This window comes from Paenibacillus sp. T2-29 (genome assembly GCF_052921365.1).
The window spans coordinates 1-115,343 of sequence record NZ_JBREVE010000009.1; the positions used below are offsets into that span (position 1 = coordinate 1).

Genomic DNA, 115,343 nt, shown 5'->3' on the forward strand with positions numbered 1-115,343 from the left:
TAGAAGCAAGCTTCTAAATAACCCCGCTCGACTTGCATGTATTAGGCACGCCGCCAGCGTTCGTCCTGAGCCAGGATCAAACTCTCCATTAAAGACCAACCGAAGTTGGTTTATAGAAAGAGCGATTAGCTCATTTTTAAAGCTAGCGATTCTTCTTTATAAAAGAAGTAATCTTTATTTCATCATCCATTTGTTCAGTTTTCAAAGAACTTGTCTGTCTTCGTTTGTGTAACGAGTCAGGAATTAGATCATACCATGTTAGTTGTTTACTTGTCAAATCTTTTTTTGATTATCTTTTCAACAACCTCGCTTCAAGAAATGCTATTCTCAAAGCAACGTCTAATAATATATCATGCCTAAAGTTATTTAGCAAGCACTTTTTTATACTCTTGTTCTTTACTATATAACAGATAATAAGGCAGCCACTCCGCTCTGGAACGGAATGACTGCCCTCATTACAAAAACTATTATTCTTGTTCTAACAGTCTGATGAATTCATCCTCATCTTCTATGGTGTCGATTCCGAGCTGTTGTGCCTTAGCCAGCTTGCTCCCAGCCTTTTCACCAGCTATGACTAGATCCGTCTTTTTCGATACAGATCCGGCAACTTTGGCTCCCAGCGCCTCCAGCCTTGACGCAGCTTCATCACGCGTAAGCTGATGCAAGGTACCTGTAAGCACAACCGTTTTCCCACTGAAAAAGCTGTCTATCTTTTTCACCTGTGGAGCTTCGGGAGCCTGAGCTTTTACCCCTAGAGACAGCATCTTTTCAATCCCTGCTTGAGTAAACGGATCGGCAAAGAATGCAACAATGCTTTCAGCTACAATCCCACCTACATCCGGTAGTTCTTTCAGTTCATCCACCGTAGCGGACATCGTCTTGTGCAAATCACGATAGTGTTCAGCCAACATGCGTGTCGTCGCTTTACCGGTATTCGGTATGCCCAGAGCATAAAGGAAAGAGGCCAAATCTCTCTCCTTACTCTTTTCAAGTGCCGCCAAGAGGTTATTGGCCTTTTTCTCACCAAACCGCTCCAGCTTCACAAGATCATCATATTGCAGAGTATACAGATCCGCAGGTTCACGAACTCCCAGTTCATCATGCAGTTGGATGGCTGTTTTGTCACTGAACGTCTCAATGTCCATGGCATCACGTGATGCAAAATGGGAAATGCGGGCCACAATTTGTGGTTTACAACCTAGCTTATTGTCACAAAATAAATGGGCGCCTCGCTGCTGCAACGGAAATCCACAAGCTGGACAATGCTCTGGAACAACAATTTCCTCCCCATCGTTCTCAGATGTTACTTTTCCCAAAATCTCAGGAATAACATCGTTTGAGCGACGAATAAACACACGCGCCCCCAAGGCAAACTTCAGATTCTTACGCTCGATATCACCAGCATTGTTCAGCGTACAATTTTGTACAGTGACTCCCGCCAGCTCTACCGGTTCTACCCTAGCCAGTGGAGTGATCTTCCCGGTTCTTCCTACATTCCACTCGACCGAGTTAAGCACCGTAGTCGTTTCCTCTGCTTCGAACTTATATGCCACCGCCCAGCGTGGGAATTTATCGGTATATCCGAGAACCTCACGTGTGCGCATATCTGTAATTTTCAATACTGCCCCATCAATAAGATAATCCAAACCGGCACGGGATTCTTCAATCTCAATTAACTGCTCCATTACATCATCAAAATTATCAAAGTAAGTTAGGTATGGGTTTACCTTGAAATGATTTTCACGCAGGAAGGTCATCATCTCCTGGTGGCTGTTAAACTGAATACGGTCCGCATAGCCTACATTATAGAAAAATGCATTCAAACGCCGCTCTGCTGTTACTTTGGGATTCAAGTTACGCAAAGCCCCTGCTGCGGCATTTCGTGCATTTTTAAGAGGCTCTACGGCCTTCTCATTATAATTGGACAGTACGGAGAGATTCATGATCCCTTCTCCCTGCACCTCAATAGTTCCATTTTGAAAAGGAATTTTAAGTGGCACGGATTTAATCGTCTTTACCTGTGCCAGTATCCCCTCACCTACCACACCATTACCACGGGTAGAAGCCTGCACCAGTTGTCCATCCGTGTACGTCAGGTTCAGCGTCAGTCCATCAAATTTTAGTTCTATCGCATAGCCTGGAGATGGCAAGGGTTGCTCCGGGTTCTTGGTATTGTAATCATTGACCAGCTTCACGACACGCGCGTTCCATGCACGCAGCTGCTCCATATTCTGAGCTTTATCAAGGCTCCATAATGGAGCGAGGTGGCGATGCGGTGTGAAGCCCTTGAGTATCTCCCCACCCACACGCTGTGTTGGCGAATCCGGCAGTACAAGACCGCTTGTTTGTTCAAGTGCTACCAGTTCGTCATAAAGCACATCATATTCTTTGTCGCTGATCTGGGGGTCATCCAATGTATAGTAGTGATAGTTATATGTGTTCAGTTCAGCAACAAGCTGCTCCATCCTGTGCATTGGGTTCATGCAGGCGTATCCCTCCGGGAACTTCATTAGGGCAGAGGCCTAAGCCAAGCTGCCCTATGAGGTTCGAGATTTAATGAAATTTGAGATTTAAGATTTATTCTACTTTTGTAATCGGCGCAAAGCCAGCCAACAGTCGCTTAACCCCTACTGGAGCCGGGAAAGCAATTTGAAGTTCCATATCATTGCCCGTCCCTTTTACAGCTACAATGGTTCCAATTCCCCATTTGCCATGCTGTACCTTGTCTCCGGCAGCAAAAATGGATGGACCTCCTGTCGAAGCAGTCGAAGTTGGTTTTGCGGGCGAGGAAGTGGTCACTGTTACGCGGGGCGACGCGGAAGCAGACGAGCCACTACGGCTCATCGTATCAAACGAGCGCTCTCCACCAAAGTTGCTGCCACTGCTTTTGCCCAGTCCGCGGCCACCATAAGATCCGCCTACATTGCCTGAACGACGGTAGCGGTCACGCTTGATGATCGTATCCTCTTTTAACTCATCCGGAATCTCTTCGAGAAAGCGGGAAGGCGGGTTAGCTGTGGTACGTCCAAACAGAGTGCGCATCTGTGCGCATGTGAGGAACAACTGCTCCTCAGCACGGGTAATCCCGACATACGCCAATCTGCGCTCTTCTTCCAGCTCTTCATTATCCAAAAAGGCCCTGCTGTGAGGGAATACCCCCTCCTCCATACCGACGATAAATACGATAGGAAACTCCAATCCTTTAGCGCTATGCATGGTCATTAATACAACCGCATCACTTTGCTCCTCTTCATCGTCATTCATGGAATCAATATCGGCAATCAGAGCAAGATCGGTCAGGAAGGAGACAAGTGACTTGTCTTCCGTCCCTTTTTCAAATTCCATGGTTACCGACAGAAACTCATCAATATTCTCCAAACGCGAGCGTGACTCAAGTGTATTCTCGTTTTGCAGTTCCATTCGATATTGAGTGGTTTCCAGCATTTTTTCGGTCAGCTCAGTAACTGACAGATAATCCACCATCCGACTTAAACCCTCGATCATATCGTAAAACTCTACAAGCGCATTGCGTGTGCGCCCAGCAAAGCCCAAGTCATCCACCACTTGAAGCACACGGAAAATTGAAACCCCACGTTCCGCCGCAGCTGCCTGCAATTTGCCGACCGTTGTGTCGCCGATGCTTCGTTTCGGCACATTAATGATTCGGATCAAGCTGATATCGTCGTCAGGATTGGACAGTAGGCGAAGATACGCCAGTAAATCCTTAATCTCTTTACGATCATAGAACTTGATTCCGCCCACGATTTGGTAAGGAATATCCGATTTAATCAAAATTTCCTCGACTACCCGAGACTGGGCATTCGTACGGTACAAAATAGCATGATGGCTATAGGTTTTGCCCGCCTTTATATTCTTATGAATTTCTGAGGCGATAAAGTAGCCTTCGTCATGTTCGGAGTCAGCACGATAAACCTTAATCTTGGCACCGCCTTCTTTGTCGGTCCATAGTTTTTTCGGCTTACGGCCTGTATTTTGGCCAATGACTTCGTTAGCCGCATTAAGAATATTCGAAGTTGAGCGATAGTTCTGCTCCAACAAAATAGTACGTGCTTCTGGGTAATCCTCTTCAAAGTTCAAAATGTTGCTAATATCCGCCCCCCGCCACCGATAGATGGATTGGTCGCTGTCACCTACAACGCATAGCCGGTGATGCTTGTCAGCCAGCATTTTGCACAGCATGTACTGCGCACGGTTCGTATCCTGATATTCATCAACATGAATGTATTGAAATTTCTTTTGGTAGAAATCAAGCACCTCAGGCACTTCTTTAAAGAGCTGAATCGTTGCCATGATCAGATCATCAAAATCAAGAGAGTTGTTATTTTTGAGCCGTTGTTGATACTTGGTATATACCTTCGCCACAATTCCTTCAAAATAATCGCCAATCTTGCGCTCATACATTTCGGGAGTGACCAATTCATTTTTAGCCGTACTCATCATAGACTGAACCGCTTTGGGTTCAAACTTCTTAGTATCTATATTCAAGTCCTTCATGCAGCTCCGAATGACAGACAATTGATCCGTAGAATCCAAGATGCTGAAATTGGAGGTAAATCCGATCCGCTCAATATCCCGGCGTAAAATACGCACACACATGGAGTGAAAGGTGGATACCCACACATCTCTCCCCTGCGGGCCAATTAGCTTGGATACGCGATCCTGCATTTCACGCGCGGCCTTATTCGTAAAGGTAATCGCCAAAATACCCCATGGAGCCGTCTTGCGGGTCGCAATGAGGTAAGCTATTCGGTGCGTGAGCACCCGTGTTTTACCACTGCCTGCGCCAGCCATAATCAGCAGCGGACCATCTACCGCCTCCACGGCCTGACGCTGAGGCTGATTAAGGCGAGCTACCGCCTCGTGTATATCTATTGATTGCATGCGTGCATGCTCCTTTCCCTGAGCTTCCATAAATTCACGTTCTATACTTCCAATTTCACAGCTACCGTTTCCAGTGCTTTCGCCAAGTCACGATAAATGATGTTCCCTACTACAATGGTGTCACAAACAGCAGCCGCTTGTAACGCGGTAGATTTATCCACGATACCTCCTCCGTATAGGACACGAGAGCGCTCCGTACTGCGATGTATTTTCTGCACCAGCTCCATATCCCCAAAAGCACCGCTATATTCCACATATACAATCGGCAGATGCATAAGCTTGTCAGCAATCTGTGCATATGAAGCGGCAGCAGAAGCACTCAGCGAAGTATCCGCACTGGTAAGCTTAGCGACGGTGGAATCACCGTTCAAAACAATATATCCTTCCGTCACAAGCAAATCCCAAGGGATCATATAACCAAATTGCTCAATCGCACGTTGGTGCTGGCCCATGATCCAATTACTGTCACTGGTATTCAGCACCATGGGAATCATATACAGATCAAACCCCGGCACTACAGCTTCCAGATCGGATACCTCAAGCACACACGGCACCTCGTAACGCCGAACCCGTGACAGCAAATCCACCGTATTTTCATACGTTACGCCCGATGAACCGCCTACCATAATGGCGTCCGTACCAGACATACACACGGCATCAAGCGCTTCATCATTCAGTTCCTTGTCAGGATCAAGCTTAAATACATGCCTCCATGATTGAATTGAATCTGCCAACACACATTCCTCCAGCATCCATTGCTTTTATCATCATCCAGACGAGCCGAATTTTAATATCCAAAAGCGTTCTATGCTAAGTCTATGACAGTGCTTAAAAGGTGTCAATGTTCGTATCAAATGGGAACACCGAGTTCAGACAGCTTATGGTCTCAGCGCATACAACCAACTGCCTCTACTAAGTTCTTTTTCCGTTAAAACGTCTGTATAGAAACCTCTTACACCCATCTGTTCGTACTCAGTAGCATCCTTCAACTCGTTAATCGTATTTACATAGCACACTGCCCCTGCCTGACGCAAACTTTCAACTAAGGCACCATTCACGCGATTTTCCGGTAAAGTTACTTCCGTTATATCATGTTGTTGAACAAATTGAATGATCTGGTCATCCGTATCTTCTGTAGCATAGAGCGTATAAATAATGGATGTATAAGGATAGATACTCCGTAACGTTTGCAGCATTTCCTCATTATAAATTTGAGGGACAATACGAGATAAAAGTTCGGGATTTTTCTCCTGAGCCTGACGGGTCAGTTGCGCAAACAACCGTTTGATTTGGGCAGAGTCCTGTTCTTTCGTATCGGTCACAATATAGGCATCCGGGTACTTTTCCAATAAATCCAATACATCCTTCCAATCTAGTGGAGTATAGGAACCGTGTATAGGGGTGTTTTTAAATTGATGATAGCTCCAAGGCTTTCCGCCCTGCTCTGTAGCAACTGCGTGTTCCTGTTGCATTTGTTTTGTAAAGGATTCTGTCCATTCATGGCGTGCCACCAAATGTCCATCCGAAGTAAACATCAGGTCGACCTCGAATACACGGCTGCCTTTTTTATAATTTTCTACAAACGCTTCACGCGCATTGGTATAAGCCAAACCATCAACGGCTCCCATGGCATGCGAAATTACGCGGTGTGTGGTAAAGCCAGTATGTTCTTCTGTAGATTGTCCTTTATAAGCCAGTAAAAATGTACCGATTAACATTAAAAGAATAACCGCAGCAATCACTCGTTTCATAGGGTGTCACATCCTTTTCGTACAGGTCAATACCCTACATACACCTACTCAAAACAGCTCTATATCAGCTGAACTAAAAAATGTACATATAAGTAGGCAAAATAGTGCTGAACTGGTGAAGCGCGTATTCATTGGCCTTATTATTGAAATCTCGGGACGTTGGCTATGGAAGTGTAATAGACACAAAAATACCCTCCGGCTAAGCCGAAGGGTGCTCTGAATTAATAAGCGTTTTTGAAGCCGTTACGGATTGTACGAAAAATAATTTTAATATCGAATAAGAGCGACCAGTTCTCAATATAGAAGATGTCGTGCTTAATCCGTTCCTCAATAGATGTATCTCCACGTAACCCGTTACTCTGTGCCCAACCTGTAATTCCAGGACGAACATGATGCTTCACCATGTATTTTGGAATTTCCTCACGGAATTGATCCACATAATAGGGCCGTTCCGGACGTGGACCAACGACACTCATATCACCTAACAGTACGTTGAAAAACTGTGGCAGCTCATCGAGACTCGTTTTACGAATAAAAGTACCAAAACGTGTGCGTCTTGGGTCATTAGCAGTCGTCCAGCCCGTATCTTCAGTTCCAGGTGGCAGTACCCTCATCGAACGAAATTTGTACATCCGGAAGGTGCGACGATTCAAGCCTACCCGCTCCTGCTTAAAAATAATGGGGCCTCTCGATGTGACCTTCACACCAATCGCCACGGCCAGCATAATGGGAGAGGTCAGAATAATGGCGAATAAAGAAAATAAAATATCAAACAGACGCTTAAACAATCGATTCCCTGCTACATCCAGTGGAATATCTCGTACATTGATCATCGGCATACCTGCAAAGTTGTCAAAGTAAGGTCGTGCCGGCAAATAATCAAAGAAATCGGGAATAATAAGCGTGCGCACTCCAGCCTTTTCACACATGTTGATAATCTTGGGATACTTATCATGAGCATCCAGCGGCAACGCCAGAATGACCTCATCAATCATCAGGCGCGACAGCGTTGCCTCCAACTGATCTAATCCTCCGAGAATCGGGCGAAAATGAGCCTCTTCCTCTTCGTTCCAATGCCGTTTATCATCCAGAAACCCTACTACTTCATAGCCTAAATCAGGATATTGTCCAAGATTATGATAAAATCGTTGGCCTAAAGAACCTGCTCCAAGAATGAGCATGAATTGCTTATTGTATCCTTTTTGACGGAGAATTTTAAGAATTTGCTTCAAAAAATAACGATAAAACAAAATAATCAGCACATTACCAACCATATAGATCGCCAGGTAGGACCGCGAGATGTCGATTTGCTTTACGAAAAACATTACACTCAACAGCACAAACAGACCAACAATGTGAATCTGGGTAACGCGAAATACATCATCTGCAAACCTCTTTTTGCGCTTTGGCGAATAGAGTGAGAATAACATCCCCAGCACTACAGCAATCAGACCGTATATTAAGCTCCACCCTCCATATACTTGAATAGGAAGCGGCTCTTTATAAGTGATCCATTCACTTTCAAATTTGAAAAACCAAGCGATCAGAAAAGATAACTGAATGACCGCGAAATCCGCCACAATATATAATTGGGTTAAAAAACGCTGATTTCTGCGTATCATGCTTTCACCTCAGTACGAGATTGTTCCCCGCCGTCCGGCTTAACCGGTGCAGACAACTTATTTTTAAGAAAAGCCATTCCAAACTTCACCGTAATTCCCGTATATACAGCCATGTTAGTGATCCAGCTGTATTGCTGTTTATAATGCTTACGATGAAATACCCACATCGCTCTATGAAACTCATAAATAATTTTCAAAGGACGACGGCGAGCACTGCCTCCTTTGATATGAATAATATATGTGCGTGGGTAGTAGTAAATGCCCCAACCGGCTTGTTTAATCCGATAACACCAGTCTATATCCTCACCATACATAAAAAAGGTTTCGTCCAATCCGCCGACCTGGTCAATCGTCTCCTTACGCACCAGCATAAAAGCACCAACCAGTACATCTACAGGATACTCATCATCGGGGCTTAGATGCCCAAGCTGATATTGGTTGTACTTCGGGTTATCCGGGTAACGCTTCGACCAGCCGAAAGCATAGTAAAAAGACGCCGACGGCGTTGGAAACCCTCGCTTACAAGCCTTGTCTAGCGAGCCATCCGGCAGAATGACCTTACAGCCCGATGCCCCCATCTCCGGGTGTGTATCCATAAACTGAACCATTGTATCCAGCGTATCCGGCTGCACCAACGTATCGGAGTTCAATAGCAATACATAACGCCCGCTAGCTACTTCCATCCCCTGATTGTTCGCCTTGGCAAACCCTGTATTATCCTTATTAGCTATCAATGTAATATCCGGGTACGCAGCACGAATAGCCTCAACAGACCCGTCACTGGAGTGATTATCGATAACAATGACTTCATATCGATACTGCGTCTTTGACGCATACACTGACTGCAAACAATCCAGCGTCAATCGACACGTATTATAGTTGACGACCAGTATGCTTACATCCATATTTAAAACGCTCCTGACAAATTCAGTAATCTATTCTACTATCGCCTATTATAGCATACCGTGCAGGCCACGGGGCGCAAAAAAGCACATAACTTGTAACCTTGCATAGTTAGTAGAATTTCACAAAATTCGATTCCAGTCGCTCCAAAGTACAAATATAGACAAACGAAACCATTTCGATCTATATATTGTTCATTGGAAGTCGTTTATTAGATTTTTGTAAAATCCTCGGTTGAGGTCTAAATTTCATCGTGGTAAGATATACATGGAAAAAGGGCTGGTGCCAGCCAGCCCCGCGCAACCAACGCTCCAAGAGCGGACGGTTTTAGAACAATCAGGCCGAAAATAGACCCTTCCTTGCGGGGGCGGTCTATTTTCGTTTGTTAAACTCTAACAGTGTGACGATTAACGCCCCGAACGTCAGCATTAAACTGAGCGCCTCAAACACTGTCACAGGCTTCACCCCCCTCCTCGGGAGAGTTAGCCGACCGCCCTTGCCAGCTCTATCGGTTGCACGTTTCAATTATACTATATATTTCCAAAAAGGAACACGCATTCGATGGTATTTTATCTAGCATTCATTTGCACCTTTGATTATTTGACGCTCTATATGGAAAAAAGTTTCAATATTTTCCTTTCCATCTTCTATAATTTCCCCAATATAAAAACTAACTTATAAATCCAGTTGTCCAACCGTGACTGCCTATAGAATGGAGATTGCCCAATATATCTCATACGAGAAAGCACACCCTTTTGGTAGCTATCCAGGAATTGATCCACATCTCTGTACAATTGAGAAGGCATGTCTTGTCCATATAGTTGAACAAATTGCCGGGCTTGCTTACTTAAAATATAGCGGTTTTTTCCTTTCACAAATCTACTTAGTCTCTTCCTCCACTTGCCGATCCAGCCATCCGTTGACCCTCCGAGCACATTGTTTTGATGCTGCCGATACCAAATGGACGGCTCAGGATCAAAAACGACCTCACCAAAAGCGGCGGTACATAAGTAAATCCACCAGTCATGCATGATAATGTTATCCAAAGTATCTGGCATTCTCGTTTTCACGAACTGAAGTGTTTGTTTATTGATTACCATGGTACAACCTACACATACATTCTCGATGAGAGCATTATATAAGGATAAAGGTCTGGGAATATCGGCTGGCCATACCTTGAGGGGTTCCAAGTTTTGAGAGACCATTTGGGTAGCAGAACAGTACATCAGCGGGCGGCTCTCATCCTTTTCCCTGAGCTGAGCTACAGCCCGAGCAAGCTTTTTCGGCATCCACACATCATCCTGATCACAAAAAGCATAATAGTCGAATGTCTCGGAAGATCTTTGAATCAGATCAAAAAAGCTCGTAATAACACCTACATTGCTCTTGAGGCATAACCTAATCTGTTGAGGATAGTGTTGCTCCAGTGTAATCAACTTGGCTACCGTATCATCTGTCGAGCCATCATCACGGATTAGAATCTGCACTTCTACGTCTTTTTGATTGATGAGACTTTCTACCTGCTCATCTAAGTAAGCTGCTCCATTATATGTAGACAATAAAACTTGTACGTTAGGTTTGTTCAGAGTAATGCCCTCCTTCTTTGAAAATATGGGCTACGGGGACATGTATGTCCCACCTGCCTATACATTATAATGCTCATCGTCCTTAATCAACATAGTCTTTAATATAATAAAATCTCCCAATCCTGAAATGATGGGAGATTTTCGATAGCTATAATAAAGTTTTAATTATTCAGATTCATCAAAATACTCCTGCAAAAAGTCACGCAATCCCTTGCGCCAATCCTGTAAATCGTGGAATCCGTTGGTCCGGATCGCAATATGCTCCATCACGGAATTACGTGGCCGCGCTGCGGGTCTGGGAAACTGCTCGGTGCTGCACGGTTCTAAATTTGCTGTGACCTTTACAGCATATAGCTCTGCGGCATCCTGAAAAATAGCTTGTGTGAACTCGTACCAGGTGCAAGAACCGCTATTGGATGCATGATATACGCCATACTTCTCTGTTTGAATCAATTCCGCCAAAAAACGTGCCAAATCCACCGTATAGGTAGGTGAACCCTTCTGATCATTTACCACCTGAAGTTGCGACTTCTCTTGTCCAAGCTTCAACATGGTTTTAACGAAATTGTTCCCGTACAACCCATAGACCCATGACGTCCGAACAATAAAGTACCTAGAGGAAAGCGTCTCGGTTAACACCTCTCCCGCCCGTTTGGACTTCCCATAGATACTCTGTGGATTCGTATTATCATATTCGTGATAAGGCTGCTCGGTGGTCCCATCAAATACATAATCTGTACTGATATAAACCAGTTTAGCTCCTACTTCTTCTGCCGCCAGTACCATATTACGTGTCCCTGCCGCATTTACTTGATAAGCTCTATCCATATCAGTCTCCGCCGCATCCACCGCTGTATACGCTGCACAGTGGATTACAGCTTCAGGCTGATATTGTCCTACTATTTTCATCGCTTGGTCCAAATCCGTAATATCCAGCTGTTCCCGATCATATCCAAGAATATCATGCCCTTGCTCTTGGAAGACCTTTACCACATCCTTGCCGAGCTGGCCGGATGCCCCAGTAACCAATATTCTCATTTTACACGTCACCTAAGCGTGAACCATACTGCTTAGCATAATATTGCTGATATTCACCAGATTGAATGCGAGTCCACCATTCCTCATTGTCCAAGTACCAGCGAATCGTTTCTTTAATGCCGGTCTCAAAAGAGTGCTTGGGCTTCCAACCCAGCTCGTTCATGGTTTTGCTCGGGTCAATACCGTAACGGCGGTCGTGACCCGGACGATCCTGCACATACGAAATTAGAGATTCTGGCTTGCCCAGCTCCTCCAATACCGTTTTAACGATATGCACATTCGTTCGCTCGTTATTTCCCCCGATATTGTACACTTCACCCAGCTTGCCCTGATGAATGACCAGATCAATTGCGCTGCAGTGATCCTCTACATACAACCAATCGCGAATGTTCAAGCCATCCCCATACACAGGTAGCTGTTGATCACTCAACGCACGTGAGATCATTAACGGAATCAGTTTTTCTGGGAATTGATATGGGCCGTAGTTATTAGAACAACGTGTGATATTCACTGGCAAACCGAAGGTTTCATGATATGCACGAACTAACAGATCACCGCCTGCCTTGGAAGCAGAATAGGGACTATTAGGCTGCAATGGAGTTTCCTCTGTGAACAATCCGGTTTCACCCAGTGAACCGTATACTTCATCTGTCGATACCTGTACAAATTTGGTCACATTATATTTTTTGGCGGCATCCAGTAACACCTGTGTCCCCAATACGTTTGTTTTCACAAACACTTCCGGCTCCAAAATACTCCGATCCACATGCGACTCTGCCGCAAAATTCACCACCACATCAATTCCCTGCTGCATCAGTTGGTCCATCACTTGTGCATCAGTAATATCTGCTTTCACAAAGGTATGTTTGGGATGATCTTCGATGGATTTCAAATTTTCCAAGTTACCTGCATAGGTGAGGGCATCCACATTCACGATTTCATAATCTGGATGCTGCTTTAACATATACAATACAAAGTTACTGCCAATAAATCCGGCACCGCCGGTGACAAGAAGTTTCATACAAGCCTCCTGTACTGAGCAATGTAATAATAGACTTCTGAACCATTTTATTAGCTCAAAAGCATACAAAACATTAATTTTCGTATTAATTTCTAATCAAAATTGATTTCCGCATCTTTCAGTAATGGCTGCTGTTTATCCTTCTCTGAAAGTATCGCCTTGGAGGTAGGCCAATCAATACTCAATGCGGGGTCATTCCACAGTATCCCTCTGTCGTGTAAAGGAGAGTAATATTCATCAACCTTATACAACACCTGCGTATTTGGAACAAGCGTACAAAAACCATGAGCAAACCCCTTTGGCACCAGCAACTGGCGATGATTATACTCACTTAGAATGACACTCATCCATTGTCCAAACGTAGGAGAGCTTTTTCGAATGTCCAGAATCACATCATAGATAGCACCTGTGATTACCCTGATAAGTTTAGTTTGTGCCTTCGGATTTAATTGGTAATGCAACCCACGTATAACTCCTGCATCAGCAGAAAGTGATTGGTTATCTTGTATAAACGTATGAGTAATCCCCTTACCTTGCATTACCTGTTGATTATAACTTTCCATAAAAAAACCACGTTGATCACCATGAACAATTGGTTCTATTACACTAGCGTCTGCCAATCTTAAAGGTATCACCTTCATAATATACCTTCTTTCCTCAATGCTTTAAAACTTCCCCTTACAACTTTAATTTACCAAATTCCTCACCAAATATAATGTTTTGCGTGAGTTCATTTGCTCTTGCAAGCGAAGTATGCGTTCCTGCGTCCGTCCACCAACCTTGAAGAATATCATAGGTCAATGTTCCGTTAGCAATATATGCATTATTTACGTCCGTTATTTCTAATTCTCCACGTGTCGAAGGTTTAAGTGTTTTAACAATATCAAACACTCCGTGGTCAAACATGTAAATACCCGTAACTGCATAATCGCTTTTAGGTACCTGGGGCTTTTCTTCTATAGATAAAATACGTTGATTTTGAATTTCTGCTACACCAAATCGCTGCGGGTCATGGACCTTTTGCAATAATAATTTAGCACCAACATTCTGTTTACGAAAATTTTGTACAAAAGGAGAGATATCATCCTCAAATACATTGTCCCCTAAAATGACAACCATCTGATCCGTACCAACAAATTGTTTTGCCAAGTATAACGCTTGGGCAATACCACCGGCTTCGTCTTGCACCTTATATGTAAAGGTTACGCCCATATCGCGACCGCTCCCAAGCAAACTTACAACATCCCCCATATGTTCTTTACCTGTTACAATAAGAATGTCTGTAATATCGGCTTTTTTCAGCTTATATATGGAGTGAAAGACCATAGGGTACTTACCGACAGGAAGCAGGTGCTTATTAGTCACTTTGGTTAAAGGAAAAAGACGAGAACCAGTCCCGCCCGCTAGAATTATGCCTTTCATATGTCGACTCCTTAATTATTAATTTAAAAATAAGAATAAATTTTTCACCTAGCGTTATAACGCACTCTTTTTAGTTTGTCTTTAGTAGGTAGCAAAAAATCACTCCAAATATTTAGAGTTAATAAGAGTGGAGACTTCAGAGTTCAAAAAATCACTTTACCTAAATAAAGTGATCCAATTTGCACTTTTATTTAGAGTGTTACACCAACAATTTCCTTCAGGCTATGAAAATAGCTCATAGTTTTTCAGGACACTTTTTTCTTTCATTAACATAAGCAAAAGTCCAATACTTGTTTAATATGAAATTAAAAATAGGGACGATAATCAATGCAAAAAATTGTCCTAAAAGATAAGAAAAGTGAAAAGCATAAACGATAACATACATAATTGATAGGTTAAGAACCAAACCAGTTAGAGATACTAAAGTGTATTTAACTAAAATTTTAACCCCCTTCCCTGAAGTACTAAATGTCCACTGACGATTTATAAAATATGAAATCACCAGTGAAAATATAAATCCGATAAATGAAGAAAATATTGGTTCGAAGTTCAGCTTTTCAACTAACAATATTATAGTTGAAGTATGAATAAGGGTCCCCAAAGCACCTACAAACCCATATTTCAAAAATTGTAATAGGTTATTTCTCATGGGAACTCCCTTTTAGGTTTAAGTGTTTTCCCTTAAGTAGATCCACTTCTTTTTTCAATAATCCTATCTCTTGCGAGAGAACTTTAATTTTATTTGAATCCCTTGACAAGGCAACTGTAAGACTATATAAAATAACAAAAATTGAAATTATAGCAACTAAAAACAAGGCATTAACTGGCATCTCAATATAAAAAATACGCGATATAAAAATCAAGACATTTGGAAATAATGTAAGAACAATACCTATTAAATTAATCAATATCCATAATAATGCATATTTCAAGTCTAATTTATAACTTTTGATTTTTCTTATCAATAACATCAATAGTATTGAACATACAAAAAACAAAATAACTTGAAGTTGAAAATGAATCATTGCAATACCTCATAGCTCTTTTTCTCTCTCAACAAATCAATTAAAATCGCTAAAGACACCTTAATCATGTAATATAGCGACTTAACAGATTTTATAGAGGATTCACCTGCCTGTCTTTCCATCATTGTTACTGGTATTTCCATAACTTTATGATTAGTTCTAATTAAATGTACGATTGACTCTGGCTCCGGGTAATCACTTGGATAATATACATTCGCAAATACAGAAATTGATTTACGACCACATGCTCTAAATCCTGAAGTTGGATCAGTTATCTTCACTCTAGTAAAAACATATATTAAATCACTAAAATATTTTATACCAATCCTTCTTATACGCGTTGATTGAAAACCCACTTTTTCGATATATCTCGAACCTATAACCATGTCCGCCTTATTATTTAAAATTGGAGTTATTATATTTTCGATTTGTCCAGGGTCATGCTGCCCATCTCCATCAACCTGAATGGCAATGTCATAATTCTTGTCATAGGCATATTTATACCCAGTTTGCACAGCTCCTCCAATACCTAAATTACAAGGAAGATCAATAACATTTATACCATTTTCCTTGCAAACTAAAGATGTATTGTCAGTAGAGCAGTCATTTATAACTATAATATCGTACTTATTTTTCTTGAATTTATTAATTAACTCTTTAATATTTTGCTCCTCATTATACGCTGGAATTATAACTAAAATTCTCACTTTCTTAAGCACCTTCTTTCCCATACTGTCTTTTCTCATTTATATTACTAAAACACAGAGGTATAATTATAAAAGTACATAAAATGGACGGATACAGATATCTAATTTGCTGTGCTGGAATTGCTGCGAATAATCCTATAACATTAAGCATAACAGGTGAAAAAATAATTAAGCTTCTCAAATTATTGCGAAAAACAAATATTAATCCAAATAACATTGAAATAAAAATATAAAGTGCTGGCCTCCAAAGCACCCAAACTAAATCACTTTCTTGGGTTCTATCAAGAAAAGCTTGAATTCGAACTAATGAATCAGGGATGAGAGACTCAGTTTTCAATTTGTACTTATCTAAATATTCACGACCTGTATGAACAATCCCCCTTTCAGTAAACAGAGTACTAGAATTACTCGGTTGAGATATCCTCCAAACTACAGAGGTTTGCTGTAACCAGCTTTTAATAGCAATTTTAGGTTCTTTTGCAATGAGTTCAAACCAAACTTTCATAAACTGAACTTTGTATTTCCGATCATTAAAAATCAACATATCAAAATTAGAATTAAAGATGATAGGATCTACAACGTAGGGATTATATTCAGATATCCATATTTTAGGATCCATAGCTTTTTTAATAACTTGATTTTGTTCCTCGTCTAATTTCACACCTGATGAAAGAATAGATGCCACCTGTTGAATTGGTATATTAAATGTTAGTATACTTGGACTCGGGACAATATCCAATACTTTTACTAACACACTCTTTATACCAAAAAAAAGCACGAGGACTGTTATACCTATTAGCGCTATCTTTTTCCACTTAGATTTATAAAATACAAGCAATAAGAACTGTGTTCCAATTACTGATATAATTCCATTATGTCTGAACATCAATACTAAAAAAAATGATAGAGCAAGAAGAAATAAATTTTTCTTAGATTTAAACCATTGCTCTTTCCCTGCATACAAATTAATTAAAACAATAGTAAGCAAAAATAAAGATATACTATAGGTCACATCTTTCCATATACTTATTATCATCATTGAATTTACTGGTATCAATGAAAATAAAATAGACATCCCCCAAAGAATTTTTCTATTCACTTCAAATTTTAATAGAGAACGAAACGCATATAGTAAAGCACTAAGAAGAAACATCATTTGAGCTAAAACTATAGCTGCTGGTGAATACCAAATCTTAGTAATAAGCAATTTAAACAATGTATCATAAATTGGATGCGCATCCCCAAATTCAAATGTTGATAATTGTCTCCACTGGTCTAAGGAATCACCACTCATTAATCCAGGATAATAGGATAGAAAATATATACTCCATGAAATTATTATCGGCACTAAGAATACTGCACTATCCCCTTTACCAATAGACAATGATTTAGGAGTTCTTTGAATAGTGATTCTAGTTAAAAAGATAAAAATAGTAAAGGATAATAAGATCAAATCGGCTAAAAACACTAGACATTTCTCAAAAATTGAGGCTCCCTTTAAATTGTCTAAATGAATTTCTTTTGTGCTATCCTCATTAGTACCATAAAGGTCATAGTCGTTTTCTTCACCATCAATAACTAAACGAACTTTACCAGAATAGGGATGGTTACTAAGTTTCAGGCTTATATTACTTTTCACCTTACCTTCCCAATTTATCAAGACATTATCACCGTGTGTATAAACAGGAACCCCATTAATCAGTTCCCAATCACCTATCAAATTCATTTCATTTAATGGTAAAATTCTATTATCAATTTTAATCTCTTTAACCCAAACCTCGATACCTAATGATTGATTATTTTTCTCTCCAAGCGGTTGAACTTTTAAAGTATGATAATTATCAACGTTAAATGGTATCATCAGAAGGATTGAAAATGAAAAAGTAATACTTACAATTAAATTTCGTCTTTTGCTCGCATGTAAATGTTTCGAATCAAAGAATTGTTTAAATAAATTCCTAAGTGCATATCCTATTGTAATTGTTGTAAGCAAAATAAAAAAAACAAAAATCACACGTCTGTTTGTTATACTTGGAATAAAATGATAGACAAAAGCCAGACTTATACAGAAAGAAAACACATAACTTAATGCTCTGGTTATAATAGAGTTATTCATTAGCAACCTCATTCTAATTCTTCTAAAAATAGTTTAAAACAAATAATCACGGAGACAATTCATTAACCAAAATTGATATCATTTAATTATTTTTCTAATTATCAATTTGTATTTTATTTTTCTAAAAAAGCCAAAGACTTCAGGAAAATGTCTGCGTAAAAAAGATTTTGTATTCTCATATATTTTTTGTGTAGCAGTTTGTTTAGTAATCGCATTTTTATTATCCTCCGCTATCACATACCATTGAAAATAAAATTTACTTTTCTTTTCTATGATATCTTTCGAGTTGTGAACAAAAAGACTATTATCCTCACAAATTGATTTTACAGCTTTATAGAATTGTTCAGATGATTCGTCCCAACCTGGCCAATTGTTAGCAGTATCTATAGCTTTATCCTTCAAATCTCTTAATAAAGTAGGAGAATGCTTTAAGCTATTTATAAAATTCAAAACAGCTTTGTCATCATCTTTTGCAGCGACCAAAGCATTCTGATCTGAAACAATATATTCATCATGGCCTGTAACATTATATGTTATCGAGGTACCACCACAATGGAACATCTCGAGAGGAGGACCAAACATTCCTTCCACATAACTAAGTTTGATAATAACATCACAAGATCTGTAAATTTGAGCTGTTTCAAAAATAGGAACTTGGGAGAATACTTTGTCTACTCCAGGGTAAGAACTTATCGGACTTGAAGTTAATAACCAAACTTCATCAGCGTCAGATTGTTTGCAGATTTCTATCGTTTTTGGAACATTCTTGAAAGACACGTCTATTGGCCCTTCTACTAAAACCCTAAGTTTCCCCTCTTCTCTTGCCTGATGTCTAACACCTTCAATCGAATAAATATCTTTTCTAATACCATTGGGCACTAATTTTGCGTCTTTATTAAAGTGTTCATTTAAATGCTTTTGTATCCATTTTGCTTCGGTAATTATGTGCAAGGGAAGCTGATAGGTAGAGTCTACCAAGTGCCGTAGTGATCTCTCATTCTCATCATAAAATCTTGATTCAATAGACTGAACAAAATAAGCATATGTTTCTGCGGTCACTCGATATAGTTCGTAAACAGTTCTCCACCAAGTTGCAATACATACATCAAATTTATCATTTTCGACTTCTTTGTATGTTTTCCAAATTAAAGACCTAGCTTCAGGATGCCAATGTAATCTCTCCATATTAACTTCTTCTTCAGTAATAATTGTTACAAGTACACCTTTTTTGGTTGCTCTTATTGCATGTTCAAAAATTACATACGAACCTCCACTAATATCAGGAGATCCTAATAAGAAAGCCCATTTCATTTTCTTCTTCCCCTAATCATGTTTTGATTTTGATAACTTTTCTATAACCTCATCTCTTTCATCAATCATTTGTGTCATACTTTTAATTGCAGCATCTCGATCATCTATCATTTGTGTCATTTTTTTCATTGCTTCATCTCGATCATCTATCATTTGCATCAGGTCTAAAATGGTCCTATCTTTTTCATCTAATGACCTTTTAAGCTCTTCCACAAGCTGCCTATCGTTTGCGGAAACGACCGTGCCAATTTGATGATTACTTCCACTTTTAAAACTTTTATTATATTTGTAACGTCCATAAATAGGCACTAAATAGCCAAGTCCATGACTACTAAGTGTTATTGGTCCCCAAAAGCCCTTTTCAAGAATAGCTCTCGGGTTTCGTGTCAATATAAAAGTATTTTTAATCGTTTTGATTAAGTCAAACTTATTTTTTGTACTAAAAGTAGAATACTTGAATACCCCAAAATTCTCATAATGATACAGACCATTAAAGAAATTTATCTCCGCTTTTGTTGGAAATAAGACCATTCTAGAATGAATTTTAGCAATTTGTTCAGTGTAATATTCAAGTTTTACACTTCTATTGCAGAAAAGATTACACAATCTCTCAAAAAAATCATATATTTGGCTCTGTAATGGGCTTATTACCTCATCGAATAATTTCTTTTCCATATCTGTTTGGACGGTTTCGACTTCAATCCTATGATTATAATCATCACGAATATATTTATTAGCACTTCCATGAGAAGCACCCAACACTATTTCGTATAATGCTCTGTTTTCATTGTATACATTAAAATAAGGAGTTCTATAAGGAACAGAAGAGAATAGGAGTCCCTGCTTTTTATTATTTTCACGAGTATCCCCTGAGGCAATTAACCCTAAATAGTATCCATGTACTGATACGTTTTCGTTGTATATTCTATATATATTATCTTGTATAGTGCCCTTCCAACCCACATCAACTAAATGAAAACCCTGTTTTTTTATATTGACAGGGAAATTCTCTATATAACTGTAAAAATTATCTCGTTGCTGAAGCCTTGATTCTTCATATTTTTCAATAAACGTCGAATCATTTCTTAAATCCATAAAAATCTTACTACTAGGAAAATTTTCAATTTTCAACTTGGCATCTATATTAAGTTTATGAGAAATTTCCTCTATTACTTTTTCCTCAAAACTTAAACTTGACAAAAAATCGTATAACGAAATATGAATATATTGTCTAAACAAAATCTCAAACTTTTCACTGTCAAGAGGTAGTAAGCTCGGTAAAAATGTAGATTTTCTAGACACTTTCAAGTAATGAGGCTTTACATAAAAAGCATCTTTGTATCCCTCTTTTTCCTGATATAGGTTAAATAACTTTAACAGGAATTCTCCTTCTCTTGACAAAAAGAATACATTTTTCACGCCATTTTTTATTAAAGACTTGTGAAGCATAACAATATAAAAAAACAAAGAACAGGATATTTCTAAAAATCTCCCCACATGCGACATATCCCTTGCCATCGCGGTTAACTCATTCGCATAATGAGTCTCGCTTTCAACCCGCTTACGAAATTCACTGTAAAAAGCATGCTGTTGTTTCCTATCTATATAATAAGCATCAATACCCTGAGAAAGCGGCACTTTGTAATCTGAGTGTTCATTATCGCCTACCATAATGATGTCTGAGGGATTAAAGTTATTATCACCAATTATTTTTGTGAATAGTTTACCGCTTTTCTTAGTCAGCAAATACTCACTGGATACATAAATCTCATTAATATACTGAAGAATTCCATGTTTAGCAAATAACTCAGCTATTAACTTTTGCGAGAGATAAAAATCCGAAACACAATAAATTTTAATATTGTGCTTAAGTAACTGAGCTACTACTTCGAGCCATTTAGGATCAATGTACTGAACTGCCATTTCTGTTTCAATTTCAATTTTTTCACATATAGAAATAAATGTATCCTTATCGATATCATTATTCAAAAGTCCTTTATTAATCAGAACTACATACATCGAGGATAGCAAATTGGAGTAGTTAAATTCCATGTCAAAACCTGAATTCGCATTATTTTTACACATTTCGGCTTCCATATTATTTCTCAATCTATATAATTCTTCATAATCAATTGAATCTCCAAAATAAATACTAACTCGTTTAGCCCATATTTTCTTCACATATTCTGGTTCTACATGACGGAAAATTATTGTATCAAACACATCAAAGAAAGCTACTTTTTTATTTTTTTCCAGTACCGTATGAATTAAATTTTCCATGTAGGCTCCTTAATCCGCTTTGTTTCTGAAATTGAAAATTATTTTCTTACTTTCGTAATAGTTAACTTTAGTTTCTAAGAGCTCTATTCTCTTACACAAGTCCACAATATCCGCCCTTAAGTTTTGAATTTCATTTTGGTACTGATTACATAACTGATCTCTTTCCTCAATCATCTTTTCCATATTACGTATTAATTGATCACGTTCCTTCACCAAACCTTCAGTCGCTTCCAAGGCAACATCCCGTTCATAAATCAAACTCTCATTCTTCTTTATGACTTCATCACGTTCTGATATCATCATTTCGTTACTTCTAATCGTTTTATCACGCTCTGATATCATCATCCCATTGCTTTTTATTGCCTCATCTCTTTCAGCAATCATCCGTGAGTTGTCGTTTATTATTTTATCACGTTCTTCAACCATCAAAGAGAGATCATTTGTTTTTATTTGCTCAAATGAATATAGAGCCTTATAAGTATACAGATTTATCTTGTCCTCAATATTTTGATCAAGTAGTAAATTATATACTTTATCTCCCTTAGGAAATAGAATCCCCAACCCCCAACTGTGTTTAAACTCCAAGTAAGAATATTTTTGCTTTACTTCACTCCAGAAAACATTTGAACCATACTCAAGAGGACTAAAAACATCATGAAAGAAGATAACACCGTCTTTAGACAACTTAGGTAGCCATGTCTCAAAATCATGCTTCACCGCTTCATAGGTGTGTAGACCATCTATGTGGATTAAATCAGCTGTGCCCTCATTCACTTCAGATAATGCATTATCAAACGTCATCCTTTTCAAGTCAATATTTAAATGACTAAAATGAGCCGTAACTGTACTTTTCACAGTACGGTATACCTCTTCGTCATAATACCCAGCCTGCTCATCTCCAGCCCAAGTATCTATAGCAATAAGCTTTGTGTTTAAGTTGAAATCCTTAACAGCCTGACAGAATGAAAAAAATGAACATCCATAATGGGTTCCCAGCTCTACAATTGTATTTGGTTCAATAAAGTTAATATAATCGTATGCAAACCAACGATGACCTTCCCATGGGGCCACTTTCAACTTCTCGTTGATCTGGTCGGATTCGAATGTTGGCGTACTAATATCCCATTTATTCAAATCGATCTCTCCTTATAATTCTTCAATTGCAACATGCTCAATTCTATTATTAAAGATCGCATGGATTGAAGTGAATACAATATTTTTGAGTTGAATGACATTATGGGCCCAGCATTGTATAGTATGTTGCATCTCATGAAACCCCTCACCCAAACCAAGAGTCACGAAATACTCGTTTTCTTGAATCTCAGGCCATCTAAACTGTAACTTGACAAGATAAGACTTACCTTTTGTTACAGAACCTGAAAATATATTTGAACCGGTTGTATTTTCTCCAAAAATAGCATTTCCATACTTATCATTCACAAGATAACCAACGATCAATTCATCTGTTGTCTTATGAGCTTCTATCAACATATCAATCTCAACTAGATCATTTGCTGAAATATATCCTTTATACTTTTCGCTATTCACACTGAAGTTCAGAGCTTTAATTATGACTTCTTGTGCTCCACCCAATGACTCTTCATTAACAGGTATCCAATCTAAAGGGATACTTGTTTCTTTATCTAATTCCAAAGTGAGAGAATTTGTTTCCGAATTAGCTCGAAATACCTCAGAATGTACGGATTTAGTGTAGTATTCAATCCCTTTCAAGGGATCCCCCTCAAATACAATCTCCCCATTTGAAAGAACAATAACTCTATCTGCCATATTAGCAATAGAACTGAGATCATGTGTCACGAGCAATTTTGTGATATCTGACATTTCCTCTTTCATATATCGATTGCATTTCTGCTGGAAAAAGACATCTCCTACCGATAATGCTTCGTCAACTATAAGAATCTCTGGCTTAAAACTGATCATTACTGAAAATGCCAACCGGGCAAACATACCACTTGAGTAAGTCTTAACTGGTTGGTGGATAAACTCCCCAATATCAGCAAACTCAATAATCTGTTCCAATTTACTATTCATTTCTTCTTTCGAAAAGCCACGCATTGTTCCATTTAGATAAATGTTCTCTATTCCAGTATATTCGGGGTTAAATCCAGTTCCAAGCTCTAAAAGTGCTGAAATCTGACCATTAACTAGTCTATCACCATCAGTTTGTGTCAAAACCCCAGTAATTATTTTTAAAAGTGTGGATTTACCAGAACCATTCTTTCCTATGATACCTAATGTCTCCCCCTTCTTAACGTTCAGAGATACATCTTTCAAAGCAAAAAAATCAGTATGATAGGACCCTCCAAAAATATTCACAGCTTCCTTAATCCTGTCAGTCGGTTTTGAATACAACTTATACTTTTTATATATTCTTTTTAATTCTATAGCTATTTCTTCCATAATAACCTCCACAACTTATAGCACATCCGCAAAATGAGGCTTTAACTTTTTAAATAAATATATGCCTAAAAGCATAATAAATGTAGAAATAATCCAGAAATATGCAGTTTGATTATATCGGTGCCAAAACCAAACATGATGTATAAAAGTATCGCGATAACCCTCAACAATGTAGTATACCGGATTAAGCTTAAACCATTTAATGAGCTTATCTGAGATAATTTCAGGTGACCAGACAATCGGAATCAACCAAAATCCAATCTGAACGAAAATCCCCAAAACTTGCAATGCGTCTTTCATAAAAACAACTAGAGAAGACGTAATAAGCGTTATTCCAATTAATAAATAAAATAAACAAAACAAATAATAAAATACCTGTATATAAACAATATCTGGGTTATAGCCAAAATAAAAAAGTATAACAATAAGAAACAACAAAAAGAATAAATGAATAAAAAACGAAGATACTATCTTAACAATCGGAAGAAAGCCAATACGGAACGAGACCTTCTTCACTAAATAACTATACTCTGGAAAACTATTTGAAGAAGTAAGTAGAGCTTCTGAAAAAAAGAACCACGGAATCATTCCACAAGTGAGCCATAAAATAAACGGGGTTCCATCGGGTCTACTACCAGAACGAAATCCAACTTCAAAGACGAACCAGTACACTGCTATAGTCATGAAAGGTTGAATAAAAGCCCAAAACATCCCAAGATAGGATCCTGCGTATCTAGTTTTAAAATCATTTTTAGCTAGCTCAAATATAAGTTTTAGTTGAGGTTTAATAATGCTAGTTCTTGCCGCCATTTGATAACTCCTTCTGATAGTAATCCAAGGTTAATGCTAGCCCTTCTTCCAAAGTATGTCTCGGGATCCAATTCAAAAGTTCAGCCGCTTTTTGGTTAGTCAAAGCACTTCTCAGAATATCACCCGTTCTTTCATTACGATATTCAGGTCGGATACTGGACTCTAATAAAGAAGCTATTATATTATAAAGTTCATTTATTGTTACTTCTCTATCAGTACTTATATTTAAAACTTCATTGTGGGCCGTAGTTAAAGCAGCTAGGTTTGCCAAGGCGATATCCTTAACGTAGACAAAATCCCTAGTTTGCTCTCCACTTCCATATATCACAGGTACGTGCTTCTGTAGCAACTGATTCAAGAAAATTGAAATGACTCCACCTTCACCTTTAGGGTCCTGTCTTATCCCATATACATTTGCATACCGTAAAATTGTATGCTTTAAGCCATAAGAAACAGAATACAGTTTTATATACTCTTCAGGTGCATACTTAGAAATCCCATAAAAAGAAATGGGAGAAACAGGATGTTGCTCGTTAATACTTACATATTGAGGCACTCCGTATACTGCAGCAGAAGAGGCATATATAATTTTCCTAACATTGTGAGAAACACATTGATTTAAAATATTAATTGTCCCGTTTATATTTATTTGTGCATCTAAGTACGGATCTCTAAATGATTCTTGCACACTTATTTGAGCAGCGTGATGAATGACAATTTCTGGCTCTACATTTGAAAAAATATAGTCCAAACTATTAGTATCACGAATATCAGCTTCGAAGAATTCAGCAAAAGAATTTATATTTTCTCGCTTACCTGTAGAAAGGTTATCAATAATTGCAACCTTATGATTGTGTTTCACAAGTAAATCCACGATGTTAGAGCCAATAAATCCTGCTCCTCCAGTTACTATAACTTTCATAAAACTTCTCCTTTTTTTCGAATATATACTACAAATAAGTTTATCTTTTTGAATATAATAACAAAAGTACTTTGAACAACTGGTTAACTCATTTTCTCTATGCTAAAATGTTGACGTATCTATAAGAAAAGGAGATTGTAAACCTTGTCGAATCCAGTATACGGGAAACAGGCCAAAACGTCGACCCGTGGCGATAAAAGGCCGGTTATATTTTGGGTGTTAATTGTTGGCATTATTCTGTTCTTAGCTTGGGCCCCCTTTCAGGCTGCACTCTTTAACGGACAAATGCTAGAGTTTGAGAAGCCTCTGTATTGGGCTTTGACCATTAGCATGATTCTATTGATTTTGGGAATTGCAACCTATTATAAGAAATTCAAATTGGAAGATCAAAGAGACTGGCTGGCAGTACTTGTTATGTTGCTCCCGCTGACATACGTATTATCATTGATTTCCGCTGCTTCTCATTATCTCGCGATGAATATGGTCGTAGTGCAGTGCATCTATGCCTCGTTATTCATCATTATATTGTACGCCTTACGAGATCGGTTGAGCAACCGTATCATCCAGACTGCCATTATGACCATAGCCTACCTTATTATAGGCTTCGGATTCATTAACTGGTTTGGGCAGTGGGTATTGGCCGGACGCTTGGTGGGTTGGTTCTCTACTTGGGTTTTTAACAATCGCTACATTGATGCTGTTATGACAGACTCTAACGGTTCACGTCTAACAGCAGTTTTCCAGTACGCGAATACGTATGCTGCATTTTTGATGGCGTTTTTGTTTGCAGCCGTTTTTTGCTTAATGAAATCAAAGACTTGGTATGGAAAAGCGACTCACGCCTTTATGCTGGTGCCTATTATAGTATCTCTGTTCCTGACCCTTTCACGTGGTGGTCTTGTGATGCTGCCAGTAGTATTTGTTCTATTACTTTTATTTCTTAAACCTGCACGTCAAATTTTGTGGATACTACATTGCACAATTTCGGTTGTTGTTTCACTTGCTATTTTGAGTCCCATTTCAAATTGGGGACTACAACTGAATCAGGCCTACAACGGCGCTTTGGCAGCTAAGGGCTGGGGACTACTTCTTGGAGCTTCCTTGGTGACTACAGTTGTTTTATGGCTTATACAAACCTATCTGGGATCTCGTTTGGAAAAAGGAATGCAAGGTCTAGCTTCACGTAAATTCTCTAATCTATGGCTACCTGTTGGCTCTGTAATCGTAATTGGTATAGTTGCATTCCTACTCATTGGTACAGGATTACGAAGTTTTCTACCAGCCAATGTGGAGACACGTCTTGAAAATATCAACTTCCGACAGCATAGTGTGCTGGAACGTATAACTTTTTACCGTGATGCTTCTAAGCTGATTGCTGACTATCCGTTGATTGGTGCAGGTGGCGGCGGTTGGGCTACGCTGTATGGAAAATATCAAGACTATAACTACACAAGCGCACAGGCACATAACTTTTTCATGCAATATCTAGTAGAGGTTGGTATTGTAGGATTTATCATTTTTATGGCTTTTATCTTTTATATTTTCTATAAATACATTAAAGGTTACATCAAGAATGACGAGGAAAACCGGGATAGCCACTTCCTTTACCTGATCTTGGCGATGTCCATTTTGCTCCATAGTCTATTGGACTTTAATATGAGTTATGTATTCATGGGCATACTCGTATTTATAGGCCTCGGCGGGATGGCAGCATCAATGGATACACAACGTGTAAAACACTTAGCGTTAAAGCCTTCAAGTTTCCGTCCGATTTATAGTATCGTCATTGGTGTTCTCAGTATTGTACTTATTTTTGTAGGGTTGCGCTTTGTACAAGCTAGCAATGCTGCCAAAGAAGCTAAGGCGTTGGAAAGCAGCAATTCTTTTGAACAAAGGCAAGCTGCTTACAATAAAGATTTGAATTTGCGACCAACTCACAATGACTCAATTATTGGTCTGTCTCGTATGTATTATCAGGTATATCAGCAGACCAAACGTGAAGAGTTCTATGCTGGCGGTCTTGCCGTTGTTGATCTAGGTCTACAGGCAGAGCCGTACAATAAAAACATGCTGTTCATAAAAATGCGCCTTGAGCAGGCAAGAGGAAATAATGACAAGGCATTTGCCATTTTGGAAGATAACCGTGCTAACTTCAACTGGGATCTGGATTGGTACAATTTGCTGATTACCCAAGCGTTTGAGTTTGGCAATGAAGCTCGATTGGCTAAAGACACAGCCAAGGAACAGAGGTATTTCCAAGCAGGTCTTGCTGCTTATCAGCAAGTTCTGGATGGGGTAGCTTACCTTAAGACGATTCCACCTGAAATTGAGTTGACACGTATTTTTGAATTGACTCCAAGCATTGCGCTCAGTACTGGTAAAATAGAGTTCATGTCAGGTAAGCCTGCTGAGGCTGCAAGCATCCTCAAAAGCGGCTTGAAAGACGACCTGAGTGATGCTACAAATCGTGAGGTCGCTCGCTATTATATCGTCGCTCTGCAACAGCAGGGACAAGATGACAAAGCTTTGTACGATAAGCTGATTAAGGCTGATCCGAAGGAAAGAGAGCAAATTGCTCAGTTGAAATCGGAGAAATAGTTAATAAAAAGAGACTAACAGATGACGTTATATCATCCGGTAGTCTCTTTCTTATATTAAGGAAGCATAGTTGGGTTTAGCGAGATGTTTATTTGGGTTGGTCAATCTCTTCAATAACCTGTCTCATATAAGCCAATACTTCATCCTTAATCTCGTTATGCTGTAGAGCATAATGAATGGTCGTTTCAATGAATCCCAGCTTCTCGCCAACGTCATGGCGATTGCCATCAAATTCATAAGCCAGAATAGGGCTCTTTTCTCCCAGCTTGGACAATGCATCCGTCAACTGAATCTCCCCGCCTACTCCCACAGATTGTTGACCCAGAATATCGAAAATATCGGGTGTCAAGATATAACGTCCCATGATCGCCAAATTGGATTTAGCCTCTTCCTTCTTTGGCTTTTCTACCAATCGTTCCGCCTCAGAGATTTTGGAAGTAAGTGCATGGCCTTCAACAATCCCGTAACGATGCACCTCGTTCCAATCGACTTGTTTTACACCTACAACAGAACGCTGATACTCATCGAACACGTCAATCATCTGTTTGAGACATGGATTCTCAGACTCTACGATGTCATCACCCAAAAGGACAGCAAAGGGTTCGTCACCGATGAACTTACGTGCACACCAGATGGCATGCCCCAGCCCTTTAGGCTCCTTTTGACGAATATAGTGGATATCTGCCATCTCTGATGGTTTACGCACTTCATTGAGCAGGTTCCATTTTTCCTTCGAGGTCAAATTATACTCCAACTCGAATGAGTAATCAAAGTGGTCCTCAATCGCCCTTTTTCCTTTACCAGTAACGATAATGATATCCTCAATACCTGATGCTACGGCCTCTTCGATAATAAATTGAATCGTTGGTTTGTCTATGATTGGAAGCATTTCTTTCGGCATCGCTTTCGTAGCAGGAAGAAAACGGGTCCCTAATCCCGCAGCAGGGATAATTGCTTTACGGATTCTCATAGGTTAAACTCCTTTGTCTTCAATATAACGGTTAGGTATACTGTCTATGATTATAACAGGTAGATGGATAAATTTAATAGGTTAAAGAAGAAGACATCTTCCCTTAAAGAGAACATGTCTTCAATCTCTACTTACTATATGATTATATTATGCTTCTAAAATCTATTTGGCTCCTGAACAAATATACAGTTGTTTATTTTACCAGTTGCCCACGTGTAACCCCTAGCTGATTCGTCGCTTTCAGCGTCTTCCATACTTGTGTTCCGCTGATTTCACCGCGCAAGGCACGGTTATAGAGATCAATAACCTCATGAACTTGCTCTGGTGTCTCCTCCAAAAATTCCACGCGGTAACGGGATACGCCTAATTCTAGGAAGTTAGACAGGTATTCCGCGCCTGATTGCTCAATCGCGTTATACACTGTATTACGGCATCCTTCGTCCACGCGAACCGGGTGAGACATCCCAATACGATCACGTAGGGATGCGCGATGATCCTCACACGGACGACCACAGTTAGTGTAGTCTGTGCCTTCACTCATAAAGGTACAATATACGCAGTGTTCGGTATGGAACATCGGCAAATGCTGCTGGATGACGATCTCCAGCTTGTCGGTACGTGTACGTCCCAGCATATCGACCATCTGTTGGATGTTCAGGTCATATGACGGTGTCACCAAGTCACAGCCGGAATCCAGGAACAGATCAGCCGCTTTATGGTTGGCAATATTTAGCGAGAAGTCGCCAATCAATTGCGGATGATGTGCATCCGGGTTCTCCAAGCGATGACGCATGTAAAAATACAAGGCTCCCGGATTGCGTACCAGCACAGCATCCGGTTTCAGGCGCAGGATATTGTTGTGATATCCATTTTCGCCCGGCATGTGAATACGCGGAGTCACCAACGCAATTCGGCGCCCAGCGCCGTGCACAGCCTCTACAGCTGCCGGGAATTGCTTGATGAACTCGAAGTCGGCGTAGATGAACTCCACGCCGGCCTCAAGCGCAGCCTCCACCTGAGGGAGGCTGCGGCACAGCGCGGTCAGCTCTGCCTGACCGCGTGCCACAGACGATGCCGGAGCCGAGGCATCGCCATACACCTCTACCGCCCGTTTCGTGTATACGGGTGGTTTGGGGCGCTCGCCCGCGAGCAGTTCCACCGCCTGGCGGCGGATGCTGTTCAGCTCGCGCATAGGCACGATGACGTCTCCATGCAGATGGACGTCCAGCTCTTCCAACTGGAACACTGTTCCGCCCAGTCGGCCGAATTGCTCTTCGAGCAGTTCGTGCGTCATCGGACGCTTCTGGGCAATTTCAAGCTCCAGCTCGGAGTCCACGCGAACCGTTGTGCCCTTCTGCACATCGGTCCACCACGTTGAAAGCGGCTGTCCTGGGGAGCCACTGACCCGCACATGTACCGGGAAAACTCGGTACGGCTTTTCGGTTTCGTACGACTGGCGCAGACGCTTGTCCAGCGCCGGGTCGTTGGTCTTCCAAATACGGTCGCCTACGTGCACACGACGCAGATCCACATCGTTGCGTCCTGCTACGATGTCAACAATCCAGCCTTCTCCAGCTTCACCTTCAATCTTCACGCCCTTGCGGCGGATATCGTATACGCGTCCGCCTTCTTCTTTTTGCGTAGGATCTCCTGCATCAAATACAATACCATCGCCACGCTTGAGCGGGGCATCGATGCGGCATACTACCCCATCACGAAGGATTTGTTCCACTCGGCCCAGGTACACGCCCCGGCTTTTCGGGAACGTACCGTCCACCAGCTTTTTGTTATTCGTTCCTTCCAGAAAACCGTGCGTAAAGCCGCGTGAAAAGCTCTGCTGCAGCTCGCGGATATCTTCTTTGCTCGTCTTGGACGTATCGCCATCAAAATACTTGTCAATGGCCTTGCGATATTTGCTAACCACATTCGCTACATATTCAGGCGTTTTCAGTCGCCCTTCAATTTTAAAGGAAACCACCCCGGCATCAATCAGTTCTGGCATCAAATCAATGGCCGCCAAATCCTTGGGGGATAGTAGGTATGTCACATCGGCCATCGGCTTTTGCTCTCCATCCACCATCAAATCGTAAGGCAAACGGCATGCCTGTGCACACTCACCACGGTTTGCAGAGCGTCCGCCCCACATTTCTGAAGTCAGGCATTGGCCTGAATAAGATACGCATAACGCTCCATGCACGAATATTTCCATCGGAAGTCTCGCTTGATCGCCAATTTTTTGAATCTGTTTTAGATTATTTTCACGACCCAGCACAACCCGTTCCATGTTGTACGGCTTTGTGAATTCTACAGCCTCCGGCGAGGTAATCGTCATTTGGGTAGAACCATGGATCGGGAAATCCAGTGAAATGTCGCGGATCATTTTCACCAAACCCATATCCTGAACAATTAGGGCATCGACTCCGGCATCAATACAGGCATCAACCAGCTCTTTAGCGTCCTCCAGCTCGTTTTCAAATACCAGTATATTGAATGTCAAAAAGCCCTTAACCCCGTAGCTATGCAAAAAAGCCATAATCTCGGGCAGTTCATCCATGCGAAAATTATTCGCCCGTGCTCGTGCGTTGAATTTTTCCACCCCAAAAAAGATCGCATCGGCTCCGTTCGCTACCGCTGCACGCATACAATCCCAGTCACCTGCTGGTGCCAGAAGCTCGACATCTTCTCTTCGTACTGCTGATTTCATTATTGCCCTCCCTATATGCTGAAAACGAATGACCCCTCATTGAATCTCGTTGTTTTCAGGGCAGCTATGCTGCTTACTTGGTCATCTCAAGAACGTTCCATCCACTCATCCAAAGCTGGTTATGTTCAGTCAGGGGGATGGAAACTTACTAAGAATCATATTATTAAGTCCTATCTGTCTCTATCATCTTGTCCGATCATTCACACACCGAACCATCGGTCCTCCGCATGAATCGCATCCAACTCAAAAAATCCGCATCACAAACATCTGCGGCAGAAATCATTCTTATCTTGTAACTAATCTAGTGTACCAGACTGCGCCCCAAGCTTCTACACTTTCCAAGCGATTCCTTTAAAAATATAATACTAAAAGCACAAAAACACCTCCAATCCCGGTCAGCGGTGCTTTGGAGGTGCGTCATCATATCATTAACTAAGCAAACCTATACTTCGCAAGCATTTCTCCCCAGGGTGATATTCCTTCCTCCCTGAAACCAGATTTTCTGTATAGCTTTCTAGCTAGTTCATTGTCTGGTTTATATCCAATCATGATAACATCAGTCCGACCACTGGCTTTCCTGATTTCGTCGATAACCAGCAACATTGCATGGTAACCATGACCTCGACCTTGAAATCTTTCGTCAATCATAAATCGGTAAACCCAGTAGTTTCCGTCATCCGGGTCTAAACCAAACATCGTAAAGCCAATCAATACGTCATCATTATAAATTGCTTTAGATAAAAATCCATCTAAAAACTGACATTCGGCAATTGAGTAAAGATTAGATACCATAAATCTTTGTTGTTCAGGACTCGGTTCAAGCTCAACACATTCTTCCCAATTACTTTTATCGACTGCCTTTAATGTAATTATTTTTAGATTCCTCCTATATAGAACAACATCTTCGATCTTCCCTGCTTACTTCACTCTTTAAAAGCTTACTATTCAATCCTTATATAATCCAAGAATCCCGGGTCAACAGCGATCGTAGGAACAAATGGCACGCGTAGCCTCTACCGACAACAACTCACTAATCTTTTCCCCACACCCTCTACTTCACAAAATGAAACGAATTCAGCGTCGAATCTAGTGCATTAGACTGTGCCGCTGTGTTGTTCGCATCGTTTAATGTTGTTGTCACGGTGTAGGTTTTGCCGTTATGCTCCAAAACGATTTGGCGACCTGTATAACCGATACCTTCCTCTACACGGTGGAATGTAAAGGACACTGCTGGAACTCCAGCAAACGTTACGTCTTTCACTTCCTCTACTTTGAGGTTTTTATAGTTCTTGGCTTGCTTATCATAGAAGTCCTTAAGCTGAGACACCGTTAATTCAAAGGATTGGTCGTTGTCGATTTTGATGGAAAAACGTCCTCCGGTAAATTGATACTCTATATCTCCCAATTCAAATTGATCGCTAACCGCGGTCCAATAGCGTGGGATATTCACTGTATATTCATATGCTTTAGACGTCTTTTTAATCGTTTTCGTTTTGTCCGCCAGGTAGTCATCCTCTTCCAATTGTCCAAAGTTATTTGCTACCGTTTGAAAATCAATTTGAAGCGAGGAGATGATCGCGTTGAACTGGTCATTTCCCTTGCTTACTATTTCAGGCACTGCATATTCAGCCAGGTAGCGGTATCCATTTTGCTGAATCAGCACATTGTACTCTTTGACCCATTCATCTCCAAAATTATAGCGGTACTCCTGCACTAATCCCTGAACGCCTGCAACTTCCAGCGGATATGTCTTTTGTGCCTCATAAGCAGTTGACACAAATGAATCGCTCAGCCATTTTTGCAGCTGCTGACCCCAGTTCTCCAATTTTCCATCCGTAGGAGCTGAGGTGACTTTCATGTTGAAGCTTGATCCGTCATTGCTTTCATATTGCATTCGCTGGTCGTCCATTTTCCAGCCTGCCGGTATTTTGAGTGACACACCATAGTCTGGGTTCCCGGCCTCGCGTGTGCCTCCGACAACAGTGGACAAGTCTTTAATACTTTTATCCTGTGCGTTAAAAGAGGTTTTAAAGGAGTTCAGCAGTCCGGCATACTGGGCCAGATCTTTATAGTTCGTTGCTTTAGCATCGGAAAAATATATTACATACAGTCGTCCATTGTCATAGTACTGACGATTTTCCCATAGTACGCCGTCCCCATCCTTCGTAATAACACGAGCATAAGGCACTTTCGCTTTCGGGAAGGATTTTCGATCCACCACAGTTTCTCCTGTTTCCTTAGCTGCCTGCACCAATTGTTGCAGCAGATCGTCTGCATTCAATGGAACCGGTTGTATTGCTGTGTGTACTTCCATATAGTATGCACTGTTCTCGTCCATAAATGTGGAAATGCTCTCATCTCCACCTCCCTGACCGATGACGAGTCCTGTTGGATAGTTCATGGACCAATCGTAGTAACTGTTCCCGATCTGCGTCTTGCCCTCATCATTATCAATGTTCGGTGTTTCTTCAGCTACCGTACCCACCTCTTCTTGGGCTTGCATCCGAATGATGATTCCTGCGCCATTCTTCTCCATCTTACCGCCAAGCCCTTCTGCTACTTGACGCAAAGGCACCATGAGGATCCCTGATGACATTTCTGGCGGAGCCGGAAGTGTTACCTTGTGGCCCCTCACCCAGGCTGTACGACTACCAATTGTCAGCGATACGACGTGAGTGCCGCTGGTGATCTTGACCACATTATCTTCAGCTAGGCGAATTTTGCTGTTAAATGCCTTTTTAAACACACCAGCCGGAACCATCAGTGCACCACTTTTGGAATAGGGCTTTGTAATATTCGCATTTTGACCGTTCACGATGGCTGTATTGCTGCCACTTTGCAGACGCAACTCCAATATGTTTTTATCTTGATCTGCTGCAACTGCTGGTAAAGCGGTAAGCAGAAGGGACAATGCGACAGCGCCGACCCCCAGCTTACGCATCATTTTTTTTTGCATATGCTTCACAGTAAATCTCCCTTTAGCTTTATTTTATAGATTCATGAGCCGTTATCGTTCATTTTCCCGTAGCTGAATCTGATGCTTCTTTCGAAGGCGCTATGCCGTCATCTACAGTAGCTCCTGATTCATTCGAATCCTCAAGATCTTCTCCAGACTGAATGGAATCATAAATTTCACCATTATCCTGTGTCAGTACCAGCTTGCGCTTTACAATATCACCGTCCGATTGCATAAGTACACTTATCGTTTGCCCTGGTTGATAGTTTTTAAGCAGCTCATTAACATCAATGGCAGAGGCTACACGCTTGCCGTTAATACTATACAGCTCATCGCCTTCCTTGATTTTGGCCTGCACGGCATTGGCTGAAGTGATTTTCGTGACTTTCAAGGGATCCTCGGTAGGCAATCCGACGATAGCTGACCAGCTCTCTTCGAGCCCTAAGCCAAGACTAGCACGTCGAACCTCGCCATATTTGAAAAATTGATTGATGACATATTTTACTGTATCTGCCGGAATCGAAAAACCCATATTTTCAATTCCGACCGCTGAGAATTTCATTGTATTAATCCCGATGACCTCGCCCTTGAGGTTGACCAGCGGACCACCGCTGTTACCAGGGTTGATCGCGGTATCACTTTGGATCAGACGATAAGCAGCGTTGACACCACGGTTCAGCCCGCTAACAACACCTGAGGTTGCCGAGTTACGAAGTGAGAAAGAGATCGGCGTACCGATAGCCACTACCTGCTCGCCTACCTGTAAACTGTTCGTAGAAGCTGCAAAGGTAGCAGGCTTAAGGCCGCTTGCCTTAATTTTAATCAACGCCAAATCACTGATCGGATCGCTGTAGCTGTCGATGATTCCGTAAGATTTTCCGTCCGAGGTTACAACTACGGCATCACCTAATCCTTCGATAACATGCGCATTCGTAACAATCCATCCATCTGCCCGAATGATGACACCCGTGCCGTGAGCCAGGTTGTATCGGTCTCCCCCTGCTACGGTCTCTCCTGTCGCTGAACGACCAATGATGCCGACTACAGAAGGAGAAACATTTTTAACGACCTGTGGCACACGATCGGCCGATAACGTATATGTACCATTTGCGCTGTTATACGCGCCGCTGGTTCCTAATGCTTTATTCATATCACTTACGTTAACATAGACTCCGCCATTAATGACCTTGGCCTTTAATGCAGTTCCACTGCTGGCTGCACCCGCTGTTCCAGAAATACATAGAGCGCTGCCCAAAGCTAGTACAGCCGCCCTTTTCCCCATCTTACGCATATACTCACCATTTCCTCTCCAACATGACCCTGTTCTATCAGTTAGTCCAAATCTACCATAGAGGGGACACGCATACAATCGCTTTAAGCCCTATCTTTTTCTAAAAAAGCGCCGTTTGCTGCATCCCTATCCTCTCATGCTATTTATATTATAAATTTTCCAAATCCTTATATCAAAAAAATAAGCAAAAACAATAAAAAATCGTTATACCTTTTAGACCATTCCTTCGTTTACGGGCATAACCAACTATGATACCATCACATTATATCTTAGTTATATTGTCGGAAATAAAAATAAAATCGTGAGTTCTATATCTAACATCTCAAGTATAAATAAGACACCTGAAGGAGGTTAAAAGGATGGCCTATGAACCAATCTGGAACGCTCATCCCGATAAGCTTAACAAGTTTGAGCTAGTCAAGCTGGAAAAGGACGGTCTCGACGTTATACGCACCATCATTGAAAGCTATGCGCACAAAGGCTATGACTCGATCACTGCGGACGATATGGACCGATTCAAATGGGCCGGGGTTTACCAGCAAAAGCCTAAGGATGGCCATTTCATGATGCGTGTCCGCATCAACACAGGGATCATGACTTCAGCCCAGGCACGTGCCTTAGCGGACATCTCCGCGTTGTATGGGCGTGGTCTCGTAGATGTCACCACCCGTCAGGCGATTCAATTTCACTGGCTGACCGTTGAAAGCTTGCCGGATATTTTCGAACGATTGGAAAAGGTCGGTTTGTATTCCTTTGAAGCCTGTGGGGACTGCCCGCGTACCATTGTCGGCAATCCGCTGGCTGGCATTGATCCTAATGAACTGGTGGATACTCAGGAGATTGTAGATGAAGTAAACCGCTTTTTCTTATTAAATCGTGACTTTTCCAATCTTCCGCGCAAATACAAAATGTCCATCTCCAGTAATACCTACAACAATGCACAGGCTGAAATTAACGACCTGTCCTTCACACCGGCAACCAAGATCCTTGACGGAATAGAAGTGGTTGGTTTCCATGTGATGGTTGGCGGTGGATTATCTGCCAAGCCGCATTTGGCACATCCGCTGGACTTGTTTGTCCGTCCTGAGGAAGTGCTGAAGGTTGCTATTGCTGTCACAACCATCTTCCGTGATTATGGCTATCGGGAAAAACGGCACCATGCCCGTCTGAAATTCCTCATTGCCGATTGGGGCCCGGACAAATTTCTAGCCAAGCTTACCGAGTACACTGGCGAAATGCCAGGACGAGGTGAAGATAAAACCATTGGGTGGCAAGCCGCCTATTTTGACGGTATACATCCCCAAGCCCAAGAAGGTCTGAACTATGTCGGTCTGAACGTACCTGTCGGTCGCCTCAGTGCTAACGAGTTGCACGAACTGGCCGACCTGGCTGATCGCTACGGCGATGGACAGATTCGTACCACGATGTCGCAAAATATATTGCTGAGCGGTGTGCCGGATGACCAAGTAGATGAGCTACTGAAAGCTCCTGTGCTGCAACGCCTGACACCACAGCCCAAGCATTTTATGAGCCGTACGGTATCGTGCACAGGAAATGAATTTTGCAATCTGGCGATTGTGGAAACGAAAAAGCGAGCGGTTGACGTTGCCGAGTATTTGGATCAGCACGTACAATTGGATGAAAAGGTGCGCATCCATTTTATCGGCTGCCCGAATTCCTGCGGTCAAAAGCATATTGCGGATATTGGACTGCAAGGCTCGCTCCTTAAGACACCTGAAGGCATGGTTGACGCGTTCGACATCGCTGTTGGCGGGGCGCTTGGAGCTGGTGCCCAGTTCAACAAGACACTCAAAGGCCGCGTACGTGGGGACCAGGTTGGTCCTGTATTGGCAGAGCTTATTCTGTTCTACAAAGAAAATAGGATTGCTGGCGAAAGCTTTTATGCGTATGTACAGCGTGTAGGCATTCCGTCTTTCCAGGAAAAGCTGTCCGCCATTTTACAGTCCAGCCACGTTGCATCCTAGACATTAAGTCCATTAACAGCCTGCTTGTATTTTATATACAAGCAGGCTGTTTCTTATGCCATAAACCAGCGCCATACCTACTTCCTACTTCTTCGATTGAATAAAAAAAGACACCGGATTACTCCGGTATCAATATTTTCGCAAAATCGAGTACTATTGGCTTATGAGCGCCTGTTGTAGATGTCACCACCGCGTAGCCTGAAGGTATCTTATATATCAATCCCGTATCATATCGGATGCCGAAGGAGTTATCTTCCTTATAATGAGTCTTCGTTTCCCATACCTTCGTACCGTTTCCTTTTAAGCCTGTGATAGTGATGCCATGCATCTTCGTGGTTTTACCCAGTGGGTCATATTGATCACTGAACTGGACGTACAACTGCTCCTCGGGCAGATATACCCGGTCAGCCGCGTAGTCCTCTGTGTTACTAAACAATTGCAGACCATTACTTAACACCTGGGTGCGTTTGCTGTTTCCTTTAAGCCCTGTTACAGCAATATGACCGCTAGACAACTCATGTACCGCGGCAATTTCTTTACCTGATCCTAAGTCCAGATGGACATCACGGATATTGCGACCATACACATCGGCTTGTACCCCCACGGGACCATCTGAGCTGTTCAATAGCGCATAATATCCATTGTGATTGCCGACCAGCCAACCCGAGGTCACTCCGTTTGTCGTTCGATTCCATTGTATATCGCCAGTTTCAGTGTATTTGAGTACAGTGAAGGACTGCTCCGCAGGGTTCAGCGAGGACACCAGAAAACTGCCATCCTCTAGCGGCTCCAATCCTACCTGAGAATTCTGCCCATAGGATATCAAACCGTCAGTGGATAACGTTTTGGACCACAGGGGGTTTCCATCCGCATCCAATCGTGAAGCCTGCACATCTCGCATTCCGTTCGGTTGGGTATAATCAAGCAGAAACAGCAAGCCACCATCCGACGTCTCCCGCTGGACTCCCCTGCTACTTGTTCCCGGCTGTACGCTCAGGTCTTGCTGGTGTTTCCATACTGTCTCCAGAGAACTATCCAGCTTGCCATACGTGACGTGTACTACACTGGCTTCTGTATCGTCTTCGACGTTCAGCATTAAGAACCCGCCCTTTGCAGCGGGCTGAATGTAATTGTGAGCGCTCTCGGAATCCTTAATACTGCCAATCGCTGCACTAGTTTCGATCTCGGCTTGTTTGGGCGCATACGCCTCGGACACCTCGGATGCATAGGCCGGTACAGCACTATAACCCAACAACCATGCCGCTAAAGCGACTCCTGCTGCCCATGAGTATACACGTGTACGTAGAACTCTACTTTGCTTAATCTTCAAACGTTCCAGCTCCCTTCATGACTTCCTCAGAGATGTGATATAAACCTTAGATGCAATTTAACTATAAACGGTCGCTTCAACTAGTAATGGTTGTCACGTGGGCACGGAACTTCGTATGATGCTAGATAATCATAAGTTATATATTAACCTCTTCAAGCCCGAGCCTAAACATCCAAAACTCTAAAATGTAGAGATTACTCAGAGACTTTCTATCGAAGAATATACCTATAGATTTATTATTCCAGCGCTTGGTAAACTATGTGTCACATGCTTTAACGCAGGAATTTAATAAAAGTTTTCTTTTTTTACAAAAAAAATAAACCCTGCCAACGGGAAGGCACAAATACGCTAATTTGTATTCTGCCTTCCTGTCTGTGCAGGGCTTTCACAACGTACGTTAAAACTGTATCTATAGATCGACGGTCTGAAGCGCTTGACTGCGCTGTGTATCCCGTTCAAGGATCGGCTTTAAGTATCGGCCTGTATAGGATTCCTCTACTTTTACAAGTTGTTCTGGTGTCCCGGTAGCCAAGATCGTTCCACCGCCGCTTCCACCTTCGGGCCCCAGATCAATCAGGAAATCAGCTGTTTTAATTACATCTAGATTATGCTCAATAACCAGTACGGTCTCGCCTGAATCGACCAAACGATGCAGCACTGTCAACAATCGGTCAATATCGTGAACATGCAGACCGGTTGTCGGCTCATCCAAAATATAAATGGTTTTGCCTGTGCTGCGACGATACAATTCGGAAGCCAGCTTCACACGCTGTGCTTCACCACCAGACAAGGTAGTCGCTGGTTGACCCAGCTTGATATACCCCAAACCTACATCCATCAGCGTCTGAATCTTGCGATGAATCTTCGGGATATTTTCAAAAAATGCTGTCGCATCCTCTACCGTCATCTCCAGCACATCAGCAATACTCTTCCCTTTATACTTAACCTCAAGGGTCTCCCGATTATAGCGTTTGCCTTTGCACACTTCGCATGGTACGTACACATCAGGCAAAAAGTGCATCTCAATCTTGATGATCCCGTCGCCTCTGCAAGATTCACATCGGCCTCCCTTAACGTTAAAGCTAAACCGGCCTTTCTTGTAGCCTCGAACCTTAGCCTCGTTCGTCTGCGAGAATAAGTCACGGATATCATCGAACACACCTGTATAAGTTGCAGGATTGGAACGCGGGGTACGGCCGATTGGCGATTGATCGATCTCAACAACCTTTTCGATATGCTCTAGCCCGCGAATTTCTTTATGTTGACCTGGGCGTACTCTCGCACGGTTCAGATCACGCGCCAACGTTTTGTACAAAATTTCGTTGACCAGCGTCGATTTTCCAGACCCGGATACGCCAGTGACAGCCGTGAAAACACCCAATGGAATTTTGACATTCACATTTTTGAGATTGTTCTCCTTGGCTCCGCGAATCTCCAGCCACTTATCCGCAGGCTTGCGCCGCTCGGTATTGACCGGAATAAACTTGCGACCGCTCAAATATTGCCCGGTCAGGGAATTCGGATCTTCCATAACTTCCTGTGGAGTCCCCTGCGACATGATCATCCCGCCATGGATTCCGGCTCCTGGCCCAATGTCAATGATATAGTCTGCCGCCATCATCGTATCTTCGTCATGCTCCACCACGATCAGCGTATTGCCCAGATTCCGCATATGTTCCAAAGCACTAATCAGACGATCATTATCGCGCTGATGAAGCCCAATACTTGGCTCGTCCAAAATATAAAGCACGCCCATCAGACTAGACCCGATCTGTGTCGCCAATCGGATACGTTGTGCCTCCCCGCCGGACAATGTACCTGCTGCACGGCTTAAAGTCAGGTATTCCAGACCAACGTTCACAAGGAATCCCAGTCGGCTGTTAATTTCCTTTAAAATGAGGTTGGCGATCGACTGCTCTTTCTCACTCAGCTCCAGTGTATGGAAAAAGTGAGAAGCCTCCCCGACAGACAAAGCTGTCACATAAGCGATATTGCGCTCTTGAATGGTTACCGACAGGCTTTCTTTTTTCAGTCGGTGCCCCTTACAGGTGTTACATGGCTTTGCACTCATAAAGCCTTCAATAAATTCACGTATTCCCTCAGAAGCGGTATCACGGTAACGACGCTCCAAATTCGGGATAATGCCTTCAAAGGTCACATAGGCTTCCTTACGTTGACCAAAATCATTTTCATAGCGGAAACGGATCTTCTGGTCACCTGTTCCGTGCAAAATAAGATTCATTTGTTCTGACGTCAATTGGCTTACAGGAATATCCTGCGGAATACCGTAGTGTTCGCATACGGACTGTAAAAATTGAGGATAATAAGTGGAAGTTCCTCCACTCCATGCCTGGAACGCCCCATCTTCTACACTTTTTTCTGGATCAGGTATGAGCAGATCAGGGTCAACGACCATTTTAACTCCTAACCCATCACAATCTGGACAAGCGCCGAACGGACTATTAAAAGAAAACATCCGTGGAGATAGCTCATCTATGCTAAAACCGCAAATCGGACACGCAAAGTTGGAGCTAAATCGCAACTCCTCTTGCCCTATAATATCTACAAGCAACTGTCCGCCTGAAAGATTCAGTGCCGTCTCAATAGAGTCGGACAGACGCGCACGTACATCTTCCTTGACTACGATCCGGTCTACGACCACTTCAATCGAGTGCTTCTTGTTCTTCTCCAGTTCAATCTTCTCGGACAATTCACGCAGTTCGCCATTCACACGTACCCGTACAAAGCCCTGCTTGGCTATATCAGTGAACAGTGTTTTATGCTCACCTTTGCGACCGGAGACCAATGGAGCCAGGATTTGCAGCCGCGTCTTTTCAGGATACTGCAAAATGCGGTCTACCATCTGTTCGACGGTCTGTGAAGTGATTTCAATGCCATGTTCAGGACAATGAGGATGACCTACTCGGGCAAATAACAACCGCAAGTAATCATAGATTTCTGTAACTGTTCCGACCGTAGAACGAGGATTCCGACTTGTCGTTTTTTGGTCAATGGAAATGGCAGGAGACAGGCCGTCAATCGAATCGACGTCCGGTTTCTCCATTTGCCCGAGGAATTGACGGGCATACGCAGATAATGATTCCACATACCGCCGCTGTCCTTCTGCATAGATCGTATCGAAAGCCAGTGATGATTTACCTGAGCCGCTAAGCCCCGTCAGGACGACGAACTTGTCCCGTGGAATCGTCACGTCAATATTTTTGAGATTATGCGCGCGTGCGCCTTTGATGATGATGCTTTCATTCGCCAAATGTTTCATCTCCTTAGCCGTAATTCACGTCATCCTATATCGCATTAAATTATCCGATGGAAGTGATATATCGCAAAGAGAACGACCACATCGGCCGTCCTCACTATTTCTTAAAAGCAATCAAACATTTTATTATCAATATGTTGTGCTTCTAGCTTATTCCCAATGTTTAATCAGCCCGCAACTCCAGCAAAGCATCACGCAACTCGGCGGCCCGTTCGAATTGTAGATTCTTGGCCGCGTCCTTCATTTCTGCTTCTAGGCGCTGAATGAGGGATTGACGCTCCTTCTTGGAAAGTTTACCCGTCTCATTAGGAAGGTAATCATTCTTGGACTCTGCCGTCTTGGTTGCTTCAATGACATCACGAATCTTTTTACGGATGGTTTGCGGGGTAATTCCATGTTCTTCATTGTATTGAATTTGAATCGCACGGCGACGTTCCGTCTCCTTGATCGCTTTATCCATAGAATCGGTAATCTTATCGCCATACATAATAACACGTCCGTCACTATTCCGTGCTGCCCGCCCGATCGTCTGAATCAGAGAGCGCTCAGAACGCAGGAAGCCTTCTTTGTCCGCATCCAAAATCGCAACCAGCGATACTTCCGGCAAATCGAGACCTTCCCGCAACAGGTTGATCCCGATCAGCACATCGAAGGTTCCCAGACGAAGATCCCGCAAAATGGCCATCCGCTCCAAAGTCTTAATCTCAGAGTGCATATATCGAACTTTGATGCCCACTTCTTTTAAGTAGTCAGTCAAATCTTCAGCCATTTTCTTCGTGAGTGTGGTGACCAGTACCCGTTCTTCACGTTCTATGCGCTGCCGTATTTCATTAATGAGATCGTCAATCTGCCCTTTGCTCGGACGCACCTCAATGATAGGATCAAGGAGACCGGTAGGACGGATAATCTGCTGCACCATCGTATCGCATTTTTCCATCTCATACGGGCCTGGAGTAGCCGATACATAGATAATCTGATTCACTTTGTCCTCGAACTCTTCGAACTTCAGCGGACGGTTATCCAAGGCAGATGGCAAACGAAAACCATGTTCAACCAGCACATTTTTACGCGCTTGGTCCCCGTTATACATCGCACGAATCTGCGGCAATGTAACATGAGATTCGTCAATGACGATCAGCATATCATCTGGAAAATAATCCAAAAGAGTATATGGTGTCGCTCCGCGCTCGCGGAATGTCAGTGGACCCGAGTAGTTTTCGACACCGGAACAAAAGCCAACCTCTCTCATCATCTCGATATCATAGCGGGTACGTTGCTCCAAACGTTGCGCCTCTAACAGCTTCCCTTGTTCCTTCAGCTCTGCTAACCGCTCTTCTAGCTCACGTTCAATGTTAACCAATGCTACCCTCATCGTATTCTCATGAGTAACAAAGTGAGACGCCGGGAAAATGGCGATATGTTCACGTTCACCGATCAATTCACCTGTAAGCACATTAATCTCAGTAATTCGTTCAATTTCATCTCCGAACAATTCTACCCGTATTGCATTTTCTCCATGGGAAGCCGGGAATATCTCAACAACATCCCCCCGTACACGGAAAGTACCCCGCACGAAGTTGATATCGTTCCGCTGATATTGAATATCGACCAGGCGGGACAAAATCTGATTGCGGGGTTTCTCCATGCCGACTCTAAGCGAGAGCAGCAAGCTTGAATATTCTTTCGGGGAACCCAAACCATAAATGCAAGAGACACTCGCTACAATAATAACGTCACGACGCTCAAACAGAGAGCTTGTGGCTGAGTGGCGAAGTTTATCAATCTCCTCATTGATGCTGGAATCCTTCTCAATATACGTATCGGAAGAAGGGATGTACGCTTCCGGTTGGTAGTAATCATAGTAGCTGACAAAATAATCAACTGAGTTGTTTGGAAAAAATTCTTTAAACTCACTTGCCAGTTGAGCAGCCAAGGTCTTGTTATGCGCAATAACCAGTGTAGGCCGATTCAGCTTGGCAATGGTCTGAGCGATGGTATACGTCTTACCTGTTCCCGTAGCACCCAACAGAGTTTGATGCTTCTTTCCTTCTGCAATTCCCTCTACCAATTCAAAAATGGCCTGGGGTTGATCGCCTTGAGGTTGGAATTCCGACTGAATTTCAAAAGTCTTATCGCTAACAACGATATCACTCATTGCCCTGCATCACCCTTATCGTCTAAAATGGAAACATCATGTTTTTACACCAATCGAGCTTTAACGTCTTTGCCTGTAATTCTATGTCGATATTTCCCGAGCAATGATACTTGGGAAATATGGTTGAATAAGAATGTTTGTTCCCGTATTATACCTCTTTCTTACCGCGGATGCAAACGATAAGTCTTGAATAGGAGTGAATTGAATTTTGGATATCACCATCGTATTGGGCATCATCGCCGGAATCATAGCATTAATCGGTGGCTTCTTGTGGGAAGGCGGAGAATTCACAGGGCTGCTTCAAGGTACATCAGCTCTGATCGTATTCGGCGGAACTTTCGCCGCCGTTGTGATCAGCTACCCTGCCTCCAAGCTGAAGACTATACCCACCGCTCTGCGGATGGCTTTTAGTCGTGAGGACAATCCAACGGAGCAATATATAGAAGATTTGGTTTCCATGGCAGCCACCTCCCGCCGATCCGGTGTGCTTGCGCTAGAACGTATATCATCAGAGCATCCGAATGCATTTTTGCGGGAAGGTCTTCAACTAGTCATTGACGGCACTGAACAGGAACAGATCAAGCAAATTTTAGAACTAGAGTTAGATGCTATTGGGCACAAACATGAAGGGTACGCCAAAATATTTGAATCGGCAGGCGGCTATGCCCCTACGATGGGGATTATCGGGACGGTCATGGGTCTGATCCATGTACTTGGCAGCCTAACCGAGCCTACTGCGCTCGGACCGTCGATTGCTGTAGCTTTTATCGCAACATTATACGGCGTTGCTAGCGCCAATCTGATCTTTCTGCCCATCGCGTCCAAAATAAGAGCAGCCAGTGAAAGTGAAATTATTACGATGGATTTGCTGCTGCAAGGTATCCTGGCTATCCAAAACGGAGAGAACCCTAAGCTTGTACGCAAGAAGTTGGAGTTTTTTATCCGCTCAGAGCAAAATATAGATCGCAAACCACCTCGTCGCTCACGTACAGAGAGCGCTACTCCAAAGGAGGACTTCCATGAGAGCGCGCGCTAAGCGCCGTGGGCGTCAAGGTGGCGGCGGAGACCAACGAGATCGTTGGATGATTACCTATGCCGATCTGATCACCCTGCTGCTTATTTTTTTCGTCGTGATGTATGCCATGAGCAGTCTGGATGCTAAGAAATACGACGTCGTTGTTCAATCCCTCCAGGATACGTTCCACAAGGGAGATTCTATTTTGGAACAAGGCTCGGGCATTACAGGAACTGCCGATCGTTATACCAGCAAGAATCCACCCGCGACGAAGCAACCGGCCTCTAATAAAAAAGAAGCGGGATCAACCAAGCTCACCGAGCGTGAACAAGCATTTCGCAAGCAGGAAAAAGAGCTGCAAAACCTAATGGGTGTCATTCAGGAATATATTACAGACAACAAGCTACAAAACCAGATTTTCGTATCCGATCAACCGCGTGGCATTGTCATTACGCTGAATGACCGCTTTCTATTCGACCAAGGCAGAGCGGCACTCAAGCAGGGTTCTGCAAACACGTTATCCAAATTAGCCAGTCTATTTCGAGATTTGAAAACACCGATTAGCATTGAAGGTCATACGGACAACATTCCATTCACGCGTTCCTCTAACTCGTCGACCTACAAGGACAACTGGGAGCTTTCCGGCGCTCGGGCACTGTCTGTACTCCGGTTTTTTATCGACCGAGAGCAGTTATCCCCATCAGGCTTCCAGTATGCGGGTTATGCAGATACCCGTCCGGTTGGTGACAATAGCACCGAAGCAGGACGACAAAAAAACCGCCGTGTCGAAATCACTGTGCTGCGCCAGCTGCAGCAGTAAAATCCAAAAACCTCCCGAGTCACGCAATAACGTGAATGGGGAGGTTTTTTTAAGATGTATCATCATGTTACGTGGCTTCCGCTCTGATGTAGACGCAGAACAATAAACTGTACGAACAACGTGGATAAGGGCGGCGTACAAGATGCAATAGAGATTATTTTGTTTATGCTATATCTCACTATGTATTAGAAGCCAAGGTGAAGTTAGGTTTTATCTTGTCATGATGCTTGATGTTAATAAGATAGGACGAGCTCGTGTTGCTTTTCTTGTATCTGTGAACTTTGAAGTACGCTCTGTTGTCTACGATAGCTATATTTCCAGTCGCTGTACTTATTAAGGAGCCGATCCAACTCCATAGACTTGGTCAACACCCGTCGATCCTTCAATCCCACCTCTTTCGCCAAATCATTTAATTCTTTTCGCTTTTCTTCGATGCACTCCTCCAATTGTTGCCATTTCACATCAATAAACCTCCTGTTCGGTGTGGTATTTACATTAGTTTACAAGCTGATACCTTCCCTACAGGTTAAAAATATAATAAAACCCATTTCATCCCTTTAACAGGATGCATCAAAAAACCAGCCTTACCAAGACTGGTTTTTTAGTAACTATTAAGCTCCTGCACCATGTCCAAAGACAATAATGTTATGGGAGAATGCTAAAAAGCTAAAAACCCCTAAAATCAGGATGTATTTAAGGTTTTTTACTCGCATTGACTAAAACCTCCTCCATGATACTTTCATATTCTGATTTTTGGTCTTTTGTCGCTTTGCCTCTAAATCTTTCAAACAATGCTGTACAAACCATAAACTTTTCTTTATTGCCGATTTCCAGACACTTCTTCAGGCTTTTTAACACATAATAAACACCTTTCTCATGAAAAAGGTTATTAAACATATATATAGCCAGTTGGTAACACAAATCAGCATAAGTATTGTAACTAAATGACTGCTTATAATAACTGGTACCAACAGATAATTCATTATTAAAGGACGCCAGTTCGTTAGAAAACTGCTGTAGAATATGTTCAATTAAAAAACCGTGCTTGTTAGCTGACTCTACTATCGTTAATAATCCCAATAAGATCTCGGGAGGGTTATTTTTCAGAAATTGAATATACATTGGTAAACTACTCGTATCACCCATAAGAATATTCAGGTTAAGTTGATTAGCATTTGCCCAAAGCGTGAACCTTTGCACTTCTTGCTGACCAATTTCCCCTAAATCTTCAAACCAACTTAAATCAGCATAGCCAGAAATATACTTCATAGCTTCTTCATATCTTTCTTGTTTTTCCAATGCAATTCCCTTCATCAAATAACCTTGGCCATAGTAGACAACTAAATGTCTTTCAGTTTTCAATGTGACATTCTTTTTATTAGTTTTTCTGCTTTTACACACAATAGTTGCGAGCGCTCTCAATTCATCTGCATAACGCTCTGCTTCTTTCCATTGATGCAAATTGTGATAAAGATTTAACAGTTTAAGCAGACCATCTAAATGATAATCTAAGGGTACCCGATTTCTGAAGGGCACGAATCTTAGCGCAGCTTCCACATCTATTTTCATAGTTTTACTAACAGAGATTGAAAAGATTCTATAATGACTAATTGCCAACCTTTCAGAATGTTGATACTTTTCATTTTCGATGACACATTCATAGAAAGGAATAGCTTCCTGTAGTTTTCCTTCTTCATAAAGTTCCTCTGCCAAAGCAAAGATTGTGGGGATGTGATTAAGATCTTCCATTAAGCGCGAGAGTACTTTCTCCACGCATCTCAGGTTTCCTATCTCAACACAACGAATCAGGAACGGCTTAACTCTTTTCCAATGAGGTCTTCCATCATAAAAACATTCATCCACATACAGGTCATACAACCAGCCCTCTGGATAATTAAGCGCTTTAGTGATCAAGTCCATTTGTCGTACGGAGATAGGCTTAGGCGGATTCCCATTAAGCATAGCACTAAATATGCCTCGGTTAAGCCCTGTAGCTTGTCCAAAACTATTAAAAGTATAGCCACCAAGTTTTAATTCTTTCTCAATTTCCGAACGGATCGTGGTTGCATTTTCCAATAAAAACACCCCCGGCGTATTCAGATGATTTTAAAAAATCACCCTCCTCGACAATCAATTACAATATACTAGAAATTATATGAATAAATTGGATAAGGGTCAACACCTTTTTCTACACCATTTCAATATATTATGGAATTTAATGTGTATAAAAATCCTCACAGAGAGGCTAAAGGTCAAATTTTTTTAGACAATTTAACACGATAAATGAACTGACAGGTTCTATACAAAAAAAAAAGAGCAGATGGGATATAAATCCCCTGCTCTTATCAGCAATGTTATTTAAATAAGTTTAAACTGGCGGCAGCTCCCCATAGGCGCAAAATAAAACGGTTGACTGCTCATGTGCCGTACATCGAACGTTTATCTTAGTTGGCTGTCGGTTCAGTTCCCCAAACAAGTACGCCATTATGGTACAAGGTAGCTTTCATATGATCGGCATATGAGGTTTGCGTGCCTTTATACGAATAATCGTCATTTTCGTTATAGTTCGACCAGTCTGTTTTATGAATACGGGTTTGGATTTCACCAGTGCTTCCTCCAGGTGCTAACACGCCTGCGTCTGAGTTAAAGCTGACTTCCAAATAATAATCGGCACCGGTCGCAGCCTTCTCCATTTTAACCAGTTTACCGTTCAGCTTCGAGCAGCTCAGCGCCGCATAGTCACAGTTGAAAGTCTGCTCACGGTCACCGTCGATCGTGTAGTAGTAACGAATTTTCAACTCGTTGAGCGGTACGGAGGCTGTCCCTTTGTTTACAATTTGGAAGTGCGGATTCAGGTGATTGTCGTTCACCTTGGTATCCGCTGTGCGATACTGGAGCAGCAGTCCTGTTGTTGGCTGCTGAGTATCCGCTTTTGGCGCTGCGCTGGCCGTGTTCGACAGGGTCTGTCCTGCATCGTTCTTCGCTACGACTTGGTAGTAGTACGTCGTGTCTGCCGTTACAGCTGTGTCGGTGTAGCTACTGCCGTATACATCGCTCACTACAGTGGCGAACGCGCCGTTTTCAGCCGTCGAACGCTTCACTTCATAGCTTTTTGCATTCGCCGATGCTGTCCAGCTTAGCGATACTTTCGCCGCTTCGCCCGCGGCGTTCAGCGTGAAGCTGCCCGGTACTGACGGCTGTTCGGTAATGCCATACGTTTTTAAGTTCGTTGGAAGCTCATCAAGCGTAATAACGTTCGGATGATTATACACTTTTTTCAGATGCTCGAGGCTGTTTTGTTTACCGTCTCTCAGGAAATCCCCATACCATGTAGCGAACCAGCTCCAATGGGCTTGATACGCCTTCATTAGATCAGGGTCTGGGATCGGTCCGTTTTCGCTCATGGCAACTAACTTTTTGTCCTTGCCCAATGTAACAAGGTCTTCGTATTTTGCAATTTGCGGGCTGTAATCACCTGCTTGCGGATAAGAGTCAAAGCTCAAAATATCCACATATTCGTCTCCAGGATACCAGTCCGGAGCAACAGAATTCCATACCCATATCAGATTGTTCAATTTGTGCACATTCGTCAATCGGTCGTGCATTAAAATATACAATTTTTTAACAGGCTCAGGACCTTTGGCGCCCCACCAGAACCATTTGCCTTCTGCTTCATGCAAAGGACGGAACAGGACAGGAACCTTCGCATCCTGCAGCTTCTTTAATTGAGCTGCGATCACATCGATGTCGCGAATAAGTAATTTATAATCCTCGGACTCTGGATGGCTCATCGCATATTCTATATCGAATGTGGTCGAATCGGCATAGAATCCTCTCCACCATTCTTTTCCCTGCGTATCGATCAGACCTTTCGGAGCGTTCCAGTGCCATGCAAAGGTAACGATGCCCCCTTGCTTATCCCATGCAATCGCCTTTTCCGCCTCTGTAGAACTAAGACCATGCTCCGCTCTGCTTGGCGAATAGTCGATCAGATCAAGCGCTGCAATCGCCGGCTTTTTACCTACATTAGCTTGAAGCCAATCAATTTCGTTTATTTCCTCTTGACCAGAGAGCATATTCTTCCCGTATTGATCAACCAGGTAGTTCATCAATGCTTTTGCTTCTACCGTCGCATTCGGATTAGTGAGCGTTTTGGTTACCGCATGGGCTGGGCGATCAGCAGCAGGCTCCAGCCTGACGTAGTCGATATCGTACCAGCCCCAGCCTGTTTCAAAACCGATCGTATTCGCGCCTGCATTCAACAGAAGCTTGCCTCCGGAAGTTTCTGTGAAATCAGCCGTTTTCCCGAGCACCAGTTCTCCAAACGCTTTGCCGTTTAATGAGAAATTCGTGCGTTTGTCATCATGAGGAGAACGATAGCCGATTGTAAGATTGTACAGACCTGCCGTGGGAGCCTGGATCGTCATCGTTAGAGAATCCCCTGCATTGTGAAAATTCGTTACATAACCAGTACCGGAGTAGCCAGTTCCACTGGATTCTACAATGGTTCCCTTCAGCGTGCCGTCTTCAGCTTCATAGCGAACCGGATCGCTCACAGACACCTTCGGAACCGCTTTCAAAACATTAGATTCGCTCGTTCCCTTATTTGTCTTGGCGGTTACTTTGTAATAGTATGAGGAGCCGTTCGTTAGGTTAGTATCCGTATAAGACGTTTCGATCAAGTTGGATGCTACAGTAGTAAAAGGACCGTTTTCATCCGTTGCCCGCTGTACACTGTAGCCCACAACTCCGTTGGAAGCGTCCCAGGACAAATGGACTTGCCCATCGCCTGCCTCTGCTTTCAGCTTAAAGCCCTCAGGATTTTCCACTGGTGGCACAGACGTATCTTTACCGGCAGTCAGCACGATATGATAAGCCGTTAAAGGCGGTACGGTATAAGTAAAACGGTTGCCTGAAATTTGCGTGATTGGCGCTGCTTCTTTAATTTGCGAGCTAGTTTTATCGAAGCCCCATACTTTACCGGAGCCGTAAGTCGCCTCGCCAGAAAGATCAAATTGGGCGTCGAATGCGCTGTCCATGCTTTTATTCATGACTACGAGGTGCAGTTCCTTGTCGGATGCATTTGTTATGGAAGCATGCACTGAGCTGTTGACAATATCCGACGTTTGCGCACTAACACTGGTGTTACCAAAAGTAGAGCTTTTTCCGTCATAATTGCGGTAAAGCTTGTAAGCGGCACTAACGTAGTTGTTGGCACCATCCTGTAACTTCCAGTAGTTTGCCATATAGACATCATTTTTGCCTAAAATGCCGAGCACATCAGCCATCGCAATCCCGCCGGAAATATCATTTTCGCCGCCATAGCTATACTCGGTCATTGCCAGCTTGGTTCCTGGATAATATTTATCCACCGACTGCTTCAATCGAGGCAGTATAGGCAAAAATTCGCTGTTCCATTGGGCAATCCAGCTATCTTCCTTATAGGTCGGGTCCCACAAAGTACGAGGTGCCTGCATTCTGGCTTTCTTCGTTTCGTCATTGCCTACCTCATTCGTAATTCGTATGCCTCCGCCCATCGCTTCGGGATACCAGTGCACATCGAAGACATCCAGCAATCTCTTGCCTTCGGCTTGCGAACTGAGGCGCATTTGATCCAGGTAATAGTCCACGAACCAGCTATAGCTGCCTTTTACAGAGTCCCAATCAGGTGCGGTTTGCAGATCTTTATAAGCGCCAAAACCGTAAAGAACCGGCCCAAAAATTTCTGCACCCGCGTCAACCGCCTTCACAGCTTTGGATAAGCTTACTGACCGGTCTACCAACTCTTTCGCCCCAACCTTTTCGCCATGAATACGCGGATGTGTATGCGACCAGAGAGCGGGTTCATTGTCGAGTGCATATCCTTTCACACCCGTCTTTGTTGAAGCAGTGCCATACTTGTTCACTAAAAAATGGACGAACTCATCCGCATAGACCCGATTGTCATTCAGATCAGGCTGTAGCTGAAACGGTGCATTTTTGGCGTTTACGACCTGATTCCAACGAGCGGACGGGGCCTTTTCACTTTCCTGCACACTGCCGTTTCCATCCTTGGCCACATAACCGGCCATCGGCAACGTAACTAAAGAATAAGCGCCTAGCTTCAGCGATTGATCATGAAACGAAGTCGTCACCGCTCCCGGTTTTTCGCATTCTGCTCCTGTCAGGCCACCGTTATTACATAAAAAGTTATCGCTGGATTGCTGCCAGTCACTTCCTGCATTGGACATATTGTTTTCCCAGTTGTATCCGGTCATTCGATTGCCACCAAGTCGTCTGGCGGCCATATGTTCATCGCCTGCCAAATCCTGATTCGTACCGTATATATAAGGACTAATAGGCTTACGATCCTTGGATGTATCTACTTTAATGGTAATGGTTTTTGCCGTTTGACCGTGAACTACAGTTGGAGCTGGTAGAGCCCCTCCTACTATCATTGTGCATGCCATGACGACAGGCAGCCATTTGGAACGTTTGAACAAAAGATTACTACTATTTTTCGCCCTCATACCGCTTTCCTCCTTTACATTTGAAAAGAGCAGCACCCCATACGAGTGCCGCTCCATCAGGCTTTAAGGCTCCTGATTCCTAACGAGTTAATCGTTCCGGTACAGCGTCTCGAAGCTCCAGGTATTCGGTTGATTACACTCTCCTCTCCGTCCGAAATTCAGAATTGCTCGGATCTTCAAATGTTGTAATACAGCTTTGCTATACGTTCTACCGACCAAATCTTCATATCGAACCATTTATGGGAAGTAATGTCCATATACATAGATTATTCCATATATCCATATAGCAGAACATTGACTAGAGTTAACTTATTAAATAACTTTATAGCCTGAGTATAGAAAAAAGCCCCTTAGTCAAGGGGCTTTTTTATCTCTACCGTACTTTATCCTTTTGAATAAGCTCATAGTAAATTCGTGCAGGCTCGGCATCTCCAGTAGATAAAATGTATTCTGCTAAAGGTGCACACAGCTTTTGGAGATAGAAGGAGTACAGCAGTTCAGCCGTGTCAAAATGAATGTTCAACACTCGTTTCATCAGTTCTTCAAATTTGTTATAATCCAGTTCTTCCGGGCTAATATCAAACGGGTATTCTGGAAAGGTTTGTTTTTGAATCTCAACAAATTGTTCCTTAAGTTTCGGTTGATTGCCTGATCGTGCAGCCGAAAAATTCATCATAAAAAAAGATACAAAATCTGTCTCACGGTCGCTTAACCCATAATACTCACACCAGCGCATGAACATCAGCGGTTTTACCATATATAAATCTCCTTTAACAAAAGTTCAGATTTATTATGAATCCTACAAAAATCTAACAGGTTCCAACTTATGTAATATATAGGTTAAGCCCCATTTTAAAATATGATTCCTTAAAACAATTTTGCTATTTAACATATCCATTCTCTTATATTTCCATAAAAGTAGGCAACAAAAAAGACCGTTTCAACATCTTAATGATGCTGACCTAGTCTTCTCATAATCATCCGCATATGGATATTCTTATTTATTCTAATCTCCTACATAGCTGAAGGGTCACAGGCTGCAAGTGAACACATAGGCTGGCGGAACATTATAGTTCACCTTTTTAATCTGGATATCTGCAAAAAAAGTACGGAAGAAATTGTGCTTAACCTTGCTGTACTGGAACGTAATAAACTTGCCCCCCTGGCCTAACACCTCAGCCGTTTGTCCCAAAATGAGGCTGGATAACGCAGCGGGTAAGCTGGTGAAAGGGAGCCCCGATACAACATAATCCACCTTCGAGACATGATACTGTTTCATATACCGCGCTACATGCTCGGCCGATCCATGAATAATGTGTACCCTCTCCAAGTGTCCGTATTTGCTTTGTAATGTTTTATAAAACGATTCATTAGCTTCAATCACTAACAGTAACGTTTCTGGACGCTTGTTCAAAATCAACTCCTGCGTAAACACACCGGTCCCTGCCCCATATTCAATAATGCATGAGGCTTTGTCAAAGTAAATCGGTGTGGCAATTTGCTTGGCCAGCTGTCTTGAACTGGGTATAACAGCGCCTACGCTGCGTGGGTGCCTGATGTACTCTCGAATAAAGTGAATCGCGTTCATCTTTTCCTCTCCCTGCTTGACACACATGATAGGCATTCGGTTCATCAAAGGTTTCCATTACATATTCATTGTATACCGATGAGAATATTGATTTCAAGCAGGCTACTGTCGCCATATACAAAAGAGGATAGCCTTATTCGATTCTAATCAAATAATGACTACCCTCTTGTTGTAATATCTATTGGTCCATGGTGTCCAAATGCGTACTCTCTGCCTTGGATGCTTGTTCCGCTTTACGTCGTCGTGCGCCTATGTGCATGGCCACAATTCGGTAGATGGAGGCCGGTTGTATGGATACGGCCCAGCCTGCGTGTTCATCCGGTGCAAGAACAACCCCTAGCTGGTGATGATCGCCATCGTACATGCCTCGCTGTACAAACTTGCTCTCACCTTGCAGATTGCGTACCTCCAGCTTACAAAAAGCAGAGTTGATCCGCAAGGCCTGGTGCAGCTCGGCACGGCTGTTCACAACCATGCCATTCACACGATAAATGGCCTCGCCTGGTAGTATGCCCATGGCTGTCGCCGGGCTATCTGGCAGCACAGCGAGAACACGCATCCCTTGCTCTGGATGTACAAACATCGGGCTAAGACGGCTTTCCTCTATATTTCCGTACCAAATCAGCGCTTCATGGGCCAGGAAGGAAAATAACGCTGACAGCAAGATTAGCGGACTCCACCAGGCCGCTAACAGGCTTAGCAGAAGCAAAGCCACACTGTACAGGAGCAATCGGTTCGAAGTGAGTACTGCCTTCTGTCGTGGTAGCTGGCCGAGCGTCACACTGCTAAAGCCCATCAGGACTGGCAGAGCTGCTAGCATATACCCCGTTCCGGCATCGCCGCCGAACAAAGGTGTCCAGGGAAGCATGAATCCTCCCTGAGCAGGTACCAGCAACAGCAACGGAATGGGCCAGAGATCTTCCATACGATAGCCACCGACCAATCTCCCCCGTTTGCCCTCAACAAACAGTGGCATAGCTGCCTTTCCTCCTTGCCAGCGAACCAACAGCGCTTCAGCCACATGCAGCACAGCAACGAGCACTAAGAGTGCTGGAATATCCAATCCGCGGATAGCTGCTACCGATGTCCCGAGCGCTCCCCCAGGCTGCCAGCCACTGGCTACGTTTAGAAAAAATTGAACTACACCTAGCAGACCTACCGAATAAGCAAGACACAGGTAACGGACGCGTACCAGCATGAGCAATAATGTGGCTATCCACAGGCACACGATGGAAGTCGGGTTCAGATGCACGCTGACGAACATTCCTAAAGCGGATAGTGCCATCCCGGCAAGCAAGCCGCTCCATACGACACGCCAGGTCTCTGCAGCCCAGCTATGAATTCTAGTATGAAATAGCTTGCGCTCTAGTAGCATTTGCCGACGATAGCCAAGCGCGACAATGAGTATCGAGATATAATAAAACGGCTGCAAAAGCAGATACAAGCAAGCATTCAAGACGCTCCATCCCCATTGTAATGCCCATTCCAAGTCCATTCACACTCCTTATGCCCCTGGCCCGCTATATAGCGGATCACGTACATTTCATATCCATTTATTCTATATGAAATTGCCAACGTAGGGAAGACAAACCGACAGACTGCAAATAAATCCCAATAACAAAGGAGGCTGTTTCCAGCCCCCTTGTTGTAGCCTCACTATTATTTCGCTGCGCTTGTCTTCATTTCCTTCCGAATCTCTTCAATCCCCTGCTTGAGTTGATTATCATTTTTCGGATCGCGAATTTTTTCAATCAGCTTGGCTTCCATTGCTGCTGCTGTCTTGGCATCAATGATGCCGTTAGCCGTCAGCTTCGCCTCTTTTTGGAAAGCCATAACAGAACTTTCAGTCACTTTGTCAAAATAGCCGTCCTCGCGACCTGGTCTGTAGCCCAAGCCTTGCAGAATGATTTGTGCATTTTTTACATCACTGCTATTCATATTGTATTTCAAGGATTTTTCCTTGTTCAGCGGTGCGGCCGTGAAGTATTCAGGCTGATCCACCGCGATATCCGGCTTAATCCCTTTTTTATGAATCCATGTTCCGTTTGGCGTTAGCCACTTGGCAATCGTGATTTTGAGCAGGCTACCGTCACCCATTTGCTTGTCATAGCTGGTTTGTACAGTACCTTTACCAAAGGAGTTTTCCCCGATCAACACTGCGCCAGCGGATTGCTGGAGAGCACCTGCCAGAATTTCGGACGCACTTGCGCTACCTTTGTTCATGAGCAAAGTCACCGGATAATTTTTGCGCGAACCTTTGGATTTTTCTTCCTCACGTTTCTGATTTTTATCTTCAACTTGTACAATCGTTTTGCCGGAAGGTACAAATTGCTCTGCAATATTAATAACGACAGAAAGCACTCCACCCGGGTTATTACGCACGTCAATGACGAGTCCTTTAAGCCCTTGTTTTTCCAGCTTGACTAACTCTTCCTTGAAGCGTTCTGCCGTATTTAAGGAGAACTGGGTGATCGTAATGACACCTACACCGTCGCCTTCCATATGAGCCGTTACAGTTTCCATATCAATGTTGTCACGGGTAATCGTGTATTCAAGTGGATCCGGAGAACCGTTACGCTGTATTTTAACTTTTGCCTGACTGCCTTTAGGTCCACGAATTTTGGAAACAGCCTTGTTCAGATCCAGTCCGTCCAGTGTTTCACCGTTAACAGACAATATAATATCCTTAGCGCGTAGTCCCGCCTTCTCAGCCGGAGAGCCTTTAATTGGTGTGACTACGACTACTTTCCCATTTTCAGCTGCTACTTCGGCTCCAATCCCGGTAAAGGAGCCTTCTATGGATTGCTCGAACTGCTGTGCAGTTTCTTTACCCATATAAGAGGAATACGGGTCGCCAAGCGACTCCATCATCCCATTAATGGCGCCATCCACCAGCTTGGTTCGATCCACATCCTGATAGTATTGTCCCTGGATTAAGTCCATCGCTGTCTCAATTTTGCGGATATCACTTCTGGAGGAGGAACTACTTCCTGTCACACTCGCCAGCAGTCCTTCGCCCAGAGCGCTGTTCCCAACTGTGGTTGTTCCAGTATAAGCAAAAGTGAGCAGACTGCCGCCAAGCAGCCCGATCACCATCAAGAGTACCGCTGTACTTTTTTTCAACATCTAATCGTCCACCGCCTTCTCTTTATCTTGTATCCTATTTCCTCACAACGCATCCATTCACGAAGTATACGTCTAGCTTGTACGGAATATGTTAATTGTATCCTACTCTGTGTTTCAATGCACATGTTCTTCATTGGATATGAACCATTAAAGCAAAACCCTATCTACAACCGGATTGGTTACAAATAGGGCTTACCTTATCTATTATAAATAGTTCATCGGATTTACAGGTTTGTTATTCTCGCGCACTTCAAAATGACAGTGAGGTCCAGTGGAATTCCCCGTCGAACCCACTTCCGCAATTTTTTGACCGCGTTTCACCGTTTGCCCCGTATGAACCACCGTACCACCGTTGCGAATATGTCCGTATAGAGTCCATAGTCCGTCTCCGTGATCAATGACAACCGTGTTCCCATACCCGCTCCACCATTCAGCAACAATAACAACACCATCTTCAGCTGCATGAATATCGGTTCCCTGCGGAGCCGCCAGATCAATACCTGTATGGCCTTTAAGCTTGCCGGTTATCGGATGTACCCGCATGCCAAAAGTAGATGAGAGTCGGTAATGGGCTACAGGCGTAGCCAAAGTACCTGATCCGCCTGTATACGTACTGGCTGCCGTATGACTGGAATTCGAGGCGGCGCCTGAGGATGAAGATGCATATCGCTTAGCTGCAGCTGCACGTGCAGCCGCTCTAGCGCGTGCTGCTTTGGCAGCCTGCTCCGCTCTGAGCTTGTTCTTCTCCTGCACAAGAGCCACACGTTTGTTCGCGAGGGCTACCAGCATATCGTTTTGCTCTTCACTGATTTCATCGGATTCAGCAATATCATGATCGTAGTTGGCAATCAGTCTTTGCTTCTCTTTTTCCTTCGAATTCAATTGAGCTTTGGCGTCCTGCTTGAGTGCATACAACTTCTTGGCATTTTTATATTCCGTGTCGAGCTGCTTCTTCTTGCTAACGACCAGAGCCTTGTCCTTTTTATGCTCGTCCAACAGAATTTGGTCCTGCTCCACGATCGTTTTCAGAGAATCCACCCGGCTGAGAAAATCACTAAAGCTGGTTGAGGACATAAGCACGTCCATATAGGATACCGTTCCATCCGTATACATGAGACGCACACGAGTTTCCAGCATTTTTTCCCGCGAATTGATGCGATCAATCGCTTCGGCTAAATCTTTTTTAGTCGCACGCAGATTATCTTCCGTTTGATCGATCTGAACCGCTACACGAGTCAGTTGATCACTGACGCTGTTAATTTGAGCAAGTACCGTTTTCAGGTTTTGCACGGTTTTATTTTTATAATGCTGAGCATACTGTTTATCTTGAGCAGCCTTTTGCTGCTGTTGCTTCGCAGATTTGGCTTGCTTTTCTAATTGGTTCAGTTGCGAATTGATTTCACTTACGCTTTTGGCATATCCGTCAGAAGGCTGGATTAGCAATGCAGCTACCAACGTAGCAGCCAACACAGATCCTATTTTTTTCAACTTGCACTCCCCATCCTTTATCGCAAAATAACACCGGGCTTCCCCGTTCTATTAAATCGACCACGACGTTCCACCAAATGCTTCTTAGACTTTCAAGAACTTGCGCATGGACAGGGTACTGCCAATAATTCCGACCAGCATCCCCAAAATAACCAGCAGTGCACTCAGCTGAATCCAAATGCCTTCAAGCGGCATAAGCTTCAACATATTGAGAGCGATATCTCCTTGAACGGCTGTCAGCAAACGCTGATAGCCTGTAAATAAAATTCCTACAGTAATAAGAGAACCAATAAGACCAATAAGCGCGCCTTCGATAAAAAACGGCCATCGTATGAAAAAGTTGGTCGCACCGACCAGCTTCATAATGCTGATTTCTCTGCGTCGTGCCAATATCGTTACTCGAATGGTATTCGAGATTAAGAACATAGACATGATCGCCAGTCCGGCGACAAATATAAAACCAACATTGCGGATCAGCTTGGTAATGGTAAAGAGCGTCTCTACAGTGCCTTTTCCGTAACGAACCTTTAAGATCGGTTTTTCGGGATGTAATGTATTCAGCTTCTCAATTTTCTCAGCCACAAATGGAACCGTCGTTGGTTCAATAACCTCTACCACGATTTTGTCCGGCAGTGGATTGCTGTCCTTGTCAAAGCCCTCTAGCAGATCCTTGCCACTGTCTCCCAAATCTTTGCGCAGCTCCTCCAAACCTTGAGCTTTCGTCACAAAGGTAGTTTTGCTGATTTCCGGCATTGCCGCGATTTCTTTTTGCAGCGTTTCACGCATGCTCTGATCGACATTGAGCTCCAGAAACACGTTAACTTCCACCTGACTATCTGCTTGATCAGCCAAGGAGTTGACGTTAAGCACCAGCATGATAAAAACGCCCAATATGAGCAGTGACACAATAATTGAGGTGACGGATGCTACGGACATCCAGCCATTGCGGAATATGTTTTTGAAACCTTCCCGCATATGACGCAAGAAGGTATTAAAAGTCATATCCGTACTCCCCTCTTACCTGGTCTCTTACGATATTGCCATTTTCGATCGCAATGACGCGTTTACGCATGGAGTTCACGATGTCCTTATTGTGTGTCGCCATCACAATGGTCGTGCCCCGAAAATTAATTTCATCCAGCAGTTGCATGATCTCCCACGATGTTTCGGGGTCCAGATTCCCCGTCGGTTCATCAGCAATGATGACCGAGGGATTGTTCACGATGGCCCGTGCAATCGCTACACGCTGTTGCTCCCCACCAGAAAGCTGGGCAGGCTCACGATTCATTTTTTCTTTCAAGCCAACCAATTCGAGCACTTCTGGAACCCGCTTGCGGATCAGCTTCTTGGGAGCCTCTATAACTTCCATCGCAAATGCCACATTCTCATAGGCTGTCAAACGCGGCAAAAGCCGGAAATCCTGAAAAATGACTCCGATGTTACGACGAACGTAGGGAATTTTGCGCTGCTTGAGCTTCCCGATATTAAAACCATTGACTGAAATTTGTCCCTTGGTCGGTACTTCTTCTCTATAAATAAGCTTCATAAAAGTCGATTTCCCCGCTCCAGACGGGCCGACTACGTATACGAATTCATTACGGTCAATTCTGACCGATACTCCTTGAAGTGCGTGGGTCCCGTTCGTATAGGTCTTCCACACATCCTGCATTTCAATCACTCGATCACTTCCCGCTGCTTAATCATATTACGTATAACCTAGTATCCATTCGACATATTCCATGCATTTCCTTTAAAAACTTCTGTATTTCATCATACCGTTTATCATTGTAACAAATTTGTTACCTAAATAGTACCGAAAGTTTTCTGCTTTTGGCACATATATATGAATATTGTGGCACACGAAACGCTATCAAGCTTATCAGACAGGAGACATCTGCATTATGAAAAAAATTCATTTATCTGTCATTTGGATATGGTCCGGTGTTCTGGCGCTGGCCGTGCTGTGGGGAGGACTTCATCTGTACGCCGACAGACAAACTCTACCAGAGGGAGTGCGAGTCGGAGGAGTCAACGTAGGCGGTATGTATAAAACGGACGCTCTTCGGCTGGTGGAGAAAAAACTGGATGCATTGAAGCAGCGTCCTCTGCTCCTCACGGACAGTGACAGCAGTGCACAGGATATAAAGCTAACACTCGCGGAAGCAGGGATTAGTTATAAAGCGGATGCATTCCGAAATGCGGTGAAGGCACTAAACGCGAAGCATCTATGGACTCGCGTACAGACACGTTTTAGATTCGAGAAGGAATGGTCTATCACACCTTTCCAGCAAGAGAAGATCCTGAAAACCAAATTTGGAGCTGATTGGGAGGAGCAACGATACGGCATGCCTATCAATGCGGTGCGTCAGATTGATGCAAACGATCAGGTTCGTTATATTCCGGAGCGCTCTGCCCGGCGCCTGGATTGGCCCAAACTGGACGTCGTAATGAACCAGGCACTCCCCAAGGATTTTACGGCTTCTGAGGAGCCGATCCGGGTGGAATTACCGTTCTACCAGCTGGAGCCGAAAATTACAGTCGACAGTCTGCGCAGCGAAGGTATAGAGCGAAAAATCACCCAGTTTTCCACCAGTCTCGGCAGCAGTTCGGAAGGACGTGTGTATAACGTTAATTCAGCGGCAAGCACCGTCGATGGTTTAATTCTCAAACCGGGTGACATATTCGACTACGGCCAGGTGATTGCCAAGGCTGAGCGCACCCATGGCTTTCGTGAGGCTCCAGTGATCGTGAACGGACGGCTGGAGTCCGGTATTGGCGGTGGGATTTGTCAGGTATCCAGCACGGTGTATAATGCAGCGCTGCGAGTCGGCTTGGACATTGTCGAACGCCGTAACCATTCCTTGCCAGTCAGCTACTTACCCAAAGGTCAGGATGCGACTTTTGCTACAGGGTCCATTAATTTTCGTTTTAGAAATAATACCGGCAAACATTTACTCCTTCGCGCTGTGGTCCAAAATCGAACGCTTACTGTTAAAATTTTTGGTACATTCCCATCCAATATTTCGTATGAACTTGAATCTCACACCGTTCGCGTACTGCCTATACCGGTAAAAAGAATACGTAATGACTCCCTATCTCCCGGCTTCTATCAAGTCATTCGACAGGGCAAAGAAGGGTATGTGGTAGAAACATTTCGAATAAAAAAGGTAGATGGAAAACCCGTCGAGCGCACCCGAATCAGCCGCGATACGTACCGAGCCCAGCAGCGCATTATAGCTAGTTATGGCGGTAGCACATCGTCTGAGCCACAAACACGCGAACTGGAGAAACCTATTGTGGAAGATGGCATAAGCGAATAAACGAAAAAATCCCCCTTCACTACTGGCTGGATTGGTTCCAGACAGAGTGAAAGGGGTTTTTTTTATTTCTAAATTACTCGCTGCGTTTACTCAAAACCGAAATTTCTACAGGCTCACTTTCATGGCCGTCTGTATCTTTAGCTTTGATCACCAGTCTAACTGTCGCTTTTTGAGTAAGCACACTGATGCTAAATGTGCCGTCATCTTTGGCTACTGCACTGCCGATAGGCAGATCGTTGGAATAGGCAGTTACTGTGGAACCTGCTTTTGCTGTTCCTGTAATTGTACCTTCACCATCGTACACATCGTTGACTTTCAGTGCATTCGAAGTAGCATCCGCGTCAGTAGCTGTGTCTGTAGTGTTGTCTGTAGTCGTATCGGTATTTGTAGTTGTCTCTGTTGTTGTAGAGTTGTCTGTAGTAGTCGCAGACGTGCTATCTGTGCTAGTACTTGTGCTGCTATCTTCTGTTTCAGTTCCAGAAGTAGTCGACGTATTACCGTAAGTGGAATCTGTCACGTTACCGTACGTGGAATTCGTTACCGTTCCACCAGGAGTCGTGGTCAGATTATCGACAGAGCTCAGGTTGTACCCGGATGCAGCATCCAGAATAGCAACCGCCTCTGCACGAGTCAGCGGCTTCAGCGGCTGGAATTTACCATTCGGATAACCGTTGATGATTTTTTGCTCCGCAGCTGCCGCTACACTTTTCTTCGCCCAAGATCCGATTTTGTCGGAGTCAATGAATTTAGTAACATCTGCTGCGTTACCCGCAGTCAGCCCAATAGCTTTGCCAATGATCGCAGCTGCTTCCTGACGAGTTACCTTACCATTTGGTTTGAGCTTGTTATCTGCATAGCCGCTTATGTAGCCTGCATTCACGGCACTTGTCAGTTCGTTGTATGCCCAGTGGGATGCCGGAACATCTGTGAACGTTCTGCTTCCATTACCGTTTACCTTCACACCGCCTGCATACGTTACGTCTGTCACTGCTGGAAGTTCCTGCGTGAACGTTCCCAAGCTGCGGTTCAGAAGAACGATAAATTCTGCGCGTGTGATCGCCGCATCCGGTTTTACCGCTCCATTCAATTGCCCTGTAGCTGACCAGCGTTGCACCTGATCTCCTGCCCAATGGCCACTTGTAGTTTGAGGAGCAGCTGCCGCTGCGCTGAATGCGCTAAGAATAAGACCTGTGCTCAGTACACCTGTAATTGTGTTCCTTAACTTTTTCCCCATGCTATAAATTCCTCCCTCAGATTGTATTCATCAATCTTTTTTAAACACTTTACCAGAAATCAAACCCAAATAACCCCTAAATTAAAAAAATCGTCCCATATAACCATACCCCCTCCTAATGTAGGATAAAAAAGAAACAGGACTTAATACCTAGCCATTCACTTGGATATGTATATTTGGACAGGTCACAGTATACTGGATGAATAATCAGTTGTATGCTGAAAAAGGTCAATGAGGTCACATCCCCTTAGGAAAAGAGGTTTTCTTATGGCTCTTATTCAATGTCAGTTTTATTCGGAAGTTCTTGGTCTGAGCACATCCATGAATGTTATTCTCCCGCAGACAACCCGATCACAGATTGGAATGGAGGGCAAGCAAGGAATAGGGCCACATCCGACACTGTATTTATTGCATGGCCTGTCAGACGATGATTCAACCTGGCTGCGTCGAACCTCTATTGAACGCTACGTCGCCTCCATGGGCCTAGCGGTCGTCATGCCTCAGGTACATCGGAGTTTCTATACGAATATGGAGCAAGGAGCAGCTTATTGGACTTTTATCAGTGAAGAATTGCCAGCTTTGGCACGTTCATTTTTTCCTCTGTCCGACAAGCGTGAAGACAATTTTGTAGCCGGGCTTTCTATGGGTGGTTACGGCGCCTTCAAACTGGCACTTCAGCATCCAGAGCGCTTTGCAGCCGCTGCCAGTCTTTCGGGGGTCATGGATTTACATGCATCACGCACCGATCCTAAGCAAAATGCTATGAGTCCAGCGGAATGGCTTAACATTTTTGGACCAGATGAAATACGCGGAACAGATCACGACTTGCTGGAGCTGCTACAACGTCATGCCACTGCGGGGACCTCACTCCCCCAACTCTATCAATGCTGCGGTACAGAGGATTTCTTATATAAGGGGAATCAGACTTTTCGTGAAACATGCACCTCTCTTGGAGTTCCGCTGACCTACGAAGAAGGTCCTGGAGCTCATGAATGGGGATATTGGGACGCTAAAATCCAGGACGTACTGGCGTGGCTACCGCTTAAAGGACACTAAAACAGGCAAAAAAATCCCCGGAGCCTTTCTCATCGAACCATGCGAAGGAATTAAGCTCCGGGGATTGTTGTTATACCCATCAGGGATTTGTCTTTGTCTCCGTCGATGGAGATTCTTTAGTTAATGACTTAGGCAGTACTTTATACAGGCGCCACTCGCCGTTAAACTCACGTTCAAGTTGAACCCATGGGGCACCATGTTCATATAAATTCGGATATACCATATTGATCTTACTCAGCGGCATGCCTGACATAATCTTAGGTACAAGGATATAGTCCACATGATTCTCCTGCGGATAACTTAATGCCTTATTGAACGCATAATCACTGGTGATCAGAAAACGTTTGGAATATTGGCTGTAGACGATCATTGTGTAGGCTGAAGCTGAATCAGTCATAATGGTAGACTTCGGCAGATGCTCATCCAGCCAAACGGCAATCTTGCGATCTGATTCCTGTCTCACATAGTTCACATTCCCTGTGCGTGTGAGAAAGCTATTCTCATCCGGTGCAATATCCGGGCGAGTCAACGCATAGGAGAGTAATCCAGCGGTAAGTAGCAGACTGACGGACACTAGACCAAAGGCCGCCCTCCGCCATCGTCCCTGAAGCTGACTCAACTCATAAGGCAACCAGGCTACGGTAATTGGGAATACATACATAAAGTAACGAAACCACCCGTACGAGGATTGTCTCATCATAAGTAAAAATTGCAAGCCCGGCACAGACAGGAACAATAACAAAATAATCAGGGTTCCCCACCGGAATAAGCGTCCACTCAACAGACGGATGAACAGAATAGCAAACAATGGTACAGAGTACCAGATGGTTTTGGAAGCAATAAACTTCAAGGCTACCAGTGGATTGGAGAAAATCTCTACAAATTTATCATCATTCAGCAACTCTGCCGATTGGGCCGTGTTTGAATACTCTGAATTCAGGAAATAAAAGGCATTCCCCATAATGAGATAGTTAAAGAAAATCCACAACAGCCCGGAAAAGACCACAGGAAGCAAAAGAAGTAACCAGGTTGCCTCGACTTTATGCAGCTTTTCCCGCAGGGCCAGCTCGCGTCTACCCAAGTTGCGATGAAGAAATAAGATCGCCAAGACTACGCCAACAGCCATTGCCACGCCTAGAGGCACCGCTTCATAACGAGTCCAGAACGCCATGGCAAGCGCTAATCCAGAAACAATCAGACTTGCCGTCATGCGGTCCTTGAGCCACAGCGCAAATTCAATCACTGTCATCATAATAAAATATATGTATAACGAATCGCTCAGACCGTTGGCACCAAACAGTAAAATAAACGGATTCAGTGCATACAACAAAGCCAACAGCAAGCTCATCCTAGAGCTAAGCCCTGTTCTGACACCTGCCCGATATAGCAACATTGCGGTCAAAGCAGAAAAGGTAGCACTCAGAATAACAGCAGCCAATCCATAGGAGGCTAATGCCGGAAAGATTGGATACAGCAATAGAATTACCATTTCCAGAAGACTGGGTAGTGGATTCCAGATAAATCCGATGGCGCCCAAATGCGGGTCACGGCTGTACAGCACATAAAATGCGTTAGCTACGCGACTGAGCGCGTCTGTGTGCATATATCCCAGAACATAGCTAAAATAGATGCCAGCAGACAGCTCCAATGCAAGTATAAACACAAACAGACCTATAGCCATCCATCTGCTTGCAGACATTTTTCGAAAGGACATTCCTCTCGTTCCCCCTCAAACTTCTTGCGGCGGTGCAGCTGTAGGGAAATTACGCCCGACAGCTGTATCCTTTCCTCCGCTACGATGCACTAACATACAATAAAATTATTGCAGTTCTTCATGCTCTATCTTGTACAATCGCCACTCCCCGTCAAAGTCATGCACCAACGAGGCCCATGGCGCCCCCTTTTCAAACAAATCAGGATAGTTCCGGTTCACCTGATCCAGCGGTACCCCTTCTACCAAGCGCGTAACCAAAACATAATCCACCTTGGAGGCAGGCAGATCCGTTAAAGATTTTCCAAAATCATAATCACTCGTTATCATAAACTTCTTCGGAATTTTACTGCTCAAAATGATCGGATAGGCCGTATAAGAATCAGTCAAAATGAGAGATGAGCCATAATGTTCATCCAGCCATGACCCTATTTTCCGTTCAACAATTTGCCGAGTATAGCTTTCATTGCCACTATGCGTCAGATAGCTATGCTCATCCGCCGCAATTGCGGGGTTCGTCAGTGCGTAGGATAACAAGCCTACTGTTACCAACATTCCTGCCGTTACCAGTGAGATTCCGATCCCCCGCATTTTCCCCTTCAACAGACTAAGCTCATACGGCAGCCAAGCAACCGTAATTGGGAATACATACATAAAATATCGGAACCAGCCAAACGAAGAATGCTTAAGCATCAGTAAAAGCTGAAGCCCGGGTACCGATAAAAAGATAGCCAGCAGCGTTAACGTGCTCCAACTCCACAGACGTTTGTCCAATAGGCGTATAAGCAAAATGGCAATTAACGGAGCCGCATACCATAAGGTTCGTTGCCCGACAAACTTTAGCATCAGCACAGGATGAGCAAACATTTCCACAAAGCGCTGATCCTCCAGCAAAGCCGCTGATTGTGTGGAATTGGAATACTGCGAACGTAAAAAGTAAAGCGGGTCGCCCATGATAATCCAGTTAAAAAAGAGCCACAGCAAACCGGAAAAGACAAGCGGCAGCAACAATAGAAGCCATGTCGCTTCTACCTTGTACAGGCGCTCTTTTAAAGACAATTGCGTTCTAACGCTCTCTCTGTTTGTACGCCACCGATGCAGAGAAAAAATCGTCAGTAATACGCCCAAAGCCAGCGCAACCCCCAGGGGAACTGCTTCGTAGCGAACCCAAAATGCCAATGCAAGCGCAAAACCGGATACGATCAAATTCGCCGCCTTGCGATCCTTAAGCCACATACAGAATCGACTCACTGTCAGCAGTATAAAAAAGATATATGGCGAGTCACTTAAGCCGTTGAAGCCAAACAGAAACATAAACGGATTCAGTGAAAATAACAGCGCAATCAGCAAACTGGTTGCACCGTGAAGCCCTAGTTCTTTTCCCGTCCCGTACAATAATGCTGCACTCGCCCCAGCAAACAGGCTGCTCACAATCACTGCTGCCAGCCCATGGGAAGCGAGTGCGGGAAATAAAGGATAGAACAACAGCACAATGAGTTCCATCAAACTCGGTAGCGGATTCCACACAAACCCAATAGCACCCAAATGCGGGTCACGACTATAGAGTACATAAAATGCATTAGCTACTCGACTGAGCGCATCGGTATGCATATAGCCAAGATGCCATGCAAAATAAACACCCACGGCTAATTCTAGAGCAGCAATACAAGCAAACAATGACAACAACTTTCCATGTTTCCTTACGATCATGAAACCTCTTTCTGACGCTGTTGCGGAACGGAGAAGATCCAATAGCGGTTCCAGATATAATTATGAACTGGCACGATGATGGTAGTTAAGACTTCACCGATCAGATATGACCAACCAATCCAGTGAATGGTTACGTACATCAGAGCGGCATTCAGGAGCAAGCCGCAGGTACAGACCAATAAATATTTAAGAAACTGAGTGCGGCTCCCTTCGCCGGTAGGCTCGAACGTCCAGTTACGATTCAGCACATACGAAACGAGCAGCGTAACGATAAAACCTATGGTAGTAGCCGTTACTGCAGGTATTGCAAACAACTCCACTAGCAGCACAAGCACACCGACGTGAATGCCTGTACCCAGCAGTCCGACAATACCGTATTTAATGATTGGATACTTTAGATACGAACGTCTGATCATGTTGATTAAACTCCCTATCCACCCACAATCGGTCAGCATTCGCCCGTTTGTCTGCAATTAGATAACGGGGTCTGGCTTTGACTTCGTGATATATGGCGGCAATATATTCTCCTACCACTCCAATCGACAGCATGAGTACACTACCGATAATCAAAAGCAGTAAAATGACAGTGGTAAACCCGGTCACAGCATCACCCGTTATTTTGTGCATTAAGGTTTGAATCCCCAACACGACCGAAATCAGCATGAAAATGAGACCCATTAAACTCACTACCCGCAAAGGTACCGTCGAGAACGAAACGATCGCTTCCGCGGCCAATCGAAGCAGCCCTAACGGACTCCAGCGGCTTGGACCCTCTTCTCGTGGAGCCACCCGGAATGTAATCTGGGTTTTACGAAAACCGAGCCAGGCGGTCATCCCGCGAAAAAACGGCATACGCTCTGGCATCGCCATCCAGGCATCCACCACTCGTCGATCCAGCAGCTTATAATCGGAGGCATCCTTGAGATTAAAGCCCGTCAAACGATTCAAAGTCGCGTAGAACAAAGAAGCTCCGAGCTTTTTGCCTACAGACTCTTCTCCCCGAAATTCTTTCACACATTCAACTAAATCATAACCTTCGTTCTGCCATAAACGCACCATTTCCCCGATCATTTCAGGAGGATGCTGCAAATCACCGTCCATGACAATGATCGCATCGCCAGAAGCATTTTCCAAACCTGCGCACAATGCCAGCTCCTTACCAAAATTCCGACTCAGCCGGAGTGCGAGCAAAGAGGGCATACGACGGGACAATTCGGACAACTTGAGCCATGTATCATCTTTGGAACCATCATCTACAATAATGAGCTCATAACGTGAGGTGACAACAGACAGCACCCCATCAATCACCTTAAGAGAACGTTCGAGGTGTGAGCCTTCATTGTACATAGGAATGACGACGGATAAAAAAGGGTTTTTTGTCTCCATTCTTGCTCCTTCTTTCTTCATATTCAGGAGGACTGTGCCGGGGCATCATCCAAGTCATGCATATCGGTCAGACCATGCGTCGTTTTCTCCCAATAGAACGGCTTGGTTATAAGCTGCCAAGCTGCTTTTATCGCAGCTATACTCATAAGTACCCAATATAACGGCGAGAGTAGCCCATATTTGACCATCGCGTATGAAAATGTTCGTTCACCGCGCTCTTCCAGCTCACCGATGACCCAATACATGCCAGCCACATTACTGAATACGAACAGAAAGTTACCGATATAAAATTCCGCGCTGGCTAGGTAGTACACATAACCCGGGAACAGCTTGGGAATAAAGGACAACTCCCAGCCAAACCATAAAATAAGCAAGCCCCAAAAAATCGGGTTCAGCAACGGCAACATCGGAGTCGCCAGAATCATTACCTGAAAACCGAAAAAGCCTTTCCAGCCCACTTCGCGCACTAGCTTAACCGGATTGCGCATATGAACCAGCCATGTCTGCATATATCCCTTGATCCAACGTGAACGCTGACGAATCCAGTTGCCCACGCGGCTGTTCGCTTCCTCCCATGTGCGGGAATCAACAATGGCCGTTTTGTAACCACCTTTATACAGACGAATGCCCAGATCGGCATCCTCGGTTACATTATAGGGGTCCCACGCATTAATATCTTTCAATACAGATACCCGAAAATGATTGGACGTACCACCCAACGGAATAGGGGTATCTAACTGCATAATTCCTGGCAGCAGCAATTCGAACCACATACTGTATTCTTGTGTGAACCAGCGGGTCAGCAAATTTTGTGTACTGTTAAAATAATTGAGCTTCGCTTGAATACACGCATAATTCTCAGGGAGTGAATCAAACGCTGCAATGACTTTTTTAAGTTGGTCAGCATCGGGACGATCCTCAGCATCGTAAATGACGACAAACTCGCCGCGGGCGCGAATAAGTCCATAATTACATGCCTTCGGCTTGGTTTTCGGCAAGCCATCAGGCACGACCAGTGTCGTGTAATAGGCAGGCAGCTTCATTTCACGCAGCAGCTCAATCGTCTCAATGTCGTCCTCTTCAATCAACAGCCGTACATCCAGTTTGGACTTTGGATAATCCAGCTGTTCCAAATTCCGTAACAACATCGGAAGCACGCCCGCTTCCTTATACATCGGTACAAGAATCGTATAGATCGGCAGTCTTTTTTCATCCATGGCGTCTACCTCTTCCTTCGTGAAGCGAAGCTGCGCCCCACGCCGGGAACCGAGATAGATAATTCCAAACTTGAATAGCGTCATAGCAAAATAAAACAGCTGGATCATCATATTAATGATTAGCACTGTCTTCCAGCTGTTCCAGAAGAGGCCGAGCAGCGTAATCATTCCCATAGCTGCAAACACCCAGAGCTGACCCTTGGTAAAGGTGATCCGCGCCGAATTGTGCGGTTCCTTTTCCAACAATCCGGTTGTGCTTTCCTGCATCATTTCCTCGCCGTAGATTTTACCCCAGAGCTGCTCCATCTCTTCCTTTGTTGCAAGCACTTGCTCTACCGGCATACCCAGAATTCCCTCCAGCTTTAAGCGTCGCTCTTCTGGTAATGGATCACTGACCGCTACAATATAGCGGTTCATATATTGATGGATGACGACCACGCCATAAGCCATTGCCACTTGCTCGGGTAGTTTGTACGCCGCATCCAGCGCCAGCTCCTCACCAATACGCCCGATTCGGTTCTGGGTAGCAATCGCGCGGTACAAATCCGCAGGCTCCAGCATTTGCAATGATAGCAAGATGTCGCCGAGCAGCCCGCCGCTCTTCGCCTGGAACTCGAGCGCTCGCTCTAGCTGCTCTGGTGTAATATAGCCGGAACGAACCAGCATGTCGCCCAGTCTCTCCTTGGATTCATCACCGTCAATTTGCTCTTGTAGCTGCTCAGCTGTAATGAAACCCATCTCTACAAGAATATCGCCCAGTCTACCACCGTAACGCTTCTGGTTGCGGATAGCATCTGTCAGCTGATCCCGGGTAATCATCCCGTTCTCCACCAGCTGATCTCCCAGACGGGCCTTGCCGTTTCGTCCGGTCTGCGTTCCTGCTGCCGCCTCTCCGCCTTCTGCACCAGGGATACTGGAAGCAAGACCCATGGCTGCTCCTGCCGCTGCCTGTTCCTGCCCAGATGCATACTGGACTTGCGCCTCCTGCACCTGTCCATCCTGTATTCCTTCATCCAGCAATTGTTCCACAGCTGCTGCTGTATCATTGGCATTCTGTATAGCCTGAATACGAAGTTCTGTATCCCGAAGTCGTCGTTCCAACTCTTCGATGTGAAAATCAAGCTTGTACAGTATCGGGGCCTGCTCTGCACGCTGAGCCTCTAGCTGTTGTTGCAGTTGTTCGATTCGCTGACGCTCTTCTTTTATTCTTCTCTTGGTTTGGCGAATTGAAACTCCTCCAACCTGCCACCTAAGCTTGTCACCCATGAATTCCCGCCCTTTCAATCCAGCGCCGCTCTTCCGCAAGCGCATCTGCAAGCAGCTGCTTTAACTCGGTATCCCGCTGCTTTTTCCGCTCCAGCGCCGCATGGAAAAGCTCCCGCTCCTCACGTAGCAACCTCTCTGCCTGGATTCGCTCCTCATGCAATGAGGATACCAATCCATCGGCGTCAGAAGCGCGATAACCGATCCAAGCGCTCTTTAGCTGACGCGTCGTTCGTTTAGTTCTCATAATACCTCCCTGGATCGTCCCGACTCTGCCTTTTGCTATGTCGCTACTTCAATATTTTTACTGGCTTTCTTCCAAAACCAGGACACACCTGCTTTCTCATTCAAGCCCTTCATTTACACATTTATGCAATTTCCCTGGTCAAAAAAACCAATAAAAACTTGAAAATGATTTATCGCATATGCTTCTTGTTCTATCGAATTGGTAATTCAATGAAAAACTTAGTGCTATTCTACCATAATCCTAGTAGGTGTAGTATACAAAAATGTAAATTCTAGAAACTTTCACACTAATGTATAGATAGGTATATAGAACTAGATATTAAACATCTTGAACGATATTCTTCCAATAAATCTATGTAGTTCATGATTATTCTGATCATAAATCATTCAAATACCTCAGAAAACACAAAAGACACCGCGAACGGTGCCTTTGAAAACATAGATGGCAAATATTCTTAAAATCTGATTTTACACAGCATCCCGTTGCTGTGCAAGAGAATAATTCTTTCTGTATGGATTATTTTTTTGGCTTATGATTTTCATACCATGTTGACGTGTTCACTAGAAGCTGTTCACTGCGTCCAATGGCTGCCTGCACCTGACCGGTGGCGGTTCCGCCATACACATTCCGAGCATTGACTACCGCTTCTGGTTGAAGCACCTCATAAATGCGCTCGTCGAACAGATCCGAAAACTGCTGGAATTCATCCAGTTTCAAATCAAGCAGATATTTGCCCTGCTGGATGCAATACAGCACCGTTTTGCCGATAACCTCATGGGCCTGACGGAACGGAAGCCCCTTGCCGACCAGGAAGTCCGCAATATCCGTTGCGTTGGAGAAATCCTGATTGACCGCTTGACGCATCCGGTCCTTGTTCACCTTCATCGTGGCGATCATTGGAGCGAACAATTGCAAGGCTCCCTCCAGCGTAGCAACCGTATCGAACATCCCTTCCTTGTCCTCCTGCATGTCCTTGTTGTATGCCAGCGGCAAGGACTTCAGTACGGTCAGCAGACCGACGAGGTTTCCATAGACACGCCCGGTTTTGCCACGTACTAGCTCCGGTACATCCGGATTTTTCTTCTGTGGCATAATGCTGCTGCCTGTACAGAAAGCATCATCCAGTTCGACAAAACCAAATTCTGTGCTGCTCCATAGCACCAGTTCTTCGCTCAGACGGGACAAATGCGTCATAATCAGCGAGGCCCCGGCCAGAAACTCTACGATAAAGTCCCGATCACTGACAGCGTCCAGGCTATTTTCATAGACGCCATCAAACCCAAGCTGCTCAGCTACAAAATGACGATCGATCGGGAAAGTGGTTCCAGCCAGAGCGCCAGCGCCGAGCGGCAACATATTGATGCGTTTGTAGCTGTCCTTGAGTCGGTCAATATCACGCTCCAGCATAGACACATACGCCAGCAAATGATGCGCGAACAAAATAGGCTGCGCACGCTGCAAGTGTGTGTATCCAGGTACAATTGTGTCCAGATTGTCCTTGGCCTGCCCAATTAATGCAACTTGTACATCATGCAGCATACCCACCAGTGATACGACATGTCCGCGCAAATACAAGTGCATATCTGTTGCTACCTGATCGTTACGACTGCGTCCAGTGTGCAGCTTACCGCCGACCGGACCAATGACTTCGATCAGGTTTTTTTCGATATTCATGTGAATATCCTCATCCGAAACGGAAAATTCAATTTCCCCACGGCGGATACGCTCCAGAACGGTGTGCAGTCCTCCCTTGATCGTGTCCGCATCCTCCTGCGGAATAATACCGCATTTGCCCAGCATGGCCACATGAGCCAAACTGCCTTGAATATCTTCTTCCGCCAACGCCTGATCAAACCCAATAGAAGCCGTATATTCCTCTACCAGCTTGTTCGTTTGCTTTGTAAACCGTCCGCCCCATAGCTTACTCATTGCATGATCCCCTCTCTGCAATAACAAGCCGCCCTCGTCGTTTGGACAAGAACGGCCCGCATTCCGTACATTTCATCTTATTTATGATTTTGTGTTACGCCCGCGTTGACCTTCAAACGCAAAGCATTCAAGCGGATAAAGCCTGTGGCATCGCCTTGATCGTAGGCTTGTGTCGGATCAGCTTCCATGGTCGCAATGTCTGGGTTGTACAAGCTAACCGGACTTTTAACGCCTGCACCGATAATGTTGCCCTTATACAGCTTCACGCGCACCGTACCACTGACATTTTTCTGGCTCTCATGAACCAGAGCCTGTAAAGCGACACGTTCCGGCGCGAACCAGAATCCATTGTACACCAAGGTAGCATAACGGGTAATCAGGCTATCACGCAGATTCATAACCTCGCGATCCATTGTGATCGATTCCATTTTGCGATGAGCAGTGAACAGGATTGTACCGCCTGGCGTCTCATAGACTCCGCGGCTCTTCATACCCACAAAACGGTTCTCAACCATATCTACACGTCCGATACCATGCTTGCCGCCCAGTTCATTCAGTTTTTCCATCACTTGCAGCGGAGTTAACTGTTCACCGTTCAAAGCAACGCAGTTGCCTGCTTTAAATTCCAGCTCCAAGTATTCTGCTTCATCAGGCGCGTCCTCAGGCGCGTTGCTGAGCAAGAACATTTCTTTATTTTCAGGAGCGCTCGGATCAAACCAAGGGTCCTCCAGCACGCCGCTTTCATAACTGATATGCAGCAGGTTGCGGTCCATGGAGTACGGCTTGGCTGCAGAAGCCGTTACCGGAATACCGTGTTTTTCCGCATAGGCAATCATTTCTGCCCGGCCCGGGAACTGATTGCGGAACTCTTCCAGCCGCCAAGGTGCAATGACTTGGATGTCCGGCGTTAGCGCCGCCGCGTTCAGCTCGAAGCGCACCTGATCGTTACCTTTGCCTGTTGCCCCGTGAGCAATGGCTGTTGCTCCCTCGGCAATCGCAATATCGACCATCCGCTTAGCGATCAATGGACGTGCGATACTCGTACCGAGTAAATATTGCCCTTCATATAAAGCACCTGCCTGAAACATCGGATAAATAAAATCCTTGGCGAATTCATCACGCAGATCATCGATGTACACTTTGGAAGCTCCCGTAGCGAGTGCCTTTTCCTCCAAACCGTCCAGTTCTTCCTTTTGTCCGATATCTGCAGTGAATGCGATAATTTCAGCATCATATGTTTCCTTGAGCCATTTCAGAATGACCGACGTATCCAGACCGCCGGAATATGCGAGTACGATTTTTTCTTTTGCCATTATTGAAGTCCTCCCCGAATGCTTATACCTCTATCTTCTTTACGATCAACCTTATCCCATTAAAGCAACTAGCAACGCTTTTTGTGCATGCAGACGATTTTCCGCTTCATCAAAAATGACCGAATTGGGACCATCGATTACTCCCGCACTCACTTCCTCCCCACGATGTGCAGGTAGACAGTGCAAGAATAAATAATCTGGCTTAGCGAGCTTAACCAGTTCCTCATTCACCTGGAAGTCGGCAAAAGCAAGCTCACGCTCCTTTTGCTCTTCCTCAAAACCCATGCTTGCCCACACATCTGTGTAGATCGCATCAGCATCTTTTACTGCTTCCTGCGGACTTTGAGTGATCACAATTTCACTACCTGTCTGCTTGGCAATCTCCCGGGAATCTGCGATCACACTCGGGTCAGGCTCGTATCCAGCTGGACTTGCAATGGAGACATGCACTCCGAGCTTGGCTCCACCAATCAAGAGGGAATGCGCCATATTGTTGCCGTCTCCGATATAAGCCAGTTTGAGCCCTTTTAGCTTACCCTTTTGCTCATACAAGGTTTGATAATCAGCCAGCACCTGACACGGATGCGCCAAATCGCTCAAGCCATTGATTACCGGAACGGATGCATAACGGGCCAACTCTACGACATTATCGTGCCCAAAGGTACGAATCATAATGCCATCCAGATAACGTGACATGACTTGGGCCATGTCGCTAATCGGTTCACCGCGTCCCAGTTGAATATCATTTTTGCTGAGGAAAAGGGCATGCCCACCCAATTGATACATACCGACTTCAAAGGATACCCGTGTGCGTGTGGAGGACTTTTCGAAAATCAGTCCAAGTGTTTTCCCCTTCAGCGGCTGATAAACTTCTCCGTTTTTGTGTTTACGCTTAATTTCAATGGCGAGATCAATTAAATACTGGATTTCCTCTGGCGAGTAGTCGTCCAGTTCTAGAAAGTCCCGTCCTTTCAAATTCACCTGTTGCAATGCGCCGCCCTGACTCATGCGTTCCTCTCCTTTTACACTCTAATCTCGGATGCTTCTGGCTCTACACTAAGCTACGTGCTCCCGAATCAATTCAGCAATCCATGTTACAGCCTGATCTATTTCGTCTTGCGTTACATACAGGTTAGGCAACAGGCGAATCACGTTCGGTCCTGCTGTAATGAACAGAATGCCCTTCTTCTGTCCTGCCAAAACAAGCTCTGCTACCGGCTCCGCACACTCAATCCCGACCATCAGACCTTTTCCGCGGATATCCTGGACAAAAGGAATATCTTTAAGCTGTTTTTGCAGACTATGAAAGAGATAATCTCCCATTTCGGCAGCGCGTTCTGGCAGCTTGTCATCAATAATCGTTTCAATGGTTGCTTGAACTGCTGCCATGGCAAGCGGTGTACCCCCGAAGGTAGAACCATGACTGCCCGCTGTGAACGCTTCACGCAAATATTCTTTGCCTAGCATTGCACCGACCGAAAAGCCACTGCCCAATCCTTTCGCCAATGTAAAAATATCCGGTTCTATTCCATAATGCTCAAAGGCAAACAGCTTACCTGTCCGTCCCATACCTGTTTGCACCTCGTCAATGATCAGCAGCAATCCATGCTCGTGGCACAGCTTGGTAATCACGTCTACGAAAGCAGGGTCTACCGGATACATGCCACCTTCGGCCTGCACCATTTCCAGCATAATTGCCGCTGTATTCTCATTGATAGCTGCTTCGAGCGCAGCCTGATCATGAAGCGGAACGCTTTTGAATCCGGCGGGAAGCGGTAAAAAACCTTCTTTCACTTTGTCCTGACCCGTAGCAGTCAAGGTTGCCAGCGTCCGTCCGTGAAAGGATTGCGTGAACGTAATGATTTCATAGCGACCGGTCTGCTTCACCTTCTGGTGGTAACGACGCGCCAGCTTAATGGCAGCTTCGTTCGCTTCAGCTCCGCTGTTGCAGAAGAACACGGCATCTGCGCTGCTATTGGCTGTCAGCAAGGCCGCGGCCCGTTCCTGCCCGGGAATATGAAACAGATTGGATACATGCCACAGTTCATCGATCTGTTTTTTCAAACGCTCCGCTACAGCTTGAGGCGCATGGCCTAGATTGGTAACGGCAATACCTGACATAAAATCCAGATAACGTTTGCCCTGATCATCCCACAGCCAGCTTCCTTGTCCTTTCACCAGTGTAAGCGGGTATCTTGCGTAGTTTGGAAAAAGAGAGCTATCTGCCTGCACTTTTGCCGCCCCCTTTTCCGCTTGCGCTCCCCTTCCATTCGTACTTGGCATTTCCTCGCTCACCAGCGTATTCGGTTTCTTACTCATATCGTTCACGCCCCTTTATCGTTTGGTTATATAGGTTGAGCATATATCGCAATTACTGCATACGCACAATGCGTGTTCCAATCGATTCTCCACCCAGCACACGGCTGAGTACCTGCGGTTCGCTGCCGTCCACAATGACGACTTCCTTCACTTTACCGTGAATGCAGGCAATAGCCGCTCTCACTTTCGGAATCATACCACCGTAGATTTCACCTGTACTGATCATATCTTCAATTTCCTGTATGGTAATTGACTCCAGCACCTTCTTTTCTACACCATTCTTTTTCAGTATACCGGGTACATCCGTCACAACAATCATTCGACTGACGCCGAGATGAGAAGCCACCGCGCCCGCCGCTGTATCGGCATTAATATTGTAACGCTGACCGGATCGATCAATGCCAATAGGCGCAATAACTGGCATATAGTCCATATCCAGCACACCGGTAATAATCGAAGCTTGAACATGTGTTACCTCTCCAACCCAGCCGACCTCTGCGGCATTCGTCACAGGCTTCGCTTCAATTAAATAGCCATCACTGCCTGACAAACCCAGCGCTCGCCCTCCGTGCATCCCTATTCTGCGAACAATCTGCTTGTTAATGCTGCCTGCCAGCACCATTTCCACGACATCCAGCACGGGTTCAGTCGTTTTACGCAATCCATGAATGAACTCCGTTTCGATTCCCAGCTTCGCCAAATTGTCAGAGATCGCAGGCCCACCGCCATGTACAATGACTGGTTGAAGGCCTTCCGACTGCAGACGGGCCAAGTCGTCAAAAAAGGAATCAGGCAACGCAGCCAGCGTACTTCCTCCGCATTTCATCACAAAATTACGACGTGCCACTCCCGCATGTTTCGCTTGATCCGCGTGTCCCACTGCCGATTGCATATCATCTCTCCTTTTCTCCTCTGCACAATTTTGTGCGATTTTCAAATGATGCCGAAGCTATATTCGCTCGCTTCTTCTATTAACTATTAAATATCCATCCGTAATTAAATCGGGTATCTATGTCCGATAAGCCGCATTAATCCGCACATAATCATAGGTTAGGTCACAGCCCCATGCTGTAGCGGTCCCGTTCCCATGATGCAAATCAACGATAATTTGCACCGTATCTCCACGTAAATAGGAAAGCGCCTCGGCTTCATCAAAAGCTACTGGACTTGATTGGCTTAGCACGATAATATCCCCCAGGCGAATGTCTACCGTATCCGGATTCACCGGTTCTCCGGCACGTCCGACGGCTGCAATAATCCGTCCCCAGTTGGCGTCTGCGCCAAAAACGGCTGACTTCACCAGACTGGACCCGATCACAGTCTTGGCTATCGCCTGGGCAGATGCATCGCTTATCGCTCCGCTTACAGACACCTCTACCAGCTTCGTAGCACCTTCTCCATCACGGGCAATCGCCTTCGCCAGCTCACGGCAGATATAAGTGAATGCCTCGGCAAAAGCCTCCCAATCGGGATGCTCTACGTTCAACTCGCTGTTGCCTGCAAGTCCGCTTGCCATAGCGATTAGCATATCATTCGTACTGGTATCCCCATCGACCGTAATCATATTAAAGCTGGTATCCGTGGCCTGCTTTAATAGTTGATGAAGGGCCGTCTGTCCAATGGCTGCATCACAAGTTATGAAAGCGAGCATGGTTGCCATATTCGGATGAATCATACCCGATCCCTTTGCCGCCCCGGCGATGTGCACAGTCACACCATCCACTTCAACTGACACGCACGCTTCCTTTTTAACCAAATCCGTTGTCAGAATGGCTTGGCTAAATTGCTCCGCCCCATCGCTTGCCTCGCTCATCCGCTCAGGTAGTGACGATATACCGCCAAGCACACGATCCATTTTCAGATGCTCGCCAATTACACCAGTCGAGGCAACGGCTACATCGCTCTCCGCCACACCCAGCTGATGAGCAGCGGCCGAACGCATAGCGTAAGCATCCTGCTCCCCTTGCTGTCCCGTACAGGCATTGGCGTTCCCGCTGTTCACTACTATCGCCTGCAATCGACCGTCTGTCAGGCTCTCGCGAGTCACCTTCAGCGGTGCAGCCTGAAACACATTGGTGGTATACACCGCAGCAGCTGTCGCCTCTACCTCACAGCGAATCGCGCCAATATCGTTGCGATTCGTATTTTTTAATCCACAGTGCAATCCCCCGGCTGTAAAGCCACGCGGAGTTACAATGTTGCCCTCATGTACTACTGTAAAGCCTACTTTGCCCATAATTATGTGCCCTCGTTCGCAACATATAGGAGGCATGACAGCTGGACGCTTGCGTTCTCCAACCAGCTCGCTGTCGTCCCCGTAGCCTGTTGCGTTTACGTGCTACTTACGGATATACCGGTATGAAGCCCAGTCCGAGGTTCTCCTCCCATCCCATCATCAAATTTAAATTCTGAATCGCCTGCCCAGCGGCACCCTTCACAACATTATCAATGACAGAAATAATCGTAAGACGCCCAGTACGGGCATCTGCTGCAAAACCGATGTCGCAGTAGTTTGAACCAAATACTTCTTTTGTTGCCGGCCATATACCTTCGCCACGTACGCGGACAAAAGGATGGCCTTTATAATAATCCCGGTATAACCCGATAAGATCCTGATCCGTATGATCACCTTTCAACGTGACATAAATTGTACTCATGATTCCTCGCGTCATAGGCACAAGCTGTGTCGTAAACGTAATCGTAACATCCTCGCCCGCAACATCACCCAATACCTGTTCGATCTCAGGGATATGTTGGTGCTTATTCACCTTATAAGCCTTAAAGTTCTCATTCATCTCCGCATAATGCGAAACAAGACTTGTTCCCCGACCGGAGCCTGATACCCCTGATTTGGCATCCACAATCAGTGACCGATGGTCAATCCAATCCGCCTCCAAGGCAGGAATAATTCCTAATAGTGTTGCCGTTGGATAGCAGCCTGGATTCGAAATGAAAGAAACTCCAGCAAGCTTTTCTGCATACACCTCGCTGAGTCCGTATACTGCTTGCTTGAGATACTCAGGTGAAGCCGCAGGCTTTTTATACCAAGCTTCATACACTTCCCCGCTTCGGAGCCTAAAGTCCCCGGAAAGGTCAATCACCTTCAGTCCGGCATCCAGAAGCTGTGGCACTAACTGGGTACTAACGCCTGATGGCGTAGCTGTGAAAACCAGATCAGCCTTGGCAGCAATTTCATGGATATCGACACCGTCCAAATCCTGCATCACAATATCCGTCAGATGTGGAAACCCATCACTAATCGGGACACCCGCGCTGGACGAAGAAATAACAGATACAATCTCCACCTGCGGATGATGAACCAAAAATCGAATCAGCTCCACCCCACCATATCCAGTGGAACCGACAATTGCTACTTTTAGCTTGCTGCTCACAGACCTTCCCCCATTCCGTCCCTATGAAATATGTATTATTATACGACTCTATTCATATAAATACAACACCTCATGTCATGTTATTCTTCCAAATTTAAAATATGCATTCTTGCCCATTCTTTTGACCGACAAGCTGTACAGGCTATTAACTGAGGAAACCAAAAAAGACAGACCCCCTTGTGAATCCAGTCTGCTATTTTGCATAAAAAAAACATCGTTCCTTTTATATATTATCTTGTATATTGGTATTCATCTGGATTATCCATTTGCTGCACTTATGTATTCGTTGAACATTGAATAGGGTAAAAAGAGTGAGTATGTACAAAAATAAACCTATACGTTAGGAGTGTTACACATCGAAACCTATACAGCGAATTTAGTGATAGATGCTAAAGCCAAGTTAGGCGAGGGTCCCAGTTGGGATCATCAGTCGCAACGTTTATTTTGGGTCGATATTGAAGGCTTTCAATTACACATCTACGATCCATCTACTGGCACAGATCGTACCATAGATGTAGGCGAACATATTAGTGCAGTCGTCCCTTATCTTAAAAATAAAGTAATCGTGGCCATGATCAGCGGTCTATACTGTTTGGATATTGAGACAGGAGCCAAAGTATTGATCCACGATCCTGAGGAAGGTAGGCCAGGAAATCGATTTAATGATGGTAAATGCGATCCTGCAGGACGTTTTTTGGCAGGAACCATGAGTTTAAATGGCAAACGCGGGCAAGGCGCATTGTATAGTCTAGGCACAAAAGGAAATGTGTCCTTACTGGTTGATAAAGCTTCCACATCTAATGGCTTAGCCTGGAGCTCAGATCACCGTACCCTGTATTATATTGATACTCCGACCTTAGAAGTGGTCTCCTTCGATTACGATGTGACACAAGGTACTATTAGGAATAAGCAATTGGTAGCTAGATTGGATGAAAGTGAAGGATATCCCGATGGCATGACCATCGATGCAGAGGGCATGTTGTGGATCGCGCGTTGGGGCGGTAAACGTGTATCTCGTATCCATCCTGTTCAGGGAGAAGTGATTGCTGAGGTGTTACTTCCAGTCAATCGTGTGACTTCGTGCGCTTTTGGTGGTGAACATCTGGATGAGTTGTATATCACAACTGCTCAAGATGACGATAATACCAGCCAACCACTAGCAGGTGGTTTATTTATGGTCAAAACCGGGGTAAAAGGAGTACCAACCTCATATTTTAATCAAGGACAACCGGCAAATTGGCTTGATCTATTACTAAAAAGGAATTGATAAAGCGGTTCTGAAAAGAGAAGAGCCCACTACATCAGTGAGCTCTTCTACATTGATTCAGTTAAGAGCAAGCGTTCAGAAGGTCACATTAAGCTAGCCTTCCCTTTTGAACCCTTCACCCAATACTTCACGTGTGTTACTAATAATCACAAAAGCTTCCGGGTCTACCAAGCGGACGAGCGTTTTGAGGCGGGTTACCTCGTTTTGCCCGACTACAACCATAAGTACAGGACGTTCTTCGTTCGTGTAACCCCCCCGTCCTGCAAGCTCTGTCAAACCCCGATCCAAATCCTGCAAAATGGTTTGCGTAATTTTTTCCTTTTGATTGGATATGATATAAGCTACTTTGGAGTAGCCCAGCCCCATTTCTACAGCATCAATGACTTTGCCGGTAACAAACAAGCCAATCAATGCATACAGAGCCCGCTCCGGCGATAGGGTGAAACCAGCTAGCGTGATTACCGTGCCATCCATGAGCATGACACAAAGAGAAAGACTAAAACCGGTATACTTTTGAATAATCTGCGCCAAAATAGCCAGTCCACCCGTTGAGCCTCTGCCCCGAAACACAGTGCCCAAACCCAATCCTACTCCGATTCCACCATACAGCGAAGCCAGCAACGGATTTGTTGTCGGTACTGCCCAATCCTTCGTCACATAAACGAATAGTGGCAGCATGATGCTTCCCAGCAGGGAACGCAAGCCATACTTTTTTCCTAACAGCAGTACTCCTGCTATAAATAACGGAATATTCATTCCCCACTGCGTATAGGCCGGTTCCAGGCCAAACAGGTCCTCACCCAAGATAGACAAGCCAGATACACCCCCGGATGCAATCCGGTTGGGCAGCAAGAACATGTTAAAGGTCAGCGCTGTAATAAAGGAGCCGAGTATGATCAGCAGGACATCGGTCACGTTACGCGCTGGTCCACTGGCGGCAATCAGAGGCTTACGCCTTCTTCGGCGGGCAGCGGGAGGATTCAATTGAGACATCATTCATGTTCTCCTTTAATAAAAAATACCGTCACACAAAAATTCCTACAGGCCGCAGGCACATGGACTGCGGTTCTGTAGGAAAACGTACAGGCAATTATTCTGCGTCCAGCTTAATTTGGCTGCGCAGGTAACCATCGATGAACGGATCGAGATCGCCATCCATAACAGCCCCTACATTGCCAGTTTCCACACTGGTACGATGATCCTTAACCATGCTGTATGGATGGAACACGTAGGAGCGAATTTGGCTACCCCATGCAATGTCGGACTGTTCACCACGGATTTCGTCCAATTGCTGCTGTTGTTCTTCAATCTTGCGCTCGTAGAGCTTGGAACGGAGCATCGTCATCGCACGTTCACGGTTTTTGATCTGGGAACGTTCATTTTGACAAGTCACGACAATACCAGTAGGCAAATGCGTAATCCGAACAGCCGAGTCGGTCGTATTAATATGCTGACCACCTGCACCGCTGGCCCGGTACGTATCAATTTTAAGATCTTCCGTGCGGATTTCAATATCCACATCATCCGCAATTTCCGGTACCACATCACAAGACACGAACGATGTATGACGACGACCAGAGGAATCAAATGGAGAAATGCGAACAAGTCGATGTACGCCTTTCTCCGCCTTGAGATAACCGTAGGCATTGTAGCCTTTGATCAACAGGGTTACGCTCTTAATTCCCGCTTCATCACCTGCCAGATAATCCAGGGTCTCCACCTTGAAACCTCGTTTTTCTCCCCAGCGCGTATACATACGCAACAGCATTTGACCCCAGTCCTGGGACTCGGTACCGCCTGCCCCCGGGTGCAGCTCCAGAATAGCATTAAGCTTGTCATAGGGCTGATTTAAAAGCAATTGCAGCTCAAATTCCTCCAGCTTGCTCAGCAGGGACTTGATACTGTTTTCAACTTCTCCAACCAGCGCTTCATCGCCTTCCTCTTCAGCCAGTTCAACCATCATACCTGCGTCTTCATATTCCTGACGCAACTGTTCATAGCTGTCCACAGAAGACTTCACAGCATTCATTTCAGCAATTACGCCTTGGGCCTTTTCGTTATCATCCCAAAAATCAGGCGCTGCCATCTTTTCCTCAAAGTTCGCGATCATTTCCTGTTTGAGATCTAAGTCAAAGAGACCCCCTAAGGTTTGTTAGTTTCTTGCCTATTTCTCGTAAATCATGCTTTACACTTGGATCAATCATGATGTCATTCTCCTTTTAATATAGGGTTAGGGGGAGTAAAAGCGTTGTGAGTTACGGCTGGGTGAAGAGACGCTGCGCGAATGATTTGATCTTACGATCGCTGTTGCAGCGAGATGCCCTGATTGAAATAACACATTCAAAGGTGGGCATCTCACTGCAAAGGCGAACGCTGACGCTTCTCCAGATTCAAATCCTCCGCTTCGCTACCGACCGCCGTAAAGTCAAACCACTTTTAAATAACAGGCTCTGGTATGTGAGCCAGATTAACTGCGGAATTGACTGACAAATAAGCAGAGACTTGCCTATTTGTCATAATTTTTTAAAAGAATCGAGAGCAATCTAGCCATTCATCAATGTTCAGACTGATCCTCCAACAGAAAAGTTATAAGTTGAAGACATCAGCGTCGTCCCCTGATGGCACAAAATGGCCGACGGTCAGTGGTTGAACTGCCGCCTGCCATTATATGCATTGCAGGGGATAGTGTATATCAAGATCTATCCCTTAATTTCAATCCTTATTTTCTACGCGGACGCGAAGGAGCGGATTTCTTTTTAGGAGCCGCAGGTTCGCCACTCGTAGAGATTTTATCTTCATCAACGACAGCCTGACGCTCTTGGTTGGATTCGATTTGTGCTTTCATGATGTATGTCGCAACTTCCTCTTGGATGCTGGCGATCATAGCATGGAACATTTCGAAACCTTCAAATTGGTATTCACGCAATGGATCAGTACCACCATAAGCACGCAAGTGAATACCTTGACGCAATTGATCCATAGCATCAATATGATCCATCCATTTGCTGTCAACTGCACGCAGTACGATAACCTTCTCGAACTCACGTACCATTTCTTCGCCGATCATCTCTTCACGGCTGTGGTATCTGTTGGTAACTTTCTCGAAGATCATATCGACCATCTCTTCTTTTTCCTTACCCCACAGATCGTCGCGCGAAAGTGTGTTTTCCTCAAGCAGATTGTTGTTCACATACTCTGCTACTTCATCCAGTTCCCAGTTTTCAGGGATATCATCACCACAGTGAGCTTCCACTACACGCTCAATGACAGGCTTGATCATGTCGAACACAATTTCCTTGATGTTCTCTGATTCCAGCACCTCACGGCGTTGTTTGTAAATAATAGCACGTTGCTGATTCATCACGTCATCATATTGGAGAACGACTTTACGCTGATCAAAGTTATTCCCTTCGACACGTTTTTGAGCTGATTCGATAGCACGTGAAATCATACGGCTCTCGATAGGTTGATCTTCCTCAAAGCCCAAGCGCTCCATCATATTCAGTACGTTGTCTGCACCAAAACGCTTCATTAACTCATCGCCCAGCGATAAGTAAAATTGCGTGGAGCCTGGATCGCCCTGACGTCCTGCACGTCCGCGAAGCTGATTATCAATACGACGGGATTCATGCCGTTCTGTACCGATGATGTGCAAACCACCGAGTTCTGCAACGCCTTCGCCCAGTACGATGTCAGTACCACGTCCAGCCATGTTAGTAGCGATGGTAACCGCGCCAGCTTCACCTGCACGAGAAATAATCTCAGCTTCTTCGGCATGATACTTGGCGTTAAGCACTTTATGACGAACGCCTTTGCGTTTCAACATTTCAGAAAGAAGCTCGGAGTTTTCAATAGAAACCGTACCTACCAATATCGGTTGGTTCTTTTTGTTACGCTCCAGGATTTCGTCTACCACAGCATGGAATTTACCTTTCACGCTCTTGTATACTACGTCAGGCATATCTACACGCTGGTTAGGCTTATTCGTCGGAATTTGGAGCACTTCCAGACCGTAGATTTTTTTGAATTCTTCTTCTTCTGTTTTCGCTGTACCCGTCATCCCCGCCAATTTGCGGTACATACGGAAATAGTTTTGGAATGTAATTGTCGCCAGTGTCATGCTTTCGTTTTGGACAATGATGTTTTCCTTCGCTTCAATAGCTTGGTGCAAGCCATCACTGTAACGACGTCCAGCCATCAGACGACCTGTAAACTCATCGACAATCAGAACCTCACCATCAGCCACGACATAGTCCACATCCAAACGCATAATAGCGTTAGCTTTCAAGGCTTGTACGATGTGGTGATTGATTGTAACACTTTCCTGATCGTACAGGTTTTCAAGACCAAAGAAATTTTCAGCCTTGGATACGCCGTTTTCGGTCAAAGCAACTGACTTCACCTTAATATCCAGCGTGTAATCTTCTTCAACGTTCAGGCTCTTTACAAAACGATCAGCGGCAAAATACAGCTCGGTCGATTTTTGAGCTTGTCCTGAAATGATCAATGGTGTACGAGCTTCATCGACGAGAATGGAATCCACTTCATCAATGATACAGAAGTACAACGGACGCTGTACCATCTGTTCTTTGTAAAGCACCATATTATCGCGCAGATAATCGAAGCCGAACTCATTGTTTGTACCATACGTAATATCACAAGCATAAGCTTCCTGTTTGGCAGCATGATCCATATTGGCCAGGTTCAGACCTACGGTCATTCCCAAGAAATTGTAAATTTGACCCATTTCTCCGCTGTCACGTTGTGCCAAATAGTCATTGACTGTAACCACGTGCACACCTTTACCCAACAGAGCGTTCAAATAAACCGGCAGTGTTCCCACCAGTGTTTTACCTTCACCGGTTTTCATTTCGGCGATTTTTCCTTCGTGCAACGCAATACCGCCGAGCATCTGTACGTCATAGTGACGTTTGCCCAGCACCCGCTTGGACGCTTCACGAACCGTTGCAAAAGCTTCCGGCAGCACTTCTTCAGCCGTAGCACCTTGTTCAATCCGCTCTCTAAACTCCGCCGTCTTGGCTTTCAGTTCCTCATCCGAGAGCTTCTCAAAATCAGGCTCTATTTTATTGATCAGTTCAACCGTCTTCATTAAACGTTTGACGTCACGTTCATTTGTATCCCCAAAAATTTTTTTGACAATTCCTAGCATGGTTTACCCCTTTCGCGCAAAACAATTAATAGAATCAATTTCACAATAAGAAAGGGTCCATGATGAAATTGATTCCCGATATGTTTGACAGGCCCGGCTATACCAGCCCATCGTGCGATGTTCTTTGCATAAATTGTAACAGTTTGTAGGACATGCCGCAACACAAGCAGCCTGCAGATTTGCATCCGGTTAAAGATACCAAAACAATTGACGCACGAAATACACAATTGGTTACATCGATCTAAGTTTAAATTTCCATTCATGTTTACAATAAACATATAAAAGAGCCCTATCCCGCCAGGTTCGCAAGGATAAGGCTCGTGTTATTATCATTTTCCTGATATCCATGAAGCATGCTTCAATCAAAAAGTTCTATTCATTTTAAAATGCAATAAGTTCTTGCTTTACAGGCTATTCCCGTTCGATCAGACCGTATTTACCATCATTGCGTTTGTAAACTACGTTAACTTCTTCGTTATCAATGTTAGCAAATACGAAGAAATTATGTCCAATCATGTTCATTTGCAGAATAGCTTCTTCCACATCCATAGGTTTCAATAAGAAACGCTTGGTGCGGACGACTTCCAGCTCATCCAATTCTGCATCCTCATCTTCAGCAACAGCCACACCACCAGCCGGATCTTCCACAAAAAGGGTTTTTAAACTACCTTCCTGCCGGAATTTTCGGTTTAGTTTGGTCTTGTGCTTGCGAATTTGCCGTTCTAGCTTGTCTACCACGGCATCAATGGATGCATACATGTCATCGCTTTCGTCTTCGGCACGGAGTACAAGCCCCGGCAAAGGAATGGTTACTTCTACAGTGTGCAAATCTCTGGTTGTGCTTAACGTTACACTTCCATCAGACGTCGGGGGTGCATCGAAATACTTTTCAAGTCTGCTGAATTTCTTTTCAACGTAGTCCTTCAAAGCGTCGGTAACCTCGATCTGTTGACCTCGTACTGTTAAGTTCATAGGGCACGCCTCCTTTGCCTCTTCAGTATAACACATATGTTAACGCCAAGTAAAAAAGGAGATCAACATTTCGAAGATTTTTTACAATTTTCCTCATGATTCGACAAAACACTTCCCATAACGCCATTTTATGAAAAGGGTCATGTTTAAATTCAGCTCGCATACATATGTGAATAATGAAGAGATATTTAAAAAGTTACTCTGCTGGTGTCATGACAAATCCACTATTTCGAGTTCATGCTATGTATTTTATCGACTGGGGAGGGGGTTATTTGTCAGACTGAATCCGGTATAGAACCTATGCTAAAAGCAAGACCTGACTATCATGCAGGCAATTTATACGAAAGGATCATTACACCCAGCCCAGCTGGCTCTTCCCCTGCAAAAATCCTAAGACAGCTAATTGGGGAGAGATGGAAAGTAGGAAGTTAATCCATGGCTTTTATTCAGCGTTATGCAACGAATCAGACCGGGGCTATTACCTTATAGGCAATACACTCGGGCTGGCACGTTCTGCTTCGGTGGGGGGGCCGGGTACAGCGACCAGCATTGGTGCTTTCATCACGACCAATACAGCCTCTCGCTTCGGCACATATCCATTCGGCACGACTTCTGCTTTTGCCAGTAACTCATCGACGCATTTCTTGTGCTCCCCCCGGGCAGTACCGTGCTATATGCTGAGCTTATTTGGGGAGGAAGCTATGCCAACGGCAGTACCAATGTATTGTCCAGCGCCAGCAATCCGATCACATTTCAGACGCCTGCTTTATCTACTACAGTCAGTCCCGAATCTGCAACATCGATCAACGTCACCAGTCTCAGTACCTATGTGTGAACCGCAAATGTAACAAATTTGGTCATTCAAGGCGGCGCAGGGGCATATACGGTCGGAAATGTGACGGGCACCATCACGGTTCCCGATTCTACCAACACCAATCACGCTGGATGGACGCTGGCAGTGGTGTACAATAACCCGTCTCTCCCCTTCCGTAACCTATCGCTGCGTGTAGGTGGTGAAGGAGTCAGCAGCGCTACTGGCTCGGTCAACGTGGTAATAAGCGGGTTTGCCACGCCTGTACAGGGGACTTTGCGCGGCAGGGCGTTAATTAGCGCCCAAGAGGGTGACGTAGATATCACCGGGGATCGTGCGTTGTTTGGACCTACCACATCCAACTTAACTGCGCTGTCTGGGCCCAACAATTTTTCGACTAATTTTTTTGCGTCCCAAATTAACGGGGATGACGGCACATTGGTCACGACGGGGACCTTCGGTACCACTAATACAGTTAATGTCTCTGTGTCTGCACCTAATATTCAGGTGACTAAAACATCCAATCTGGCAGCTGCTGTAGTTGGAGATACGATCAGATATACACTAAGCATTACGAATAACGGTGTGGATTCCGTCACAGATACCGTTGTGACCGATACAATCCCAGCAGGTACTTCCTTCGTTCCGGGTAGTGTCCTTATCGACGGTGTACCTTTCCCTAACACCTCGCCAACTGCTGGAATTGCCATTGGAAATGTCGCACCTGGAAATACATTTATCGTGAGTTTCCAAACTTCTGTCCAAAGCTTGCCGCAAACATCTCCACAGACCATAAGGAGGCCCAAGCAGGGGAAAACCTGACCTACACGGTACTCCATAATAACTTTGGCAACATTGCTTCAGAAGTTATTTTTCAAAATTTTGTCCCTGCCGGAACCCTGTACATTCCTGACAGCCTCCAGTTGAACGCTCAAACGTTTGCAGAAGCCAACCCTGCTGCGGAGTTAGTCTTGGATCTGTGGAACCTGGTCAGTCATTGACCCTGGCTTATCAGGTAACTGTATCCGAGACACCTCCATCTGGCTACATCGTAAATCAGGCTGCCTTTACCTACTCATTTACATTGCCTAGAGGAAGAATCGTACCGGGCACATTGACTACAAATACCGTGACGATCCCAGTGGTATTCCCACTGCTCGAATTTGTGAAACAGGTAAACACCTATGACGCCTCTGTAGGAGACACTCTTACCTTCACCCTTCAGATTACAAATAAAGGAGGAGTCTCGGCGTAGTTTCCGTTGTTTACGGACCTGTTGCCGCATGGACTTGTTTATGTACCCAACAGCCTGACTATCCAAGAGAAAGCACAGCCAGGCGCAAATCCCGGCACTGGTATTACGCTCCCGGATATTGCACCAGGGGAGACGCTTACGCTTACGCTCCAGGCACAAATTCGTGAAGCACCTGCAGATGGAACATTCAGCAACCAGGCTACCATCGAATATACCTCACGTCGTAGTGGTGGAGAGACCTTGAAGGAAACCATCCAAACTAATACCGTAGATTTGACTGTCATCGCAGCTATTCCTAAACTTACACTTAGCTCCAGCGCTTTGCGTGTCGCGCAAGAAGATACCCTGTCCTTTACACTCCAGGTGGAAAACATCGGAAATATTCCATTGGAAGAACTATTGCTCACAGCACCATTCTCAGCCGAAGATTTCCTTGTACTGAGAACTGTCACCGTGAACTCAGTACCGCTTCCACATCCTAATTTGCTCCAAGGTATCCCATTAGGCCAGCTTGATCCTGACCACAAAGCCGTCATCGTCTTCTCATTCGATATCGAATCTGCACTCCGCGCGTATCTGATCGCCCAGGTCATCCTGCGCTATCAATTCCGCTATCCAGACGGAAGTGTAGAGAATCAATCTGCCTCCTCCAATACCATTTTTGTGGAGATGGCTGACTTTGATGGTTCTCTAGAGTAAATGTTCTGTTGCGTTGAGCTCCTTACCATCGGGTAAGGGGCTTTTTTATGTAATTGGAAAACATAAAAAAGCCCTGGAATAAATTCCAGGGCAGTGCTAGCGCGTTATCCATTGCTAACCATCTTACCAATTATGTAGGTCGGCTATGCCGGGGATGATTATAATTTGGTTACGTTAGCGGCTTGTGGTCCACGTGCGCCTTCGACGATGTCGAACTCCACGTCTTGTCCTTCTTCAAGTGTTTTGAAGCCTTCTGTTTGAATTGCGGAAAAATGTACAAATACGTCGCCGCCGTCAGCCGTTTCGATGAAACCATAACCTTTTTCTGCGTTAAACCATTTTACTTTACCTTGCATGCACTAACATTCCCTTCGTCATCAAATGAAGTGAAGCTCTCGCCCACATTTTTGACTATACCACCCAAAGTTATCCATTGTCAATTGGAATTGATAATGTTTTCATGTATAGTTATTCCATATATATTACAATGGGTAAATAGTCAACAACTTTGTTCCTTGATCTTTAGAACTTGAGCTAGAGCAGACTTACAAAACATGTTTAAACTATATTTTAGAGTCTGAAACGATAAATTGATAGATTTTTTTGCCTTTGAAGGTACTTTTCTTTATTTAGAAACTATTTAATTGTTAAAAAAGCTCTCGTCCACACAATAAAGCGTGTTAGACGAGAGCTTCTTGAATTTATTTTCTACGATCCATCAAAAAGCTATCAGGCGTATAGTTAGATTCATAAGCATTGCGTTGAGATTTGGCTATATTTCTTTGGACAAGCCAATTTTGGGCTTCCTGTTTTAGCGATTGCATACGCTGATCAATTAACGCATCATAGCCTAGAATAGACTCTAACTTCATTTTTTGTTCTTCTGTCATTGATGAATTCCCCAAGGCATTTACCAGTTGATCTACCTTCATTTGACGAACTTCGACAAAAATTTCAACTTCCTCGTAATTTGTCTCATTCAGTCGAAGTATGAATTGTTGGGTTAGTTGCTCCAATTGGATTAAAGCTTCATTTATCATAGCTTACTGTTCCGTTGACAATGACATACCTGCGGTTAGCTTGTTCACTGTAACCCAAGTTTCCCGCAATTCTTGCAGATAGCCCAGCACTTCTTCACCTGATTCAATCTTTTTCTTGATATTCGTTTGAATTAATAAATAATTCATATACTCGTATAAAGCATACAAATTTTTGGAAATATCATAGGAGTAGTTTAACGTAGACATTAACTCACTAATAATGCTTTGTGCTTTGCCCAGGTTTATGTTTGTTTTAGCAATGTCATTCGATGATATTCCATCAAGACCAGCCTTTACAAAGCGAATGGCACCATCATATAACATTATAATGAGCTGCCCTGGAGTAGATGTCTGCACCGAAGACTGTTTATATTTTTCATAAGGAGATGAGATCAAACGAATCACCCTTTTCTAAACTATTGTAAAAAGCTTGTCAAACTGGACGACTGCGACTGGTACTTGCTCATAGCCTTTTCCATAGCCGAAAACTGCTTATAATAGCGTGTTTCTGCATCAGCAAGTTTTTTGGTCATCTCTTTAATATCGCTGTTATAGTTTTTAAGCTGCTTTCCCATTATACTGTCAGCCTTTAAGGTCATACTAGCATTTGTATCGAATTTTGATGTACCTGCTTTTTTTACAAACATGTCTAACGTAGTATCAAGCTTACTTCTCAACTCGCTAAAGATGGGCTTGCTGTTTACATCAGCGGACGACCCTTTGAATATATTCATAACCTTATCAGGCTCTGTTGTCAAAGCTGCCTTCAGTTTCTCTTCATTAATTTGTAATTTACCATTCTCGTAATATTGGCCTGTTGTAATACCAATTGAACTCAAATCGCCTAATTTACTAGAAATAGTCATTCGCATAGAAGACACAGCAGAACTTAAAATCGTGTCATTTTTGAGGAGACCACTTTTCGCCTTTTCTTCCCACTGCTTAATTTCATCTTCCTTCATGTCTTTCCTTTGATCGGCTGTCAGTGGAGGGAAATCGCGATACTTTTGTTCACTTAGTTTCGTATTGAATGTACTTAATAGGTCATTATAAGTATCCACAAAAGATTTAATGCTCTCCATAGCTTTTGTTGGATCTGACTGGGTTGTGATTTTAGCTGGTCCAGTAGTTCCCGTGGTCTCTAACAGAGTCAGCGACACTCCATTAACGACAAGGGAGTTGTTATCAGGATTATAAGTTTTGGAACTCGAATCTGCAGTATTCGTTACTATAACTTCCCCTTTTTCAGCCGCCTTTACATCTGTAGAACTAATTTGGAATAAATCCATGAGCGTACTGCTTTTAACCTGCTTATCAGCACCAGTTAATTTAATATTATTCTTATCCCCATAAGCTTTGGCTGTAATAGAGAACTTGCCGCTGATTTCATCAAAGTTTGCTGTCACGTTTGCCCCTTCTGAATTGATACGGGCCATCACTGCAGTTATTGTATCAGTTTTAAGAAAAGTGATTGTTTTGTCATTGATATTTAACTCATAAGTATCAGACGCGCTGCCACCTGCAATTTGCTCCAATGTTGTATTTTTAGTAGTATCTGCTGTACTGCTGCCCGCTGTACGTAGACCTGTAGAGGTCTGCATATTGGACTTTGTTGCTAACTTGTTAACGACTACAGACATAGGTGTAGAGCTAGCATCAGCATTAGCCTCCGCTTTAATAGCCGTTGTATTACCAGTTAACGTAGCCTTCTGAGTGTTCATTTTGTCAGACTTAGTCATTAAATCGCGCAACTTATCGCTAAACTGAACGATCTTAGTATTTAATTCACGGTAACTATCACGCGTCCACTCTAATGTCTGCTTCTGCTGATTCAGCTTGTTTAACGGGGTTTTCTTGGCAGTCATTAAAGATGTAACCATGCTATCTATATCCATTCCTGAAAAACCATTTATACGCATCTAATTGCCTCCTTATACTTTTTCATCTATGAGAATTCCTGCAATCTCCATCATCTTTGCTACTAAATCAAGCGTCTTTTCAGGAGGAATCTCCCGAATCAATTCTCCTGTGTCTTTATTGAGAACTTTGACCAAGATCTGATGTGTTTTTTCATGCACACTCATTTCCAACGTGGTTGTGGGTCCCTGAAGAGCTTTAACAGCTCTATCTATTGCCTTAATAAGTTGCTCATCCCCCATGGAGAATGAAACTCCCTGTCTTTCAAGTTTGCTTAATTCTGAACCACTTCTTACGGCTTGGATTAGTTGGTTATCCTGATGAGCTACAGCCTCGCTATGTTGACTTATCCCGCTTGTATTACCACTCACCACATTTGTCGAAAGAGAGAATTGCAGATTCATCTCACAACCTCCGATGGGATTATTTATTATATTTATCGGCTACTATTTCTTGCTTATGAAGAGCATAAAAGAAATATATAAAACATACTATTAACCAACAATAAGGATGCACATTTATACAGACTCATAGACGCATTACATGGATTTTACTTTTGTTAGGTTGTGCCTCTTTAATTAGTTCATCGCAAAGGGGGTAGGCTTCAATTTTGTCTGATCATCCAAAGCCAATTGATTCTGAACATAAATGGCTATAAACAGAAGGCTGTCAGGAATCAAAATTGGTGTGTGGCTAAGCCAAGATAAGGTTCTTTCTGACTACTGGACAAGGGTTTTATTACATTTTTTATGATACATTGATGCCATCTAGGTTAGAGATTGCCCTTACACAAAAAGGTAAATAAGATATTTGTCTTACCAAATAATCTTTCCAGCCAAACAGGAACATAACACATGTATCTCGTTTTAAACGGTCTTATAGTGACCGCACGAGGCGCGATCCATAAAGATGAACGATCTTTCTCGTATATAGGAGCAGAATTTTAGATATCGTGCAGTTATAGAAGCCATCCAGCTTTTGTGTTAGAAGGGAATATACAGATCGACGGGATGAATCAAACCTATGCCCACAAGCATAGGTTTGATAATGGTGACATTAATAATAACAAATAGAAGCTCTTTCGTTCGAACTCAAGGAAACTCTACGAGTTGATTCGTATTTCACTTTTTTCCATTCCCTTTTCCTCATACAGAGAAGCAATTCAGTGTCGCACGATGGCGTTAACTTTATTCAGCAGCTCGACAGCTTTCGTACGGAAACATTTCGTTGTAGCAGTCATTTTCACCTCACGATGTACTCATCATCATTCAATAATGCATTGACATTCCGATGTTGGTTAAGTAGTCACCGACTGTAGCATGACTGGGTAATATGACAATCAGAGAGATAATGATTTCTCCTTTGTTTGAAAATATGTGAATATATCTTTAACATATGGAGATCGCTTTATACCTATACAGTTGATTGGAGGTAATTTTACAATTAACTTATTTAAGCACCATTACTACATTTTCCACGAAATCTAAAGTAAATAACTCTTTTAAATCTGATAAAACAAGGTCACCATCTACTGATAAAGTATAAAATTCCCAGCCATAAATCATACGAAGTTTATTCAAAAATTCGTAAAAGTCATACCACTCTTCGCCTATTCTTAGTTTATTTAGCTCAAATACAATACTTCCTATCATTTTGTTCTTTAAATTATTTTCCAAGCCTAAAAACGCTTGATACTCTGCTCCTTCTATATCAATTTTCAGTATATTAACAAATCCAATGTCTTCAATCCGCATACTCAATGGTTCTGTTTCCACCATTACTTTTTCTATTTCATCATTTTTGAATATATTGAAGTATTCTTCATTTTGTTCAATTAAAGACCCATTACCATTAAAGCGTTTAGACATATAAAATGGAATTTCTCCATATGAAGAGTAGACTCCTTTATTGAGACACTTTACATGTGTATGTAAATTATTTACAGAAATATTATCCAATAAAAGTTTATGGACTTTAGGATTAACTTCATAGGATAAGACTCTTCCTGATGTTCCGACTAAATACCCAGCTAGAACACTGAAATAACCGATGTTTGCGCCAGCATCAATAAAAGTATTACCTTGATGCAAATTTTTTATTAAAAAATTAGTCAACGGTACATCGAATACACCATTAATCAACAAATTAGGAGTCAAGCTAAAATCATCTCCATAAGTATAAAGCATGCCCTTCCAAATTTGTAGAAATCAATAGTTTATTGTCGCCAATGTATGCACCATGCATCTTAACCACCCCTAAAATTTTATCCAATTTCTGTCAAGCATATTAAATGAATTCCTAGATGATATAGCTTTCAAGTTATCAATTGGTTCAATATAATCTGGCTTTATATTTAGAGCAGACAAAAAGTGATGGTAAGCTAATTCTATTTCCCCCAAATAAACTAGCGCTTCGCCGATATAATTCTCTACCAGATGGTTTTTCTTATCAACTGCATATAAATACTCTAAGGCTTCATCTGGTTTTCCATTAATTAATTTCGCAATGGCATATATTAAATGTTTAGACTTTAAATTCTCGCTTCGGTTAATTGCACTTAAAATATGCTTTTCTCCATCAATATACATTCCTCTATTAAATAATAAAAGCGCTAGGATGGCCGAAGCTGTTGCTTCATTCTCATTATCATCATTTCTATTCCATTCTACTTCAGGAACCAGTTCTTTGATGTCATGATTTTGAATGAATTTTTGGACATGCAAATACAAAACATCATAATTCCCTTGATTAGTAGTATTAGTTAGATGCTTTCTGTAAATGTAAAGAGGCTCCGGAATATGGATAGAAGATTCGCAAATTTTTAATAATTCATAAATAAAATTTGTATCTTCTCCTATCTGTAAACTTAAATCATATTTCAAATCGCCAACTAGCTGTCTCCTGAACATTACACTCCCACCATTTATAGGAGTCCCAATCTTTAAAAAAAACCTGTTTAGGTTACTTTTATCAATATTCCTGGCATGCCAATATCCAATAGGGTAATTATTTTGATCAATTAACATCATATCAGAATGAACAATACCCACACCTTTCTTAAATTGCTCCTTTAAGGAACTAAAACGGTTGGGCATAGATATATCATCTGAATCCTGAAAAGCAATGTAGTCCCCTCTCGCCATCTCAAGCGCTTTATTCCTTGCATTTGCTGCACCTAGATTTTTTTGTTTAAAGTATCTAATTCTAGGGTCATTAAAATTCAAAATTATATTTTCACTAGCATCAGTTGATCCATCATTAATAACAATCAGTTCAAAATCCTGCTCAGATTGATTCAAGACACTTTGAATTGATTCTTTTAAATACGGTGCAGAATTATATACAGGCATTATCACGCTAATCAATTAGTTTTTCATCTCCTTAAACAATTTCTAAACTATCAATTAACCATTTATTATTTTGTAAAAGCAATGTAGTTTCTCCCCTAAATTTATCATGAAAAGGTTCTCCATTACTTATGCCATCATTTATAAGATCAAATTTTACATTGAGTATTCCAATTTCACTACTTTGATTACTATCAATCCTAAAATTTGATACAGTTGCTTTGACAATTACTTTTTTCTTAATATTCTCATTCAATTCATCTTCCATTTTCTTAGATAGCAAATCTCCGTATTCTTTTGTGAAACTTTTTTTCCAATCAGGATGATAGCCTTTCTTATAATGAAAAGAGCCTAGCAATTCTATCCCATTTTTAACTGTGAAAAAAACACCTTCATTAAAAGCTCTTGTTTTAAATTTTTCGACCTTCTGTAAATCCTCTTCTCGGTATATATGAAACGCAGGGAAATGTGTATCTACGAAAAGTGAGATTCCTAATGCAGATGCTCTAATGCAAAAATGTCGATCTTCACCCCAAAAAGAAACATTTTTGATTTCTTTAAAATTCACACCCTTTTCAATAGCTGACTTACTTATAAGTGTACAGGCTCCTAATCCCCCAACTTCGTAAACGCCAGGTACTCTCAGCTTTCTAATAAATTCAGATTCTCTTTTCGCTATCTCTTCTTGGGAAAGTTGCTCACTACGGTTTTTGTACGACATATTATATTGATCAGTCAACCAAACCTGCGGGAGTTCCGGAGAATCAGGATGCCACTTTGTCCAAAAAATTTCTGATACTATTTCTTTTTCTGTATTTTTTAATTGTTCAATTGTGCGAGGATGAAGCACAATATCAGAATCTACAAAAAATAAGTAATCATAATTATATTCTAGTGCTATTTGAATAATAATATCCTTGAGTTGCGCCACCTTCCATATTAATTGCTCGTCCCAAGAATGTGTGATTTCATTACGAAAATAATAATCCGTGCTACTGTTTTTATGGATCATTACATTAGCTGTAGATTCAGAAAATTCCAAAAGGATTTTACTGGATAAAGGATTGTCGTTATCGTCAATAAAGAGATAACTAAGCTCGATTGTTTCCTGTTCAAGTTCCCTAAGTGATTCAAGAAATTCTTTTAGTATAGATGGATTTTGCCGGATAGGACTTCCAACAAGCACTTTTTTCTTTTTCATTTATTTTTCCTCATTCCTACTTATTTTTGGAATTCTCAAAAATTCACCATAAATCCGAAATATTTAAACCTTTCCAATGAAGGTCCTTCATGATCGCTTTTTCCAATATTCTAATCTAGTAACTACGAGAAAGGGGAAATCTCAATTTAATGCTCTCTTTGATTTTATAAACATCCATTTTATCACCAGTCTTTTCCGATAATGCATATGCCCTTTCATATGAGCTATAATCAGGACAGAGATCTAGCAATTTAGCATAAAAAAGCTGAGCATCTTGCAAATATTCAGAACTGAGACAGACATCACCTAATAATTCAACAACCCTTACATTCCTTGGATATTGTTCAAAAAGTTTAACTAATAGATCGATAGCTATCTCGCTGAAGCCATAGGACACAAGATGCTCACAAGCTTTAACTTTTGCATCAACGCCACCTTGCCACAAATAATCGAGTATCTTTTCAAATATATCAAACTCCTGTAATCGAATTAGGTGTATTATTGCCCTCTCTAATATATTCTCTAGATGGGGTGTTAACTTAACATCTCCTGAAGGTTCATTCACTATGATTTTATATAGATTTTTTTGTTCCTTTTGACTTAGATTAAGTAGTGTTTTGGCCCTTCCAAATAGAGTTTCATTTTTGAGGATAATAGATAATAATAAGATGTCCTCTCCGTTTTGCTTATCAACATCCATGATTTCCAACCATAAGGCTTGCGCTGCATCGTAATCCCTGGCGTATTGCCGTGCAACAGCCATTACATTATCTTGAATAGTCACGTTATACTCTGTCAGATATCTTTGCAATAGAGGATGTCTCAGCTGATACATCACTTCTAACATTTTTTCTAGCTGTCCACTATTTGATATCGGATACAACTGGTTTGTACTTAGGAATACTTCTTCTAATGGAACATTTGCTTTCTCTAAAATTCTAAAATATTTCCCCATAACCGGTACAAAATCATTTTTCAGTTTGAATGCTTCTAAAATATGTTCATAGCTCTTCACCAAATCGTTGCGTGATTCATACCATTCAGCGAGTCTGAAATGTGCAATATAGCTGCCATTTCCTTCTGTGAATGTGATACCTTGATCGCCAATTTCAAGGCATTTAGTCATCGTCACTATCGCATCTCTGTAGTACCCGATTTCCATAAAATAAAGTCCTTGTAGGTGAAGTAAGTCTACTTCATTCGGATAAACAATCGTTGCTTCTTGTAGAATTTGTAGAGCTTCATCGTATCTCTTCATTTCCCCTAAGCTACGACATAAAGTTATAACTAAATCCGGAGCAATTGTTAAGTTTTTACTCATCGGATAAGCCCTCTGTAGGAAGGGGATTGCTTTTTCATATTTACCAACCCACATGTAAGTTCTACCCATATTAAATAGGTTGTACACCGTCGGATTTTCTTCAACTTCCTTCAGCATTAGGGGGAGATTTCTTTTGGCTTTTTCCCTTCCCTCCATCATCTCATCTGTATAGCCAGTGTGCATAATAATAAGCCCAGCTTGTCCGCTTTTAAAATCTATTCCTTCGTCCATAATATTCAAATGTTCGTGAAGACGGTTCTGATAATATAGTTCTTTATTATTCGAAAAAATTCGGATAGCTAAATGATTTAAGGCACGATCAAATGACATAATATTGTGTATTTTTGTGAAATAGTAGTCTGCACCTGAAGCGATTTCTTTTTGTAAATCAGCAGATTCTTCTAAGTACTCGTCTGCGTCTAGCACTAAAATATATTCTGTAGTGGCATATTTAATGGACTCATTTCTGGCAGCTGCAAAATTATTAGTCCAATCCATATGGTATACTTCATTAGTATATTCTTTAGCGATATTAACAGTTTCATCTGTTGAACCTGTATCTACAATTACTATCTGGTTTACTTTATCCTTTACGCTATCGAGGCATCTTCTAAGGTACTCTTGCTCATTTTTCACAATCATACATAAAGCGATGGTTTTCATCATGTATTCCTTTCATTTCGCATTTACGAATCAGTTTAGTATATATATCGGCTACTTTATAATCATAAGTTAGACTAGACTGATAAAATATGAGGACGAATATGATTCCTTATATGTAAAATATAAACACAAAAAAAACTACTGAGAAAGATCTCAGCAGTTTTATAAGAAAAATGATTAACGAAGCAATTGAAGAACAGCTTGCGGTTGTTGGTTTGCTTGGGCCAACATAGCTTGGGAAGCTTGAGCAAGAATGTTGTTTTTTGTTTGGTTCATCATTTCTTTAGCCATGTCTACGTCACGAACACGGGATTCAGCAGCAGACAGGTTCTCAGAGGTGGTTCCCAGGTTGTTGATTGTGTGCTCCAAACGGTTTTGGTTTGCACCCAGTTTAGCACGCTCGGAAGATACCGATTTAATAGCCGCATCCAAAGTTGAAATTGCAGCGTTAGCACCTGTTTGACTGGAGATAGAAACAGCAGAAATACCCAATGATGCAGCACTCATATTACCAATAGCCAAAGAAATTGATTGATTTGTATTAGCACCAATGTGGAATACCGCACCACTGATATCGCCATTCAGCAATTTTTTAGTATTGAACTCAGTATCAGTGGAGATACGAGTCACTTCTTTAGTCAACTCAACTACTTCTTTTTGAAGCTCAGCGCGGTCGTCATCAGTATTCGTATCATTCGCAGATTGTACAGCCAGTTCACGAACACGTTGCAGGATGCTGTGTGTTTCGTTCAGTGCGCCTTCAGCTGTTTGGATCAAAGAAATGCCATCTTGAGCATTTTTGGAAGCCATATCCAAACCACGGATTTGACCACGCATTTTTTCGGAAATTGCCAAACCAGCAGCATCGTCACCAGCACGGTTGATACGAAGACCAGAAGACAGCTTTTCGATCGCTTTGTTTGTGTTAGTAGTGTTTGCATTCAATTGACGGTGCGTGTTCATTGCAGCGATATTGTGATTGATAATCATTTTAAATTTCCTCCCTGAAGGTAAATGTCCCACATCCATGTGGTTTATTGTTTACAGCTATCCGTTGAAGTCGGCCGCCCCTCCGCAATAGCTTGTACTATATATATCGACATTCTCGTCGAACTTTTAATAGCATTTTAGGATTTTTTTTATTTTTCGTTATTTTTATTTATCATCTTGCGTAAAGCATCTAAATTTGACTGCGTATGGGCAGCAGATTCACGATTGGACTCTTGAATGGATAAATAGATTTCTTTGCGAAAGATGTCCATCTGTTTGGGTGCTGAAATTCCTATACGGACAGTATCTCCTTCTACTCCGAGCACCGTGACCTCAATGTGATCCTGAATAATAACAGATTCGCCTTTCTTACGCGAAAGTACCAGCATGCTTATTCACCTTCCTTTGAACGGACGGTTTTGTCTTCCTTAACGGGTTGCAGTGAATGCTTGGTCTGATACTGAGACTGGTGCAAAACAACCTGCTTGGCTTGCCTATTATCGGGATTGAACACTAGAGGTGCCAACAGATTAATCGTTGAGTTTTCCACCTGCTCCTGTAATGTTAGTATGCTGCGAACGACTAAATTAGATTCAATCTTCAGTTCTTCTGCTTCGCTATCAGGGAGCTCAAATTCATAATCAGGATAAAAAATAAAAGGATCCACTACAACAAAAGAGAGTTCTTTCTGCTGAAGGGACTGGAGATAGTAAAAGGGTGCCTCATCTTGATCAAGCAACACAAATTCAGTCGTCTCCTCAAATCCCGGAATTCCTTTTTCAAAACGATATATTTCTTTTTCATTAACTTCAAGGTCACCCCAAATAGATGTGGATATAATCACTAATATTCCTCCAATATTTAATCAGATCTATACGTTTTATTAAAAAAAGGCTATAGATGGCTTGAATAACCTCTATAACCTTAACTTATTTTACATCATGACATCAATTTCAGGCGGAATATAGGCCACAGATGGATACTGCTGCATATAAATCTCCAGTTTCCCCCGAGTATACTCAATCTCTGGACGATTAACGGTCACATGCATTTCCGATACAGCAGGTGTATATGTAATATCAGGTGCATGCGTTTCAACATGAATATCGACATTATCCATAGATGCCGGACCCCTAAATTCAGGAAGCACATGCGTTTCTGTATCCTCTCCATAAACATTGGCTACAGTATTCCCAGGGATGTGAATCGCCGCCATTCGGTTGCCTTGCTCCACTTTATGCGCAATAGCTTGTAAAAATATCTGCGGCAACCCTGAATAAATTCGATTATTCATCTCAAGGTAATTGCCACCATTATAGGCAGAGAAGGCCGCACTTTGATCTATGGTCAGCTGTGGCTGGTACTGGTGAATTTCCAGTTGAGCTCGTCGTGTCTTTAATTCCATATCAGCCGAAGGCTGTCGAATCGAATACTGCCCTGGGTCTGCGTCAATATGCAGGATAGCCGGAGTTTGTCGGATCTGAAGTGTAGGAATGATGGCCATCTCTCCCCCTCCTTAGACTATCTTAAGAAATCAACTAATGATGCGGATATGATTTTCGCTCCCGCTGACAAAGAAGCATTGTAAATATTCTCTTGGATCTTAGAATTCATTAAAAGCTCAGCGTAATCCGCATCTTCCGTTTTAGATTGCAAGTCCGTTAAGTTTACTTCCAAATCACTCAAGCGGTTCTGCATTAACTCCACACGGTTGGATTTAGCCCCCATTTCCGACCGTACTTTCAGCATTTTATCCACACGCGAATCAATATTAGCTAGTTGATCCCCACTTGTTTTAATATCACCACTTGCCAAAGCTGAAGATAGCTGATTAAAAATTGTAAATAAATTATCGGCATCCGCGCTTGTTCCTACGACTTCGTTACCAGTAACATTAATTGGCAATGCTACATTCTCGCCCACTATAAAGTTAACATTCCCAGTATCCGTAACTATTGATGCTGCTCCAGACGTATCATGCGTATTATCAGCGTTCAATGGGAGGTCATAAGGCTTCTTGTCATAAGTCTGACCATTGAATATATATTTTCCGTTTAATTGACTGTTCAGAACATCAATCATTTGTTCCTTAAGCTGACCAATTTCTTTGTTAATGCTGTCCAACGCAGATTGTGGATTAGTCCCCGTAGAGGCCTGTACTGTAAGTTCACGTACTCTTTGCATAATTTGGCCAGCCTGATCCATAACCGTATCATTAAAGTCAAGCCAAGACACTGCACTATCCACATTCCGTTGGTATTGTTCATTTGAAGACAGTTCAGATCGGTACCTTAAGGAATACGTAATGCCCACAGGATCATCAGAGGGTTTGTTCAACTTACGTCCAGTCGACATCTGGTTCTGCGTATTATTCATACGTTCAGAGTTTCGATTTAAATTAAGCAAAAGCTGTGAGCTTAGCATATTGTTAGTAACTCGCATCGTTATATCCCTCCGTAATTAAATATCCTATGTATATAAACATCAGATATTTAATCCCCATTCTTATCTTCCCACTACACCTGTGGAGTTAATTAATTTATCTAATAATTGATCGAATGTGGTCATAAACCGAGCAGCGGCACTGTAGGCATGCTGAAACTTAATCATATTGGACATTTCTTCATCCAGTGAAACACCGCTCACAGATTGGCGCATAGTTTCTACTTGAGATACGAGAGCTGTCGAGTTTTGTGTCTGTCTTGTAGCCTCTTGAGCCTCTATCCCCAACTGACCAACCATAGAACTGAAGAAGCTATCAATAGTAGCTGTATTCCCCGTAGAAACTGAAGTGAAATTGCTTAATTTCAAATTGGACATCAAGGATGCCAATGTATTATTCCCCTTAACCAATTCCTCAGTAGGAGCAGTGCCTGTTACCCGAAGGGATGCTGCAATAGCGTTAGGATTATCTACTATAGCAGTGTTTAACGTGATATTGCCTGCTGTTATTGTCCCACCATTATTTGAAGTTACAAAAAAAGGTTTACCTGCAACCATATTACCGTTAGCATCTTTATCTTCTTGGGTATAACCCAGTTGATGCAAACCATTAAGACCTTTAACTGTAACTGTTAAATCCGATTGAAGTGTTCGATTGGTCCCTGTGTAAGTCACTCCATTCAGTACAGTACCTTCTGGCAAAACTGAGCCTTTAGGTAGCGTTACAGTAATATTACCTGTCGCCAATGTGTTGGCGAGGTTATCCATTTGGGCTGTGTAATCAGCTACAAATCGATCCCTTGAGAAAATCATTCCATGCACTTCGCCACCTTGTAAATCATTAGAGGCAAAAGCTGCTTGTAAAAAAGCGCCGTTAATTCCAGTAGTCGGTTCAAATCCAGTTACTAATGCTTGACCACCCATATTAACGTTGTAGCCTTGATCGGTATCAGTCACCGTTACATTAACGATTTTTGAGATTTTATCGACAATCAAATCACGTTGGTCACGTAGATCGTTAGCGTTATCCCCTAAGCCTTCAATTTTAGTAATCGATTGGTTCAGATCAGCTATGGAGTTTACATAACTTTGTAGCTCACTAGACTTAGCCTCCACATTAGAGGTTAAATCCGCAGATAAATTACTCAACTGTTTACTCATATGATTCATTGCATCAGTCAAGGCAAGTGCATTTTCTTTGACAATAGTTCGTGCAGTCACACTTTCTGGGTCTTTACTTAAGTCAGACCAAGATTTATAAAAGTTATCTAGAACTTTCCGGATCCCTGTATCGGACGGCTCATTTATAATCTGTTGTAGTTTATCAAGCGTATTACTACGGATTGTCCAACTACCCAGTTCGGTATTTTCTCCGCGATACTGGCTATCCAAGAACTTTTCGCGAATACGTTCAATAGCGTCAAATTCAACACCTGTTCCCAATTGACCAGGTACATTAGAACGGTTAATACCGTAAGCCTCCATGGGGATGGAAGCCTTCATTTTGACCGTCTGCCGTGTGTAGCCTTCCGTGTTAGCGTTAGCTATGTTGTGTCCTGTTGTATTTAAAGCTGCTGTTTGTGTAAAAAGACTTCTTTTAGCTGTTTCTATGGAATGAAATGTGGATGGCACTCTATTTTCCTCCTCGGCTCAAGCCTTAGTGTCGAACAATCCAGGTCGTGCGTGTTGATTACTCTTCTGATCAGGATGCATATAAGTCATTTCCTGATTAGGACGTCCTACAAGTAGATCCAAAGAGTAATCAATAAACACCAACGATTGCTCGATGAGTTTTTGATTGATTTCATTAATTTCCTTTAATTCTGAAAGAGTGTGGGATAAGCGGCTCTGGACACTGAGGAGTTTGTTCTTATCTTCTGGATCAAAGACAAGGCGCGCCAGCTCGGTTATAGTCAAATTAAGCTGAGACTTAATACCACGTTCACGAAGAAGCTCATACGAAACCTCCATACGAGCTTCTTCCAACTGTTCTACTTGTTTAAGGAGTCTGGATTCCTGGTTCAAATGCTGTACCAGACTATCCATATCATTTTCCATGACAATCTTTTTTTTACTTTTCGCCAGTTCTAATAAAATAAGATGCTTTTGATCTAGCTGTTCCAGCACACCAATCAAACGCTCTAAAGGCATATCCTTCACCTAGCTTTCGGAAGACTGCTTAAAGAAAGGTAACAGCTTTTCTGCAATTTTATCAGCATCCACACGATAGGTTCCAGAAGCTACTTGCTGCTTAAGCTCCTGAATTTTCTTTACGCGGTCTGCATCACTGCTGCGGTTCAGCATTTCCATTGCTTCTGGGGAAATGGAAACCTCGTCCTTGCGGCGGGATTTCTTTTGCTCCTCCTGGCGTCCTGTTTCAATATTTCGCTGATATGGATTAATAGCTCCGATGCGGTTGGTCTCGTTAATTTTCATAACTTCCACCTTCCTTAATTATTTGATATGGTCAGAATGTATCAGACGACATAGCGTCGAACATGGTTCGTATTATGCCTTACTTCTTTATTTTGTGCATGGTTGCTAAAATAAAAAAACCGATAAGCTCTATAAAGATTATCGGCGGTATTTGAAACTTTTTGAATAGCTGAATGCGTATTTAATTCCCCTGTACTAGTTTCCACGAAGTTTATCCATCGCGCTGTAGGTACCTGAGCCCATATTATTACTTTGATCCTGATTACTACTTTCGCGTATGGCCTGATTCAGGTCTTTAGTCAGACGTGTTCGACAAGAATCGCACATATGCCCATCACGAATCGGTATCCCGCATACCTCGCAAGGATACGTCATATTGGGCGCATTAGCAATGGAAATACGTCCCTCACGTATAAATGTCGTGATTTGTTTAACAGAGACACCTGTAGCTTCCGAAAGCTCATGCATATGAATACCTTTATTTTCACGTATATGTTTGACACAGTGCTCGTATTCAACCTCAATTTCTTTAATACAGTTCTGGCAAATCCCTCTAACATTCTTAACAAACAACTTTCCACAGCGAGGACAGTTATCCAAATTCATCCTCTGTAGCGCCCCTTTCCAAGTTCCGGTCTTTAATTACTATTATCCTTACATTAACTTATAGTGAAGAGCCTCGTCTAGCAAATATTCCAAATTTTTTTTTAGTTTTAACACAATTCTACATTTCGTTCGTTATCATAGTAAAAGTTATAAGAGAGGAAGATTAAACGGGTAAAATCTTTCCCAACTCTAGCACATTAATATGCAACAATATAAAGTGTAGAGGCAAATAAGTCCTTCTAATCCAGCCTATTACATGTGAGTATTTATCGTCAAACATCCCTCCGTACTTTAGATAAAAAAATAAAATAAGCGCCATTCCTGTTATTCTCGGGAATAGCGCTTCATTATCATTAAATAGCTATATATGAATATGGTTAAAATGTAGAAATAAAATGAGGGAAAAACCGGGCGAAACAATCCTCAGAAGAATTCATGTTCACCTGTGCCCCGATGCATCAAGAAAATGCTATAAATCCGGGGGATCGGCGTCCATACGAATGCTCCGCACATGGAGTGTGGGTATTCATAAATCTCATACACCTAACATCATTTCAACTTATAACCTATCTGAAATTAAGCAAGATGTACCATTGGAAATTTGCAGCCCAAAAAAACAAACAATTTTACAAATAATTATTCAAAAAAGCATTGTTTTAATAGAGGCCTTCCCGTATACTATAGTCAAACGCTTGGTTTAATAAATACATTTTATAAAACAGTTTATAATGTTAATTATTTATTTGTATTTGTTTGTGGTACTTGCAGTTCTTGACCGACTTTTACCAGGTTGTTGATTTTAACCAGTTCTTCAACAGTTACACCGTATTTTTCAGCAATAGAAGCCAGTGTGTCGCCTTCTTGAACATTAACAGTGATTGTTTTTACAGTTGTTGCTGGTGTTTCAGTTGTAGTTGTTGCTGGTTTTGTAGTTGTTGTTTGGTTGTTGTTCTCTGTTGTCGATTGAGCAGGTGCTGCGTTCTCAGTAGTTTCAGTTTTAAAGAATTTAGCTTCAAATGCTTTTTGTGCTGCTTCTTGTTGTTCTCTCATGATTTGGTCTTCCAATTGTTGTTTTTCATAATCGGAACTAGATTGTGCAGATACACTACCTGTAGCAAGTGGGCTCAACAAAGATACTGCGCCTAAACTAACTGCCAACATGCCAGAAACTGCTACTTTTTTCATTACGTTTTTCATGATTTTGTTCTCTCCTCTTTTTAACTTTAAATTTTAATTAACTGCTTTACTACTGAGCGAGACACTCCCAATGTCCGCTCTTTTGTCGTTAGCTAATCACTTATTACCAATCATGTTAGCTATCAACAGAAAGAAATTGTACTCCTCTTTTCCAAAAAAATCAACCTCTAAATTGAAATATTCTGATTTCATCCCTCACTTCCTAACTTTTTGTTCGTGTCTATATTTTTATTATATATCTCTCTCTAGCTTGTTGTCAAATTCTGCTGATTGTACGGATTAAAAGGCTTATGCTCTATCATTTAATCCTTCTTTCAAAAGAATTATAACCTTTTTTTCATAGTTTCAAGCACAAAATTATGGAATATAATAGAAATTCAGACTCATGATCTCGCTAAGGTCAGACAAAAGATAGCCAAATGTACTCCTTGTTCTAATGCCTTTTCTCTCAAAACACGTGCACACGCCTGCAATGTACTCCCCGTTGTATAAATATCATCTACAAGCAAAATTGTAACGGAATGCCTATGCTCCATAGCACGTTGAGATCCAGCTTTTAAAATAAAAGAATCCATCAAATTCACCATATTGGGGATAACGGAAAATGCATTATTCATTGTATTCATGCGTTCATTTTTTGATTTAAAGCTTTGTTTGCCTGTATCTTGTGGGCGAACAAGCAAAGAAAGGAAGGGGAGCTTATTTTGCTTAGCAATCTTTTCCGCCAAAATTTGGGCCTGATTGAAACCTCGCTCCGTCAGCCTCTTTTCACTTACCGGGACACAGGTCACTATATCTACATCCCACAAAGATCGCTTGAAACGAGTACTATTATGATCTGCAAATTCATGCCTCATCGCCTGATAGGCTCGGTTCATGACTTCGCCCAGCAGGGGACCAAACTTTTCATTGCCACGATATTTGAACTGCCCAATCCATTCTCTCACCATCGGCGTATAGCTGATCGCACTCCGATTGCATATATAGTAACGCGCTAATCGGTCAGGCCTGACGCAATCCGGACAAAACGTCGGACGTCCACAATGTACACAACGAATGTTGTAAATCCAAGGAATTTGCATCGAACAATGAGTACAAAGCCCAGTAAATTCGGAAAAATGACCTGCGAGCTTGCCACAAGCAACACATGTTTGCGACTGGCGATGGAATAACCAATTCAAAAACAGACGGGTTCTTGGAATCATCCCCATACCAAAATGCACCTTTCCTGGTAGTTTACGTACCAACATTGTTTCAGGTTTCACATTTCCAAAAAAACTTTTTTTATTTAATGGATTTAGTGCTTCATCACTTTTAGATATCCTTTTTTCCGAGCCAGTGCATTCATGCGTTTAATCTGCTTAATCGCTCTCTTTTGACCGCTAGTCCATTGAGGGGATATAAAAATAACACTACCACATGGATCATCCTTAGATCTTCCCGCGCGACCAGCCATTTGGACAAGGGATGCTTCATCAAAAAGACTGCTGTCCGCGTCTAGTATATACACATCACTTCGTGGAACAGTCACACCCCGCTCCAAAATAGTGGTTGTGACCAGCACACGTATTTCAGTAGCTCGAAACAAACGCACCTTAGCGGTTCGTTCTTCATCCTGCGATGAAGTGCCGGCAATAGGTATATCAGGCAATTGTCTAATCAGCAATTCCACAAGACCTTGAATATGTGAGATTCGTGTCACAAACAGAAAGACCTGCGCCCCTCGTTGAATGGATATGTATAGGTGCTGAATAAATGAAGCAGGAAGCTGGCCTTTTTGCAGCCAATGATGCACTGAAGCAGTCCCCAAACGAATGGGGACAGGTAGGGGATGACGATGAAAACGAACGGGAACCTTGGCATGTGGCAGTTGACCACGTGCAGCCTCTTTCTGCAAAGGACGCGGCGGCGTCGCAGACAAAAAAATAAATTTCCCTTCCTGCTTGCATACTGCTTGGGCAGCGAAGGCAAGCATTGGATCATTGTGATAAGGAAATGCATCAATCTCGTCAATTACAACCAAATCAAAGGCCTGGCGATAACGCAACAGCTGATGTGTTGTTGCTAGTGTCAGTTGTCCCCTTTGCCACCGTTCTGCACTCCCTCCATAAAGCGTCACCATGCTAACCTGGGGAAAGGCTACTGCCAAACGAGGTGCCAACTCCAAAACCACATCACGGCGCGGTGTTGCTACAAGCGCTGTCCCTCCGCGCTCCAACACATGCTGTAAAAGCGGAAACATCATTTCCGTCTTGCCCGCGCCAGTCACGGCCCAGAGCAGAAAACGTTCGGCCGCAGAATCGGGTACTTGCCGGCCAGCAATCCCCCAAGCACACTCGCCAGATCTGGGCGAGGACTGCTTGTAGCCGGCAAGAGTGCTGCCATGCGGAGCGGCAGCACCTAATTCCTGGCGCACACGCATGCTGCGCCGGAATAATTCACGCGCTCGTTGCCATTGGCCTTCCGAGCGGGAGCATTTTCGCACCCTGCGGGGTGGTGCAGCCAAAAAGCGCAGCGCTACTTCGGCGGCAGCACGTTGTGCAGGACTCAGCCCCCAGCGGTCGAGATTCGCCGCCGGCGCTACCTCTGCCACGCGCGGCATGGCAGGTTTCGCTGTACCGCGAAGCAGCAGCGAGCACTCACGGCTGCGCCCAAGTGTGAGACATGTCTCGCAGTAGGCGCACGCCTTACAGCCGCACGACGCGCAGCTTGTGCGGTGCACCTTTCCGCTGCCACAACGGTTGCAGCGGAGGTCATGCCTACGCGCGGCAGACCAGCGCGCGCGTGGTGCTGGAGCCAGACCAGCAGCAAAGCTGAGTCGGCCTTGCAGATATGCAAGTTGCGCAGCTGAAAGCCAAGTAGGCTCCAAATCCGGGGCTGCCTCTGCTAGCAGTGCTTCAGCTTCAGGTACGAGCAACTGGCGTCCTGCCAACAAATGAGTCAGCTCGTTCGCTTGTCCTGTTAAACCTTCCATATCCAATCCATCTACTCCCGTAGCGAGCTTCCTGTTTTGAATAGAACGTACAGTTCCTATTGTTTCCCGTCCCTCATTCCCATGTTTAGTGCGAGAAACCCACCCTTGTTGACGGTCCCAAATGCTTATATTTTCTACTCCTCCAGATAAGATTCGTTCTCCATTAGAAGACTCAAGAACCAGTTCATTCTTTAGCTGTGAAAGAATATAAGCCCACCATTGCCGATCCCCCCACCGCTCCATTTCTGCTAATCCCTTAAATCTTCCACAAAGGCTTACTCCCCAAGACAAGGGAAGCTCGTCTCCTAATAACACCCACCTTTCGACAGCATTCTCCTGGTCCTTAACTTGGCGCAACCACCATGTCATATCTACTCGAATATCCACAGATAATCGGAGATTCCATTTCCCTTTATACCTGACTGCATATACTGCAATTTTCATGTTCAATCTCTCCTTTCATTCATTTTTCCTAGTGCTTATCACCCCAGAAAACAGCAAAAAAGCACACTTCCATGGCTGTTAGCCTGAAGTGTGCTTCACATCAAACAGATTTCAACGAAATCCCTATTGTCTTGCATATGCAACTGTCTATAAATATTTATATCTGATTTTAACCACGATGTCCACAGATCCCTGTCACTAAGGAACAAGTGGGGCGCCCGCCAACGGGTTTGCTGTTCTAAGATCAATAACAACCTGTTTTTCACCGCCTGACTTCGGCAAAACCGGGTTCCCCGGTGAAAAACGACATGAGATGACTGAAACATCCATATGACTATAGCGCACCAGCCGGGTCAGAATCGGTAGCGTATCGTCTATAGATTCATCATCCAGTACCGTTACATGTAGCGGCCTTCGGTGTAGCCAGGCAAGGATACTCAATGAACGCATCACCCATTCCACACGATCTCCATCATTGGATGTAATCACAATGTAGCGAGTCGCACGATGATCCAGCGATGTCGTGTGTGCATCTTCGCCATTGTGATAAGCCTGAACCGCCTGTCGTATATACATGAGATGCACGACTGCAGCTCCCACACCGTATATAAGCAATATCCAAACCAAGTGAGCCGTCACGAGGGTTCCACCTCCTCCTATAGCGACAATATATGCCGTATAACAGGAAGAGGTGTCACGGTTATGTACTGGACTTCCATACGAGCGGATATCTCGCTCTAAAAGAAAGGCGGTACAGCATTCATATCTAGGCAGCTGCATCGTCTAATGCATGAAAAGACTACACTTTACAGCGTAACCCATCCATATTTGATGGAGTTAATAACTGCTTGTGTACGGTCATCAACTTCCATCTTTTGCAAAATGCTACTAACATGGTTTTTGACTGTTTTCTCACTAATGAATAAATATTCACCAATCATCTTATTACTCTTGCCTTCAGCCATCAGACGCAACACTTCTGCTTCACGGCGGGTCAGTGGATTATTTTCACCTGCGACAAACTTCACGCCTGCTTCCTTAGTATGACCTTCCGCCATAGCTCCCGTTTCATTCAGGTAAGTCATCCGACGGAGCTGCTGAATAAGCTTACCCGTTACCTTCGGATGAATAAATGCATATCCTTCATGTACTGAACGAATAGCATTAATGAGGGATTCGGCCTCCATATCTTTTAACAGATAGCCATTGGCCCCCTTGCGCAACGTCTCGAAAACATAGCTTTCATCATCATGAATGGATAAAATGATCACTTTGACGTCCGGAAACATCTCACGTAGTTTTTCAGTTGCCTCTACACCATTTTCAATTGGCATATTAATGTCCATCAGAACAATATCCGGTTTCTCTACGTTGCAGAATTCCAACACTTGAATGCCATCGCCACATTCTCCGATGACCTCAATGTCGTCCTCCATATTCAAAATACGTTTAAGTCCTTCACGGAACAACTGATGGTCGTCCGCTAAGAGAACTTTAATGGGTGCATTACTCATTTCCTGATTTTCCATGTTGTTACTCCTTTCCCTTTTCCACGTTGGTTGGGATATGAATCACTATCTTGGTGCCTTGATTCTCAGCTGATTCGATCTCCATTCTCCCCTCGAGCAGTTCAACCCTTTCCCGCATACCAATCAGACCAAAATGCCCATGGTCTTTGCTTTTTTGCTGAAAAAGCTCTGGCTTAAAGCCCAGACCATTATCCTGCACAACAATTTTTACAAGCTGTGCCTGGTAGGTAATCTCAACAAGCACATAGGTAGGGTAAGCATGCTTGGCAGCGTTAGTCAAAGCTTCCTGGATCAGACGGTAAATGGCTGCTTCCATCGCGGAAGAGAGACGGTGTTCCTTGCCCCTTGTTTCAAAAAGCGCTCTAATCTTTGTTTTTTCTTCAAAATCCTGCACATATTTCCGGAGCGTCGGAATAAGCCCCAGGTCATCCAGAGCCATGGGACGCAAGTTGAAAATGACCTTTCGCATTTCCTCAAGACTGGAGCGAACTTGTTTCTTCAAGTCTACTATTTCGTCCTGAACCATCTTAAATTCCTGCTTGGCGATCATTCTTTCCACAATTTCCGTCCTAAGCACTAGATGCGCAAGGAGTTGCGCAGGTCCATCGTGAATTTCACGGGATATGCGCTTACGCTCCTCTTCCTGAGCCAAAATAATTTTCAGACCAATAAACTGCCGATTTTTGGCCGATTCAATGATCCGCGTCACTTGTCCCAATTCACCCGATAAATATTCCAGCACGACCCCCATCTGCGAACCAATAGTTTCGGCCCGCTCGACAGAAGCCTCGACACTTTTGGCCCGCTTTTGAAGATCATCTCTTCTGGCTTTGAGATACATTTCCTTCTCGCGAAAAATCATCACATCGAGTTGAAGCTGTGTTGCCTTCTCATAAGCCTGCTTGATATCCTCTTCCGAGTAGCGGACGAAATCACGACTGACCTCAGTCAACCGAATTCGGGACCGCCGATAGTTCATTTCCAGCTGGTCCACTTTTTCGATCGTTTCTGCCGTTTCCTTCAATACGCTCTGGAGTTCTTGATTTAACGTGACCAGCTCGGTCCGGGCCGTGTCCAATATTTCGAACATCTGATATTTGCTGTTCTCCATCACCTGGATGGCATTTTTAATGACTCGGTCTATGATATCGGCTTGAAAGTCCACAAATGTTCTACTCCAATCCTAGCATTTCAAGTATATATCATACCATATCATGACTGGAGGGTGATGGTCTTCGTTTCTTGTTCCCATTTTACAGTCATTCCTAACTGTTCAGACACAAGTCTTAATGGGACTAAAGTCCTTCCTCCTAGTA

The 115,343-nt window shown here is 43.4% G+C and carries 91 protein-coding genes, 1 rRNA gene and 1 pseudogene (1 of these 93 running past the window's edge); 9 read left to right on the forward strand and 84 right to left on the reverse strand.

Going from position 1 to position 115,343, the window contains the following annotated elements; translation table 11 throughout:
• The 23 genes from ACU1JV_RS21045 to ACU1JV_RS21155 form a co-directional block, all read right to left on the reverse strand.
• Positions 1 to 92 (reverse strand): 16S ribosomal RNA (locus ACU1JV_RS21045); the annotation flags it as partial.
• Between the two features lie 375 nt (positions 93 to 467).
• Positions 468 to 2,483, reverse strand: coding sequence for an NAD-dependent DNA ligase LigA (ligA, locus tag ACU1JV_RS21050; protein WP_058830153.1), 2,016 nt, complete (start codon positions 2,481 to 2,483; stop codon positions 468 to 470).
• Positions 2,484 to 2,577: 94 nt separating this feature from the next.
• Positions 2,578 to 4,902, reverse strand: a complete 2,325-nt coding sequence (pcrA, locus tag ACU1JV_RS21055) for a DNA helicase PcrA (protein ID WP_058830154.1) — start codon at positions 4,900 to 4,902, stop codon at positions 2,578 to 2,580.
• 41 nt (positions 4,903 to 4,943) lie between these two features.
• On the reverse strand, positions 4,944 to 5,654 hold the full coding sequence (locus tag ACU1JV_RS21060) for a heptaprenylglyceryl phosphate synthase (protein WP_413987084.1): 711 nt from the start codon (positions 5,652 to 5,654) through the stop codon (positions 4,944 to 4,946).
• A gap of 126 nt (positions 5,655 to 5,780) precedes the next feature.
• The gene (locus ACU1JV_RS21065) at positions 5,781 to 6,653 is read right to left on the reverse strand and encodes a phosphatidylinositol-specific phospholipase C/glycerophosphodiester phosphodiesterase family protein (RefSeq protein ID WP_058830155.1); all 873 of its coding nucleotides are present in this window, start codon (positions 6,651 to 6,653) and stop codon (positions 5,781 to 5,783) included.
• 221 nt (positions 6,654 to 6,874) lie between these two features.
• Complete coding sequence (locus ACU1JV_RS21070) at positions 6,875 to 8,275, reverse strand: undecaprenyl-phosphate glucose phosphotransferase (RefSeq protein WP_013373301.1); 1,401 nt, start codon at positions 8,273 to 8,275, stop codon at positions 6,875 to 6,877.
• A complete protein-coding gene (locus ACU1JV_RS21075; RefSeq protein ID WP_058830156.1) occupies positions 8,272 to 9,180 on the reverse strand; it encodes a glycosyltransferase family 2 protein in 909 nt (302 codons plus the stop codon). The genes ACU1JV_RS21070 and ACU1JV_RS21075 overlap by 4 nt, the downstream gene beginning before the upstream one ends.
• A gap of 370 nt (positions 9,181 to 9,550) precedes the next feature.
• Positions 9,551 to 9,643, reverse strand: a complete 93-nt coding sequence (locus tag ACU1JV_RS21080; protein WP_219727884.1) for a putative holin-like toxin — start codon at positions 9,641 to 9,643, stop codon at positions 9,551 to 9,553.
• A gap of 182 nt (positions 9,644 to 9,825) precedes the next feature.
• On the reverse strand, positions 9,826 to 10,737 hold the full coding sequence (locus tag ACU1JV_RS21085; protein ID WP_238790992.1) for a glycosyltransferase family 2 protein: 912 nt from the start codon (positions 10,735 to 10,737) through the stop codon (positions 9,826 to 9,828).
• 192 nt (positions 10,738 to 10,929) lie between these two features.
• A complete protein-coding gene (gene rfbD, locus ACU1JV_RS21090; protein ID WP_025674868.1) occupies positions 10,930 to 11,802 on the reverse strand; it encodes a dTDP-4-dehydrorhamnose reductase in 873 nt (290 codons plus the stop codon).
• A 1-nt stretch (position 11,803) separates the two neighbouring features.
• A complete protein-coding gene (gene rfbB, locus ACU1JV_RS21095) occupies positions 11,804 to 12,823 on the reverse strand; it encodes a dTDP-glucose 4,6-dehydratase (protein ID WP_058830158.1) in 1,020 nt (339 codons plus the stop codon).
• Positions 12,824 to 12,915: 92 nt separating this feature from the next.
• Entirely contained in the window at positions 12,916 to 13,464 is a 549-nt protein-coding gene (rfbC, locus tag ACU1JV_RS21100; protein ID WP_058830159.1) for a dTDP-4-dehydrorhamnose 3,5-epimerase, read from the reverse strand.
• A gap of 37 nt (positions 13,465 to 13,501) precedes the next feature.
• The gene (locus tag ACU1JV_RS21105; protein WP_164964456.1) at positions 13,502 to 14,245 is read right to left on the reverse strand and encodes a sugar phosphate nucleotidyltransferase; all 744 of its coding nucleotides are present in this window, start codon (positions 14,243 to 14,245) and stop codon (positions 13,502 to 13,504) included.
• 235 nt (positions 14,246 to 14,480) lie between these two features.
• The gene (locus ACU1JV_RS21110) at positions 14,481 to 14,894 is read right to left on the reverse strand and encodes a GtrA family protein (protein WP_238799227.1); all 414 of its coding nucleotides are present in this window, start codon (positions 14,892 to 14,894) and stop codon (positions 14,481 to 14,483) included.
• A complete protein-coding gene (locus ACU1JV_RS21115; RefSeq protein ID WP_058830161.1) occupies positions 14,884 to 15,270 on the reverse strand; it encodes a DUF2304 domain-containing protein in 387 nt (128 codons plus the stop codon). The genes ACU1JV_RS21110 and ACU1JV_RS21115 overlap by 11 nt, the downstream gene beginning before the upstream one ends.
• Entirely contained in the window at positions 15,267 to 16,001 is a 735-nt protein-coding gene (locus ACU1JV_RS21120; RefSeq protein WP_081317873.1) for a glycosyltransferase family 2 protein, read from the reverse strand. The genes ACU1JV_RS21115 and ACU1JV_RS21120 overlap by 4 nt, the downstream gene beginning before the upstream one ends.
• Positions 15,982 to 18,093, reverse strand: a complete 2,112-nt coding sequence (locus ACU1JV_RS21125; RefSeq protein WP_155617177.1) for a DUF6020 family protein — start codon at positions 18,091 to 18,093, stop codon at positions 15,982 to 15,984. The genes ACU1JV_RS21120 and ACU1JV_RS21125 overlap by 20 nt, the downstream gene beginning before the upstream one ends.
• A 78-nt stretch (positions 18,094 to 18,171) precedes the next feature.
• The gene (locus tag ACU1JV_RS21130; RefSeq protein WP_058830163.1) at positions 18,172 to 19,404 is read right to left on the reverse strand and encodes a glycosyltransferase; all 1,233 of its coding nucleotides are present in this window, start codon (positions 19,402 to 19,404) and stop codon (positions 18,172 to 18,174) included.
• Positions 19,405 to 19,416: 12 nt separating this feature from the next.
• Complete coding sequence (locus ACU1JV_RS21135) at positions 19,417 to 21,684, reverse strand: HAD hydrolase-like protein (protein ID WP_058830164.1); 2,268 nt, start codon at positions 21,682 to 21,684, stop codon at positions 19,417 to 19,419.
• 9 nt (positions 21,685 to 21,693) lie between these two features.
• Positions 21,694 to 22,818, reverse strand: a complete 1,125-nt coding sequence (locus ACU1JV_RS21140) for a class I SAM-dependent methyltransferase (protein WP_081317874.1) — start codon at positions 22,816 to 22,818, stop codon at positions 21,694 to 21,696.
• A 12-nt stretch (positions 22,819 to 22,830) separates the two neighbouring features.
• The gene (locus ACU1JV_RS21145; protein ID WP_058830165.1) at positions 22,831 to 24,105 is read right to left on the reverse strand and encodes an ABC transporter ATP-binding protein; all 1,275 of its coding nucleotides are present in this window, start codon (positions 24,103 to 24,105) and stop codon (positions 22,831 to 22,833) included.
• A 15-nt stretch (positions 24,106 to 24,120) separates the two neighbouring features.
• Positions 24,121 to 24,915 carry an ABC transporter permease gene (locus ACU1JV_RS21150; RefSeq protein ID WP_058830166.1) on the reverse strand — a complete coding sequence of 265 codons (795 nt, stop codon included), beginning with the start codon at positions 24,913 to 24,915 and terminating at the stop codon, positions 24,121 to 24,123.
• The gene (locus ACU1JV_RS21155; RefSeq protein WP_058830167.1) at positions 24,899 to 25,837 is read right to left on the reverse strand and encodes an NAD-dependent epimerase/dehydratase family protein; all 939 of its coding nucleotides are present in this window, start codon (positions 25,835 to 25,837) and stop codon (positions 24,899 to 24,901) included. The genes ACU1JV_RS21150 and ACU1JV_RS21155 overlap by 17 nt, the downstream gene beginning before the upstream one ends.
• Positions 25,838 to 25,981: 144 nt before the next feature.
• Between ACU1JV_RS21155 and ACU1JV_RS21160 the strand changes: the two genes are divergently transcribed.
• Positions 25,982 to 28,435, forward strand: coding sequence for an O-antigen ligase family protein (locus ACU1JV_RS21160; protein WP_165079707.1), 2,454 nt, complete (start codon positions 25,982 to 25,984; stop codon positions 28,433 to 28,435).
• Between the two features lie 88 nt (positions 28,436 to 28,523).
• Here the strand turns inward: ACU1JV_RS21160 and galU are convergent, their stop codons facing one another.
• The 5 genes from galU to ACU1JV_RS21185 all read right to left on the reverse strand — a co-directional run bounded on the left by galU (position 28,524) and on the right by ACU1JV_RS21185 (position 36,356).
• Positions 28,524 to 29,405, reverse strand: coding sequence for a UTP--glucose-1-phosphate uridylyltransferase GalU (galU, locus tag ACU1JV_RS21165; protein WP_165079708.1), 882 nt, complete (start codon positions 29,403 to 29,405; stop codon positions 28,524 to 28,526).
• Positions 29,406 to 29,598: 193 nt separating this feature from the next.
• Positions 29,599 to 32,109, reverse strand: coding sequence for a U32 family peptidase (locus tag ACU1JV_RS21170; RefSeq protein ID WP_413987085.1), 2,511 nt, complete (start codon positions 32,107 to 32,109; stop codon positions 29,599 to 29,601).
• A gap of 432 nt (positions 32,110 to 32,541) precedes the next feature.
• Positions 32,542 to 32,982, reverse strand: a complete 441-nt coding sequence (locus ACU1JV_RS21175; protein WP_413987518.1) for a GNAT family N-acetyltransferase — start codon at positions 32,980 to 32,982, stop codon at positions 32,542 to 32,544.
• A 178-nt stretch (positions 32,983 to 33,160) separates the two neighbouring features.
• Complete coding sequence (locus ACU1JV_RS21180) at positions 33,161 to 35,074, reverse strand: stalk domain-containing protein (RefSeq protein WP_413987086.1); 1,914 nt, start codon at positions 35,072 to 35,074, stop codon at positions 33,161 to 33,163.
• Between the two features lie 49 nt (positions 35,075 to 35,123).
• Entirely contained in the window at positions 35,124 to 36,356 is a 1,233-nt protein-coding gene (locus ACU1JV_RS21185; RefSeq protein WP_337683085.1) for a S1C family serine protease, read from the reverse strand.
• A 359-nt stretch (positions 36,357 to 36,715) separates the two neighbouring features.
• On the opposite strand from ACU1JV_RS21185, the gene ACU1JV_RS21190 reads away from it, so the two are divergent.
• Positions 36,716 to 38,341, forward strand: coding sequence for a nitrite/sulfite reductase (locus ACU1JV_RS21190; RefSeq protein WP_413987087.1), 1,626 nt, complete (start codon positions 36,716 to 36,718; stop codon positions 38,339 to 38,341).
• Between the two features lie 118 nt (positions 38,342 to 38,459).
• On the opposite strand, the gene ACU1JV_RS21195 is transcribed toward ACU1JV_RS21190, so the two are convergent.
• From ACU1JV_RS21195 to uvrB, 3 genes are all read right to left on the reverse strand, one after another.
• A complete protein-coding gene (locus ACU1JV_RS21195) occupies positions 38,460 to 39,671 on the reverse strand; it encodes a hypothetical protein (RefSeq protein ID WP_016324774.1) in 1,212 nt (403 codons plus the stop codon).
• 409 nt (positions 39,672 to 40,080) lie between these two features.
• On the reverse strand, positions 40,081 to 42,942 hold the full coding sequence (gene uvrA / locus ACU1JV_RS21200) for an excinuclease ABC subunit UvrA (protein ID WP_040102757.1): 2,862 nt from the start codon (positions 42,940 to 42,942) through the stop codon (positions 40,081 to 40,083).
• A 169-nt stretch (positions 42,943 to 43,111) separates the two neighbouring features.
• Positions 43,112 to 45,103, reverse strand: a complete 1,992-nt coding sequence (gene uvrB, locus ACU1JV_RS21205) for an excinuclease ABC subunit UvrB (protein WP_446724626.1) — start codon at positions 45,101 to 45,103, stop codon at positions 43,112 to 43,114.
• Positions 45,104 to 45,311: 208 nt separating this feature from the next.
• Between uvrB and ACU1JV_RS21210 the strand changes: the two genes are divergently transcribed.
• Both ACU1JV_RS21210 and ACU1JV_RS21215 read left to right on the forward strand, forming a co-directional pair.
• A complete protein-coding gene (locus ACU1JV_RS21210) occupies positions 45,312 to 46,139 on the forward strand; it encodes a flagellar motor protein (protein WP_016324776.1) in 828 nt (275 codons plus the stop codon).
• On the forward strand, positions 46,123 to 46,938 hold the full coding sequence (locus tag ACU1JV_RS21215; protein WP_013373324.1) for a flagellar motor protein MotB: 816 nt from the start codon (positions 46,123 to 46,125) through the stop codon (positions 46,936 to 46,938). Before ACU1JV_RS21210 ends, ACU1JV_RS21215 begins: the two co-directional genes overlap by 17 nt.
• Positions 46,939 to 47,171: 233 nt before the next feature.
• Here the strand turns inward: ACU1JV_RS21215 and ACU1JV_RS21220 are convergent, their stop codons facing one another.
• From ACU1JV_RS21220 to ftsE, 10 genes are all read right to left on the reverse strand, one after another.
• Positions 47,172 to 47,399: an aspartyl-phosphate phosphatase Spo0E family protein gene (locus ACU1JV_RS21220; protein WP_013373325.1), complete on the reverse strand. Its 228-nt coding sequence runs from the start codon at positions 47,397 to 47,399 to the stop codon at positions 47,172 to 47,174.
• Between the two features lie 232 nt (positions 47,400 to 47,631).
• Positions 47,632 to 49,014 (reverse strand): hypothetical protein, encoded by a 1,383-nt coding sequence (locus tag ACU1JV_RS21225; RefSeq protein ID WP_040102755.1) that lies wholly within the window; start codon positions 49,012 to 49,014, stop codon positions 47,632 to 47,634.
• Positions 49,015 to 49,382: 368 nt separating this feature from the next.
• Positions 49,383 to 53,447 (reverse strand): glycosyl hydrolase, encoded by a 4,065-nt coding sequence (locus ACU1JV_RS21230; protein ID WP_413987088.1) that lies wholly within the window; start codon positions 53,445 to 53,447, stop codon positions 49,383 to 49,385.
• A gap of 373 nt (positions 53,448 to 53,820) precedes the next feature.
• Complete coding sequence (locus ACU1JV_RS21235) at positions 53,821 to 54,204, reverse strand: hypothetical protein (protein WP_016324783.1); 384 nt, start codon at positions 54,202 to 54,204, stop codon at positions 53,821 to 53,823.
• 273 nt (positions 54,205 to 54,477) lie between these two features.
• Complete coding sequence (locus ACU1JV_RS21240; protein ID WP_413987089.1) at positions 54,478 to 55,035, reverse strand: class I SAM-dependent methyltransferase; 558 nt, start codon at positions 55,033 to 55,035, stop codon at positions 54,478 to 54,480.
• 178 nt (positions 55,036 to 55,213) lie between these two features.
• The gene (locus ACU1JV_RS21245; protein ID WP_013373343.1) at positions 55,214 to 56,530 is read right to left on the reverse strand and encodes a PDZ domain-containing protein; all 1,317 of its coding nucleotides are present in this window, start codon (positions 56,528 to 56,530) and stop codon (positions 55,214 to 55,216) included.
• A 164-nt stretch (positions 56,531 to 56,694) separates the two neighbouring features.
• On the reverse strand, positions 56,695 to 58,161 hold the full coding sequence (locus tag ACU1JV_RS21250; RefSeq protein WP_413987090.1) for a S41 family peptidase: 1,467 nt from the start codon (positions 58,159 to 58,161) through the stop codon (positions 56,695 to 56,697).
• 204 nt (positions 58,162 to 58,365) lie between these two features.
• Positions 58,366 to 59,649 carry a murein hydrolase activator EnvC family protein gene (locus ACU1JV_RS21255; RefSeq protein WP_013373345.1) on the reverse strand — a complete coding sequence of 428 codons (1,284 nt, stop codon included), beginning with the start codon at positions 59,647 to 59,649 and terminating at the stop codon, positions 58,366 to 58,368.
• 84 nt (positions 59,650 to 59,733) lie between these two features.
• Positions 59,734 to 60,651 (reverse strand): permease-like cell division protein FtsX, encoded by a 918-nt coding sequence (ftsX, locus tag ACU1JV_RS21260; RefSeq protein WP_016822951.1) that lies wholly within the window; start codon positions 60,649 to 60,651, stop codon positions 59,734 to 59,736.
• A complete protein-coding gene (gene ftsE, locus ACU1JV_RS21265; RefSeq protein WP_007432660.1) occupies positions 60,641 to 61,327 on the reverse strand; it encodes a cell division ATP-binding protein FtsE in 687 nt (228 codons plus the stop codon). The genes ftsX and ftsE overlap by 11 nt, the downstream gene beginning before the upstream one ends.
• 223 nt (positions 61,328 to 61,550) lie before the next feature.
• Between ftsE and ACU1JV_RS21270 the strand changes: the two genes are divergently transcribed.
• A complete protein-coding gene (locus ACU1JV_RS21270) occupies positions 61,551 to 62,969 on the forward strand; it encodes a VanW family protein (RefSeq protein WP_413987091.1) in 1,419 nt (472 codons plus the stop codon).
• Between the two features lie 73 nt (positions 62,970 to 63,042).
• On the opposite strand, the gene ACU1JV_RS21275 is transcribed toward ACU1JV_RS21270, so the two are convergent.
• Positions 63,043 to 64,203 (reverse strand): S-layer homology domain-containing protein, encoded by a 1,161-nt coding sequence (locus ACU1JV_RS21275; protein WP_165079721.1) that lies wholly within the window; start codon positions 64,201 to 64,203, stop codon positions 63,043 to 63,045.
• A 267-nt stretch (positions 64,204 to 64,470) separates the two neighbouring features.
• Between ACU1JV_RS21275 and ACU1JV_RS21280 the strand changes: the two genes are divergently transcribed.
• A complete protein-coding gene (locus tag ACU1JV_RS21280; protein WP_165079722.1) occupies positions 64,471 to 65,259 on the forward strand; it encodes an alpha/beta hydrolase in 789 nt (262 codons plus the stop codon).
• Between the two features lie 79 nt (positions 65,260 to 65,338).
• Here ACU1JV_RS21280 and ACU1JV_RS21285 read toward each other — a convergent pair whose 3' ends face one another.
• From ACU1JV_RS21285 to argC, 13 genes are all read right to left on the reverse strand, one after another.
• Entirely contained in the window at positions 65,339 to 66,973 is a 1,635-nt protein-coding gene (locus tag ACU1JV_RS21285) for a glycosyltransferase family 39 protein (RefSeq protein WP_413987092.1), read from the reverse strand.
• A gap of 105 nt (positions 66,974 to 67,078) precedes the next feature.
• Entirely contained in the window at positions 67,079 to 68,680 is a 1,602-nt protein-coding gene (locus ACU1JV_RS21290; RefSeq protein WP_058830182.1) for an ArnT family glycosyltransferase, read from the reverse strand.
• Positions 68,677 to 69,096 carry a GtrA family protein gene (locus tag ACU1JV_RS21295; RefSeq protein ID WP_013373353.1) on the reverse strand — a complete coding sequence of 140 codons (420 nt, stop codon included), beginning with the start codon at positions 69,094 to 69,096 and terminating at the stop codon, positions 68,677 to 68,679. Before ACU1JV_RS21295 ends, ACU1JV_RS21290 begins: the two co-directional genes overlap by 4 nt.
• Entirely contained in the window at positions 69,059 to 70,066 is a 1,008-nt protein-coding gene (locus tag ACU1JV_RS21300) for a glycosyltransferase family 2 protein (RefSeq protein WP_013373354.1), read from the reverse strand. The genes ACU1JV_RS21295 and ACU1JV_RS21300 overlap by 38 nt, the downstream gene beginning before the upstream one ends.
• Positions 70,067 to 70,089: 23 nt before the next feature.
• Positions 70,090 to 72,549 (reverse strand): glycosyltransferase family 2 protein, encoded by a 2,460-nt coding sequence (locus tag ACU1JV_RS21305; RefSeq protein ID WP_165079724.1) that lies wholly within the window; start codon positions 72,547 to 72,549, stop codon positions 70,090 to 70,092.
• The gene (locus ACU1JV_RS21310) at positions 72,542 to 72,793 is read right to left on the reverse strand and encodes a hypothetical protein (RefSeq protein ID WP_013373356.1); all 252 of its coding nucleotides are present in this window, start codon (positions 72,791 to 72,793) and stop codon (positions 72,542 to 72,544) included. Before ACU1JV_RS21310 ends, ACU1JV_RS21305 begins: the two co-directional genes overlap by 8 nt.
• Before the next feature lie 516 nt (positions 72,794 to 73,309).
• Positions 73,310 to 74,722 carry an argininosuccinate lyase gene (gene argH / locus ACU1JV_RS21315; RefSeq protein WP_413987093.1) on the reverse strand — a complete coding sequence of 471 codons (1,413 nt, stop codon included), beginning with the start codon at positions 74,720 to 74,722 and terminating at the stop codon, positions 73,310 to 73,312.
• Between the two features lie 77 nt (positions 74,723 to 74,799).
• A complete protein-coding gene (locus tag ACU1JV_RS21320) occupies positions 74,800 to 76,035 on the reverse strand; it encodes an argininosuccinate synthase (protein ID WP_013373358.1) in 1,236 nt (411 codons plus the stop codon).
• Between the two features lie 51 nt (positions 76,036 to 76,086).
• Positions 76,087 to 77,043 (reverse strand): ornithine carbamoyltransferase, encoded by a 957-nt coding sequence (gene argF / locus ACU1JV_RS21325; protein ID WP_413987094.1) that lies wholly within the window; start codon positions 77,041 to 77,043, stop codon positions 76,087 to 76,089.
• 48 nt (positions 77,044 to 77,091) lie between these two features.
• On the reverse strand, positions 77,092 to 78,354 hold the full coding sequence (locus ACU1JV_RS21330; RefSeq protein ID WP_413987095.1) for an acetylornithine transaminase: 1,263 nt from the start codon (positions 78,352 to 78,354) through the stop codon (positions 77,092 to 77,094).
• Positions 78,355 to 78,406: 52 nt separating this feature from the next.
• A complete protein-coding gene (gene argB, locus ACU1JV_RS21335) occupies positions 78,407 to 79,246 on the reverse strand; it encodes an acetylglutamate kinase (RefSeq protein ID WP_013373361.1) in 840 nt (279 codons plus the stop codon).
• Positions 79,247 to 79,363: 117 nt separating this feature from the next.
• Positions 79,364 to 80,590, reverse strand: a complete 1,227-nt coding sequence (argJ, locus tag ACU1JV_RS21340) for a bifunctional glutamate N-acetyltransferase/amino-acid acetyltransferase ArgJ (RefSeq protein ID WP_040102744.1) — start codon at positions 80,588 to 80,590, stop codon at positions 79,364 to 79,366.
• 106 nt (positions 80,591 to 80,696) lie between these two features.
• Entirely contained in the window at positions 80,697 to 81,746 is a 1,050-nt protein-coding gene (gene argC / locus ACU1JV_RS21345; RefSeq protein WP_346834775.1) for an N-acetyl-gamma-glutamyl-phosphate reductase, read from the reverse strand.
• Positions 81,747 to 82,125: 379 nt separating this feature from the next.
• On the opposite strand from argC, the gene ACU1JV_RS21350 reads away from it, so the two are divergent.
• Positions 82,126 to 83,013 carry an SMP-30/gluconolactonase/LRE family protein gene (locus ACU1JV_RS21350; protein WP_413987096.1) on the forward strand — a complete coding sequence of 296 codons (888 nt, stop codon included), beginning with the start codon at positions 82,126 to 82,128 and terminating at the stop codon, positions 83,011 to 83,013.
• A 93-nt stretch (positions 83,014 to 83,106) separates the two neighbouring features.
• Here the strand turns inward: ACU1JV_RS21350 and ACU1JV_RS21355 are convergent, their stop codons facing one another.
• The 4 genes from ACU1JV_RS21355 to hpf all read right to left on the reverse strand — a co-directional run bounded on the left by ACU1JV_RS21355 (position 83,107) and on the right by hpf (position 89,155).
• Entirely contained in the window at positions 83,107 to 84,006 is a 900-nt protein-coding gene (locus tag ACU1JV_RS21355; protein ID WP_413987519.1) for a YitT family protein, read from the reverse strand.
• A 97-nt stretch (positions 84,007 to 84,103) separates the two neighbouring features.
• Positions 84,104 to 85,217 (reverse strand): peptide chain release factor 2 gene (prfB, locus tag ACU1JV_RS21360; protein ID WP_129550094.1). Its coding sequence is split into 2 segments (ribosomal slippage): positions 84,104 to 85,144 and positions 85,146 to 85,217, totalling 1,113 coding nucleotides; the frame shifts between segments, so codons are not numbered across the junction.
• A gap of 515 nt (positions 85,218 to 85,732) precedes the next feature.
• Positions 85,733 to 88,183 carry a preprotein translocase subunit SecA gene (gene secA / locus ACU1JV_RS21365; RefSeq protein ID WP_013373368.1) on the reverse strand — a complete coding sequence of 817 codons (2,451 nt, stop codon included), beginning with the start codon at positions 88,181 to 88,183 and terminating at the stop codon, positions 85,733 to 85,735.
• A gap of 411 nt (positions 88,184 to 88,594) precedes the next feature.
• Positions 88,595 to 89,155 carry a ribosome hibernation-promoting factor, HPF/YfiA family gene (hpf, locus tag ACU1JV_RS21370; protein ID WP_016324800.1) on the reverse strand — a complete coding sequence of 187 codons (561 nt, stop codon included), beginning with the start codon at positions 89,153 to 89,155 and terminating at the stop codon, positions 88,595 to 88,597.
• A 413-nt stretch (positions 89,156 to 89,568) separates the two neighbouring features.
• Here hpf and ACU1JV_RS21375 point away from each other — a divergent pair, with 413 nt between their 5' ends.
• Together ACU1JV_RS21375 and ACU1JV_RS21380 are read left to right on the forward strand one after the other, a co-directional pair.
• The gene (locus ACU1JV_RS21375) at positions 89,569 to 90,003 is read left to right on the forward strand and encodes a hypothetical protein (RefSeq protein WP_238790994.1); all 435 of its coding nucleotides are present in this window, start codon (positions 89,569 to 89,571) and stop codon (positions 90,001 to 90,003) included.
• Positions 90,004 to 90,428: 425 nt separating this feature from the next.
• Positions 90,429 to 91,920: pseudogene (locus ACU1JV_RS21380) on the forward strand (adhesin); the annotation flags it as partial.
• A 158-nt stretch (positions 91,921 to 92,078) separates the two neighbouring features.
• Here the strand turns inward: ACU1JV_RS21380 and ACU1JV_RS21385 are convergent.
• The 25 genes from ACU1JV_RS21385 to ACU1JV_RS21505 form a co-directional block, all read right to left on the reverse strand.
• Positions 92,079 to 92,276, reverse strand: a complete 198-nt coding sequence (locus ACU1JV_RS21385; RefSeq protein WP_013373372.1) for a cold shock domain-containing protein — start codon at positions 92,274 to 92,276, stop codon at positions 92,079 to 92,081.
• 345 nt (positions 92,277 to 92,621) lie between these two features.
• A complete protein-coding gene (locus tag ACU1JV_RS21390) occupies positions 92,622 to 92,960 on the reverse strand; it encodes a hypothetical protein (RefSeq protein WP_165079732.1) in 339 nt (112 codons plus the stop codon).
• 3 nt (positions 92,961 to 92,963) lie between these two features.
• Complete coding sequence (fliS, locus tag ACU1JV_RS21395; protein WP_040102738.1) at positions 92,964 to 93,356, reverse strand: flagellar export chaperone FliS; 393 nt, start codon at positions 93,354 to 93,356, stop codon at positions 92,964 to 92,966.
• 20 nt (positions 93,357 to 93,376) lie between these two features.
• Positions 93,377 to 94,879 (reverse strand): flagellar filament capping protein FliD, encoded by a 1,503-nt coding sequence (gene fliD / locus ACU1JV_RS21400; RefSeq protein ID WP_413987099.1) that lies wholly within the window; start codon positions 94,877 to 94,879, stop codon positions 93,377 to 93,379.
• Positions 94,880 to 94,891: 12 nt separating this feature from the next.
• Positions 94,892 to 95,281, reverse strand: a complete 390-nt coding sequence (locus tag ACU1JV_RS21405) for a flagellar protein FlaG (protein ID WP_165079734.1) — start codon at positions 95,279 to 95,281, stop codon at positions 94,892 to 94,894.
• Positions 95,282 to 96,325: 1,044 nt separating this feature from the next.
• Positions 96,326 to 97,033, reverse strand: coding sequence for an FkbM family methyltransferase (locus ACU1JV_RS21410; RefSeq protein WP_413987100.1), 708 nt, complete (start codon positions 97,031 to 97,033; stop codon positions 96,326 to 96,328).
• A gap of 99 nt (positions 97,034 to 97,132) precedes the next feature.
• Positions 97,133 to 98,233 (reverse strand): glycosyltransferase, encoded by a 1,101-nt coding sequence (locus ACU1JV_RS21415; protein ID WP_238791005.1) that lies wholly within the window; start codon positions 98,231 to 98,233, stop codon positions 97,133 to 97,135.
• Positions 98,234 to 98,258: 25 nt separating this feature from the next.
• Positions 98,259 to 99,425: a glycosyltransferase family A protein gene (locus ACU1JV_RS21420; protein WP_165079737.1), complete on the reverse strand. Its 1,167-nt coding sequence runs from the start codon at positions 99,423 to 99,425 to the stop codon at positions 98,259 to 98,261.
• A gap of 115 nt (positions 99,426 to 99,540) precedes the next feature.
• Positions 99,541 to 101,412 carry a glycosyltransferase gene (locus tag ACU1JV_RS21425; RefSeq protein ID WP_165079738.1) on the reverse strand — a complete coding sequence of 624 codons (1,872 nt, stop codon included), beginning with the start codon at positions 101,410 to 101,412 and terminating at the stop codon, positions 99,541 to 99,543.
• 174 nt (positions 101,413 to 101,586) lie between these two features.
• A complete protein-coding gene (locus tag ACU1JV_RS21430) occupies positions 101,587 to 102,399 on the reverse strand; it encodes a flagellin N-terminal helical domain-containing protein (RefSeq protein ID WP_165079739.1) in 813 nt (270 codons plus the stop codon).
• A gap of 149 nt (positions 102,400 to 102,548) precedes the next feature.
• Positions 102,549 to 102,788 (reverse strand): carbon storage regulator CsrA, encoded by a 240-nt coding sequence (gene csrA, locus ACU1JV_RS21435; protein ID WP_040102728.1) that lies wholly within the window; start codon positions 102,786 to 102,788, stop codon positions 102,549 to 102,551.
• A gap of 2 nt (positions 102,789 to 102,790) precedes the next feature.
• Positions 102,791 to 103,243, reverse strand: a complete 453-nt coding sequence (fliW, locus tag ACU1JV_RS21440; protein WP_165079740.1) for a flagellar assembly protein FliW — start codon at positions 103,241 to 103,243, stop codon at positions 102,791 to 102,793.
• Positions 103,244 to 103,333: 90 nt separating this feature from the next.
• Positions 103,334 to 103,903: a DUF6470 family protein gene (locus ACU1JV_RS21445; RefSeq protein WP_040102726.1), complete on the reverse strand. Its 570-nt coding sequence runs from the start codon at positions 103,901 to 103,903 to the stop codon at positions 103,334 to 103,336.
• Positions 103,904 to 103,920: 17 nt separating this feature from the next.
• Positions 103,921 to 104,841, reverse strand: a complete 921-nt coding sequence (gene flgL / locus ACU1JV_RS21450; protein ID WP_040102725.1) for a flagellar hook-associated protein FlgL — start codon at positions 104,839 to 104,841, stop codon at positions 103,921 to 103,923.
• A 63-nt stretch (positions 104,842 to 104,904) separates the two neighbouring features.
• Entirely contained in the window at positions 104,905 to 106,473 is a 1,569-nt protein-coding gene (gene flgK, locus ACU1JV_RS21455) for a flagellar hook-associated protein FlgK (protein ID WP_413987101.1), read from the reverse strand.
• A gap of 18 nt (positions 106,474 to 106,491) precedes the next feature.
• On the reverse strand, positions 106,492 to 106,992 hold the full coding sequence (locus ACU1JV_RS21460) for a flagellar protein FlgN (protein ID WP_013373391.1): 501 nt from the start codon (positions 106,990 to 106,992) through the stop codon (positions 106,492 to 106,494).
• A gap of 9 nt (positions 106,993 to 107,001) precedes the next feature.
• Positions 107,002 to 107,277 (reverse strand): flagellar biosynthesis anti-sigma factor FlgM, encoded by a 276-nt coding sequence (flgM, locus tag ACU1JV_RS21465; RefSeq protein WP_013373392.1) that lies wholly within the window; start codon positions 107,275 to 107,277, stop codon positions 107,002 to 107,004.
• A 195-nt stretch (positions 107,278 to 107,472) separates the two neighbouring features.
• On the reverse strand, positions 107,473 to 107,883 hold the full coding sequence (locus tag ACU1JV_RS21470; protein ID WP_040102724.1) for a TIGR03826 family flagellar region protein: 411 nt from the start codon (positions 107,881 to 107,883) through the stop codon (positions 107,473 to 107,475).
• A 735-nt stretch (positions 107,884 to 108,618) separates the two neighbouring features.
• Complete coding sequence (locus tag ACU1JV_RS21475; RefSeq protein ID WP_058830207.1) at positions 108,619 to 109,080, reverse strand: LysM peptidoglycan-binding domain-containing protein; 462 nt, start codon at positions 109,078 to 109,080, stop codon at positions 108,619 to 108,621.
• 383 nt (positions 109,081 to 109,463) lie between these two features.
• Positions 109,464 to 110,291, reverse strand: a complete 828-nt coding sequence (locus ACU1JV_RS21480) for a ComF family protein (protein WP_231124482.1) — start codon at positions 110,289 to 110,291, stop codon at positions 109,464 to 109,466.
• 86 nt (positions 110,292 to 110,377) lie between these two features.
• Complete coding sequence (locus ACU1JV_RS21485) at positions 110,378 to 112,498, reverse strand: DEAD/DEAH box helicase (protein ID WP_165079741.1); 2,121 nt, start codon at positions 112,496 to 112,498, stop codon at positions 110,378 to 110,380.
• 198 nt (positions 112,499 to 112,696) lie between these two features.
• On the reverse strand, positions 112,697 to 113,137 hold the full coding sequence (locus tag ACU1JV_RS21490; RefSeq protein ID WP_013373400.1) for a hypothetical protein: 441 nt from the start codon (positions 113,135 to 113,137) through the stop codon (positions 112,697 to 112,699).
• A gap of 167 nt (positions 113,138 to 113,304) precedes the next feature.
• Positions 113,305 to 114,027 carry a response regulator gene (locus ACU1JV_RS21495; RefSeq protein ID WP_013373401.1) on the reverse strand — a complete coding sequence of 241 codons (723 nt, stop codon included), beginning with the start codon at positions 114,025 to 114,027 and terminating at the stop codon, positions 113,305 to 113,307.
• Between the two features lie 4 nt (positions 114,028 to 114,031).
• A complete protein-coding gene (locus ACU1JV_RS21500; protein ID WP_013373402.1) occupies positions 114,032 to 115,192 on the reverse strand; it encodes a sensor histidine kinase in 1,161 nt (386 codons plus the stop codon).
• 47 nt (positions 115,193 to 115,239) lie between these two features.
• Positions 115,240 to 115,343, reverse strand: partial view of a stalk domain-containing protein gene (locus tag ACU1JV_RS21505; RefSeq protein WP_413987102.1) — the end only. It continues 2,614 nt past the right edge of the window; only the last 104 of its 2,718 coding nucleotides appear in the window; its start codon lies off the right edge, out of view; its stop codon occupies positions 115,240 to 115,242.

Excerpts from the sequence above, each read along its gene's own strand:
- hpf (WP_016324800.1), bottom strand. The coding sequence starts at position 89,155 with ATGAACTTAACAGTACGAGGTCAACAGATCGAGGTTACCGACGCTTTG.
- ACU1JV_RS21495 (WP_013373401.1), bottom strand. The coding sequence starts at position 114,027 with ATGGAAAATCAGGAAATGAGTAATGCACCCATTAAAGTTCTCTTAGCG.
- ACU1JV_RS21305 (WP_165079724.1), bottom strand. The coding sequence starts at position 72,549 with ATGGGTGACAAGCTTAGGTGGCAGGTTGGAGGAGTTTCAATTCGCCAA.
- ACU1JV_RS21230 (WP_413987088.1), bottom strand. The coding sequence starts at position 53,447 with ATGAGGGCGAAAAATAGTAGTAATCTTTTGTTCAAACGTTCCAAATGG.
- ACU1JV_RS21290 (WP_058830182.1), bottom strand. The coding sequence starts at position 68,680 with ATGATCGTAAGGAAACATGGAAAGTTGTTGTCATTGTTTGCTTGTATT.
- ACU1JV_RS21065 (WP_058830155.1), bottom strand. The coding sequence starts at position 6,653 with ATGAAACGAGTGATTGCTGCGGTTATTCTTTTAATGTTAATCGGTACA.
- argJ (WP_040102744.1), bottom strand. The coding sequence starts at position 80,590 with ATGGGCAAAGTAGGCTTTACAGTAGTACATGAGGGCAACATTGTAACT.
- ACU1JV_RS21480 (WP_231124482.1), bottom strand. The coding sequence starts at position 110,291 with ATGGGGATGATTCCAAGAACCCGTCTGTTTTTGAATTGGTTATTCCAT.
- ACU1JV_RS21375 (WP_238790994.1), top strand. The coding sequence starts at position 89,569 with ATGGAAAGTAGGAAGTTAATCCATGGCTTTTATTCAGCGTTATGCAAC.
- ACU1JV_RS21310 (WP_013373356.1), bottom strand. The coding sequence starts at position 72,793 with ATGAGAACTAAACGAACGACGCGTCAGCTAAAGAGCGCTTGGATCGGT.
- argF (WP_413987094.1), bottom strand. The coding sequence starts at position 77,043 with ATGAGTCAGGGCGGCGCATTGCAACAGGTGAATTTGAAAGGACGGGAC.
- ACU1JV_RS21115 (WP_058830161.1), bottom strand. The coding sequence starts at position 15,270 with ATGATTCATTTTCAACTTCAAGTTATTTTGTTTTTTGTATGTTCAATA.
- rfbD (WP_025674868.1), bottom strand. The coding sequence starts at position 11,802 with ATGAGAATATTGGTTACTGGGGCATCCGGCCAGCTCGGCAAGGATGTG.
- ACU1JV_RS21470 (WP_040102724.1), bottom strand. The coding sequence starts at position 107,883 with ATGAATTTGGATAACTGTCCTCGCTGTGGAAAGTTGTTTGTTAAGAAT.
- ACU1JV_RS21300 (WP_013373354.1), bottom strand. The coding sequence starts at position 70,066 with ATGGAGACAAAAAACCCTTTTTTATCCGTCGTCATTCCTATGTACAAT.
- ACU1JV_RS21420 (WP_165079737.1), bottom strand. The coding sequence starts at position 99,425 with ATGAAAAAGAAAAAAGTGCTTGTTGGAAGTCCTATCCGGCAAAATCCA.
- ACU1JV_RS21150 (WP_058830166.1), bottom strand. The coding sequence starts at position 24,915 with ATGGCGGCAAGAACTAGCATTATTAAACCTCAACTAAAACTTATATTT.
- ACU1JV_RS21245 (WP_013373343.1), bottom strand. The coding sequence starts at position 56,530 with ATGGACTTGGAATGGGCATTACAATGGGGATGGAGCGTCTTGAATGCT.
- ACU1JV_RS21110 (WP_238799227.1), bottom strand. The coding sequence starts at position 14,894 with ATGAGAAATAACCTATTACAATTTTTGAAATATGGGTTTGTAGGTGCT.
- ACU1JV_RS21075 (WP_058830156.1), bottom strand. The coding sequence starts at position 9,180 with ATGGATGTAAGCATACTGGTCGTCAACTATAATACGTGTCGATTGACG.
- ACU1JV_RS21185 (WP_337683085.1), bottom strand. The coding sequence starts at position 36,356 with ATGCGTAAGATGGGGAAAAGGGCGGCTGTACTAGCTTTGGGCAGCGCT.
- ACU1JV_RS21105 (WP_164964456.1), bottom strand. The coding sequence starts at position 14,245 with ATGAAAGGCATAATTCTAGCGGGCGGGACTGGTTCTCGTCTTTTTCCT.
- ACU1JV_RS21330 (WP_413987095.1), bottom strand. The coding sequence starts at position 78,354 with ATGAGTAAGAAACCGAATACGCTGGTGAGCGAGGAAATGCCAAGTACG.
- ACU1JV_RS21120 (WP_081317873.1), bottom strand. The coding sequence starts at position 16,001 with ATGGGAAAGAAGGTGCTTAAGAAAGTGAGAATTTTAGTTATAATTCCA.
- ACU1JV_RS21170 (WP_413987085.1), bottom strand. The coding sequence starts at position 32,109 with ATGAAATCAGCAGTACGAAGAGAAGATGTCGAGCTTCTGGCACCAGCA.
- ACU1JV_RS21285 (WP_413987092.1), bottom strand. The coding sequence starts at position 66,973 with ATGTCCTTTCGAAAAATGTCTGCAAGCAGATGGATGGCTATAGGTCTG.
- ACU1JV_RS21355 (WP_413987519.1), bottom strand. The coding sequence starts at position 84,006 with ATGTCTCAATTGAATCCTCCCGCTGCCCGCCGAAGAAGGCGTAAGCCT.
- ACU1JV_RS21130 (WP_058830163.1), bottom strand. The coding sequence starts at position 19,404 with ATGAAATGGGCTTTCTTATTAGGATCTCCTGATATTAGTGGAGGTTCG.
- ACU1JV_RS21155 (WP_058830167.1), bottom strand. The coding sequence starts at position 25,837 with ATGAAAGTTATAGTAACTGGAGGAGCAGGATTTATTGGCTCTAACATC.
- flgM (WP_013373392.1), bottom strand. The coding sequence starts at position 107,277 with ATGAAAATTAACGAGACCAACCGCATCGGAGCTATTAATCCATATCAG.
- ACU1JV_RS21070 (WP_013373301.1), bottom strand. The coding sequence starts at position 8,275 with ATGATACGCAGAAATCAGCGTTTTTTAACCCAATTATATATTGTGGCG.
- ACU1JV_RS21135 (WP_058830164.1), bottom strand. The coding sequence starts at position 21,684 with ATGGAAAATTTAATTCATACGGTACTGGAAAAAAATAAAAAAGTAGCT.
- ACU1JV_RS21235 (WP_016324783.1), bottom strand. The coding sequence starts at position 54,204 with ATGGTAAAACCGCTGATGTTCATGCGCTGGTGTGAGTATTATGGGTTA.
- ACU1JV_RS21280 (WP_165079722.1), top strand. The coding sequence starts at position 64,471 with ATGGCTCTTATTCAATGTCAGTTTTATTCGGAAGTTCTTGGTCTGAGC.
- ACU1JV_RS21405 (WP_165079734.1), bottom strand. The coding sequence starts at position 95,281 with ATGAATCTGCAATTCTCTCTTTCGACAAATGTGGTGAGTGGTAATACA.
- ACU1JV_RS21190 (WP_413987087.1), top strand. The coding sequence starts at position 36,716 with ATGGCCTATGAACCAATCTGGAACGCTCATCCCGATAAGCTTAACAAG.
- ACU1JV_RS21145 (WP_058830165.1), bottom strand. The coding sequence starts at position 24,105 with ATGGAAGAAATAGCTATAGAATTAAAAAGAATATATAAAAAGTATAAG.
- ACU1JV_RS21460 (WP_013373391.1), bottom strand. The coding sequence starts at position 106,992 with ATGCCTTTAGAGCGTTTGATTGGTGTGCTGGAACAGCTAGATCAAAAG.
- ACU1JV_RS21425 (WP_165079738.1), bottom strand. The coding sequence starts at position 101,412 with ATGATGAAAACCATCGCTTTATGTATGATTGTGAAAAATGAGCAAGAG.
- ACU1JV_RS21445 (WP_040102726.1), bottom strand. The coding sequence starts at position 103,903 with ATGGCCATCATTCCTACACTTCAGATCCGACAAACTCCGGCTATCCTG.
- argH (WP_413987093.1), bottom strand. The coding sequence starts at position 74,722 with ATGAGTAAGCTATGGGGCGGACGGTTTACAAAGCAAACGAACAAGCTG.
- secA (WP_013373368.1), bottom strand. The coding sequence starts at position 88,183 with ATGCTAGGAATTGTCAAAAAAATTTTTGGGGATACAAATGAACGTGAC.
- ACU1JV_RS21240 (WP_413987089.1), bottom strand. The coding sequence starts at position 55,035 with ATGAACGCGATTCACTTTATTCGAGAGTACATCAGGCACCCACGCAGC.
- rfbB (WP_058830158.1), bottom strand. The coding sequence starts at position 12,823 with ATGAAACTTCTTGTCACCGGCGGTGCCGGATTTATTGGCAGTAACTTT.
- ACU1JV_RS21430 (WP_165079739.1), bottom strand. The coding sequence starts at position 102,399 with ATGATTATCAATCACAATATCGCTGCAATGAACACGCACCGTCAATTG.
- galU (WP_165079708.1), bottom strand. The coding sequence starts at position 29,405 with ATGAGAATCCGTAAAGCAATTATCCCTGCTGCGGGATTAGGGACCCGT.
- ligA (WP_058830153.1), bottom strand. The coding sequence starts at position 2,483 with ATGAACCCAATGCACAGGATGGAGCAGCTTGTTGCTGAACTGAACACA.
- ACU1JV_RS21385 (WP_013373372.1), bottom strand. The coding sequence starts at position 92,276 with ATGCAAGGTAAAGTAAAATGGTTTAACGCAGAAAAAGGTTATGGTTTC.
- ACU1JV_RS21475 (WP_058830207.1), bottom strand. The coding sequence starts at position 109,080 with ATGAAAAACGTAATGAAAAAAGTAGCAGTTTCTGGCATGTTGGCAGTT.
- argB (WP_013373361.1), bottom strand. The coding sequence starts at position 79,246 with ATGCAATCGGCAGTGGGACACGCGGATCAAGCGAAACATGCGGGAGTG.
- ACU1JV_RS21125 (WP_155617177.1), bottom strand. The coding sequence starts at position 18,093 with ATGAATAACTCTATTATAACCAGAGCATTAAGTTATGTGTTTTCTTTC.
- ACU1JV_RS21250 (WP_413987090.1), bottom strand. The coding sequence starts at position 58,161 with ATGTTGAAAAAAAGTACAGCGGTACTCTTGATGGTGATCGGGCTGCTT.
- ACU1JV_RS21270 (WP_413987091.1), top strand. The coding sequence starts at position 61,551 with ATGAAAAAAATTCATTTATCTGTCATTTGGATATGGTCCGGTGTTCTG.
- ACU1JV_RS21295 (WP_013373353.1), bottom strand. The coding sequence starts at position 69,096 with ATGATCAGACGTTCGTATCTAAAGTATCCAATCATTAAATACGGTATT.
- flgL (WP_040102725.1), bottom strand. The coding sequence starts at position 104,841 with ATGCGAGTTACTAACAATATGCTAAGCTCACAGCTTTTGCTTAATTTA.
- pcrA (WP_058830154.1), bottom strand. The coding sequence starts at position 4,902 with ATGCAATCAATAGATATACACGAGGCGGTAGCTCGCCTTAATCAGCCT.
- ACU1JV_RS21215 (WP_013373324.1), top strand. The coding sequence starts at position 46,123 with ATGAGAGCGCGCGCTAAGCGCCGTGGGCGTCAAGGTGGCGGCGGAGAC.
- ACU1JV_RS21275 (WP_165079721.1), bottom strand. The coding sequence starts at position 64,203 with ATGGGGAAAAAGTTAAGGAACACAATTACAGGTGTACTGAGCACAGGT.
- uvrB (WP_446724626.1), bottom strand. The coding sequence starts at position 45,103 with ATGAGTGATATCGTTGTTAGCGATAAGACTTTTGAAATTCAGTCGGAA.
- ACU1JV_RS21320 (WP_013373358.1), bottom strand. The coding sequence starts at position 76,035 with ATGGCAAAAGAAAAAATCGTACTCGCATATTCCGGCGGTCTGGATACG.
- ACU1JV_RS21485 (WP_165079741.1), bottom strand. The coding sequence starts at position 112,498 with ATGAAAATTGCAGTATATGCAGTCAGGTATAAAGGGAAATGGAATCTC.
- ftsX (WP_016822951.1), bottom strand. The coding sequence starts at position 60,651 with ATGACTTTTAATACCTTCTTGCGTCATATGCGGGAAGGTTTCAAAAAC.
- csrA (WP_040102728.1), bottom strand. The coding sequence starts at position 102,788 with ATGCTGGTACTTTCGCGTAAGAAAGGCGAATCTGTTATTATTCAGGAT.
- ACU1JV_RS21390 (WP_165079732.1), bottom strand. The coding sequence starts at position 92,960 with ATGATAAATGAAGCTTTAATCCAATTGGAGCAACTAACCCAACAATTC.
- fliD (WP_413987099.1), bottom strand. The coding sequence starts at position 94,879 with ATGCGTATAAATGGTTTTTCAGGAATGGATATAGATAGCATGGTTACA.
- rfbC (WP_058830159.1), bottom strand. The coding sequence starts at position 13,464 with ATGAAGGTGATACCTTTAAGATTGGCAGACGCTAGTGTAATAGAACCA.
- ACU1JV_RS21060 (WP_413987084.1), bottom strand. The coding sequence starts at position 5,654 with ATGCTGGAGGAATGTGTGTTGGCAGATTCAATTCAATCATGGAGGCAT.